At 63.9% G+C, this 94,986-nt stretch carries 89 protein-coding genes, 7 tRNA genes and 1 pseudogene (1 of these 97 cut by a window edge); 78 read left to right on the top strand and 19 right to left on the bottom strand.

The window, feature by feature from the left end; all coding sequences use genetic code 11:
• The 10 genes and pseudogenes from BPSG_RS08695 to dapC form a co-directional block, all read left to right on the top strand.
• Window positions 1-679: pseudogene (locus tag BPSG_RS08695) on the top strand (hypothetical protein); the annotation flags it as partial.
• 221 nt (window positions 680-900) lie between these two features.
• Entirely contained in the window at window positions 901-1,194 is a 294-nt protein-coding gene (gene groES / locus BPSG_RS05195) for a co-chaperone GroES (protein ID WP_022858911.1), read from the top strand.
• Window positions 1,195-1,381: 187 nt separating this feature from the next.
• A tRNA-Tyr gene (locus BPSG_RS05190) sits at window positions 1,382-1,463 on the top strand.
• Window position 1,464: 1 nt separating this feature from the next.
• Window positions 1,465-1,536 (top strand) — tRNA-Thr (locus BPSG_RS05185).
• A gap of 4 nt (window positions 1,537-1,540) precedes the next feature.
• Window positions 1,541-1,614: transfer RNA gene (locus tag BPSG_RS05180), tRNA-Met, on the top strand.
• A gap of 47 nt (window positions 1,615-1,661) precedes the next feature.
• Window positions 1,662-1,832, top strand: a complete 171-nt coding sequence (rpmG, locus tag BPSG_RS05175; protein WP_022858912.1) for a 50S ribosomal protein L33 — start codon at window positions 1,662-1,664, stop codon at window positions 1,830-1,832.
• A 61-nt stretch (window positions 1,833-1,893) separates the two neighbouring features.
• On the top strand, window positions 1,894-3,144 hold the full coding sequence (locus BPSG_RS05170) for an FAD-binding protein (protein WP_026643527.1): 1,251 nt from the start codon (window positions 1,894-1,896) through the stop codon (window positions 3,142-3,144).
• A gap of 181 nt (window positions 3,145-3,325) precedes the next feature.
• A complete protein-coding gene (locus BPSG_RS05165) occupies window positions 3,326-4,879 on the top strand; it encodes an amino acid permease (RefSeq protein ID WP_026643528.1) in 1,554 nt (517 codons plus the stop codon).
• 68 nt (window positions 4,880-4,947) lie between these two features.
• Window positions 4,948-5,271: a ferredoxin gene (gene fdxA, locus BPSG_RS05160; protein WP_022858915.1), complete on the top strand. Its 324-nt coding sequence runs from the start codon at window positions 4,948-4,950 to the stop codon at window positions 5,269-5,271.
• Window positions 5,272-5,476: 205 nt separating this feature from the next.
• Window positions 5,477-6,637 carry a succinyldiaminopimelate transaminase gene (gene dapC, locus BPSG_RS05155; RefSeq protein WP_026643529.1) on the top strand — a complete coding sequence of 387 codons (1,161 nt, stop codon included), beginning with the start codon at window positions 5,477-5,479 and terminating at the stop codon, window positions 6,635-6,637.
• On the opposite strand, the gene dinB is transcribed toward dapC, so the two are convergent.
• Window positions 6,632-7,903, bottom strand: a complete 1,272-nt coding sequence (dinB, locus tag BPSG_RS05150) for a DNA polymerase IV (RefSeq protein WP_026643530.1) — start codon at window positions 7,901-7,903, stop codon at window positions 6,632-6,634. The genes dapC and dinB overlap by 6 nt on opposite strands.
• Window positions 7,904-8,149: 246 nt before the next feature.
• Here dinB and BPSG_RS05145 point away from each other — a divergent pair.
• The 5 genes from BPSG_RS05145 to malQ all read left to right on the top strand — a co-directional run bounded on the left by BPSG_RS05145 (window position 8,150) and on the right by malQ (window position 13,479).
• Window positions 8,150-8,236, top strand: a tRNA-Ser gene (locus tag BPSG_RS05145).
• 635 nt (window positions 8,237-8,871) lie between these two features.
• Window positions 8,872-9,894 carry a D-2-hydroxyacid dehydrogenase family protein gene (locus BPSG_RS05140; RefSeq protein WP_026643531.1) on the top strand — a complete coding sequence of 341 codons (1,023 nt, stop codon included), beginning with the start codon at window positions 8,872-8,874 and terminating at the stop codon, window positions 9,892-9,894.
• A 3-nt stretch (window positions 9,895-9,897) separates the two neighbouring features.
• The gene (locus tag BPSG_RS05135; protein WP_026643532.1) at window positions 9,898-10,536 is read left to right on the top strand and encodes an IMPACT family protein; all 639 of its coding nucleotides are present in this window, start codon (window positions 9,898-9,900) and stop codon (window positions 10,534-10,536) included.
• Between the two features lie 60 nt (window positions 10,537-10,596).
• The gene (locus BPSG_RS05130) at window positions 10,597-11,220 is read left to right on the top strand and encodes an AbrB family transcriptional regulator (RefSeq protein ID WP_236822942.1); all 624 of its coding nucleotides are present in this window, start codon (window positions 10,597-10,599) and stop codon (window positions 11,218-11,220) included.
• A 90-nt stretch (window positions 11,221-11,310) separates the two neighbouring features.
• On the top strand, window positions 11,311-13,479 hold the full coding sequence (gene malQ / locus BPSG_RS05125) for a 4-alpha-glucanotransferase (RefSeq protein ID WP_026643533.1): 2,169 nt from the start codon (window positions 11,311-11,313) through the stop codon (window positions 13,477-13,479).
• A gap of 251 nt (window positions 13,480-13,730) precedes the next feature.
• Here the strand turns inward: malQ and BPSG_RS05120 are convergent, their stop codons facing one another.
• Both BPSG_RS05120 and BPSG_RS05115 read right to left on the bottom strand, forming a co-directional pair.
• On the bottom strand, window positions 13,731-14,150 hold the full coding sequence (locus tag BPSG_RS05120; protein ID WP_026643534.1) for a hypothetical protein: 420 nt from the start codon (window positions 14,148-14,150) through the stop codon (window positions 13,731-13,733).
• A 154-nt stretch (window positions 14,151-14,304) separates the two neighbouring features.
• A complete protein-coding gene (locus BPSG_RS05115) occupies window positions 14,305-16,242 on the bottom strand; it encodes a DUF262 domain-containing protein (RefSeq protein WP_033502137.1) in 1,938 nt (645 codons plus the stop codon).
• Window positions 16,243-16,555: 313 nt separating this feature from the next.
• Between BPSG_RS05115 and rplM the strand changes: the two genes are divergently transcribed.
• Together rplM and rpsI are read left to right on the top strand one after the other, a co-directional pair.
• On the top strand, window positions 16,556-17,005 hold the full coding sequence (gene rplM / locus BPSG_RS05110) for a 50S ribosomal protein L13 (RefSeq protein WP_022858206.1): 450 nt from the start codon (window positions 16,556-16,558) through the stop codon (window positions 17,003-17,005).
• A 20-nt stretch (window positions 17,006-17,025) separates the two neighbouring features.
• Window positions 17,026-17,520, top strand: a complete 495-nt coding sequence (rpsI, locus tag BPSG_RS05105) for a 30S ribosomal protein S9 (RefSeq protein WP_026643535.1) — start codon at window positions 17,026-17,028, stop codon at window positions 17,518-17,520.
• 93 nt (window positions 17,521-17,613) lie between these two features.
• Here the strand turns inward: rpsI and glgX are convergent, their stop codons facing one another.
• Complete coding sequence (gene glgX / locus BPSG_RS05100) at window positions 17,614-20,280, bottom strand: glycogen debranching protein GlgX (protein WP_026643536.1); 2,667 nt, start codon at window positions 20,278-20,280, stop codon at window positions 17,614-17,616.
• 73 nt (window positions 20,281-20,353) lie between these two features.
• Window positions 20,354-21,496, bottom strand: coding sequence for an ROK family transcriptional regulator (locus BPSG_RS05095; RefSeq protein WP_160268216.1), 1,143 nt, complete (start codon window positions 21,494-21,496; stop codon window positions 20,354-20,356).
• Between the two features lie 391 nt (window positions 21,497-21,887).
• Between BPSG_RS05095 and adhE the strand changes: the two genes are divergently transcribed.
• The gene (gene adhE, locus BPSG_RS05090) at window positions 21,888-24,650 is read left to right on the top strand and encodes a bifunctional acetaldehyde-CoA/alcohol dehydrogenase (RefSeq protein ID WP_026643538.1); all 2,763 of its coding nucleotides are present in this window, start codon (window positions 21,888-21,890) and stop codon (window positions 24,648-24,650) included.
• Between the two features lie 78 nt (window positions 24,651-24,728).
• Here adhE and BPSG_RS05085 read toward each other — a convergent pair whose 3' ends face one another.
• Window positions 24,729-25,619, bottom strand: coding sequence for a YwiC-like family protein (locus BPSG_RS05085; protein WP_236822941.1), 891 nt, complete (start codon window positions 25,617-25,619; stop codon window positions 24,729-24,731).
• A 710-nt stretch (window positions 25,620-26,329) separates the two neighbouring features.
• On the opposite strand from BPSG_RS05085, the gene BPSG_RS08640 reads away from it, so the two are divergent.
• From BPSG_RS08640 to BPSG_RS04935, 31 genes are all read left to right on the top strand, one after another.
• A complete protein-coding gene (locus tag BPSG_RS08640; protein ID WP_129860746.1) occupies window positions 26,330-26,671 on the top strand; it encodes a hypothetical protein in 342 nt (113 codons plus the stop codon).
• A gap of 201 nt (window positions 26,672-26,872) precedes the next feature.
• Window positions 26,873-27,181, top strand: a complete 309-nt coding sequence (rpsJ, locus tag BPSG_RS05075) for a 30S ribosomal protein S10 (RefSeq protein WP_004268570.1) — start codon at window positions 26,873-26,875, stop codon at window positions 27,179-27,181.
• 17 nt (window positions 27,182-27,198) lie between these two features.
• Window positions 27,199-27,849, top strand: a complete 651-nt coding sequence (rplC, locus tag BPSG_RS05070) for a 50S ribosomal protein L3 (RefSeq protein WP_022858213.1) — start codon at window positions 27,199-27,201, stop codon at window positions 27,847-27,849.
• 6 nt (window positions 27,850-27,855) lie between these two features.
• The gene (gene rplD / locus BPSG_RS05065; RefSeq protein WP_026643540.1) at window positions 27,856-28,515 is read left to right on the top strand and encodes a 50S ribosomal protein L4; all 660 of its coding nucleotides are present in this window, start codon (window positions 27,856-27,858) and stop codon (window positions 28,513-28,515) included.
• 5 nt (window positions 28,516-28,520) lie between these two features.
• Window positions 28,521-28,817, top strand: a complete 297-nt coding sequence (gene rplW / locus BPSG_RS05060; protein WP_022858215.1) for a 50S ribosomal protein L23 — start codon at window positions 28,521-28,523, stop codon at window positions 28,815-28,817.
• 36 nt (window positions 28,818-28,853) lie between these two features.
• On the top strand, window positions 28,854-29,684 hold the full coding sequence (gene rplB / locus BPSG_RS05055) for a 50S ribosomal protein L2 (RefSeq protein ID WP_022858216.1): 831 nt from the start codon (window positions 28,854-28,856) through the stop codon (window positions 29,682-29,684).
• Between the two features lie 15 nt (window positions 29,685-29,699).
• A complete protein-coding gene (rpsS, locus tag BPSG_RS05050; RefSeq protein ID WP_022858217.1) occupies window positions 29,700-29,978 on the top strand; it encodes a 30S ribosomal protein S19 in 279 nt (92 codons plus the stop codon).
• A 20-nt stretch (window positions 29,979-29,998) separates the two neighbouring features.
• Window positions 29,999-30,358 carry a 50S ribosomal protein L22 gene (gene rplV, locus BPSG_RS05045; protein WP_022858218.1) on the top strand — a complete coding sequence of 120 codons (360 nt, stop codon included), beginning with the start codon at window positions 29,999-30,001 and terminating at the stop codon, window positions 30,356-30,358.
• Window positions 30,359-30,360: 2 nt separating this feature from the next.
• Window positions 30,361-31,197: a 30S ribosomal protein S3 gene (rpsC, locus tag BPSG_RS05040; RefSeq protein ID WP_022858219.1), complete on the top strand. Its 837-nt coding sequence runs from the start codon at window positions 30,361-30,363 to the stop codon at window positions 31,195-31,197.
• A 7-nt stretch (window positions 31,198-31,204) separates the two neighbouring features.
• The gene (gene rplP, locus BPSG_RS05035; protein ID WP_022858220.1) at window positions 31,205-31,624 is read left to right on the top strand and encodes a 50S ribosomal protein L16; all 420 of its coding nucleotides are present in this window, start codon (window positions 31,205-31,207) and stop codon (window positions 31,622-31,624) included.
• Complete coding sequence (gene rpmC, locus BPSG_RS05030) at window positions 31,624-31,881, top strand: 50S ribosomal protein L29 (RefSeq protein WP_022858221.1); 258 nt, start codon at window positions 31,624-31,626, stop codon at window positions 31,879-31,881. The genes rplP and rpmC overlap by 1 nt, the downstream gene beginning before the upstream one ends.
• Window positions 31,881-32,141 (top strand): 30S ribosomal protein S17, encoded by a 261-nt coding sequence (gene rpsQ / locus BPSG_RS05025; RefSeq protein ID WP_022858222.1) that lies wholly within the window; start codon window positions 31,881-31,883, stop codon window positions 32,139-32,141. Before rpmC ends, rpsQ begins: the two co-directional genes overlap by 1 nt.
• A 94-nt stretch (window positions 32,142-32,235) precedes the next feature.
• The gene (gene rplN, locus BPSG_RS05020; protein WP_022858223.1) at window positions 32,236-32,604 is read left to right on the top strand and encodes a 50S ribosomal protein L14; all 369 of its coding nucleotides are present in this window, start codon (window positions 32,236-32,238) and stop codon (window positions 32,602-32,604) included.
• Between the two features lies 1 nt (window position 32,605).
• Entirely contained in the window at window positions 32,606-32,941 is a 336-nt protein-coding gene (gene rplX, locus BPSG_RS05015; RefSeq protein WP_022858224.1) for a 50S ribosomal protein L24, read from the top strand.
• Complete coding sequence (rplE, locus tag BPSG_RS05010; protein WP_022858225.1) at window positions 32,938-33,528, top strand: 50S ribosomal protein L5; 591 nt, start codon at window positions 32,938-32,940, stop codon at window positions 33,526-33,528. Before rplX ends, rplE begins: the two co-directional genes overlap by 4 nt.
• Window position 33,529: 1 nt before the next feature.
• Window positions 33,530-33,715: a type Z 30S ribosomal protein S14 gene (locus tag BPSG_RS05005; protein WP_004268593.1), complete on the top strand. Its 186-nt coding sequence runs from the start codon at window positions 33,530-33,532 to the stop codon at window positions 33,713-33,715.
• 85 nt (window positions 33,716-33,800) lie between these two features.
• Window positions 33,801-34,199: a 30S ribosomal protein S8 gene (gene rpsH / locus BPSG_RS05000; protein WP_022858226.1), complete on the top strand. Its 399-nt coding sequence runs from the start codon at window positions 33,801-33,803 to the stop codon at window positions 34,197-34,199.
• 16 nt (window positions 34,200-34,215) lie between these two features.
• Window positions 34,216-34,755: a 50S ribosomal protein L6 gene (rplF, locus tag BPSG_RS04995; protein ID WP_022858227.1), complete on the top strand. Its 540-nt coding sequence runs from the start codon at window positions 34,216-34,218 to the stop codon at window positions 34,753-34,755.
• A gap of 1 nt (window position 34,756) precedes the next feature.
• Entirely contained in the window at window positions 34,757-35,128 is a 372-nt protein-coding gene (rplR, locus tag BPSG_RS04990; RefSeq protein WP_022858228.1) for a 50S ribosomal protein L18, read from the top strand.
• Complete coding sequence (rpsE, locus tag BPSG_RS04985; RefSeq protein WP_026643541.1) at window positions 35,125-35,853, top strand: 30S ribosomal protein S5; 729 nt, start codon at window positions 35,125-35,127, stop codon at window positions 35,851-35,853. Before rplR ends, rpsE begins: the two co-directional genes overlap by 4 nt.
• A complete protein-coding gene (gene rpmD / locus BPSG_RS04980; protein WP_022858230.1) occupies window positions 35,853-36,035 on the top strand; it encodes a 50S ribosomal protein L30 in 183 nt (60 codons plus the stop codon). The genes rpsE and rpmD overlap by 1 nt, the downstream gene beginning before the upstream one ends.
• 2 nt (window positions 36,036-36,037) lie before the next feature.
• The gene (gene rplO, locus BPSG_RS04975) at window positions 36,038-36,496 is read left to right on the top strand and encodes a 50S ribosomal protein L15 (RefSeq protein WP_026643542.1); all 459 of its coding nucleotides are present in this window, start codon (window positions 36,038-36,040) and stop codon (window positions 36,494-36,496) included.
• Window positions 36,497-36,772: 276 nt separating this feature from the next.
• On the top strand, window positions 36,773-38,110 hold the full coding sequence (secY, locus tag BPSG_RS04970) for a preprotein translocase subunit SecY (protein ID WP_022858232.1): 1,338 nt from the start codon (window positions 36,773-36,775) through the stop codon (window positions 38,108-38,110).
• A 100-nt stretch (window positions 38,111-38,210) separates the two neighbouring features.
• Entirely contained in the window at window positions 38,211-38,789 is a 579-nt protein-coding gene (locus tag BPSG_RS04965) for an adenylate kinase (protein ID WP_026643543.1), read from the top strand.
• Between the two features lie 220 nt (window positions 38,790-39,009).
• Window positions 39,010-39,228 (top strand): translation initiation factor IF-1, encoded by a 219-nt coding sequence (gene infA / locus BPSG_RS04960; protein WP_004268611.1) that lies wholly within the window; start codon window positions 39,010-39,012, stop codon window positions 39,226-39,228.
• A 25-nt stretch (window positions 39,229-39,253) separates the two neighbouring features.
• Window positions 39,254-39,367, top strand: a complete 114-nt coding sequence (gene rpmJ, locus BPSG_RS08435) for a 50S ribosomal protein L36 (RefSeq protein WP_003814578.1) — start codon at window positions 39,254-39,256, stop codon at window positions 39,365-39,367.
• Window positions 39,368-39,499: 132 nt separating this feature from the next.
• Entirely contained in the window at window positions 39,500-39,877 is a 378-nt protein-coding gene (gene rpsM, locus BPSG_RS04955; RefSeq protein ID WP_022858234.1) for a 30S ribosomal protein S13, read from the top strand.
• A gap of 82 nt (window positions 39,878-39,959) precedes the next feature.
• Complete coding sequence (rpsK, locus tag BPSG_RS04950) at window positions 39,960-40,358, top strand: 30S ribosomal protein S11 (RefSeq protein ID WP_004268616.1); 399 nt, start codon at window positions 39,960-39,962, stop codon at window positions 40,356-40,358.
• A gap of 79 nt (window positions 40,359-40,437) precedes the next feature.
• Entirely contained in the window at window positions 40,438-41,433 is a 996-nt protein-coding gene (locus tag BPSG_RS04945) for a DNA-directed RNA polymerase subunit alpha (protein ID WP_022858236.1), read from the top strand.
• 85 nt (window positions 41,434-41,518) lie between these two features.
• Entirely contained in the window at window positions 41,519-41,983 is a 465-nt protein-coding gene (gene rplQ / locus BPSG_RS04940) for a 50S ribosomal protein L17 (protein ID WP_026643544.1), read from the top strand.
• A gap of 110 nt (window positions 41,984-42,093) precedes the next feature.
• Entirely contained in the window at window positions 42,094-43,038 is a 945-nt protein-coding gene (locus BPSG_RS04935; RefSeq protein ID WP_026643545.1) for a tRNA pseudouridine synthase A, read from the top strand.
• A 441-nt stretch (window positions 43,039-43,479) separates the two neighbouring features.
• On the opposite strand, the gene BPSG_RS04930 is transcribed toward BPSG_RS04935, so the two are convergent.
• Together BPSG_RS04930 and BPSG_RS04925 are read right to left on the bottom strand one after the other, a co-directional pair.
• Window positions 43,480-43,565, bottom strand: a tRNA-Ser gene (locus BPSG_RS04930).
• A 101-nt stretch (window positions 43,566-43,666) separates the two neighbouring features.
• A complete protein-coding gene (locus BPSG_RS04925; RefSeq protein WP_129865774.1) occupies window positions 43,667-44,593 on the bottom strand; it encodes a hypothetical protein in 927 nt (308 codons plus the stop codon).
• Between the two features lie 79 nt (window positions 44,594-44,672).
• Between BPSG_RS04925 and nusA the strand changes: the two genes are divergently transcribed.
• From nusA to ribF, 5 genes are all read left to right on the top strand, one after another.
• Window positions 44,673-45,740: a transcription termination factor NusA gene (gene nusA, locus BPSG_RS04920; RefSeq protein WP_022858240.1), complete on the top strand. Its 1,068-nt coding sequence runs from the start codon at window positions 44,673-44,675 to the stop codon at window positions 45,738-45,740.
• Window positions 45,741-45,951: 211 nt separating this feature from the next.
• On the top strand, window positions 45,952-48,765 hold the full coding sequence (infB, locus tag BPSG_RS04915; protein ID WP_026643546.1) for a translation initiation factor IF-2: 2,814 nt from the start codon (window positions 45,952-45,954) through the stop codon (window positions 48,763-48,765).
• A gap of 171 nt (window positions 48,766-48,936) precedes the next feature.
• The gene (gene rbfA, locus BPSG_RS04910) at window positions 48,937-49,569 is read left to right on the top strand and encodes a 30S ribosome-binding factor RbfA (protein WP_026643547.1); all 633 of its coding nucleotides are present in this window, start codon (window positions 48,937-48,939) and stop codon (window positions 49,567-49,569) included.
• A gap of 5 nt (window positions 49,570-49,574) precedes the next feature.
• Window positions 49,575-50,588, top strand: coding sequence for a tRNA pseudouridine(55) synthase TruB (truB, locus tag BPSG_RS04905; RefSeq protein WP_026643548.1), 1,014 nt, complete (start codon window positions 49,575-49,577; stop codon window positions 50,586-50,588).
• Between the two features lie 42 nt (window positions 50,589-50,630).
• The gene (gene ribF / locus BPSG_RS04900; RefSeq protein WP_026643549.1) at window positions 50,631-51,884 is read left to right on the top strand and encodes a bifunctional riboflavin kinase/FMN adenylyltransferase; all 1,254 of its coding nucleotides are present in this window, start codon (window positions 50,631-50,633) and stop codon (window positions 51,882-51,884) included.
• Here the strand turns inward: ribF and radA are convergent.
• Entirely contained in the window at window positions 51,865-53,289 is a 1,425-nt protein-coding gene (radA, locus tag BPSG_RS04895) for a DNA repair protein RadA (RefSeq protein WP_026643550.1), read from the bottom strand. The genes ribF and radA overlap by 20 nt on opposite strands.
• A 193-nt stretch (window positions 53,290-53,482) precedes the next feature.
• On the opposite strand from radA, the gene BPSG_RS04890 reads away from it, so the two are divergent.
• Window positions 53,483-54,037, top strand: coding sequence for a hypothetical protein (locus tag BPSG_RS04890; protein ID WP_026643551.1), 555 nt, complete (start codon window positions 53,483-53,485; stop codon window positions 54,035-54,037).
• Between the two features lie 88 nt (window positions 54,038-54,125).
• Window positions 54,126-54,215, top strand: a complete 90-nt coding sequence (locus BPSG_RS08430) for a 30S ribosomal protein bS22 (protein ID WP_004268639.1) — start codon at window positions 54,126-54,128, stop codon at window positions 54,213-54,215.
• Between the two features lie 97 nt (window positions 54,216-54,312).
• Here the strand turns inward: BPSG_RS08430 and rpiA are convergent, their stop codons facing one another.
• The 3 genes from rpiA to pgm form a co-directional block, all read right to left on the bottom strand.
• Complete coding sequence (gene rpiA, locus BPSG_RS04885) at window positions 54,313-55,011, bottom strand: ribose-5-phosphate isomerase RpiA (protein WP_026643552.1); 699 nt, start codon at window positions 55,009-55,011, stop codon at window positions 54,313-54,315.
• 135 nt (window positions 55,012-55,146) lie between these two features.
• Window positions 55,147-56,139, bottom strand: a complete 993-nt coding sequence (locus BPSG_RS04880; RefSeq protein ID WP_026643553.1) for a ribonuclease H family protein — start codon at window positions 56,137-56,139, stop codon at window positions 55,147-55,149.
• Between the two features lie 119 nt (window positions 56,140-56,258).
• Window positions 56,259-57,935, bottom strand: coding sequence for a phosphoglucomutase (alpha-D-glucose-1,6-bisphosphate-dependent) (gene pgm, locus BPSG_RS04875; RefSeq protein ID WP_022858249.1), 1,677 nt, complete (start codon window positions 57,933-57,935; stop codon window positions 56,259-56,261).
• Between the two features lie 362 nt (window positions 57,936-58,297).
• Between pgm and BPSG_RS04870 the strand changes: the two genes are divergently transcribed.
• On the top strand, window positions 58,298-60,439 hold the full coding sequence (locus BPSG_RS04870) for a glucose PTS transporter subunit IIA (RefSeq protein WP_026643554.1): 2,142 nt from the start codon (window positions 58,298-58,300) through the stop codon (window positions 60,437-60,439).
• 93 nt (window positions 60,440-60,532) lie between these two features.
• Here BPSG_RS04870 and BPSG_RS04865 read toward each other — a convergent pair whose 3' ends face one another.
• Window positions 60,533-61,633: a diacylglycerol/lipid kinase family protein gene (locus BPSG_RS04865; protein ID WP_371836402.1), complete on the bottom strand. Its 1,101-nt coding sequence runs from the start codon at window positions 61,631-61,633 to the stop codon at window positions 60,533-60,535.
• A 211-nt stretch (window positions 61,634-61,844) separates the two neighbouring features.
• Between BPSG_RS04865 and serS the strand changes: the two genes are divergently transcribed.
• The 3 genes from serS (at window position 61,845) to BPSG_RS04850 (ending at window position 64,785) form a co-directional block, all read left to right on the top strand.
• A complete protein-coding gene (gene serS / locus BPSG_RS04860; protein WP_026643556.1) occupies window positions 61,845-63,128 on the top strand; it encodes a serine--tRNA ligase in 1,284 nt (427 codons plus the stop codon).
• 87 nt (window positions 63,129-63,215) lie between these two features.
• Window positions 63,216-63,300 (top strand) — tRNA-Ser (locus BPSG_RS04855).
• A 768-nt stretch (window positions 63,301-64,068) separates the two neighbouring features.
• Window positions 64,069-64,785, top strand: coding sequence for an HAD family hydrolase (locus tag BPSG_RS04850; RefSeq protein ID WP_236822940.1), 717 nt, complete (start codon window positions 64,069-64,071; stop codon window positions 64,783-64,785).
• 3 nt (window positions 64,786-64,788) lie between these two features.
• Here BPSG_RS04850 and BPSG_RS04845 read toward each other — a convergent pair whose 3' ends face one another.
• From BPSG_RS04845 to BPSG_RS04825, 5 genes are all read right to left on the bottom strand, one after another.
• Window positions 64,789-66,384, bottom strand: a complete 1,596-nt coding sequence (locus BPSG_RS04845; protein WP_033502133.1) for an alpha/beta hydrolase family protein — start codon at window positions 66,382-66,384, stop codon at window positions 64,789-64,791.
• Window positions 66,385-66,481: 97 nt separating this feature from the next.
• Complete coding sequence (locus BPSG_RS04840; RefSeq protein WP_051591992.1) at window positions 66,482-67,132, bottom strand: DUF4125 family protein; 651 nt, start codon at window positions 67,130-67,132, stop codon at window positions 66,482-66,484.
• A gap of 14 nt (window positions 67,133-67,146) precedes the next feature.
• Window positions 67,147-69,150 carry a DUF4037 domain-containing protein gene (locus BPSG_RS04835; protein ID WP_051591993.1) on the bottom strand — a complete coding sequence of 668 codons (2,004 nt, stop codon included), beginning with the start codon at window positions 69,148-69,150 and terminating at the stop codon, window positions 67,147-67,149.
• Window positions 69,151-69,182: 32 nt separating this feature from the next.
• Window positions 69,183-69,866 (bottom strand): LuxR C-terminal-related transcriptional regulator, encoded by a 684-nt coding sequence (locus BPSG_RS04830; RefSeq protein WP_026643560.1) that lies wholly within the window; start codon window positions 69,864-69,866, stop codon window positions 69,183-69,185.
• Window positions 69,867-69,927: 61 nt separating this feature from the next.
• Window positions 69,928-71,382 (bottom strand): ATP-binding protein, encoded by a 1,455-nt coding sequence (locus BPSG_RS04825; protein ID WP_080699216.1) that lies wholly within the window; start codon window positions 71,380-71,382, stop codon window positions 69,928-69,930.
• 114 nt (window positions 71,383-71,496) lie between these two features.
• On the opposite strand from BPSG_RS04825, the gene BPSG_RS04820 reads away from it, so the two are divergent.
• From BPSG_RS04820 to BPSG_RS04790, 7 genes are all read left to right on the top strand, one after another.
• The gene (locus BPSG_RS04820) at window positions 71,497-73,491 is read left to right on the top strand and encodes a PspC domain-containing protein (protein ID WP_026643561.1); all 1,995 of its coding nucleotides are present in this window, start codon (window positions 71,497-71,499) and stop codon (window positions 73,489-73,491) included.
• A gap of 28 nt (window positions 73,492-73,519) precedes the next feature.
• Window positions 73,520-74,092: a DUF4064 domain-containing protein gene (locus BPSG_RS08320; protein ID WP_026643562.1), complete on the top strand. Its 573-nt coding sequence runs from the start codon at window positions 73,520-73,522 to the stop codon at window positions 74,090-74,092.
• A gap of 135 nt (window positions 74,093-74,227) precedes the next feature.
• Window positions 74,228-74,974, top strand: coding sequence for an ABC transporter ATP-binding protein (locus BPSG_RS04810; protein WP_026643563.1), 747 nt, complete (start codon window positions 74,228-74,230; stop codon window positions 74,972-74,974).
• Window positions 74,971-75,864, top strand: a complete 894-nt coding sequence (locus tag BPSG_RS04805) for an ABC transporter permease (RefSeq protein ID WP_051591994.1) — start codon at window positions 74,971-74,973, stop codon at window positions 75,862-75,864. Before BPSG_RS04810 ends, BPSG_RS04805 begins: the two co-directional genes overlap by 4 nt.
• A 138-nt stretch (window positions 75,865-76,002) precedes the next feature.
• Complete coding sequence (locus BPSG_RS04800) at window positions 76,003-77,205, top strand: trans-sulfuration enzyme family protein (RefSeq protein ID WP_026643564.1); 1,203 nt, start codon at window positions 76,003-76,005, stop codon at window positions 77,203-77,205.
• A 26-nt stretch (window positions 77,206-77,231) separates the two neighbouring features.
• Window positions 77,232-78,548, top strand: coding sequence for an O-acetylhomoserine aminocarboxypropyltransferase/cysteine synthase family protein (locus tag BPSG_RS04795; protein ID WP_026643565.1), 1,317 nt, complete (start codon window positions 77,232-77,234; stop codon window positions 78,546-78,548).
• A gap of 106 nt (window positions 78,549-78,654) precedes the next feature.
• Window positions 78,655-79,707 (top strand): zinc-dependent alcohol dehydrogenase family protein, encoded by a 1,053-nt coding sequence (locus BPSG_RS04790; RefSeq protein ID WP_202961606.1) that lies wholly within the window; start codon window positions 78,655-78,657, stop codon window positions 79,705-79,707.
• A gap of 62 nt (window positions 79,708-79,769) precedes the next feature.
• On the opposite strand, the gene BPSG_RS04785 is transcribed toward BPSG_RS04790, so the two are convergent.
• Window positions 79,770-79,843: transfer RNA gene (locus BPSG_RS04785), tRNA-Pro, on the bottom strand.
• A 170-nt stretch (window positions 79,844-80,013) separates the two neighbouring features.
• Here BPSG_RS04785 and lysS point away from each other — a divergent pair.
• The 11 genes from lysS to BPSG_RS04730 all read left to right on the top strand — a co-directional run.
• The gene (lysS, locus tag BPSG_RS04780) at window positions 80,014-81,699 is read left to right on the top strand and encodes a lysine--tRNA ligase (protein WP_026643567.1); all 1,686 of its coding nucleotides are present in this window, start codon (window positions 80,014-80,016) and stop codon (window positions 81,697-81,699) included.
• Between the two features lie 192 nt (window positions 81,700-81,891).
• A complete protein-coding gene (locus tag BPSG_RS04775; RefSeq protein ID WP_034879020.1) occupies window positions 81,892-82,686 on the top strand; it encodes a hypothetical protein in 795 nt (264 codons plus the stop codon).
• A gap of 584 nt (window positions 82,687-83,270) precedes the next feature.
• Window positions 83,271-84,314: a uroporphyrinogen decarboxylase family protein gene (locus BPSG_RS04770; protein WP_026643568.1), complete on the top strand. Its 1,044-nt coding sequence runs from the start codon at window positions 83,271-83,273 to the stop codon at window positions 84,312-84,314.
• 65 nt (window positions 84,315-84,379) lie between these two features.
• Window positions 84,380-85,564, top strand: coding sequence for an ABC transporter substrate-binding protein (locus BPSG_RS04765; protein WP_033502132.1), 1,185 nt, complete (start codon window positions 84,380-84,382; stop codon window positions 85,562-85,564).
• Window positions 85,565-85,595: 31 nt separating this feature from the next.
• Entirely contained in the window at window positions 85,596-87,419 is a 1,824-nt protein-coding gene (locus BPSG_RS04760; RefSeq protein ID WP_026643570.1) for an ABC transporter permease, read from the top strand.
• 6 nt (window positions 87,420-87,425) lie between these two features.
• Complete coding sequence (locus BPSG_RS04755; protein WP_080699217.1) at window positions 87,426-89,249, top strand: ATP-binding cassette domain-containing protein; 1,824 nt, start codon at window positions 87,426-87,428, stop codon at window positions 89,247-89,249.
• 24 nt (window positions 89,250-89,273) lie between these two features.
• Window positions 89,274-90,047 carry an SDR family oxidoreductase gene (locus BPSG_RS04750; protein ID WP_026643572.1) on the top strand — a complete coding sequence of 258 codons (774 nt, stop codon included), beginning with the start codon at window positions 89,274-89,276 and terminating at the stop codon, window positions 90,045-90,047.
• Between the two features lie 50 nt (window positions 90,048-90,097).
• Complete coding sequence (gene menA, locus BPSG_RS04745) at window positions 90,098-91,165, top strand: 1,4-dihydroxy-2-naphthoate octaprenyltransferase (protein ID WP_026643573.1); 1,068 nt, start codon at window positions 90,098-90,100, stop codon at window positions 91,163-91,165.
• 57 nt (window positions 91,166-91,222) lie between these two features.
• Window positions 91,223-91,963, top strand: coding sequence for a phosphoglyceromutase (locus BPSG_RS04740; RefSeq protein WP_026643574.1), 741 nt, complete (start codon window positions 91,223-91,225; stop codon window positions 91,961-91,963).
• A 244-nt stretch (window positions 91,964-92,207) separates the two neighbouring features.
• A complete protein-coding gene (locus BPSG_RS04735) occupies window positions 92,208-94,337 on the top strand; it encodes an oleate hydratase (RefSeq protein ID WP_080699218.1) in 2,130 nt (709 codons plus the stop codon).
• Window positions 94,334-94,986, top strand: the 5' portion of a protein-coding gene (locus BPSG_RS04730; protein WP_026643575.1) for an alcohol dehydrogenase catalytic domain-containing protein. Its footprint extends 343 nt past the window's final position; the window shows 653 of its 996 coding nt (coding positions 1-653); the start codon lies at window positions 94,334-94,336; its stop codon lies off the right edge, out of view. The genes BPSG_RS04735 and BPSG_RS04730 overlap by 4 nt, the downstream gene beginning before the upstream one ends.

Raw genomic sequence — 94,986 nt, 5'->3', positions numbered from 1 at the left:
CGCCGCCGCGCCGCACGAGGAAGACGCGCGCACCGACGTGCTGGAACAGCGCGAGATTCGCCGCGCGCTGCATCAGGGCCGCATCGAGCAGCAGGAGGCGCTCGCGCGCCGTCAGGCCGAGCAGGCCGCGCTGGCGGCACAGTCCAAGGCGCAGTCCGCGCAGCCGGCTGCAGCGAAGTCCGCTGAACAGCCCGCGGTGGTGTCTGAGAATCACCGGATGCACGCGCAGCTCGTGGTGCGCGACCATGACACGGCGTATCCGCTTGACGAAACGAACGAACTGTCGCGCGTCTCGCCGGCTTCCGCCGTCGACGCGTTCGACATGGCGGTCAATCAGGATCTCATCTCGTTCTCGCTCGGCTCGCCGCGCAATGGCGTGGAGATTGAGCAAGACGACGCGCTGAGCCTCGAGATCAAGTCCACGCGGCAGGTGGCGAAGGCCACGCCGCGTGACGTTGAACCCGATGCCGAGTCCGCGCCCGCCGCGAGTGATGCGGCGGAGCCGGCCGAGGAGAGCGGGCAGACGGACGCCAAGGCCGCCCAGCCGAACCGCGCCGCCGTGAACGATTCGGTCGCGTTCCACGAGACCGAGGCCTCGGCCACGGTGGAGGCGCCGGACGAGACGTCCGATTCGCTCGGGTCGAGTCTGGAGACGATCCTGGCGCGACGCAACGGGTGACTTGCCGCAACACGTCGAAACCAGCCGGAGACGGCTGGTTTTTTTGTTGCCATTACTGGGTTTTCTCTCAAAGCGTTAGCACTCAAGTTGGCAGAGTGCTAAAAACCGCGCTAGGATAGGCAACTAGCGCAAGGGAACAGCGAGGCAAGTGTTTCGTCAGCCGCCTGCAGCACCGTTCCCGAGCGGGCATGATTCGATTACCGAATGGAAAGAGGTTCGCTGTGTCGTTCCCACTGAAGCCACTGGAAGACAAGATTATCGTCAAGCAGGCGGAGGCCGAGACCCAGACCGCATCCGGTCTGTACATCCCGGACAACGCCAAGGAGAAGCCGCAGCAGGGCGAAGTCCTGGCCGTCGGCCCGGGCCGCCGCGACGAGAAGGGTGAGCGCATCCCGATGGACGTGCAGGTCGGCGACAAGATCCTGTACTCCAAGTACGGCGGCACCGAGGTGCACTACCAGGGTGAGGACTACCTGATCGTCGCTGCGCGCGACGTGCTGGCGGTGCTTGCCTGATCAGGCCGCATACCGACATTGTTGGTCAGGCGGGGCGCGCCGGGGAGACCTGGCGCGTCCCGCTTTTTCGTTGCAATGACTGGGTTTCAAGGTGCTTGTCATGGTGCGACACGCCGACACTTGCCAAAAGTTAGCGGTTCGTGGCATACTAGCCAAGTTGCCGGTTGAGGCCTCAACCGAAAACGATGGCGGATTTCCCAAGCGGTCAAAGGGAACTGACTGTAAATCAGTCGCTTCGTGCTTCAGTGGTTCGAATCCACTATCCGCCACGCCTCGATAGCTCAGTGGTAGAGCACTTCCTTGGTAAGGAAGAGGTCGTGAGTCCGATTCTCACTCGAGGCTCTCTGGCGGGATAGCTCAGCTGGCTAGAGCGTACGACTCATAATCGTAAGGTCAAGAGTTCGAGTCTCTTTCTCGCTACTAAGGTCGGGGAACCGGCCAACGAACTAACACAAGAGGTGAATCCAATGGCAAGCAAGAGCGCCGACATTCGTCCGGGCATCACGCTGGCATGCACCGAGTGCAAAGAGCGTAACTACATTACGACCAAGAACCGTCGTAACACTCCGGATCGTCTCGAGCTGAAGAAGTTCTGCCCGCGCTGCGGCAAGCAGACCCTTCACCGCGAGACCCGCTGAGCTCACTAAGCTTATTTCAAAACCCGACCACACGGTCGGGTTTTTTGTTACTGTGGGCAGTATGACAACATTCGCTGAACTCACCACTATTGCAGTTGGTGGCAATATCGATCATTTCGTAGAACCCACAACCCGTGTCAGCATCATCGAAGAGGTGGAACACGCCGACTCCCATGGCATTCCCGTGTGCGTGATCGGTGGCGGATCCAATCTGCTCGCCTCTGACGCCGACTTCCATGGCCTCGTGCTGCGCGACGCGCGCCGCCTGATCACCGTGCCCGACGAGGCGGCGCCGGTGGAAAGCGACGACCGCACCGTGCACGTGACCGCCGAAGCGGGCTGCAACTGGGACGATCTGGTGGACTTCTGCGTCGATCGCGGGCTCGAAGGCATCGAGGGGCTTTCCGGCATTCCGGGCACCGTGGGCGCGAGCGTTGTGCAGAACATCGGCGCGTACGGCCAGGAGGTCGCCACTTCGGTGGAATCCGTGGAAGTGTGGGACCGCGAAGACAAGCAGACCAAGACACTGACCAATGTGGAGATGCAGTTCGGCTACCGCTCGAGCCTGCTCAAGACCAGCATGTACAAGGCTCCCGGCGTGCCGAACGACGAATTCTACCCCTCGCCGCGCTACATCGTGCTCTCAGTCACGTTCGCGCTCACCCACACCGAGGAAGGCACCGTCAACTACGCGCAGCTCGCGTCCGCGCTCCAGGTGAATCTCGGCGACCACATGCCAATCGGCAGGATCCGCGCCGCCGTGCTCGGCGTGCGCGCCGGCAAGGGCATGCTCGAGGACGCCACACGCTACCGTCTGCCCGTCATGCAGGCCTGCAAGCGCGAAGACCAGATTGAGCGCGCGATCGAAGCGCAGCAGCGGTTCATCAACACGCATGACACGCCGGCGGACGTGGTGGACGAGCAGATGATGGCGGTGACCGGCCAGAACGAAGACGTGAACCGCCACAGCTGCGGCAGCTTCTTCATGAACCCGATCGTCAGCCAGTCGATCGCCGACCGTCTGCCGGACGATGCGCCGAAGTACCCGGCCACACTGCCCGACGGATCCACCGGCGTCAAGCTCTCCGCCGCTTGGCTCATCGACCACGCCGGCTTCCACAAGGGCTACCGCGTCAGTGACGACGCCCCGGCCGCGCTGTCCGACCTGCACACGCTCAGCATCACGAACCGTGGGGGAGCCACGTGCGCCGACATCGTCAAGCTCGCCGACACCATCCGCGAAGGTGTGCAGAAACAGTACGATGTGACGCTCATCCCCGAACCCGTGCTGGTGGGCGCGGTGATTGACTGACCTGCCTCTACTAGCACGCACATGCAGCTGGGTGGTTTCCAGCTGAAAGTGAACAGGAATCCGGCGGCGCCGTATGATATGCAACATATCCGGCGCCGCCTTTTCTAGGTATGCCAAAAGCTTGAACAACGCCGGTGGAAGATAGCGAACATGCATTGTCAAGCAGGGAAAAGGCACGAACGTGCAGATATTCAGAACAAAGTCCGTCGAACAGACCATCGCGGAAACCAATGAGACGGGTCATGCACTCAAACGCAATCTAGGCTGGTGGGATCTGGCCGTCATGGGCGTGGCCGTGGCGGTGGGCGCCGGCATCTTCTCGGTCGGCGCCGAAGCGGCCGCCTTCCACGCGGGCCCCGCCGTCATCGTCAGTTTCATCATCGCCGGCGTGGTGTGCGGCGCGGCCGTCATGTGCTACGCGGAATTCGCGTCGATCATGCCGGTCACCGGATCCGCCTACACCTTCACCTACGCCACCATCGGCGAGATCATGGCGTGGATCATCGGATGGGACCTCATCCTCGAAATGCTCATGGCTGGCTCGGTCATCTCGAAATACTGGGGCGTGTACCTCAACGACTTCATGCGGCTCATGGGCCTCAACTGGAACACGAACCTCAGCTTCGGCGCCTTCCACATCGACATCGCGCCGATCATCATCGTCGGTTTCTTCACCGCGCTGCTCGTGTTCGGCACCAAGATCGGCGCGCGCGTGGACGGCGCCATGACGATCCTCAAGATCGGCATCGTGCTCTTCGTCGTGGTCGTCGGGTTCTTCTACGTCAAGTCGGCGAACTACACGCCGTTCGTGCCGCCGAGCGAACCGGTGAACCACGTGCAGCACGGCGAGCTCGGCGGCAGCATGGCGCAGCCGCTGTGGCAGTGGATGACGCACATGAAGCCCACCATCTACGGGTGGAGCGGCGTCATCTCGGGCGCGGCGCTCGTCTTCTTCGCGTTCATCGGATTCGACGTGGTGGCCACCGCTTCGGAAGAGACCAAGAACCCCAAGCGCAACGTGCCGCTCGGCATTGGCGTGGGCATGCTCCTTGTGATCGTCATGTACGTGCTCGTGGCCGTCGTGACCACCGGCATGGTCTCCTACAAGCAGCTCGCGAGCGTGGATAGCCCCTCGCTCGCCACCGCGTTCGAACTCGTGGGCGCCGACTGGGCAGCCAAGATCATCAGCTTCGCGATTGTGCTCGGCCTGGCCACCGTGGTCATGGTGCTGCTGCTCGGCCTCACGCGCGTCGTGTTCGCCATGAGCCGTGACGGCCTGCTGCCGCGCGCCATGTCGAAGACGGGTGTCCACGGCACGCCGGCCACATTGCAGATTGTGGTGGGTGTGGTAGTGGCGCTCGTGGCTGCGTGTTTCGATATCAGCGTGCTCTCCGATATGGTCAATATCGGCACGCTTTCGGCGTTCACGCTTGTGGCGCTCGCGATCCCGATCATGCGCAAGAAGCGCCCCGACCTGCCGCGCACGTTCAAGATCCCCGGCAACCCGTGGGTGCCGCTCATCGTGGCCGCGGCGAACCTGTGGCTCATGCTCAACCTGACCGTGCTCACGTGGATCCGGTTCCTTGTATGGTTCGTGCTGGGATTCATCATGTACTTCGCGTACAGCTACAACCATGCGCGCCTGGGGACCGGCGAACTCGACGCCGAGCTCGAGCGGTTCGACAAAGAGGAGCGCCTCAGGCAGCTGGGTGAAACGAAGACGCGCCACGACTGAGCCGCGGCGCACTGGCGCCGAACGCCAATCGGCGGTAGTCTGGTAGACGATTTTGCAAGGAGGACACCATGGCCTATGTGATTGCGCAACCCTGCGTGGATGTCAAAGACAAGGCGTGCGTAGACGAATGCCCCGTCGACTGCATCTACGAAGGGCTCCGTTCGCTCTACATCAACCCCAACGAGTGCGTGGACTGCGGCGCATGCGAGCCGGTCTGCCCCACCGAGGCGATCTTCTACGAGGATGATCTGCCGCCGGAGTGGGAGTGGTACAAAGACGCCGCCGTGAACTTCTTCGCCGAAGTCGGTGATCTGGGCGGCGCCCAGGCGGCCGGCCCAATCGGCAAGGACCCCGAACGCGTGGCCGAACTGCCCCCGCAGAACGTCGCGTGAGCGCATCCTTCGCACATGGCAAAGTTCGCCCCTTGCCTCTCACACCGGGAGGCAAGGGGCGAACCTGTATCGTTCGGCCCCGGTCAGGTCGGCGGGTGGCTCGCACCCCTGCCGATCGGTCAATGAGGGGAACCATAATCGTCAGCAGCACAACCGCACCTGCGCACCCGCACGTGCGCCCGAACCTTTGAACAAAGGAGCGTGAATGGGATTCCACAGCTACTCCTCGCCGTATGACTGGTCGCGTGTGGCGCAATACAAGAACACGGCGCGGGCCCACGCCGGCGGTATGGTCGACCTGTCGATCGGGTCTCCGGCCGACCCAGTGCCACAATCCGTGCGCAATGCGCTCGCCGATGCGGCCAACAGCGCCAACGCCTACGGGTACCCGGCCACCGCAGGCACCCCCGAGCTGCGCGCCGCCCTGCACGAATGGTTCCGTACGTGCCGCGACGTGGAGCTCGAGGCCATCGGCGCCGACGTGGTGCCGACCGTCGGCTCCAAGGAAGCTGTGGCCCTCATGGCGTCGTTGCTGCATCTGGGCGAAGGCGACGTGGTGGTGCAGCCCGCGGCATCGTACCCCACCTACGAGATCGGCACGCAGATCGCCGGCGCCCGCGTGCAGAAGGTGGCCGATGTGGCCGACGTCGATTCATGGGCGCACCTCGATGGCGTGAAGGCAGTCTGGGTCAATTCCCCATGCAACCCCACCGGGCAGGTCATCGACGCTGCCGGCATGCGCCGCATCGTTGACGCCGCCCGCAGGATTGGCGCCGTCGTGCTCTCCGACGAATGCTACGCGCTCATGGCGTGGAACGACGCCAATGATGCACCCGAAAACCGCGAAGCCTCGATCGAATCGTCACCGTGCGCCCTGCGTGCGGACGTCTGCGGTGGCGACGCCTACGGCGTGCTCGTGCTGTATTCGCTGAGCAAACAGTCGAACATGGCCGGCTACCGCACCGCGTGCATCGCCGGCGACCACACTCTGGTGCGCGCCATGACCGAACTGCGCAAACAGATCGGCCTGATCGTGCCCGGTCCCGTGCAGGCGGCGATGGCGGCCGGCCTGCGCGACATGGCCGCCGTGCGCGAACAGCACAACCGCTACTACAACCGCCTCAGCATGCTCGTCGAGGCGTTGCGCGCCTACGGATACGACGCGCGCATGCCCCAGGGCGCGCTCTATATCTGGGTGCGCACGCTCGGCGACGACTGCTGGCAAGACATGGGCCGCCTCGCTGACTTGGGCATTGTGCCCAGCCCGGGCGAATTCTACGGCGCGCCCCAATACCTGCGCTTCTCCGCCACCGCGAGCGACGCGCAGATCATGCGTGCGGCCGAACGCCTGCACGCTGCGCTATAGACCCAGCCGCGCGCTGTTCGTGCCGAACTTGCCGCGCACGGCGTCGAGCGCCCGCTCTGCGCCACGCATGCGCTGCGCTGCGGTGGTGCGCTCGGGTGATGCCTCCTCTTCGAGCAGGTCGTCGAGTGTTGGCTGGATCACCGTGCGCTCGCGCTCGCTCAGCCCACTCACCGACATACCCGCCAGACGGATCGGCGACGCCAAACGCGTGAACGCGGCACCCGGCGCCACGCCCATCATGCCGCGCAACAGCTGCTCGCACACGGGGTAGAGGGCGCTCGCCGTGTCGGTGGGCTGTTCGATCGTCAGCGAACGCGTCATGTACCGCAGGTCGGGGAAGCGCAGTTTCACCGTCACGGTGCGCGCCATCAGTCCGCGTTTGCGCAGGCTGCTCGCCACGGTGTCGCAGCAGTGGTGCAGCAGGCTGAGTGTTTCGCGTGTGCTTGTCACATCGTGCATAAAGGTGTGCTCCGACCCGATGGATTTTTCCGGTGTGACCGGCACGACCGGCCGCTCGTCCACGCCGCGCGCCGTGTTGTACAGGTGCACGGCCTGGGCGCGCGAGCTGGTGATGCGTTCAAGGTCAGCGGGCGTGAGCGCGGCGAGCTGCCGCACAGATTCGACGCCCCACGTGTGCAGGCGGCGTTCGAGCGCGGGGCCGATGCCCGGGATGGCGCGCAGTGGCATCATCTGCACAAAAGCGGCGTGTTGGCTTGCTGGGATGAGCAGCATGCCGTTCGGTTTGGCGTTCGTGGAGGCCATTTTCGCCACGAGTTTGTTGCATGCCACGCCCACCGAGCAGGTGATGTGGAATCGCGCGGCCACTTGTTCGCGCAACCATGCTCCGATGCGCGTGGGGGAGCCCCAGCGCAGCAGTGCGCCGGAGACGTCCATGTAGCATTCGTCCACCGAGACCTGCTCGATCGCGTCGGTGACCTGGCTGAAGATGTCGGTGAAGATCTGCCGCGAGACCCGGCGGTAGTAGGCGCCGTCCACCGGCAGGAACACGCCGTCTGGGCACAGCTGGTGCGCGCGGGCGGCCGCCATGGCCGAATTGATGCCGTATTTGCGCGCCTCGTAGTTCGCGGCGGAGACGACCGCACGCGGACCGGTGCCGATGATGACCGGTTTGTCGGCGATTTCGGGGTGACGGGCGATTTCGAGCGAGGCGAAGAACGCGTCCATGTCGATGTGCAGCATCGTGCAGCCGCGTTCGTCGTGCCCCCAGTCACGATTCGCGGCAGCGTTCCGTGGTGCGTTGCTCATAGGTGTCATGGTACCTGAACATTTGTTCGAATGAAAGCTGGGGTGTGGTGGTGTGTGGCGGTGGTGGCGAGACAGGATAGCGGGGTGGTGAGGTAGTGAAGTGGTGGGTAGTGTGTAGTGCGATGGTTGGCGCGGCGTGGGGGTATGTGACACGTGGCGCGTACTGCTATATGGGTATGTGACACGCGTGTTGTATTGGTCGGTGAAGGCTGCTATACTCAATTGCTGTTGCTCTTTGAGCAGCGTGGAGTCATGCCTGAGCGGCCGAAAGGGGCACCCTGCTAAGGTGTTAGTCGCGTTAGCGGCTCGAGGGTTCGAATCCCTCTGACTCCGCGACTAGGGTTTTGCGCGTGTTCGCAAAACCCTTTTTTCATGCCGAGGCGCCTACTGCCGCAAGGCCAACCAAGCAGTGTGGCCAATTTCCACAAATAAGCGCCCGCTGCCCATATGCACTCTTCATAGAGGTGAGATGAGTGCACAAATGAGTGCACGCTTTTCAGCAGGACTAACGGTCCTATCTGTCGCAAAAATCGTTGCTACACCGTGTTTTCGGACAATTACAGAGGGTTGTCATGCTCAGCGGCCCAGAATATGACTTTCGTCAGGGATGCACAGGTGGGAAGGCCATATGGCTTGGGTGGATGCCGCATTGGCCCTGGTGGGCGCATAGCTGGGTACGCGCCGTACCGCGGGGGATCGGGGCAAACAGGGCAAACCAACCAAACCACAAACATACGAACGCCCCGAAATCGAAGGATAGGCACGAGGCGTAAGTATGTAAGGCCGTGGTACGCCTTTGTCCGCTGCCTCGGCACCAAGTCTACCCATCTGCCCGCATGCCGGCAACCGCGCGGGGCACATCCCGACAATATCCACACAACACACCCGCATACCAGGCTCGCATCACCGCCCCGCGCGCCACGCCTGCACACAATCTCTCCGTATCAGGAGCTCGCTACAGTGGAACCATGACCCTCATCGAAACCCAGCAAGACCGCACCGATCTGCCGCTCGTGGTGATCCCCAGCGTCTTCGACGACATGGTCGAGCCGCTGCGTGAATCGCTCCCCCTGCTCGACGGCATCGCGCGTGTGCGCATGCACACCGACCACACCTTCGACGCGCACGAATTCGTGAGGCGCTGCGCCGACGCACAGGCGGTCAACGTCATCAATGTGCACATCAGCGACGCCATGCTCACCGAACTCGCCAGCCATGTGCGCGTGCTCGCGTTCGGCGGCACGGGCGTGGCGAGCTATGTGAACCTGGACCTCGCCACCAAACTCGGCGTGCGCATATGCAATGTGCGCCACTATGGCGACGCCGCCGTGGCCGAATTCGCGTTCGCGCTTATGCTTGAGATCACACGCCGCGTGGGCGCGCTCGACAGCCAGCTGCGCGCCGGCGGCTGGGACGGCGCGCCCGGGCTCGACCTCAACGAGCGCACGCTCGCGATCGTCGGCCTTGGCGGCATCGGCGGCACGGTGGCGCGCATCGCGAACGGCTTCGGCATGCACGTGACGGCGTGGGACTCCGGCCGCGGCGATCCGGCGCGCTTCGCCACGCACAACGTGACGCCGGTGCCCACGCTGACCGAACTGTTCGCCGGCGCCGACGTGGTGAGCGTGCACATGCCGCTCACCGACGAGACGCGCGGCATGATCACCGCCGAACACCTCGACGCGATGCGCCCCGGCACGATCTTCATCAACACCGCGCGCGCCGAAGTGATCGCGTCTGGCGCGCTCGAGAAGCGGCTCGCACGCGGTGACATCCCCGCGGGCCTCGACGTCTTCGACACCGAGCCGTTGCCTGCGGACAGTCCGCTACGCTCCATGCCCAATCTGGTGCTCACACCGCACGTGGCATGGCGTTCGGACGGCGCGAATCGCAATCTCACACGGCAGTGCGTCGAATCGATCGCGTCGTACTTCACCGGCGGCGACTACAACGCCGTCACGCCGGGCGTGGCATGGAACGCGGGGAAGTAGGCCATGCGCACAATCCTCAACACCGCAGATGCCCCCGCGCATGACTCGTTCGTGGAGAAGAAATCCGAGTTCATCGGCGACGCGTGCCATGTTGCCACGCTCGCCGAGGCGCTCGCGTTCGTCGAATCGATCCGCGAGGCGCACCCGAAGGCGCGCCATGTGGCGTATGCGGCGATTGTGACCGACGATTCCGGACGCGTGATGGAGCGCATGAGCGACGACGGCGAGCCGTCGGGCACCGCAGGCAAACCAATCCTGGACGTGCTGCGCGCGAATGACCTGACCGACTGCGTGGTGGCGGTCACGCGGTATTTCGGCGGCATTCTGCTCGGTTCGGGCGGATTGACGCGCGCGTATTCCACCGGCGCGTCGATCGCCGTCAAAGCCGCGCAACTGGCGCGCATTGTGCCGTGCCGGCAGTTGCGAGTACGGCTCGACTACGCGCAGCTGGGGCAGTTCCAGCAGCTGCTCGCGCAGTGCGAAGGCGAGCAGACCGACGCGCAGTTCACCGACCGCGTGGAGATTGTCGCGACGATTCCACAGACCAACTGCGAGACATTCGAAAACCGCGTGCGCGAAGCGTTCAATGCGGGCGTGGTGCCCGAGCCACTCGGGCAGGTCGCCCGCCCGATGCCCGAGTAAGATAGCAACGCACGGCGCCATCCGCGCGCATCAATCCCGCGAACCAGCGAAAGGTCAGGCATGAGCAGCGAGCAGAACACGCAGGCCGAACACGCCACGCTTACCGAGACGTACGAGCGTCTGCGGCATTCCACAGACGAAGCGGAGCTGCACGAGTTCGCGCGCCGGCCGCTGCCGGACCGCGCGGACCAGGCGGCGTTCTCGCGCGCCACCGCACTGCTCGAGGCCGTGGCGGGCAATCAGCACACGCCGCTCGAGGACCGCGTGTTCCTGGCGCAGACGATGCCGTTCCCGAACGTGCTCGTCAAACTGTCGACGGACGAAGCGGTGGACGTGCGGCGCGCCGTGGCGGCGAACGCCGACGCGAAGAACTGGCTCGTGGGGCGCCTGACCAAGGACGGCGACGCCGACGTGCGCGACGAGGCGCTGCGCAACAAGCAGACCTCGTGGAAGATGCGCATGGAAGGCGCGCAGAACCCGCAAGTGGGCGCGGAAACGCTCGACTATCTGTCGCGCCTCGGCACCGAGCTCGAACCGGACGCGCCGGCTGTGCTGTCGTCGATGGTGCGGCGGTCGGTGGCGCTCAATCCCAACGCGTCGGAAGAGACCGTGCGCAGGCTGAGCAAAGACGCGAGCGCCGAGGTCGTGCACGCGGCACAGCGGCGCCTTGCCGCGGGGGAATGACACGCGATTGGCGGATTTCGTGACAAAAGTGTGTTAAAAACGCGGGGTATGGGTGTTTTGTCGGGGAGAAGTGCCCTACACTAAGGTCTTATGGCAGAGCACATGGAAGAAAGCCCCGAACGCCTCGCACGCCCGCTCGTGCGTCTGGCGTCCATGATGGGCGTTGCAACTAGTTACACTGGATTGTCGCGAGACTTCCACGAGATTTCCGATGAAACGCTCATTGCGATCCTCGGGGCCCTTGGAATCGACGCAACCACCCCGGAGGCGATCGAGCAGGCGATCACCACCATCGCCCACGAGCAGAACCTGCGTCTTGTGGACCCGACCGTGCTGCACACGGTGGGCAAGGAGACGCATGTGACGCTGCGCACGGGTATCACCGAACCCGCGCAGATCACGCTGATTCTGGAGAACGGCGAGCCCTTCGAGGGTGAGCTGCAGCTCAACCCGATGCCCGAAGCCAAGGTGCGTGAGATCGACGGCAAGTTCGTGGCTGAATCCGATCTGGTGCTGCCGGCCGAACTGCCGGTGGGCTACCACACGCTGCACGTGGAGAGCGGCGACCATACCGAAGACGCCACGCTGATCAGCGCGCCGGAGCGCATTGAGATGCTCGACCCGATGAAGGACGGCTCGCTGTGGGGCTGGATGGCCCAGCTGTATTCGATTCGTTCGGCCGATTCGTGGGGTGTGGGCGACTACTCCGACCTGCGCACGCTGCTCACCGACGGCAAGCGCTACACCGACGCCGATTTCCTGCTCGTGAACCCGCTGCACGCGGCCGAGCCTGTGGTGCCGCTGACGCCTTCGCCGTACCTGCCGGTGTCGCGTCGTTTCGTGAACTTCACGTACATCCGTCCGGAGGACATTCCGGAATACAACATGCTCGACGGCGAGGCCAAGGCCAAGATCAAGGCCGAGCACGCCAATGTGGAGACGTTCAACAACGACCCGCAGCTCATCGACCGTGACGCGATGTGGCTCGAGAAGAAGCCGGCCCTGCGCACGATCTTCGACGCCGGCCTTGGCCAGGAACGCCAGCGCGAGTTCGACGAGTACAAGGCGCGCTGCGGCGAAGACCTCGAGGCCTACGCCACATGGTGCCTGTGCTATGAGCTGTGGGGCGCGCCGGAAGACAAGCCGGACAACTGGATTCGCACGATGACGAAGGAATCCCCGGAGGTCATCGACCTGCGCGAGAAGCACGCCGATGAGCTCGAGTTCTACCGTTGGCTCGAATGGACCGCCACCCAGCAGCTGCACTTGGCGCAGGAAGCGGCCCGCACCGTCGGCATGAAGATTGGCATCATGTCCGACATGGCCGTGGGTGTGCACCCGCTCGGTTCCGAAGTGTGGTGGAACCCGGAGCGCTTCGCCAAGGGCGCCACCGTGGGCGCACCGCCGGACATGTTCAACCAGCAGGGCCAGAACTGGAGCCAGCCCCCGCTCAGCCCGCTCGCGCTCAAGAACACCGGCTACCTGTCGTATCGCGAGATGGTGCGCGGCATGTTCGACTGCGCCGGCGCCGTGCGCATCGACCACATCCTAGGCCTGTTCCGCCTGTGGTGGATCCCGGAAGGCCATACGGCGGTCGACGGCACCTACGTGTACTACGACCACAACGTGATGCTCGGCATCCTCGCGATCGAAGCGAGCCGTGTCGGTGGCATCGTCGTCGGCGAGGATCTGGGCGTTGTGCCGGATTACGTGCAGCACGCGCTTTCCGAACACGGCATCCTCGGCTGCGCCGTGGAATGGTTCGAGCAGATGGACGGTGTGTTCACCCCGCCGAAGCATTGGCGCCCGTATGCGCTCGCGTCCGTCAACACGCACGATCTGCCGCCGGCGGCCGGCTACCTCGAGTACGAGCATGTGAAGATCCGTGAACGCCTTGGCCTGCTCGAAGAAGGCGCGGAGGCGTTCGAGGCGAGCGCCCGCGCCGAGCACAACGCGATGCTGCAGATGCTTGTGGATCAGGGATATCTGGATGCTTCGCTGCTCGAAGACGAAGTCGCGCACGAGACCGAGATCATCGAAGCGCTGTACCGTGGCCTCAAGGGCTCGCCGTGCAAGCTGCTCGCCGCGTCCGTCGTGGACGCCGTCGGCGAGAAGCGCGCGCAGAACCAGCCGGGCACCGACAACGAGTACCCGAACTGGCGCATCCCGCTCGCCGACGCGAACGGCGCCGCCGTGATGCTCGAAGACCTGTTCCAAGGTGACCTGCTGCAGCGCATCACGAAGATCATGAACAGCTGATTTCCGCGGTATTCCTCGATTATGCAAGGCCCGGCGCACACGCGTCGGGCCTTTCGTTGCGTTGGGCGGCTAGGGGACCATGAATGACCATTTCTGCAGGGGTTCTGATGGTTGTTGGTGGCTAGTGGGTAGTCATGCGCGGTCGCGTGAGGGGAGCCTGATGGCAGTTGGTTGCTAGTGGGTAGCCAGAGATGGTCGTCACAGTGCCAAGATATGGCTGTACGTAGTCGATGGGTAGTCACGACCAGCCATCAAGGACGCTTGCGGATGCAGATGAGCGTCAGTGGGAAGGGCAGCGTCAGGAAAAATGGCGCATGCCGGTGCTTTTGCGACCACCAAGGTGCGTAAGGTGGCTCTTCGTTGTCTGACACCTCCCGAGGTTCTTCATCGAAAAGGTACAGAAAATCGCCGTAGAAGGCGGCCGCATAATCATTGGCATCCCGCCAATCGGGCGCCGGCACCTCGATGACCGACTCGATGTGCAATGCAGGGTGCTGGGAGGCCATCCATGCCATGTCACCGAGAAAGCGATGCCAATCGTTGGCGGTGAACTCGCCCGATGTGAAGTCTTCTTTTTCAAGGAACCACGTGTGGTTTTCGCTGTTGCGCGCAATATCCAGCATGGAGCGAATGATCGCCCCGAACATGCGCTCATCAAGTCTGCCGTCCATGTTTCTCCATTGGTTGTTGATGCCCCAACAAGTCTAGGCAAGCACTCCGCGATCGGATCGGGATCGTGCTGGGAGAGTGCTGGGATCCATGAATACAAACACATGTGCCCTTGCATCGCATGCAAGGGCACATGAAATTGGGGCGCTACATGGTTCAGTCGATGTCAGGGAACCGGTACCGTTTCAGCATTTCATCGCGGAACCATTCAGAACGTCGCGTGATGTCGTCGATCGTCCACGACGTTTTGTCTTCAATGCGCTCGCCAACCTGCGGAATGCTGGTGTTGATCTGCAGCCGGCTGCGCATGCCCACGTACTCGCCGTTGTCTTTGTAGTCGCGTTTCGACAGATTGTAATGCGTGTCCTCCGCGGCCACCGGGTGTTCGGGGTCGGCGAAGGGCTTCTGCTGCATGTTCTCGTTGTAAGCGGTGAGCGTCAGGTTGCCGATGCGGTGCGTGTATTCCTCCTTGAGCTCTTCGGCGTCTTCCGGATGATCCGGAGCGATCATCTGCTGCCAATGATCGGGGAGTTTGCCTTCCGGCAGGATGTGCTCGATCGTCCACCGTGGTTTGCCGTTCGCAAGCACATCGTTGAGATTGAGCGGATGGGCTTTCGTGGAAAGGCTGACATGGTTCTCCCGCTGCAATGCCTGTTCCAGATCGATGAGCACGAAGCGCGTCGTCTTCGAGTTCTGCTCATAAATCGGTCGTTGAAGTATTGCGCTCCCGAAGTCTTCATCCCTGCTTTCGCTTTTGAGCGTTTGCACAACGAGGCGCACGATATCATCGCCGTGTAGGGAATCGGCGCTAATCGCGCGGATGATGCCGATGATTTTCGCGCGAATGTTCGATGACTTCGGTACCTCGGTGATATTGCGACGTACATAGAAGGTCACGAGCGCGCGCAGGATAATCGACATCCGCGTGGCATCCATTTGCAGTTCCTCGGCTTTCACGAAGAGCAGCAGGAGCAGTGGGTAGGCCTGTGTAGACTCCAACTGTTTGAGGTCCGCAAGTTGCTCACGAATATCTGCATCCTCGAACAGTGTGCCCTCCTGCGCGCGGTAGGAGAGCTGGATGATATTCACATAGGCTCGGGCACGGCGGATCAGTTCCTTGAGATACACGTTCGGCCGGCCTACACGTGTCAGGTCCCGCTTCTTCTTGATGACCTCCTGATACAGCGTGAGCGCTTTGCTCTTCGTGACCGAGCCTTTCTTCGTGCTTTCAAACGCATCATAGTTGTTTAGGAAGAACTGCGTGAGTGCCGTCGTATCCACATCACTCGCGTCCCCTGCATTGCCATCCTTCGCGAAGATGCCGATAAGCGTCTCCCACTGCTGCTCAAGCACAGATTCACCCTCTGCGTTCTGTCCGCCGTCCATGCCGAGGAATTCGCTTTTGAGCAGGTCCACAAGCGTCAGAGGCAGTCCCTTCGAATTGAGGGATGAAAAGATACTGAATGCGTCACCGATGCTCGCCGCCTCTATCTGCAACACGAGCACATTGATGAGCTTGTCATAGAACTCGTATAGCGCGGCCATATCCGCAATAACCGATGTGTCCGCCAGCGTCTCCACGATGTATCGGTACCGCTTATAGAATTTACGGTTCTTCTTAACCTGCGGCTGTTCCTTTTCACGGACTGCGCGGATGAGCTCCTGGTAAATGCCGGCGTCGTCGGCGAGCAGTTGCAGACGCGGTGCCGACGGATTGCGGTTCACCATGAGACGGCGGCCGATGTCGCTGTTCATCTGGTCCGACAGCTCCTTGTCATCCTCATTGAGTGGAAGAGTGCGCTCGCGGACGATCTGCCAGATCGCCAATAGGAACAATGACAGCGTTGTGAGGCGTTGCTGGCCGTCAATGACCTCGTAGACCGTGGACGATGCGTCGTCGTCTACGTCGTGTTTCGTGACGAGGATGTTGCCGATGTAATATCCCGATGGTTCATCCTCGATGTCACGGAACAGCTGGTCGATCTGCTCCTCTTTCCATGAATACGGGCGCTGATAGGGTGGAATGTGATAGTACTCCCGGCTTTCCATCGTCAGGATTTTCGACAGCGCTTGGCTGTTTGCATCAATCTTCATGGTGACCTCTCAATGCGCCCTGTATGCCCTTTGCCTTCTATGATCACTCAGGATCTCGATTTTTCCGCCACAGCGCGCCGGTGAAGTCCCTGATTCCGTCTCCGTGACGCACGGCGTGTTACGCACGCGCCCGTTGTCAAGCCAGTCGATATACTAGTAGATTGTTGTGTTTCCCTACGGGGTCCTTCAAAGCGCTTTCCCACTCGCCATAAGGACTTTCAGGGAGCCCACGGTAATGAGATCGGAACGCGGATGTGCGCTGACCACGCCATCTGGGTGAAGATCCGGAACACAATAGTGGAAAAGGTATATCGTGAAAACTTTCACACCGAAACCAGCTGACCTGACTCATGACTGGTACATCATCGACGCCACCGACGTTGTGCTCGGCCGCCTCTCCGTCGCCGCAGCCAACCTGCTGCGCGGCAAGAACAAGCCGACCTTCGCTCCTCACGCCGACTCCGGCAACTACGTGATCATCATCAATGCCGATAAGATTGCACTGACTGGTGACAAGATGGACAAGGAGCTCTACTCCCATTCCGGCCGTCCCGGCGGTCTGCGTCGCGACAGCTATGCCGAGCTGCTCAAGAACAAGCCGGAGCGCATCATCATGCACGCCGTCAAGGGCATGCTGCCGAAGAACAAGCTCGCCAAGGTCCAGCTGACCCGTCTGCGCGTCTTCGCAGGTGCGGAGCACCCGCACACCGCCCAGCAGCCGCAGGTCTTCGAGATCGAACAGGTCTCGCAGCAGGCAAAGTGAACCGTTAGGAGATAGATACCATGGCTGAGAACACCAACAACTCCCCGGTTCAGGAAACCGAGGCTGAGAACACCGCCGCTTTCACCACCGAGACCAACTCCGGTGCAGGCACCGGCACCTCCACGATCGCTCCGGGCTACGGCACCGGCCGTCGTAAGGAAGCCGTCGCCCGTGTGCGCCTGATCCCGGGCACCGGCAAGTGGACGATCAACGGCCGTACGCTCGAGGAGTACTTCCCGTCGAAGCTCCAGCAGCGTGAAGTCAACTCGCCGATCGTGCTGCTCAAGCTCGAAGGCAAGTTCGACGTCGTCGTGCTCGTCGACGGTGGCGGCACCACCGGCCAGGCCGGCGCAATCCGCCTGGGCGTTGCCCGCGCACTGAACGCGATCGACCGCGATGCCAACCGCGCGACCCTGAAGAAGGCTGGCTTCCTGACCCGCGACGCCCGCGTCGTGGAGCGCAAGAAGGCCGGTCTGCACAAGGCTCGCCGTGCGCCGCAGTTCTCGAAGCGTTGATTTCGACTCAACAGCGTTACGAAAGGCTCCCCATCATCACGATGGGGAGCCTTTCCCGTTCTAAGCGCGCTTATCGCGCACGCGGCTGGATGTCTACTGCAGCGGGCCGTCTTTCGTGTCCTGCATGAGGATGCTGATGCTCAACGTGGGGAAGGTCCAGATGTGCGCTTCAGTCGCATCGCCGGTCGCGTGCGGCGCCGGTTCCTCAAGCAGCAGCATCTCGTCGTGCGCGCGCACCGGCGTGAACGGCGTGGCGGACTTCGCTACATGCGCCACAATCGCGTTGTGCACGCGCGGCAACGGCGGCATGATCCACGAATCCACAAAACCGGCGTCGGCATTGATCTGTTGTGCCGTGATCGATTCAACGGCGGACGGCGCCGGCGCTATGGCCGGTGCCGCGTGTCGCGGTGTGTGTGCAGGCTTGTCCGCGCGGGACTGAGCGTAGATGTTGCTGTGCAGGTGGTCGTACTCCTTCGGCAACAGCGACGCCCAAAACGAAAGCTCGGGTTCGGGCGTGAAATGTTCGGTCGCCGCCCCCTGCTGCGGCCGCTCGCACGTCGTCTCCGCCGAACTCCACAGCAGATGCCAACGCGCGTCGGACGGCATGTGGAACTGGCGCGGCTCGCCGTCGCCGTTGACCACGATCGCCACGTCGAGCTCGTCACTGGACAGCAGGCGCATCGTGAACGAGCGGATCGACGTGTCGAACCAGTCGCGCTCCATCGGAGTGGTGCCGTCGGGCAGCAACCACTGCACGCGGCTCGACGGCTTGAGCAGCCCCAGCTGGCTCAGCCGCGTGAAGAAGTCCTCGTGATGGTAGATGTCGAGCGACTTACGGATCGCGATGAGTTTCGAGATCGCCTCCATACGGTGGAACTCCGGCGTCTTCTCGTCCGAGACGAGCCACTCCCAGTCGAGCCAGGTGATGTCGTTGTCTTGGCAGTAGGCGTTGTTGTTGCCGTACTGCGAATTGTTGAACTCGTCGCCCGCAAGCATCATCGGCGTGCCGAGCGAAAGCAGCAGTGTGCCGAGCATGGTCATGCGCGTCCGTTCGCGAATCATCTGTACCCTGCGGTCGTCGGTGGGCCCTTCCACCCCGAAATTCGCGCAATAGTTGATGTTCGCGCCGTCGTTGTTGTGCTCGCCGTTCGCTCCGTTGTGCTTGTGCGCGTATTGGGTCAGATCGGCGAGCGTGAAGCCGTCGTGCGCAGTGATGAAGTTGATCGACGACGTGGCGCCGCGCCCCGGGTCGGTGGCGAACAGATCCGCCGAACCGCACAGGCGCGTGGCTATCTCCTGCATGCCCACGCCCTCGTTGTCTCCATGATCCACTTCGGTCACCCAGAAGCGGCGGGCGGTGTCGCGGAAGCGATCGTTCCACTCTGCGAACGGCGAAAGGAACTGGCCGGTACGCCATCCTTGGTTGCCCAAGTCCCACGGTTCCATGATGAGCTTCAAATTGCCGAGCATCGGGTCGGAACGCAACGCGTACAGGAACGGGTGGTAGGGCGTGAAGGCGCCGTTGAGCCGCGCCAAGCTCACCGCCAGATCGAAGCGGAAGCCGTCGATGCCGATGCGCTTGGCCCAGTAACTCAACGCGTCCACCGCGAACGTGATGTTGTGCGTGTATGTGAAGTCGAGCGTATTGCCGCAGCCGGTCGTGTCTTCCAATTCGCCGGCGTTCTGCTGCTGGCGGCGGTAGAACGACAGGTTGTCAAGCCCACGCCAACACACGCTCGGCCCGGCGTTGCCGCCTTCGCACGTGTGGTTGAACACCACGTCCATGATCACTTCGAAGCCGGCCTCGTGCAACGCGCGCACCATCATGATCACCTCGTCGCGCACGGCGTCCGCACCCTGCTTTTGCGCGGTTTGCGTGGCATATGATGGCTCGGGCGCGAAGAAGCTGAGCGTCGAATACCCCCAGTAGTTCGGGCGGTCATGCTCCTGCAAAAACACCTCGGGCTGCTTGGCCATGATCGGCAGCAGTTCGATCGAGGTGACGCCCAGACCCTGCAAATACGACAGCGTGGCCGGGTGCGCAAGGCCCGCGTACGTGCCGCGCAGTTCCTCGGGCAGCCAAGGCGCGTTCGCGGTGAACCCCTTCACATGCAGTTCGTAGATCACCGTCTTGCTCCACGGCACATGCGGGTGCGAGGGGTCGGCGTCGTGCTTCGTCTCATCTCGGTCGTCGATCGCAATCGACATCGGCACTTTGCCCAACGAATCCAGCCGGTTCATCGCACCCCACGCCGAGCCTTTCACATGGCCTTCGTCGTCGATCTCGCACTCGTACGCAAACGCGGCAGGATCGAGGCACATCCTGCCCTCCACACCCTTCGCATAGGGGTCGATGAGGAACTTGTACGGGTTGAACCGCAGCCCATGCTTCGGATCCCACGCGCCTTGCGCGCGGTAGCCGTAATGCATGCCGTTCCACGCCTTCGGCAGGTGCAGATACCACAGGCCGTAATTCGGCCCGTCCATACGGAACAGGGTCTCGCGCATACGCAATCCCCGCACCATGCGCGTGCAGATCCTGTGCTGCTGCATCGCCTGGATGAACGCCACACTGTCGACGTCATCGTGGATTCGCACGGCGTCGTTGTAAAACGCGCTCGGTGCGTCGAGCGACTCCAATACAGAGAACCAAAGCTGTTCTGCGGTCTCTGAGCGCGCCACCACGTCGGCGCCGCCGTCTTCGGTGAAAAACAGGCCCGGGCGCGTGGCGTAACGATGTAACTGAGGTAACTGCATGCCCACCATTGTAAAAGGGCGGGTCCGGGCAGACAATGCCTGTATTATTCGGCAATACGGTACGTTCTGCTGCTCAGACACAGCCGAGCACCGCCAGGTGCGCCTGCACCACGGCGAGCGCCGCGCCGGTCGCGTCCTGGTATTTGTCGCACAGACCGCGAATGATGCGCGGCGAGCCGCTGTAGTTCGGTATGCGCCGGGCGGCAGTGGGCCGCGCGGCGCATATCTGCTGCAGCTGCGCGATCTCCGCGTCGTCGAGATAGCCTGCGATCGGCCCACACAAGACCACGTCCGCGTCGAACACCGTGTGCACGTTCGCAATGGCGTGGCCGAGCGATTCCAGCCATGCGCGCATGCGCTCGCGGTGGTGGATCTCGCCCTGCTCGAGCACGCCGAAGAAGCCGGGCAGGCTTTCGCCCTCTTCGGCGAGTCGGTTCGACGCGCAGTAGACGTTCAGGCAGCCGGTGGAACCGCATTCGCACTGCGGGCCGCCCGGCACGAGCTGCATGTGCTCGATCGCGCCGGTGTGCGGCGTGCCGTTCACGATCACCGCGCTGCCGATGTGGTTGCCGAGGAACAGGCAGACGGCGTCGTGCAGGTGCGGGCGCGCCCAATGTTCGGCGAGCGCGTAGGCGCAGTACCGCTCGGTGAACGTGACGGGCGGGGCGATGTTTGCGCCGATGCGTTCGTAGTCGAGGCTGTTGGCGGCGTTGACGTGCGCCGGCACGGTCAGGCCGGTGCCGAGGGGTGTCAGGCCGTTGGCGGAAAGGGCGTGCGCGAAGTCTTCGATGATATGCGCGGCGCGCTGGTAGAAGATGGCTTCGGCGCGTGCGGCGATTGTGGTGTGCCACTGGTCCACGATCGCGCCGGAGAGATCGACGGCTATGCAGACGATTTCCGTGGAGCGGATGGTGACGCCGAGCGCCACATGCCGGCGCATGTTGAAGCTGTAGGTGGCGGGGCGTCGGCCGCCGGTCGAGGCGCGCGGGGTGGCGCGCACCACGGTGCAGTTGTGTTCGAGTGCGCGCAGGGCGCTTGTCACTGTGGGCAGGCTCAGGCCGAGCTGGATGGCGATGTCTTGTTTGGTCAGCGGCGAGTGCGTGTAGAGCTGGCGTAGCACGCGCAGTTGGGTGGGGTTCGGCGGTGGGCTTGTGCGGCTGTTCGGCAGTGAAGTCATGGTGGGGTTCGGCGGTGGGCTCGACTGTGGGCTCGTCATGGTATCGAGCGTATCGGATACGCGCGCTTTTACAAAATCGGTTTTCAAAACTTTGGTAGGATTTGAAACTTTTGTAATGATGTTTTCTAAAAGTTGTCGCAGTAGCTCCGCTCTAATGGTGTGCGTGTTGGTATGAAAATGCACAAAATGTTTCAAATGGACGATTGGCAACAGTAAAACTGTCATAAAGGCTAACAAACTACTCGAAAAACGCACAGAAATGCACATTATGCGGCGACACCAGCAGGGGCTGACAGGCGCGGATTTTTACTGTAGATTGTGATGTGCCTCACGCGATATGTGGCCCTGTGGAACGCGGGGCGCGCGTGATGAAGTGCAGAAGTACAACTGCGTACCCGTACGCGACGAACATGGATTCGAGGAGGATCGCATGGCAGAAGCACGCAAGGACGATGCTCAGGCGAAGAAGGCCCCTGCCCAGAACGCACCCGAAGCAGCCCCTGTTGTGGACAAAGAGGCCGCGGCCGCAGCCGAGGTGGATGCCCTTGTGGTCAAGGCCCGCAAGGCATTGGAGGAATTCGAGAAGCTCGATCAGGAGACCGTGGACCGCATCGTGGCCAAGGCTTCGGTCGCCGCGTTGAACAAGCATCTGGTGCTCGCCAAGATGGCCGTGGATGAGACCGGCCGTGGCCTTGTGGAAGACAAGGCCACCAAGAACATCTTCGCGTGCGAGCATGTGACCAATTACATGGCCGGTCAGAAGACCGTCGGCATCATCCGCGAAGACGACGTGCTCGGCATCGACGAAGTCGCCGAGCCGGTCGGTGTGGTCGCCGGCGTCACGCCCGTCACCAACCCCACTTCTACGGCGATCTTCAAGTCGCTCATCTCGCTGAAGACCCGTTGCCCCATCATCTTCGGCTTCCACCCGTTCGCGCAGAAGTGCTCCGCGGAAGCGGCGCGCATCGTGCGTGACGCCGCCGTTGAGGCAGGCGCCCCGGCGGACTGCATCCAGTGGATTGAGCACCCGTCGATCGAGGCGACCGGCGCGCTGATGAAGCACCCGGGCGTCGCCACGATCCTCGCGACCGGTGGCCCGGGCATGGTCAAGGCGGCCTACTCGTCCGGCAAGCCGGCCCTCGGTGTGGGTGCGGGCAACGCGCCGGCCTACGTGGACGCCAATGTGGACGTGCAGCGCGTGGCCAACGACCTCATCCTTTCCAAGCACTTCGATTACGGCATGATCTGCGCCACCGAGCAGGCGATCATCGCGCATAAGGACATCTACGCGCCGCTCGTCAAGGAGCTCAAGCGCCGCAAGGCCTACTTCGTCAACGACGAAGAGAAGGCCAAGCTCGAGCAGTACATGTTCGGCTGCACCGCGTACTCGGGCCAGACCCCGAAGCTCAACGCCGTCGTGCCGGGCAAGTCCCCGCAGTACATCGCGCACGAAGCCGGCTTCGAGATTCCCGAAGACGCCACGATCCTGGCCGCGGAATGCGCCGAGGTGGGTGAGAACGAGCCGCTGACCATGGAGAAGCTCGCGCCGGTGCACGCCGTGCTCAAGTTCAACGACCAGGAGCAGGGCTTCGAGATGTGCGAAGAGATGCTCAAGCATGGCGCGGGCCACACCGCCGCCATCCACACCAACAACGACGACCTGGTGCGTGAATACGGCCTGCGCATGCACGCCTGCCGCATCATCTGGAACCAGCCGAGCTCGCTGGGCGGCATTGGTGACATCTACAACTCGATCGCCCCGTCGCTCACCTTGGGCTGCGGCTCGTACGGCGGCAACTCGGTGTCTGGCAACGTCCAGGCGATCAACCTGCTCAACATCAAGCGCATCGCTCGGAGGAACAACAACATGCAGTGGTTCAAGATCCCGGCAAAGACCTACTTCGAGCCGAACGCCATCAAGTACCTGCGTGACATGTACGGCATCGAACGCGCCGTGATCGTGTGTGACAAGGTCATGGAACAGCTCGGCATCGTCGACAAGGTCATCGACCAGCTGCGTGCGCGTTCCAACCGCGTCACCTTCCGCATCGTCGACTACGTCGAGCCCGAGCCGAGCGTCGAGACCGTTGAGCGCGGCGCCGCCATGATGCGCGACGAGTTTGAGCCCGACACGATCATCGCCGTCGGCGGCGGTTCGCCGATGGACGCCGCGAAGATCATGTGGCTGCTCTACGAGCACCCGGAAATCTCGTTCTCCGACGTGCGCGAGAAGTTCTTCGACATCCGCAAGCGCGCGTTCAAGATCCCGCCGCTCGGCAAGAAGGCCAAGCTCGTGTGCATCCCGACCTCGTCGGGCACCGGCTCCGAGGTCACGCCGTTCGCCGTGATCACCGACCACAAGACCGGCTACAAGTACCCGATCACCGATTACGCGCTCACGCCTTCGGTCGCGATCGTCGACCCAGTGCTCGCCCGCACGCAGCCGCGCCGCTTGGCGTCCGACGCCGGCTTCGACGCCCTGACCCACTCGATGGAAGCCTATGTCTCGGTGTACGCGAACGACTTCACCGACGGCATGGCGCTGCATGCGGCCAAGCTGATCTGGGACAACCTCGCGGAGTCCGTGAACAGCGAGCCCGGCACCGCCAAGACCAAGGCGCAGGAGAAGATGCACAACGCCGCCACCATGGCCGGCATGGCGTTCGGCTCCGCGTTCCTGGGCATGTGCCACGCGATGGCGCACACCATCGGCGCCCTGTGCCACATCGCGCACGGCCGCACCAACTCGATCCTGCTGCCGTACGTGATCCGCTACAACGGCCAGGTGCCTCAGGAGCCCACCTCGTGGCCGAAGTACAGCAAGTACATCGCGCCGGAACGCTATCAGGAGCTGGCCAAGAACCTCGGCCTCGACCCGGGCAAGACCCCGGCTGAAGGCGTGGAGAACCTGGCCGCCGCCGTTGAGGACTATCGCGACAACAAGCTCGGCATGAACAAGAGCTTCCAGGATTGCGGTGTGGACGAGGATTACTTCTGGTCCATCCTCGAGCAGATCGGCATGCGCGCCTACGAAGACCAGTGCGCGCCGGCGAATCCGCGCATCCCGCAGATCCAGGACATGATGGACATCGCCATCGCCGCCTACTACGGCGTCTCGATGGAGGAAGGCCACAAGATGCGCGTGGAGCGCGAAGGCCTCGCCGCCACCGAAGAGGCGTCGCAGCGCGTCTGAGGTAGTGCCATCTGAGCGTTAACAAGTGAGGGCCCCGGATTCATCTCCGGGGCCCTCACTCAATATATAGGTCATATATCAGATGGCGGCACAGGTGATCAGCACAAAGCACAGCGTGCTCGCCACGCATTCGGTGATGCCGGTGTATTTCGCGGGCACACGGCGCACGCGGGCGATCAACGGCAGGCCGATGGCGCGCAGCAGCAACAGCGCGCCGGCCGCACCGAGCCATGGGCTTACGGCAAATCCAACTGCGCAGATCGCGATGTGCCAGATCCACGACGCCGCCAAGTACGCGCGGTTGCCTCGTTCGCGGATCATCGTTTTGACGAACAGCACAGATCCGCCGAGCATGGCGGCATATGCGAGACTCAAGGTGAGCGCCGGCTGTGCGAATGTGCCCGCAGGGAACCAGTTGTGCACCGACGGTAGCGTATCGCCGGCGAGCTGCATGGCATAGGTGGCGTGTGCGCCGTACGGCTGCATGACGAGCGGCATCGCGCTCGACGCCAGCACCGCGCAGGCATTGGCCCACAGCGAATGCTCACGACGCATCCATGCGCCGAGCATCGAGCCGGCGGTGAGCACAATATACAGCGGCGCCCAACGTAGTACGCCGGGATGCAGCACCACGAACGGCACGCCGATGGCCGCGAGCGCGCCCAAGTAGGTGAGTGTCGGGGCTGCGTAGCGTGTGCGGAAGCGCGATTTGAACCAGCGTGCGGCGCTGAACTGCACGCAATAACAACAAGCCCACGCCACGGCCACCCAGCACAACGCCAGCGTGGGGCCACATGCGAACAAGGCGGATAGCGTGGGCATCAGCACAATCGCCCATGCGCCGGGTTCGTTGGAAAGCCAGTCGCGGCGTGACTTGAACTGTGGTGTGGTGCGTGTGGCCGCCCTCTGCGGGGAAGTGGGGTGTGGCGTAGGCTGCGTGCGTGGTCTCATGCTGTCTGCTGTGGTCATGCTGCCCAAGGGTAGGGAATTTTAGCGTGAACCGCCAGACCTTTATGAATATGTGCAATCCCTGCCTATCCGGTCTCAGGCACCCACAATCCCGCATACTACCCCTGCCCGCCCCAACCTCCCAGCCACCACCGTCATGTAGCGTCCGAAATATCTGTGTGCCTCCGTGTTTTCGGACAGTTAGAGGTTGTAACTATCCGATTTATCGGCGGAACAACGATTTTTCGGTCGCGAGGGGTGAGTAACTGTCTGAAATCACAGTGGGGATACGATTTTTCGGACGTAAGGCCATGGGATACGTAGTATGCGTATCTGGCAGACGGTCGGGGAAAATGTGGATACGGGGGCGTCCGACCACAGGGGCCCGGATAGGTTGCCCGGGGAGGGCGGGGATATTTTACGGTCTGCGTATGAGAACGAACCACGAGTTGCTCCGAATGCACAGTCAGGCCCAACAAGGGCGCAGATGCATCGCAGCAGAAAGCCCACGGCAGGCACGGATGCTTTCGCGGCGGTACAGGGCCGGTGATCTCATACGCGTATATCCGGGCATGTATATGAGACCCGAGTACTGGAATGGGCTGACGCCCACGGAACGCGTGTGCCACCTCGTACGCTCACTGGCGCACAAGCATCCGGAATGGGTGTTTGCCGGCGAGTGCGCGGCATGCGTGCATGGATTGGAGGTGCCTTGGGTCGCTATGCGGCACATGGTGTACGTCATCGGGCCGTGTGCGGCGAGCACATCCGACTGCGATCAGCTGCAGCGGATTCGCGCCTATGGCATACAGCCCCACTGCGTTGATGGCATCAAGGTGACCGGGCTGGCCCGCACCGTCATAGACTGTGCATGTGTGGTGGATCCATGCGGCGCAGTGGCGGTATTGGACTCCGCGATCCGCAAGGGTCTGACAAAACAGGAGCTGTATGCGGAGTGCAACCGGCAGCACACCGATTGCGCCGCCGTGTTCCACCTGTTGCCGCATGCTGATCAGCGCAGCGAGAACGGCGGCGACACGCCCGAAGTTCAGCTGTACCGGGGGAGTGCTTAAATATAACAGTTGCCTGAAAAGGGCTCGCATATTGGAATCAAAAAAGCGAGCGCGGCACGGCAGGTCACGCAAGTGGCACGCCGCATGGCCGCGCACTGATGTGGAAAGCCGGGAGGCCTGTGCCTTTCGCGGCGTTCTGTGCCGGTGCCCATTAGCAGGTTAAGTTACAAGTCAACGAATCGCTAGAAAGGGCGGAAGGCAATGGCGGGACAGAAAATCCGCATCAGGCTTAAGTCCTATGACCATGAGGTCATCGACCAATCGGCGAAGAAGATCGTCGAAACGGTGACGAACGCGGGCGCAACTGTGGTTGGCCCGGTTCCGCTCCCGACTGAGAAGAACGTATACTGCGTTATCCGCTCTCCTCACAAGTACAAGGATTCTCGCGAGCATTTCGAGATGCGCACTCACAAGCGCCTCATCGACATTGTGGACCCCACCCCCAAGGCTGTGGACTCCCTGATGCATATTGATCTGCCCGCAGATGTCAACATCGAGATCAAGCTGTAAGGGAGGAGGAGACCGCTATGTCACAGAACACGAATCGCACCGCTTTGCTCGGCAAGAAGCTCGGCATGTCGCAGGTGTGGGATGAAAACGGTTTCTTCGTCCCCGTCACCCTCGTCGACGTGTCCACCAACGTGGTCACCGCTGTGAAGAACGAGGAAACCGACGGCTACAAGGCCGTGCAGCTCGGCTACGGCCAGGTGGACCCGCGCAAGGTCACCAAGCCGATGCAGGGCCACTTCGCCAAGGCCGGCGTGACCCCGCGCCGTCACCTCGCTGAAGTGCGCACCGAGAACGTTGAGGATTTCCAGCCGGGTCAGGAACTGACCGCTGAGCTGTTCCCCGAAGGCGCTCAGGTCGACGTGACCGGCACCACCAAGGGCAAGGGCTTCGCTGGTACCATCAAGCGCTGGGGCTTCAAGTCCTACCGCCGCACCCACGGTTCTCACAAGAACGAACGCCGTCCCGGTTCGGTCGGCGCATGCGCGACTCCGAGCCGTATCCTCAAGGGCAAGCGCATGGCTGGCCGCATGGGCCACGCCACCAACACCGTGCTGAACCTCACCGTCGTTTCCTCCGACGTTGAGAACGGCGTCATCGCCATCAAGGGCGCCATCCCCGGCCCCAAGGGCGGTATTGTGCTCGTCCGTTCTGCAGTGAAGGGAGCCTGATAAATCATGGCAAACGTTACTCTGAACGTCACCGACAACAAGGGCCAGGCCGCTGGCTCCATCGAAGCGCCGGCTGATTTCTTTGGCTTCTCCGCCGAAGAGGTGCAGGCCCACGTGCCGATGATCCATCAGGTGGTTGTGGCTCAGCTCGCTGCAGCTCGTCAGGGCACCCACGCGGTCAAGAACCGCGCCAAGGTCTCCGGCGGCGGCCGCAAGCCGTGGAAGCAGAAGGGCACCGGTCGCGCTCGTCAGGGCTCGATCCGCGCTCCGCAGTGGTACCACGGCGGCGTTGTGCACGGCCCGGTCCCGCGTGACTACAGCCAGCGCACCCCCAAGAAGATGAAGGCTGCGGCACTCAAGTATGTGCTCTCCGATCGCGTGAACAACGGTCGCGTGGCAGTGGTCGACTTCGGCATCACCGAACCTTCGACCAAGGCCGCCCTCGCCGCTCTGAACCCGATCGTGGCCGACAACTTCACCACCGTTGTGCTGTCCCGCGACAACATCAACGAATGGCTCTCGGTCCGCAACATTCCGACTGTTCACCCGATCTTCGCCGATCAGCTCAACACCTACGACGTGGTTACCGCGCAGTACGTGGTGTTCTCGAAGGAAGGCTACGAAGCGTTCCTCGAGGCGAAGAAGCCGGCAGAAAAGGAGGCCTGATTTTCATGGTCGCAGTTCACAAGCCAGCTCATGACATCATCCTCAAGCCCGTTGTCTCTGAGAAGAGCTACGCCCTGTCCGATATGGGCCAGTACACCTTCGTGGTGGCCCCGAACGCGAACAAGGTGCAGATCAAGCAGGCAATCGAGGAGATCTTCAAGGTCAAGGTGACGAACGTCAACACCCTCAACCGTGCAGGCAAGCGCACGCGCACCCGCACCGGTTACGGCCGCCGCGCCAACGAGAAGCGCGCAATCGTGACCGTGGCCGAGGGCCAGTCGATCGACATCTTCGGTAACTGAAGGTTAGCCGAGAAAAGTTAAAGGAAGAACTAGATTATGGCTATCCGCGTTTATAAGCCGACGACTCCGGGCCGCCGTAACGCGTCCGTGTCGGATTTCTCCGACCTCACGCGCTCCACGCCTGAGAAGTCGCTCGTACGCAAGAAAAGCAAGACTGGCGGCCGCAACTCTTACGGCCGTATGACCTCCCGCCATCGCGGCGGTGGCCATAAGCGCCAGTACCGTCTCATCGACTTCCGTCGTTGGGACAAGGACGGCGTGCCGGCGCGCGTCGCCGAGATCGAATACGATCCGAACCGTTCCGCACGCATCGCCCTGCTCAACTACGCAGACGGTGAGAAGCGCTACATCATCGCCCCGGAAGGCATCAAGCAGGGCGACCTGATTGAGACCGGCCCGAAGGCCGACATCAAGCCGGGCAACAACCTGCCGCTGCGCAACATCCCGACCGGTACCGTGGTGCACGCGATCGAACTCCGCCCGCTCGGCGGCGCGAAGATCGCCCGCTCCGCTGGTGCGGCCGTGCAGCTCGTCGCGAAGGACGGCGCCTACGCCCAGCTGCGCATGCCGTCCGGCGAAATCCGCAACGTGGACGCCCGCTGCCGCGCGACGATCGGTGAGGTCGGCAACTCCGACCACGCCAACATCTCGCTTGGCAAGGCCGGTCGTGCACGCTGGCTCGGCAAGCGCCCGATCACCCGTGGTGAGTCCATGAACCCGGTCGACCACCCGCACGGCGGTCGTACCCGCGGTGGCAAGCCGCCGGTCTCCCCGTGGGGCAAGGGCGAAGTTCGTACTCGTCGTCCGAAGAAGGCTTCGAACAAGATGATTGTTCGCCGCCGTCCTAATGGCAAGAACCGCAAGTAAGGGAGTGTCGAGTAGATGACTCGTAGCATCAAGAAGGGCCCCTTCGTCGACGCCCACCTGCAGAAGAAAGTCGACGAGCAGAACGAGAAGGGTACGCACAACGTCATCAAGACGTGGTCGCGCCGTTCGATGATCACCCCTGACTTCATCGGACACACCTTCGCAGTCCACGATGGCCGCAAGCATGTGCCGGTGTTCGTCACCGAAGCCATGGTCGGTCACAAGCTCGGTGAGTTCGCCCCCACGCGCACCTTCAAGGGTCACGTGAAGGACGACAAGAAGTCGCGCCGTTAATAGTAGGAGAGTAAAGACACATGGAAGCTAAAGCAATCGCACGTCACGTCCGCGTGACGCCGCGCAAGGCTCGCCGCATGGTCGACCTCATCCGAGGCAAGAAGGCGACCGATGCAATCACCATCCTCAAGTTCGCCCCTCAGGCCGCTGCACTGCCTGTGCTCAAGGTCCTGGAGAGCGCCATCGCCAACGAGCGCGTCAAGGCCGACAAGGCCGGCGAGCCGTTCCGCGAGAACGACCTGTACATCAAGGAGACCTATGTGGATGAGGGCGTGACGCTCAAGCGTTTCCGCGCTCGTGCACAGGGCCGTGCCGCTCGTATCAACAAGCGTACGAGCCACATCACGGTCGTTGTCGCCACCAAGGAAGGAGCCCGCTAAAGATGGGTCAGAAGATTAATCCCTTTGGCTATCGCCTGGGCATTACTGAGGACCATCGTTCGAAGTGGTTCTCCGATTCCAACAAGGCCGGCGAACGCTACCGCGATTTCGTGCTTGAAGACGACGCCATCCGTAAGGAGATGACGAAGGACCTCGAGCGCGCAGGCGTGTCCCGCATCATCATTGAGCGTACCCGTGACCGCGTGCGTGTGGACATCCACACCGCCCGCCCGGGCATCGTGATCGGCCGCCGTGGCGCCGAAGCCGAGCGCGTTCGCGCAAAGCTCGAGAAGCTCACCGGCAAGCAGGTCCAGCTCAACATCTTCGAAGTCAAGAACCCGGCGATCGACGCCCAGCTCGTCGCTCAGGGCATCGCCGAGCAGCTTACGAACCGCGTGACCTTCCGCCGCGCGATGCGTAAGGCTCAGCAGGATGCCATGCGCGCTGGCGCCAAGGGTATCCGCATCAAGCTCTCCGGCCGTCTTGGCGGCGCCGAGATGAGCCGTTCCGAGTTCTACCGCGAAGGCCGCGTGCCGCTGCAGACCCTCCGTGCACTCATCGATTACGGCTTCTTCGAGGCCAAGACCACCTACGGTCGCATCGGTGTCAAGGTGTGGATCTACAAGGGCGACATGACCGAGCGCGAGTTCGAAGAGCTTCAGGCGCAGCAGGGCAACAACCGTGGCGGCCGCCGCGGCGATCGCCGTCCGCGCCGTGGCCAGCGCGGTGCTCAGCGCGGCAACCAGCAGAACCAGGTGAAGACCGGTGCCGACCAGCCGATCGAGGCCGAGGTCGCTTCCGACGCCACCGCTGCACCGTCTTCGGAAACTAAGGAGTGAGCTGAAGATGCTTATCCCAAAGAGGACAAAATATCGTAAGCAGCACCGTCCGGACCGCCACGGCATGTCCAAGGGCGGCAACGAGATCAACTTCGGTGATTTCGCCATCCAGGCCATGGCCCCGGCGTATGTGACCAACCGTCAGATCGAGGCCGCCCGTATCGCCATGACGCGTTACATCAAGCGTGGTGGCAAGGTGTGGATCACGATCTTCCCGGATCGCCCGCTGACCAAGCACCCCCTCGGCGCCCGAATGGGTTCCGGTAAGGGCACCCCGGAATTCTGGATCGCCAATGTGCATCCGGGCCGCGTGATGTTCGAAATCGGTGGCGTGTCTGAGGATGTCGCTCGTGAGGCCCTGCGCCGCGCAATCGACAAACTCCCTATGAAGTGCCGTGTTATTGCACGTGAAGGCGGTGACATCTGATGGCAGTCGGATCTACTGAATACACCATCCAGAACCTCAACGAGAAGACCAACGAAGAGATCGAGGGTTTCCTCAAGAAGTCCAAGGAAGAGCTGTTCAACCTGCGCTTCCAGCATGCGACCGGTCAGCTTGACAACACGGCCCGCCTCAAGGCAGTCAAGCGTGACATCGCCAGGATGTACACTGTTCTGCGTGAACGCGAGCTCGGCATCAGCCAGGCTCCGGCGGCAACCGAAACGAAAGCTGAGGAGAAGTAATGGCGCAAGAGCGTAACTCCCGCAAGGTTCGTCGCGGTTATGTGGTGTCCGATAAGATGGACAAGACCATTTCCGTGGAACTCGAACTTCGTACGACCCACCCGCTGTATGGCAAGGTCGTTCGTTCAACCCGCACGGTCAAGGCTCATGACGAACACAATGACGCTCACGTTGGCGACCTCGTGAGTATCATGGAGACTCGTCCACTGAGCAAGACCAAGCGTTGGCGTCTCGATACCATCATCGAGCGCGCTAAGTAATTAAGTTCGGCAAGGCTCGCTGGCTCACCCGGTACGTCCCGTTCGCGGGACGTACCGGGTGAGCAGGGAGAACCGGCTCGGCTAAGGAGAATCAATGATTCAGCAGGAAACGCGGCTTCATGTCGCCGACAACACGGGTGCCAAGGAACTCCTCTGCATCCGAGTGCTCGGCGGATCGAAGCGACGCTATGCCGGCATTGGCGACGTGATCGTCGCCTCCGTTAAGGACGCAATCCCTAACGGGTCGGTCAAGAAAGGCGACGTCGTCAAGGCCGTCGTCGTCCGTACAGTCAAGGAACGCCGTCGTGCAGACGGTTCCTACATCAAGTTCGACGAGAACGCTGCGGTTATTCTCGGCTCCGGCCGCGAACCGAAGGGCACTCGTATCTTCGGACCGGTTGGTCGTGAACTGCGCGACAAGCGCTTCATGCGTATCGTGTCCCTCGCCCCGGAGGTGATCTGAGATGGTAGCCAAGATCAAAAGCGGCGACCTGGTCAAGGTCATTCGCGGCAAGGATCGCGGTAAGGAAGGCACCGTCAAGCGCGTGCTCAAGGACGATCGCCTGATCGTCGAGGGCGTGCAGATGGTCAAGAAGCATGTGCGTGCGACGCAGCAGGGCCAGCAGTCCGGCATCGTCTCCGTCGAGGCACCGATCCATCGCTCCAACGTGATGCTGATCGACCCGGAGACCAAGCAGCCGACTCGCGTTGGCGTTGTGATCAAGGAAGAGGCCCGCGACGGCAAGGTGAAGACCGTGCGCGTGCGCGTGGCCAAGAAGTCTGGAAAGGAGCTGGCATGAGCGAAGAAATCGTGAGCGAAGAGCTCGTCGTCGAAGCACCTCAGACTCCGCGCCTGAAGCAAGAGTACAAGGATGTCATCATCCCTGAGCTCGAGAAGGAATTCAAGCACGACAACCCGATGCAGATTCCCCGCATCGAGAAGGTCGTCGTCTCCATGGGCGTCGGCGCCGCGGCCCGCGACTCGAAGCTCATCGAAGGCGCAGTGCGCGATCTGACCGCCATCACCGGCCAGAAGCCGAAGATCACCAAGGCGAAGAAGTCCGTCGCGCAGTTCCACCTGCGTGAAGGCCAGGCCATCGGCGCGTACGTCACCCTGCGTGGCGACCGCATGTGGGAGTTCCTCGATCGTCTTCTGACGCTGGCGCTGCCGCGTATCCGCGATTTCCGCGGCATCAACGGCCACCAGTTCGACGGTCAGGGCAACTACAACTTCGGTTTGACCGAACAGTCCATGTTCCACGAGATCGATCCGGATTCGATCGATCACCAGCGCGGTATGGACATCACCGTTGTGACCAGCACCAAGGATGACGATGAGGCCTACGCACTGCTCAAGGCCCTCGGATTCCCATTCAAGGAGAACTGAAATGGCAAAAACGTGTCTTAAGGTCAAGGCGCTGCGCAAGCCGAAGTTCAAGGTGCGCGCATACACCCGTTGCATGGTCTGCGGCCGTCCTCATTCCGTGTACCGCAAGTTCGGTCTGTGCCGCATCTGCCTTCGTGAGAAGGCGCACCGCGGCGAGCTGCCAGGCGTTACGAAGTCCAGTTGGTAAATATCGACGCTGAAGGTCCGCGGCTCGTGTGGAACCAGGTTCTACAGGGCGGCGGAAACCACGGCGAGAAAGGGCGTTAGCCCAAATGACAATGACAGATCCAATCGCAGATATGCTTACGCGTCTGCGTAATGCGAGCGCGGCAAAGCACGAGACCGTGGATATGCCGTACTCCAAATTCAAGAAGAACATCGCTGAGATCCTGAAGCGCGAAGGCTACATCGCCGACTACACCGCCAAGGAAGCCCGCGTCGGCCAGACCCTTGAGGTCACCCTCAAGTACGGCCCGAACGGCGAGCGTTCCATTCAGGGCATCAAGCGCATCTCGAAGCCCGGCCTGCGCCGTTACGCGAAGTCCGACGCGCTTCCGATGCCGCTTGGCGGCCTCGGCATCGCCATCATCTCGACCAGCTCGGGACTGATGACCCAGAAGGAATGCCTCGACCGGGGCATCGGTGGCGAAATCGTCGCCTACGTTTGGTGAGAAAGGAGAGCTGAACATGGCATCGCATATTGGTAAGCTCCCGATCACCATTCCGGCGGGCGTCGAAGTCACAATCAATGGTCAGGAGTTCTCGGTCAAGGGACCGAAGGGCACTGATTCCTACACCATCCCCGAGGGCATCACCGCCAAGGTCGAAGGCAACGAGCTCATCGTGAGCGCCAACGACGACCTGCGTCCGACGCGCGCGAAGCACGGCTTGGCCCGCTCGATCATGGCTTCCATGGTCAAGGGCGTGCACGAGGGCTATGCCAAGAGCCTCGACATCGTGGGCACCGGTTACCGCGCCCAGATGAAGGGCAAGGGCATCGAGTTCTCGCTCGGTTACTCCCACACGATCACTGTGGAACCGCCGGAAGGCATCGAGTTCGAACTGCCGAACCCGAATCAGGTAATCGTCAAGGGCACCGACAAGCAGGCCGTTGGCCAGGCTGCCGCGAACATCCGCAAGCTCCGCGCTCCGGAACCCTACAAGGGCAAGGGCATCAAGTACACGGATGAGCAGATCCGCCGCAAGGCTGGAAAGGCTGGTAAGTGATATGAGCGTTAAGATTTTCGGTAAAGGCAAGAAGGTTGCGCTGAAGCGTCGCCACGCTCGTATCCGTAAGCGCATCAACGGCACCGCAGAGCTCCCGCGTCTGGTGGTCACCCGTTCCAACCGTCATATGGTTGCCCAGATTGTCGACGACACCGTCGGCAAGACCCTGGTGAGCGAATCCACGCTGATGAGCGACTTCGCCGACTTCCAGGGCACCAAGACCGAAGCGGCCAAGCAGGTCGGCCTCCTGATCGCCAAGAAGGCGCAGGAAGCGGGCATCACCGCCGTTGTCTTCGATCGTGGTGGCAACCAGTACCATGGTCGCGTCGCAGCTGTTGCTGATGGCGCCCGCGAGGGAGGTCTTGCACTGTGAGCGACAACGAAAAGGAAACCCAAGTGGCTGAAGAGACTCAGAACACTCAGGCTACCGCCGAGTCCAACAACGAGGACCGCAAGAACAACCGTCGTGGCCAGCGTGGCGAAGGCCGCCGTGGCGAGCGTCGCAACCGTCGTGAGGAAAACCGCGGCGATGAGATGCTCGACCGCGTGGTGACCATCAACCGCGTGTCCAAGACCCACAAGGGCGGCCGTACGTTCAGCTTCGCAGCTCTCGTTGTGGTCGGTGACGGCAACGGCACCGTCGGCGTGGGCTATGGCAAGTCCCGTGAGGTCCCGGCGGCAATCGCCAAGGGCCAGCTGGACGCCAAGAAGCACCTGTTCAACGTTCCGCGCATCCGCGGCACCGTGACCCACCCGGTCATCGGCCACGACCACGCAGGCACCGTCCTGCTGCGTCCGGCCGCTCCCGGCACCGGCGTTATCGCCGGCGGTGCGGTCCGCGCCGTCATGGAGTGCGCTGGCATTACCGACGTCCTGACCAAGTCGATGGGCTCCGCGACCGCCGTCAACGTGGTTCGCGCCACCGTCGATGCGCTCAAGCAGCTCGAGGAACCTGAGGAGATCGCGGCTCGCCGTGGCCTCTCCGTCCAGGAAGTCACCCCGGACGCCCTGCTGCGCGCCCGCGCCGCAGGAATCGCCGAGGCCCGCAAGGCTCGCGAAGAGGCTCAGGCCAAGGCCGCCGCAAAGGATGGTGAGTGATGGCTAATCTGAAGATTACGCTCGTGCACGGCATGTGCCGTACCAATCAGAAGCAGCGCGCTACCGCACAGTCGCTTGGCCTTCGCAAGATCGGCCAGACGGTTGAGCGTGAAGACAATTCGACGACCCGCGGCATGATCAATGTCGTGCGTCACCTGGTCAAGGTTGAGGAGGCTGAGTGATCATGGCAGAAGAAGAGACCACAATCCTGCAGATGCATGATCTCCGCCCGGCACCTGGCGCCAAGAAGGACCGCATCCGCGTTGGCCGCGGTGAAGGCTCCAAGGGCAAGACCTCGGGCCGTGGCGACAAGGGCACCAAGAAGCGCTACCAGGTTCGCCCGGGCTTCGAAGGCGGTCAGCTCCCGCTGTACATGCGCCTTCCGAAGCTCCGTGGCTTCCGCAGCCCCTTCAAGAAGGAATACCAGGTCGTCAACATCGCGACCCTCGCTGAGCTGTTCCCGCAGGGCGGCGAGATCTCGGTCGCTGATCTGGTGGCCAAGGGTGCTGTGCGCGCCAACCGCCCGGTCAAGGTCCTCGGCGAAGGCGAGACCACCGTTGCGTTCACCCTCAAGGGTGTGAAGGCTTCGGCGTCCGCCAAGACGAAGATCGAAGCGGCCGGCGGCTCCATCAGCGAAGACTGATATGCAGTGAAGGCCGGAACACCGGCGGCTTGACGCCAAGCCGCCGCCGGCCCAATCAGACCCCCTCCGCCATGCAGCGTGGAGGGGGTCTTTTTTCATAGTTCCGCACCCATCGCCTCACGCCCCGTGATGACTCGCGGAAAATGTGCGGAAATTCTATAGATTTGCCATGCAACGGTGCGCATGGTAGACACGATGGGCTAAACTCAACGGTTAGAGTGTGTTTGTTACCCGTGTAATGCATGCGAATCAGTTAATTATGGGAGGGAACCCAAGGTGAGGACACTTATCCAGGCCTTTCGGACCAAGGAGCTGAGGAACAAAATCCTCTTTGTCCTTGGCATGATCATCATTTACCGAATCGGCTCGTATATTCCGGCGCCAGGCGTCGACGAAACCGTCGTCAACAACTGCGTGACGCAGATGAGCGGCAACTCCGAGAACTTCATCGGTCTGGTGAACCTGTTCTCCGGTGGCGCCATGCTGCAGCTGTCGATCTTCGCACTCGGTGTGATGCCGTACATCACCGCATCCATCGTGATCCAGCTGCTGCGCGTGGTGATCCCGCGTTTCGAGGCCCTGCACAAGGAAGGCCAGTCCGGTGAAGCGAAGCTCACCCAGTACACGCGTTACCTCACCATCGGCCTGGCGCTGCTGCAGTCGTCCACGATCGTGGTGACCGCCAAGTCGGGCGCGCTGTTCAACTACCAGTGCTCGGGCATCATCCCGAACGACGACGTGTGGACCCTGATCGTCATGGTGCTCGTCATGACCGGCGGCACCGGCCTGATCATGTGGATGGCCGAGCTCATCACCGAAAAGGGCATCGGCCAGGGCATGTCGATCCTCATCTTCCTCTCCATCTGCTCGGGCTTCCTGCCGCAGCTGTGGAACATCGGTTGGGGCACCAACGGCACCGACGGCGACTGGACCAAGTTCGGCATCGTCACCGGTGTGCTGCTCGCCATCATGATCTTCGTCAACTACGTGGAACTCTCCCAGCGCCGTATTCCAGTGCAGTACACCCGCCGCATGATCGGGCGCAAGATGTACGGCGGATCGTCCACCTACCTGCCGCTCAAGATCAACATGAGCGGTGTCATCCCGCCGATCTTCGCTTCGTCGATCCTGGCGATCCCCACGCTGATCTCGCAGTTCGGCAACGCCGAAGCCGGCTGGGTGCAGTGGATCAACACGAATCTGGCCAACACCACGTCCGTGTGGTACATCTGCCTGTACGCCCTCATGATCGTGTTCTTCACGTTCTTCTACACCGAGATCACGTTCAACACCGATGAGACGGCGGACAACATGAAGCAGTATGGCGGCTTCATCCCGGGCATCCGCGCCGGCAATGCCACCGCACGCTACCTGAAGTACGTCATCAACCGTTTGAACACCGTTGGCGCCGTCTACCTGCTCTTCGTGGCGCTGCTGCCGACCGTGCTCATCATGGCGCTCAACCTGAACGCGAACCTGCCGTTCGGTGGCACCACGATCCTGATCATCGCCGGCGTCGGCCTCGACACGCTGCGTCAGGCGAAGGCTCAGACCGAACAGTACCAGTACGCTGGCTTCCTGTTCGACAACACGAGCCACATCGAAGGCAAGTGAGTATACCGTGGCCGGTGGTGCACACCACCGGCCACGGTTGCATATTCACCCAGCACCGGGCATCCGCGCCGGTATTGAACCAAGTATGAAAGGACGATCCATGCGATTGCTGATCATGGGCCCCCAGGGTGTGGGCAAGGGCACGCAGGCTGCTCTGCTGAGCACGCACTACGACATTCCGGCCATCTCGACCGGCGACATCTTCCGCTTCAACATCAAGAACAAGACCCCGCTCGGCCTTGAGGCGCTCTCGTACACCGACAAGGGCGAACTCGTGCCCGACGAGCTGACGAACTCGATCGTCAAGGACCGCCTTGCGCAGGATGACGCTGCCAATGGCTGGATCCTGGACGGCTACCCGCGCAACGCCGCGCAGGTCGAGGCTCTCGACGCGATGCTCAACGAGCTCGGTCAGAAGCTCGACGCCGTGGTGGCGCTCGAGGCGAGCCGCGACGTGCTGCTGGAGCGCATGGCCAAGCGCGCCAAGGAGCAGGGCCGTTCCGACGACACGCCGGAAGTGATCGCCAAGCGTCTGGAGACCTACGAGAAGGAGACCGCTCCGCTGCTCGACATCTACAAGCAGCGCGGACTGCTCATCAGCGTGAACGGCGTGGGCGAGATCGACGAGATCAGCAATGCGATCATCGCCGAGCTCGACGCCAACGTGCAGGCTCGCTGATCTGCGCATAGGCATCGTCTGCCAGTTCGGGCCGGCGCGTCCCCACGGGGTGCGCCGGCCCGACGCATGGGGGGAATAGGGACGCGCGCGGCGCGGTTATGCATGGCAGGCGCGTACTGCGACACGCCGAGTTTTGTTTGGGAACGATTTCGTGTATTCTTGCAATTTGGTGTGTCTTCGGACACAGCAGTAATACAACCGAGGAACGGAATCAGAACCTATGGCAAAAGACGGTGTGATTGAAGTCGAAGGACGAGTAGTCGAGGCATTGCCAAACGCAATGTTCCGAGTCGAACTTGAGAACAAGCATATCGTGCTTGCCACCATTTCCGGCAAAATGCGCAAGAACTACATCCGTATCTTGCCGCAGGACCGCGTGGTGCTCGAGATGAGCCCGTACGATCTCAACCGTGGTCGTATTACGTACCGATACAAGTAAGGTACAACCAAAGTAAGGAACAACCATGAAGGTTAGCCCAAGTGTGAAGAGGATCTGCGAAAACTGCCGCGTGATCCGTCGTCACGGCCGCGTCATGGTGATCTGCACCAACCCGCGTCACAAGCAGCGTCAGGGCTGAGCAGATACCAGCGGCACAACAATCCAGGCACTAAGTCACAACCCCGCATGGGGCTGAACCCCGGGAACACAGGCCCGGGCCGGGAAACCGGGAGACTCGGTGCAAGACCTGTGTGAAACAGAAGGAATCGCAATGGCACGTCTTGCCGGAGTCGACATCCCCAATGACAAGCGCATCGAGATCGCGCTCACCTACATCTTCGGTGTAGGCCGCACTCGTGCGAAGGAAACCCTTGAAGCCACCGGCATCAACCCGGACACCCGCGTCAAGGATCTGACGGATGAGCAGCTCATCACGCTGCGTGATTACCTCGAGTCCAACTACAAGATCGAGGGCGACCTGCGTCGTGAAATCGACGCTGACATTCGTCGTAAGATTCAGATCAACTGCTACCAGGGCATGCGTCACCGTAAGGGACTCCCAGTGCGCGGACAGCGCACCAAGACCAACGCGCGTACCCGCAAGGGACCGAAGCGTACGGTCGCTGGAAAGAAGAAGGCCACCAAGTAATAGGTGAGTCCTCAGCTGCGGCCACGGCGACCACCATCGCCGCAGCAACAAACAAGAGTTCGTTACAAGGAAACGAGGGTCAATGGCAGCTCAAAAGCAGGCCGCGCGCAAGACTCGTCGCCGCGATCGCAAGTCGATCCCGGTCGGTCAGGCGCACATCAAGTCAACGTTTAACAACACCATCATCTCGATCACCGATCCCTCGGGCGCAGTCGTGTCCTGGGCTTCCGGTGGCGACGTCGGTTTCAAGGGCTCCCGCAAGTCCACGCCGTACGCTGCTGGCATGGCGGCTGAATCCGCGGCCCGCAAGGCCATGGAACACGGCGTCAAGAAGGTCGACGTCTTCGTCAAGGGCCCGGGTTCCGGTCGTGAAACCGCCATCCGTTCCCTGCAGTCCGCGGGCCTCGAAGTCGGTTCCATCACCGATGTGACCCCGCAAGCGTTCAACGGCGTTCGTCCTCCGAAGCGTCGTCGCGTCTGAGCACTAGACAACCCCATCCATCCAAAGCCGCTTGAGACCGGTGAGTGCACCACCGGCCGAAGCTGAAAGGATAACCACAGTGCTTATCGCACAGCGTCCGACACTTACCGAGGAATCCCTGAACCCTCAGCGTTCCCGTTTCATCATCGAGCCTCTCGAACCTGGGTTCGGCTATACGCTTGGCAACTCGCTGCGCCGCACCCTCCTGAGCTCGATTCCGGGAGCGGCTGTGACTTCGGTGCGTATCTCCGGCGCCCTGCATGAGTTCACCACTCTGCCGGGTGTGGAAGAAGACGTCACCGAGATTCTGCTGAACATCAAGGGCATCGTGCTCACCAGCGAATACGATGAGCCGGTTGTCATGTATCTGCGCAAGAGCGGCAAGGGTGAGGCCACCGCGGGGGACATCACCCCGCCGGCCGGCGTGACCATCGCCAACCCGCAGATGCATATCGCAACGCTCGCCGATGACGGCGAACTCGAAATCGAGTTCACCGTTGAGCGCGGCCGCGGTTATGTGCCTGCCCAGATGAACAAGCAGGATGGCGATGAGATCGGCCGCATCCCGGTCGATTCCATCTATTCCCCAGTGCTCAAGGTGAGCTACAAGGTCGAAGCCACGCGCGTGGAACAGCGCACCGACTTCGATCGGCTCATTCTGGACGTGGAGACCAAGCCCGCTATCTCCCCGCGTGACGCCGTGGCGTCCGCAGGATCGACGCTTGTCGAGCTCTTCGGCCTGTGCCGCGAGCTCAACACCCAGGCAGAAGGCGTCGAAGTCGGCCCGGCACCAGTTGTCGAAGAGGCCGATCCGGAGATGTCTGTACCGATTGAGGACCTCAACCTTACGCAGCGCAGCTACAACTGCCTCAAGCGCGAGGGCATCCACACAGTCGGCGAGCTGGTCAACCACACGGAGCAGGATCTGCTCGACATCCGTAATTTCGGCATGAAGTCCATCGATGAGGTCAAAGAGAAGCTGCAGTCCCTCGGACTGTCCCTCAAGGCCTCGCCGCTCGGCTTCGACGCCACCAATCTCGAAGGCGGCACGTTCTTCTCGCCGGAAGACGAGTAAACCACCTTCGACACAACCGCTTCGACGGTCTCGGATGTTCGGGCTCATGCCCACCTGAGCCGGCGGGGCAATCAAGGAGAAACCAATGCCAACACCTAAGAAAGGCCCACGTCTGGCTTCCAGCCCGGCACATGAGCGCCTGATGCTCGCGAATATGGCCACGAGCCTGTTCATGCACGGCCGCATCACCACCACGCTGCCGAAGGCCAAGCGCCTTCGCCCGCTGGCCGAGCGCCTGATCACCTTCGCCAAGCGCGGTGATTTGCACTCCCGCCGCCGCGTGATGCGCGTGATCCGCAACAAGTCCGTGGTGCACAAGCTGTTCACGCAGATCGCAGAGCAGATGGAGCAGCGCGAAGGCGGCTACACCCGCATTGTCAAGATCGCTCCGCGCAAGGGCGATTCGGCGCCTGCGGCAATCATCGAGCTCGTCACCGAGCCGGTGAGCCCCAAGAAGGCCGTCGTCAAGGAAGCAGAGGCAGCCACCAAGGTTGCCGCAGACCAGGCTCCGGTCGAGGCTGAAGCCAACGAAGCCGAAAAGGCTGAGTGAGTCTGACTACAGACTGCGCAGGGCTGGAATCCGCGAGGGTTCCAGCCCTGTTCGTTTCTCCGCAGAACGCCAGGCGCCGCAGTAGCGCGCCGTTGCTAGACTCGTGCCCCATGGTTCGTCTGCGTATTGATCTGGGGTATGACGGGTTTTCGTTCAACGGCTGGGCCGCGCAGCCCGGCATGCGCACCGTGCAGGGTGAGGTCGAGGCCGCGTTGGAGCGTGTGCTGTGCGGCGTGCGGTCGGCCGATGCCGCGCATGCGGACGGCCGCACGCCGCTGCCGCATCTCGTGGTGGCCGGGCGCACCGATGCGGGTGTGCATGCCGCGCATCAGGTGTGCCATCTCGACGTGACTGAGGCGCAGCTCGCGCGCTGCGTCGGCCACATGGACGCCACACCGGTGCAGGCGCTCGAACTGCGCTTGCAGCGCATGATGCCCGGCGACATCGCGATCCACCGTGTCTCCATCGCGCCCGAAGGCTTCGACGCGCGCTTCTCCGCACTCGAACGCACGTATGTCTACCGCATCTGTGATGACCCGGCCGCTTGGGATCCGCGCCAACAGAGTTACGTGTGGCTCACGGACCAGCGGCTCGACGAGTCGGTGATGAATGAAGCCGCCGCCTGTGCGATCGGACTGCACGATTTCGGCTCGTTCGCCATCGCGAATCCCGGCGGCACCACGATCCGCGACGTCAAGACCGCGTACTGGAGCCGCGTGCCCGCGCGTCCGCTCATCGCGGACCCGCGAGGGGAGCGCTACCGTACGCCGGCGATGGAATCCGGGCTGCTCTGCTTTACGATCGTGGCAGACGCGTTCGCGCGCAACATGGTGCGTTCGCTCGTCAACGGCTGCGTGCAAGTGGGGTTGGGCAAGCGCACAGTGGATTGGTTCGCGGAGAAGATCGCCACGCCGCTGCGCGAAGGGTCGACCGGGCCGATCGCGCCGGAGGGCCTGACGCTCGAGCACATCGAATATCCCGAGGATGGCGAGCTTGCAGAACGCGCCGAGAAGATCCGTGCGCGCCGCACGCTGCCCGAGCAGCCTGCCGCATAAGCCGGTGGATGGCCTGCGCCGCCCATGCACAATCCCGGTGGATATGTGGACGGCCGCGCAATCCATTCCACATATCCACATCCCTAGGTGTGGATGGATCCTTCCGCGACGACTCTCTGCAATCCTCTGGCCCCATTTTCTGACGAAAGTTATGCTGGATACGCCTGAGCATGACAAACCTCGGTCCGAGTTTGAGGGAAGTCATGCAATACATGTTGTTGGATGAAGACTCTCGGGAATCCTCTGACGAACGTCATATGTGGGGCCGTAGAGCATGACAAATCTCTGGAATGCTACAGCAGAAGTCATGCAATACGCACTGCTGGATGACGACTCTCTACAACGTTCTGACGAACGTCATGTCTGAGGGCGCCGAGCATGACAAACCTCTGGGATGGGCATGAAAAAAGGGTTTTTGGCGCGAACCAAAAACCCTAGGGGCGGATGAGGCGAGATTCGAACTCGCGGAGGGGGTTGCCCTCACACGCTTTCGAGGCGTGCTCCTTAGACCGCTCGGACACTCATCCTTTGCTGCAATCAAGCAACTTGTTCATTATGCCACAAGCTGCACCCACGTCAAATCCATGGGCATGTCGCGTGTTGTAACCACACCCAAGCCAGCCGCTCATCACTCATCATCATCCGCGGCGAACACCGCATAGTCACTGCTCGGATACCCCAGATCGAACGCGGTATAGGCGTGCGTGGCGGCGAGCAGCGAAAGCTGCAACAGCCCCTGCTGTGCCTGCTGCACGGCGTTCGCGTCATCCGGCAGCTCCATCGTGCGCGTGGACTGCGCGATCGCCTGCATCTCCTCACGCGCGCATGACATCTCCACAACGGCCACGGTGTTGGCGCGCAATCCGTTCACCGGGTCGGTCACGTTGGCGCTGTGCGCGAGCAGCTCGTCGGTGCCGTACAGCTTCTGCCGCAGGTCGCGCGCGCCGTTGGACAACTGCATCATCTGCGAGGCCGCTTGCTTGTGGTTCTCGCTCATCGCGAGCAGTGTGCCGTCTTCGGCGAGCGGCGTGGTCCGCGCGTCGCGCGCCACACCGCTCACGAACCGCCCCGCAAGCACTTCGGTGGCGAATCCCGCGCGGTCGTCGGCGAGCGCGGCCTGTGCCAGTGCATCGCCGCCGACCGGCACGCTGGCCACACTATCGAGCCGCGTGACGGTCAGTGGTTTGCTGTTCGCTCCCAGCACACGCGCGAGCTGTTGCGTGCGGTACTGCATCTGCGCGCTGCGCATCGTGCCTTCGGCAAAGCGCAGCGGGCACTGCACCGCCACGTCGAGCCAGTCGTGCTGGGCCTGCTTCGCCGCCACATACCGCATCGTGATCGGCGAGTCCGCGCTCGTGGCGCGCTCGGTGCCAGCCGAAGCCGCCTCGACCGCGGATTCGCACGGGCTGAGCCGCTGCTCCGACTCCGCGCGCCCCGCAAGCCGCGGCGCGGCGCAGCCGGCGAGCATGCACACCGCAAGCAGACAGCTCAGAGCGGCCGCGAGTCGCGAATGGTGGGCGCGGTGTGCATACAACAGATATGGGCGTGTCGGCATGAATCACTACAGTAGTTATGGACTGTGACCACAGGGGCAGAGCGCTCGTGTATATAACTCAAAATAGGAGGTCTACATCATGGAACTGGACCTGAACGGCATTTACCAGCTCGCTCGCGAGCAGGAAATCGATACCGAAACCGTGGACGAGGCGCTGTCTGAAGCATTGCGTCTCGCGTATCTGAAAACACCTCATGCAGCGAAGCACGCGCGCGTCGAACTGGACCCGCGTGCCGGCACATTCACCATCTGGGCGCAGGACGAGATCCCGCAGGAGCCCACTGAAGACGATCCGCACCCCGCGCCAAAGCTCGGCGAGGAGTATGACGACACCCCGAACGACTTCGGGCGTCTGGCCGCGGCGACCGCGCGCCAGGTGATCCAGCAGCTGTTCCGCAAGGCCGAGGACGACAAAATCTTCGGCGCGTTCTCGGGCCAGCGCGGCAAGCTGATCACTGGCGTGGTGCAGCAGGACGCGAAGGACACCGCGAACGTGCACGTGGCCGTGGGCGACGTGGAGGCGATCCTGCCGCGGCGCGAACAGGTGCCGGGGGAGCGTTACCGCCATGGTGAGCGCATCCGCGTGTACGTGGTGAACGTCTCGCGCGGCCTCAAGGGCCCGGAGATCATCGTGTCGCGCTCGCACCCGGAACTGGTGCGCCGCCTGTTCGAACGCGAGGTGCCGGAACTCGTTTCGGGCGCCGTTTCGATTATGGCGATCGCGCGCGAGGCCGGTGCCCGCACCAAGATCGCCGTGCGCGCCAACACGCCGGGCGTCAATCCGAAGGGCGCGCTGATCGGACCTGGTGGTTCGCGTGTGCGCGCGGTGATGGAGAACCTGGGCCCGGAGAAGATCGACATCGTCGATTGGTCGAACGACCCAGCCACGTTCGTCGCGGCCGCGCTCTCGCCGGCCGTCGTCTCGGGCGTGCAGGTGATCAGCGAGAAGAACCAGACCGCGATCGCGTTCATCCACGATGACCAGCTCTCGCTCGCCATCGGCAAGGAAGGGCAGAACGCGCGTCTGGCGGCCAAGCTGACCGGTTGGAAGATCGGCATCGAATCCGAAGAGACGTTCGCAAAGAAACAGGCCGCGCTCAAGGCGCAGCAGGAAGCTGCGCAGAGCGGCGAAAACAGCGGGAACTAGGCATATTTCTCGCGCCGCAATACTCCCGCCGTGTATCCACCGGCGGGAGTATGCTGAACACGAAATCTGTACGTCGGGCGCTCTCGGAATGCCCGAAAAACAGAGCGAGGTAGAACAACCATGGTCACACGATGAGATACAGCATGCTCGCCGTGAAAAGATAAGCAGCTGCGCTGGTGTGTATGCGCGGCTGGGAAATAGGAGAAATTGAGTGCCGAAAGCACGCGTATATGAACTCGCCAAGGAACTTGGCGTAGACAGCAAGACCGTCCTTGAAAAGCTCAAGGACATGGGCGAATTCGTCAAATCGGCGTCTTCGACAGTGGAGACCCCGGTCGCCCGCCGACTCAAGGAAGCGTTCCCCAAAGCGAACACCGATTCCGCGGCAGCACCCGCCGCCAAGAACAACGCCCCCGCAGCCAAGCCGCAGCCCAAGAAGCCTGCGGCCCCCGCAACCCATGCATCAGAGACTTCGGCCAAGCCGGCGGCCCCCAAGCCGTCCGGGGCACGCCCCACGGCGGCCAAGCCCGGCCAACGTCCCGGCCCACGCCGCAACGCCCAGTCCGAAGCGCCACGTGGCGGTCAGCGCTCCGCTTCGCCCCGCGCGAACGGCGGCCCTCGCCCCGGTCCGCAGAACACCAACCGCAACGAGCGTTCGAACGCACGTCCCAACGCGCCGACGCCGGGCCCCCGCACACCCCGCGGCCCCCAAGGCAACGGCCAGCAGGGCGGCGGCGCCAAGCCGGGCGCACCGCAGCAGCATGCGCCACGCCCGGGCAACAACCCGTTCAGCCGCAAGCAGGGCATGCATACGCCCACGCCGGGTGACATTCCGCGCCCGCATCCGATGGCGCGCCCGACCGTGAACGACAGCCGCCGCGGCGGCCGCCCCGGTGCACGTGGCGGCGCCCGCAACGGCCGCCCGGGGCCGGGCACCGGAGCACGTCCGGGCCAGTGGGGCCAGCACCGCCAGAACCAAGGCGGCGGCGCCAACAGCGGGCGTCCGGGCGGCAACCGTTTCGGCGGCGGCAATTCCGGCGGCTTCCAGAACAACAACAATGGCCCGTCGCGTGGCGGCGGCCGTGGTCGCGGTGGCGCAGCCGGCGCGTTCGGCCGCCAAGGCGGCAAATCCTCGAAGGCACGTAAGAACCGCCTGGCGAAGCGCCATGAATACGAGGAGATGAAAGCACCCGTCATCGGCGGCGTGCGCATCCCCAAGGGCAATGGCCAGACGATCAAGCTGCGCCAGGGCTCGTCGCTCGCGGACCTCGCCGAGAAGATCAACGTCAATCCGGCGGCCCTCGTGACCGTGCTGTTCCACTTGGGCGAGATGGCCACGGCCACGCAGTCGCTCGATGAGGCGACGTTCCAGATCCTGGGCGACGAGATCGGCTGGAACATCAAGGTCGTGTCCGCGGAAGAGGAAGACAAGGAGCTGCTCCAGCAGTTCGACATCGACCTCGAGTCCGAGGAACTGCAGGAGGACGAGGACCTCAAGCCGCGTCCGCCGGTCGTGACCGTGATGGGCCACGTGGACCACGGCAAGACCCGACTGCTCGACACGATCCGCCAGACGAACGTCATCGCACGCGAGGCCGGCGGCATCACGCAGCGCATCGGCGCCTACCAGGTGACTGTGGACATGGATGGCGAAGAGCGCAAGATCACGTTCCTCGACACCCCGGGCCACGAGGCGTTCACCGCCATGCGTGCCCGCGGCGCCGAGCTGACCGACATCGCGATCCTGATCGTGGCGGCCGACGACGGCGTGATGCCACAGACCGTCGAGGCGATCAACCACGCGCAGTCCGCGCATGTGCCGATCGTGGTGGCCGTGAACAAGATCGACGTCGAGGGTGCGAACCCCGACAAGGTGCGCGGCCAGCTCACCGAATTCGGCCTTGTGCCCGAGGAGTACGGCGGCAACACGATGTTCGTCGACATCTCGGCGAAGTACGGCACGAACGTCGACAAGCTGCTCGAAGCGGTGCTGCTCACGGCCGACGCGGAGCTCGACCTGCGCGCGAACCCCGACATGGACGCCCGTGGCGCCACAATCGAGGCGCGCCTCGACAAGGGCCGCGGCGCCGTGGCGAGCGTGCTCGTCCAGTCCGGCACCCTGCACATCGGCGATTCGATCGTGGCGGGCACGTCGTACGGCCGTGTGCGCGCGATGCTCGACGAGAACGGCAAGAACATGGAAGCGGCGCTGCCGTCGACCCCGGTGCAGGTGCTTGGCCTGACCTCGGTGCCGACCGCAGGCGACCTGTTCCTGGTGGCGCCGGACGACCGCACCGCACGCCAGATCGCCGAGAAGCGGCAGGCCACCGAGCGCGCCGCCCAGCTGGCGAAGCGCCGCAAGGTCGTTTCGCTCGAGAGCCTCAAGGAACAGTTCGCGAAGTCCGAGATCGACATGCTCAACATCGTGATCAAGGGCGATTCGTCCGGTTCTGTGGAAGCGCTCGAGGATTCGCTCATGAAGATCGAGGTCTCCGACGAGGTCGGCATCCAGGTCATCCACCGCGGCGTCGGCGCGATCACGCAGAACGACGTGAACCTCGCCTCCGTGGACAAGGCCGTGATCATCGGCTTCAACGTGCGTCCGAACCGTCAGGTCGCCGATCTGGCGGAGCACGAAGGCGTGGAGATCAAGTACTACTCGGTCATCTACAAGGCGATCGAAGACATCGAGGCCTCGCTCAAGGGCATGCTCAAGCCGGAATTCGAAGAGGTCACCACCTCGCACTCCGAAATCCGCGAGATCTTCCGCTCGTCCAAGTTCGGCAACATCGCCGGCGTCATGGTGCTCGACGGCGAAGTCAAGCGCGGCACCAAGGCGCGCATCCTGCGCGACGGCGTGGCCACGGTCAACGACCTGGAGATCAGCTCGCTGCGCCGTTTCAAGGACGACGTCAAGTCGGTCTCGGAAGGCTACGAGGCGGGCATCAACCTGGGCACGTTCAACGACATCGAGATCGGCGACATCATCGAGACCTTCGAGATGCGCGAGATCGAACGCAAGTAACCGCCGCGCGCGGTGAACGCGCAAACGGGGCGGGGCGGATCATTCCTGATCCGCCCCGCCTTTTTGCGCGCGCCCGGTTTTGCAACAGGCTGACACACGCGCCGCCGGTTTTCGACTACGCTTAGTGAGCAGTACCAGACTGGAACACACGACCATACGAAAAGGAACATCATGCAGGGAACGAATCCTCGCGCCGCGCGCATCGCGGCGCTGATCCAACGCGTCATCGCTTCGAACATGGAATCCACGCTGCACGACAAGCGGCTCAAGAACGTCACGATCACCGACGTGAAGGTGACGAACGACCTGCAGCTCGCCAAAGTGTATTGGACCACGATCTCGCACACCGGCAACGACGAGGGCGAACGCAAGCGCGCGCAGACCGCGCTCAGCCAGGCGCGCGGGCGCCTGCGCACGATGGTCGGCGCGAAGGCCGGCCTGCGCCTGACCCCGCAGCTGCAGTTCATCTTCGACGAGGTGCCGGGCGAGGCGCACGAGATCGACGACATCATCGTGGCCGCACGCCGCCGCGACGAGGAACTCGCACGCATGCGCGCGAACGCGCAGTACGCGGGCGAAGCCGACCCATACAAGCACGACGACGAGGATGAGACCGAGGACGAGATCGAGAGCCTGGAGCACGAAGACAAGGACGAGTGCAACGAGTACGACGGCGACGTGGTGACCGTGGAGGAGCTCGAGGACTTCGACGACGACGAGGACGCGGTGGACGGCAGCGACGACGACCCGGTGGACCCGGCCGAACTCGACCCGCAGTCCACGATCGACGGCGCGCAGGACTGACCCGCGTGGCGGCAACGACAGCCGGACAATCCGGCCTGCTGATCATCGACAAGCCGCAGGGCGTGACGAGCCACGACCTGGTGGCGGCCGTGCGCAGTGCGTTGCACATGCGCAAGGTGGGCCACGCCGGCACGCTCGACCCGATGGCCACCGGCGTGCTCGTGGTCGGCTTCGGCAATGCGACGCGCCTGCTCAACATCATTGTGGAGCACAGCAAAACCTACAGCGCCACCGTGCGCTTTGGCCAGCGCACCACGACCGACGACGCCGACGGTGAGATCATGCCCGGTGAGCCCGGCGCGCCGCTGCCGGACCTCGGCGCCGTGCGAGAGGCCGTGGCACAGTCGTTCACCGGGCGCATCGAACAGGTGCCGAACGCGTATTCGGCGATCAAGGTCAACGGCCGGCGCGCCTACGATCTGGCGCGTGCAGGAGCCGAGGTGGAGCTCAAGGCGCGTGAGGTGACCATCAGGCGTTTCGACGTGCTCGACGCGCACACCGCCACGGCGGCCGATGGCACACCGGTGCTCGACGTGAACGTGGAGGTGGAGTGCTCCGCCGGCACATACATCCGCGCCTTGGCGCGCGATCTGGGCGACCTGTTCGGCTGCGGCGCGCATCTGACACGGCTGCGGCGCGAAGCGGTCGGCGCATTCCGCGCCGACGATCCGCGCGCGGTGCATGCGCATGTGGAATCACGCACGTTCACGAACCGCGAAGGCGTGATGGTGACGCGCAACCGCGCGGTGCTCGACGAAACCGGCCATGCGCTGCTCAGCCGCGCGCTGCCGATGATCGACGCGGTGCGCGGCGCGCTGCCCATCGTGGAGGTGGGCGAAGGCGAGGCTCGCGACCTGCGCTTCGGCCGGCGCATCGCATGCCCGGCGCAGCTGCCGGGCGGCGTGCCGTGCGCGGCCGTCGTGCCGGCAACGCGCGACGTCGTGGCGATCGCGGAACGCGCCAATGCGCGCGAGCTGAAGCCCCTGACCGTGTTCCCCGCGCCGGCCGGCAGGGACTGACAACCTTGAGCAATTGGCACACATTACCAGAGGTGAGATGAATTGAACATCATTCGTTTGCAGCCGGACATCACCGGCACCGTGGCTTGGCCCACACTGAGCGCGTCGAAGAAATCGGTCGTCACGGTGGGAGTGTTCGACGGCGTGCACCGTGGGCATCAGTCGGTGATCAAGGAGACCGTGCGCATCGCGAAACGCGAGAAGTGCTTTTCGGTGGTGATCATGTTCGATCCGCGCCCGGCGTTCGTGCACGTGTACGCCGCGAAGAACGGCGGCATGGAGCCGACGTCCGACGTGCAGGACACGCAGAAGATCACCGGCGTGGACGAACGCCTGCGCATGATGAACGCGCTGCACGTGGATTACGTGTTGATCGTGCGCTACGACCTGGAGTTCGCGGCGAAGTCGTTCCGCTTCTTCCTGGGCCAGCTCGTGGGCAAGCTCGGCATGCGCACGCTCGTGCTGGGTGAGGACGCGCGCATGGGCGCCAATCTGGAAGGCACGGTGGAGTCGATCGGCCGGCTTGCCGAAGGCACCGGCGTGTTCGAACTCGTGGTGGTGCCCGACCACGGCGGCCACGTGTTCGTGCCGCAGCAGGCCGCGCCGCGCATGCCCGAAGGCCGCGGCGAGCCCGCTGACCCGTTTGAGGGCCTGAACAAAGCCGAACAGCGCGCATTGACGAAGCGGCTGAACTCGAAGAAGGTGCGCGTGCTGAGCTCCACGAACGTGCGGTGGCTGCTGGGGCAGGGACGCATCATGGCGGCCAATGACGTGCTCGGGCACACGCACGGCGTGGAAGGCACCGTGGTGCACGGCGAGGAACGCGGGCGCACAATCGGATTCCCCACGGCGAACGTGGAGACGCCAATCGATGGCTATCTGCCCGTCGACGGCGTATACGCCGGCTGGCTCATCGACCTGGGCCCCGCCGATGAGTACGACGAGTCGCAGCGTGCATACAGCGAGGCGCCCGAAGCCGGCGCCGAGCCGATCTCGCAGCAGTACACGTCGGGCGGCGTGGAGAACCGGCTCGCCGAACATTCGCCGTACCGCTGGCCGGCGGCGATCTCGATCGGCCGCAAACCCACGTTCAACGAGCAGAGCGGGCATGACGAGCGCGTGCTCGAAGCCTATGCGCTCACCGACGACTGGCTCGAACTGTATGGGCACCGTGTGCGCTGCGAATTCGTGGGATTCCTGCGCCCGCAAATCAAATTCGATTCGGCGGACGATTTGGTGGCCGAACTCAAGCGCAATGCGGACGAGACGAGGGAACTCACTTCGCGCGCTTCGTGAGCCGCATGGCCTCCAGTGCGTCCTTGAGTGACTGCACCGGCACAATCGTCAGGCCGTCGACGTGCACCGGCGTGCGCAACGGCGGCACGATGGCCATGGTGAACCCCAAACGGGCCGCCTCACGCAGGCGGTATTCCAGTCGCGGCACCGGGCGCACCTGACCGGTGAGCGAAATCTCGCCGATCGCGCACGTGGTCTTGGCGATTGGCGCATTCGTCGCGGCGCTCGCCAACGCCGCGCAGACCGCCAGGTCGCACGCCGGCTCCTTGGCCACGCCGCCGGCGATCGTGGAGATGTACAGGTCGTTCGTCAACAGCGCAAGGCCACCATGCCGGTACAGCACCGCCACGAGCATTGCGATGCGGTTCGTGTCCACGCCGTTGACGGCGCGGCGCGGTGTGGGCAGCACTGATTTCGTCACGAGCGCCTGCACCTCCACCGGCAGCGAACGGTGGCCGTCGAGCGTGAACGTGACGCACGTGCCTTCGACGGGCGCGTCGGTGGACGAGAGGAACAGGCCAGCCGGATCGGTCACCTCCTCGATGCCGACGCCGCTCATGTCAAAGCAGCCCACTTCGTCAGTGGGGCCGAACCGGTTCTTCACCGCGCGCAACATGCGCAACGCGGTCTGCGAGTCACCCTCGAATTGGCACACCACATCCACCAGATGCTCAAGCGTGCGCGGGCCGGCGATCGAACCGTCCTTGGTCACATGGCCCACCAGCAGCACCGGCACGTCGAGCGATTTGGCCGTGTCGATCAGCGCGCTCGCCACCTCGCGCACCTGCGTGGAGCCGCCCGAAATGCCATCCACGTCCTGCGAGACGATCGTCTGCGCCGAATCGACGATCGCCAGGGCCGGCTTGTGCTGCTCAATCAGGCCGAGCGCGGTCGCCAAGTCGGTCGTGGAGGCGAGCAGCAGGTTCTCCTCGACCGCGCCGATGCGCGAGGCGCGCAACCGCACCTGCGCCTGCGACTCCTCGCCGGAAATATAGAGCACGGTGTTGCGCTGCGCGGCGCCACTGCTCGCTTTGGCGACGTTGCCCGCGGTCTCGAGCAGCAATGTCGACTTGCCGATGCCCGGCTCGCCGGCGATCAGTACAACAGACCCGGGCACAATGCCGCCACCGAGCACACGGTCGAATTCGCCGAAGCCGGTGGGGATGCGCGTCACCGACGCCGTGTTGATCTGCGTGATCGGCTGCGCGGCGCTCGAGACGACCGCGCTCGCCGTGGTGCGCGCGGTGCGGCCCGGAGCAGCCGTGCGCGTGGTGGACGGATTCGGCTTCGCCTCACGGAACTCCTCGATCGTGCCCCACTGGCCGCATTCGGGGCAGCGGCCGTACCATTTCGACCCGGTCCAGCCGCACTCGGTGCACACGTAGCTCACATTGCTCTTTGCCATATTCGAAACGTAGCGCCTGCCTGCGTCATGCGCAAGAGGCGTCAGGCGGCTGTGCCAAGATGATGGCTATGGCAAAGACTTCGGGAACCCCTGCGCGGCGCACGGGCGCACGGGCCACGGCGAAGACCACGGCACGGACCGCGCAACAGCCGGCGCCGCAGACGTCGGGGACCGCACGCAGGCGCGTGCGGTCGTGTGCGCCGCCGCGATCATTGTGGTGCTTGCGCTCGTCAGCGCATTCGGCTGGCCCGGCTGGGCGGTGCGCACGCCGCCCGCACCGGTCGAAGTGCCCTCGGCGGTCGCCTCGGCCACGCCGACGATCGCGGCGCAGCCGCTGCCGTCCGACGCGTCCGAACTCGTCAAGATCCTGCCCGAGCATGTGTCGAACTATGTGCGCGGGGCGGTCGAGTCAAGCGACGAATGGCAGTCGGCCGCGCCGGTCGAGGCATATGCGGTCACATACGGCAACGGCGACCAAGCCAAGGACGTGCGCGTGCTGATGGGCCAGTGGGCCGACGCCGAAGAGGCCGAAACACAGTACGAGAAACTCGCCAAGGCACTCGATGGCGAACAGCTGGCCGCGGGCAACATCAAGGTCTCTGGGCAGAACACCGGCAGCTATGTTGTGGTGGGCGGCAAGGGTGGCGACGGCACAGCCACTGCGTTGTGGCGCAACGACACCGTGGTGTTCCGCGTCACCGGACCGCAGGCGAGCGTGGAGGCGGTCTACAAGCTGTTCCCGGTCTAGCCGGGCGTGGCTGAAGCGCAAAGTCGGCTCAGCCGTGTAGAGTGTGTCAAGTTGCAAACTTTTCGAGTATATGGAACGGAGGCTTGAGATGGGCTCGGTCATCAAGAAGCGCCGCAAGCGGATGAGCAAGAAGAAGCACCGCAAACTGCTGCGTAAGACTCGCCACCAGCGCAAGTAGTCTTTACCAGCTGATGTAAGCGTATATGGCAGGAGGCCCCCAATGATTTGGGGGCCTCCTGCGTTCTGTGTCGCTGTCGGTCAGTGCCTGGACCGGCTCACTTGTTCGGGTTGGTCAGCACGCGCGGGCCGTCCGGGCTGCCCACGATCACTTCGTTGACCATGTTGAGGAACAGGCCGTGCTCCACAACGCCCACGATGTTGATGAGGTCCTGGGCCAGCGCCTGCGGGTCGTCGATGCGCTCGAGGTGCAGGTCGATCACGTAGTTGTTCTCGTCGGTGCGCACCGGCTCGCCTTCGGCGTCGAGGCGGAGCACCGGCTTGTAGCCGCGCTCGTCGAGGCGCTTGAACACGTGCGACCAGCCGAACGGGATTACCTCGACCGGCAGCGGGAACTTGCCGATGACGTCCACGACCTTGGATTCGTCCACGATCCACACGATCTTGTTGGAATTGACGGCCACGATCTTCTCCCACAGGAGGGCCGCGCCGCCGCCCTTGATGCCGTTGAAGTTGGCGTCCACTTCGTCGGCGCCGTCGATCGTGAGGTCGATGTGGTCCACGTCGTCGATGTTCACGATCTTGATGCCGTAACCTTCGGCCTGCTCCTGCGTGCGGCGGGAAGTGGTCACGCCGGTGAAGTCGAGGCCCTCCTCCTGCACGCGGCGGCCGAGCTCGTCCACGAGGAACCGCACGGTCGAACCGGTGCCCAGACCTGCGATCATGCCGTCGGTGATGAGCTTGGCGGCTTCGATGCCGGCTTCCTTCTTCATCGCATCCTGTTGTGCCTTGTCCATAACGCTCCTTTATGCGAATCATGGCGCGGAATCGCCCCGCGCACTGCCTCCCATACTAACCGAGCCAACAGAACGCGCAGGCTCCCGTGTTTCACGCTTGGTTTCATATGTGGGTGGCGGATTGCCGCGTGCACGTCACGACTGGTAGACGAGGAACGGCGCGCCTTCGAGTGTCAACGTGCCGTCGCCGTTCACCAGTCCGTCGACCTCGATATAGCCGCGCACACGGCGCGGACGGCCGTCGAAATGCGGGCTCGACTGAGGCGGAGGAGTGAAGCGCACCTCGCCGCTCACATGCAGCCCGCTGTGCCGCAGCAGTGGTTCGGCGGGCTGCACGGATTGCGCAGATTCGGCCGGCTGTGCAGATTGTGCGGGTTTGGCAGGCTGTGCGGGGTCGGTGTCGCGCACAGGGTCGACGGGCGCGGAGTCAGCGCTCTGCGGCTGCGCGGATTGCGCGGGCGCGGCCGGCTGCTCGTTCGCATCATGTGGTTCGCTCGGCGCCTCCGTCTCGCTTGCCGCGCCGCCGATGCATCGGCCAGCCACATACTTGGCGCGGTCGAGATCGCCGTCGAGCAGCAGTTGCGCGTCCATCGGCACGTCGGTGCCACGCGCGTACTGCGAATCGAGCAGCGACTGCCAGCCTTCGCGCGGCAGGTAGCCGTCGCGCACGCCCGACCTACAGTCCTCGGCGTAGGTGCGCGCGAGCTCGTCGACCCTCTCATTGCCGGCGTTGCCCGCATGCCCCTTGACCCACTGGAAGCGCACCGAGCCTTCGCGTGCGCGCAGTTCCGCGTCGATCGCCTTGATCACCGCCGCGTTCTTCACCGGCTCTTTCTTCGAGTTCTTCCAGCCGTTCTTCTTCCACCCGTGCACCCATTTGGTGGCGCAGTTGATCGCGTACTGCGAGTCGGTTTCGATGACGAGCGGCTCGCTGCCCGGGTGCGCGCGCAACGCCATCAACACCGCGCACAGTTCACCGATCTGGTTCGTGCCGTTCGTCGCGCCGCCGGCGTCGCAATCGCCGGTGTGCGCGTGCTCGCCCTGGCTCGAGTGGTCGGCCCATGCCCAGCCCATCGGCCCGTTGGGATTGCCGAGGGCGGATCCATCAGTGGAAACAGTGATCGTCATGCCCTCCACTGTACGGCCAGGCACTGCCCGCACCAACGGCAACGCCCAGACACGCGGCGCGGATGGCCGGGTCTGGGCGTTGCTTCAGTACGTTGCACGGCGGTGCCGTGCGGGGTGGATCACTCGCCGAGGGCGTTGTCCACGACCTGCGTGGCTTCGTCGAGCACGGAGTCGAGCGTCTCGGGGGAGACGAACGACTCGGCGTAGACCTTGTAGATGTTCTCGGTGCCGGACGGGCGGGCCGCGAACCAGTTGTCCTCGGTCACGACCTTGATGCCGCCGATCGGCGCATCGTTGCCCGGGGCCTTGGTCAGGATCGCGGTGATGTCCTCGCCGCCGAGCGTGGTGGCGGTCACATCGTCCGCATTGAGGTTCGCGAACTTCTGCTTCTGCTCAAGGGTGGTGGGCGTGTCGATGCGGCTGTACCAGCTTTCGCCGAAGCGCTCCACCTGCTCCTGGTGCAGCTGCGCCGGGTTCTTGCCGGTCTTGCCGGTGATCTCCGCGGCGAGCAGGTCGGGAATCAGGCCGTCCTTGTCGGTCGTCCACACACGGCCGTTGAAGCGCAGGAAGCTCATGCCGGAGCTCTCTTCGCCGCCGAACGCGACCTCACCGGTGAACAGCGGGTCGACGAACCACTTGAAGCCGACCGGCACCTCGACGACATGCGCGTCGATCGCCGCGGCCACGCGGTCGATGAGCGAGGAGGAGACGAGCGTCTTGCCCACGCCGGCGCCTGCCGGCCAGTCGGGGCGGTTGCCGCCGAACAGGTATTCGACGCACACGGCCAGGTAGTGGTTCGGGTTCATCACGCCCCAGTTCGGGCAGACGATGCCGTGGCGGTCGGCGTCCGGGTCGGTGCCGCCCACCAAGTCGTACTTGTCCCATGCGCCGGCGTTGAGCTCGTCCACGAGGCCCTTCATCGCGTACTGCGACGAGGGGTCCATGCGAATCTTGCCGTCGTGGTCGATCGTCATGAAACGCCACGTCGGGTCGACCTCGGGGCGGATGACGCCGATGTTCAGGCCGTACTTCTCGTTGATGAGCGGCCAGTAGTTCACCGAGGCGCCGCCGAGCGGGTCGATGCCCAGACGCACGCCGGAGTTGCGGATCACGTCGAAGTCGATGACGTTCTTGAGATCGTCCACGTAGTGCTCGCGGAAGTCGAAGCGCTCCACGAGGTCGGACTTGATGGCCTGCTCGAACGGCACGCGCTTGACGCTCTTGAAGTCGCCGAGCAGCTCGTTCGCGCGGTTCGCGATAGCGTTCGTCACCTCGGACGGCGCCGGGCCGCCGGTGACCGGATCGTACTTGAAACCGCCGTCGGTGGGCGGGTTGTGCGAAGGCGTCACGACGATGCCGTCGGCCAGATCGGCGCCTTCGAAGCGCTGGGTGCCGTCCGCCGCGCGGTTGTGCGTCAGGATCGCCTGGGAGACGACAGGGGTGGGGGTGTAGTCGTCGCGGGAGTCGACGCGCACGCGCACGCCGTTCGCCACGAGCACCTCGATCGCGGTCTTCCACGCCGGCAGGCTCAGCGCGTGGGTGTCGCGGCCGATGTAGAGCGGGCCGGTCACACCGGCGGCCTTGCGGTATTCCGCGATGGCCTGCGTGATCGCCACGATGTGCGCCTCGTTGAACGAGGTCTTCAGCGACGAGCCGCGGTGGCCCGAGGTGCCGAAGATGACGCGCTGCTCGGGTACGGATGGGTCCGGCACCACGTCGTAGTACTTGCCGATGACTTCATCGACGTCGATAAGATCTGCTGGAGTGGCGGGCATACCCGCGTTCTGTGCAACCATACAACCTTCAATCAATCTGTAACGATGGACTGCTCCAGCCTACCGTGCGGAGGCACGACAGGCGGCAGTATCAAAGTTTAGCCGATGGCGAAGAGATGAAATCGATTGCATTAGCCTCAGGGCTCACGAAAAACAACAAAATAATCAAAATGAGCACGTGATGCCGCATACCGTTTGACTTTTGGCGGAGGGCGTGAAAGCCGAAACGAGTAGACTGGAAACGATTCCACGAGGCTGGTTGCTGGGACGTCCGGTCCGATTTTTCATTACGGCACTGAGGCGTACTGTGCCATCTCGGATCGTCCGCCACGCGGCAATGGGGCTTCGTTGGCGACCATAATCACAAGAGGAAAGGATGAACGATGGCTGACTCGTTACCTTCGCAGATCATTGCTGCGATCGGTGGCCCGGACAACGTCAAGAGCCTGACGCACTGCGCCACTCGCCTTCGTTTCGAACTGGTTGACGCGGGAAAGGTCAACCAGAACGAGCTCCAGCACATGAAAGGTGTGCTGGGCGCGGTCCCGCAGAGCGGCGACCGCTATCAGGTGGTCATCGGCGGCGGCGTCGCCAATGTCTACAACCAGATCATGAACCTGCCCGAGATGCAGCGTGTGGCATCCGGCGCCCCGGCCAAGGCCGCCGGTGGCTCCACCGCGGGCATGTCGAACGCCGACGTCAAGGCGGCCGCCCGCTCCAAGGCCCGCGGCAAGGTGGCGTGGCTCGACTCGTTCTTCGAATACCTGTCCGATTCGTTCCGCCCGATCCTGGGCGTGCTGCTCGGCGCGTCGCTCATCATCGCGATCATCAACGTGTGCATCGCATGCGGTTGGATCCAGAGCGAGACACAGTCGCCGACATGGGTCTTCGTGCAGGCGCTGTACAAGGGCGTGTTCTACTTCCTGCCCATCATGATCGCCTACAACGCGTCCAAGAAGCTCAACGTCGACCCGTGGCTCGGCGGCGCGATCATGGCCGCCCTCATGACGCCGTCGTTCATGAGCCTCATGAGCACCGACTGGGCCGAAACCCACTGCTCGCAGAGCGTCGTCGGCACCCAGCAGTGCACCACCACCGTCTTCGGCATGCCGATGCAGCTGAGCGACTACAGCGGCAACGTGTTCGTACCGCTGCTCATGGCCGCCGTGCTCGCGCTCGTCTACCACGGGCTCAAGAAGATCATCCCGGATTCGGTGCAGCTCGTGTTCGTGCCGTTCCTGTGCATGGTCATCGTCGGCGCGCTCACCGCGTTCCTCGTCGGCCCGCTCGGCGTGTGGATCGGCAACTGGCTCGGCGTGGGCCTGGCATGGCTCAACTCGCATGCGCCATTCATCTTCGCGCTGCTGATCCCGATGATCTATCCGTTCCTCGTGCCGCTCGGCCTGCACTGGCCGCTCAACGCCCTCATGCTCATCAACATCGACACGATGGGCTACGACTTCATCCAGGGCCCGATGGGCACGTGGAACTTCGCCTGCTTCGGTGCCACCGCCGGCGTGCTGATCCTGGCGTTGCGTGACCATGACACCGAAATGCGCCAGACCTCGATCGGCGCGCTCGCCGCTGGTCTGTTCGGCGGCGTCTCCGAGCCTTCGCTCTACGGCATCCATCTGCGTTTCAAGAAGATGTACAGCCGCATGCTTGTGGGCTGCGCCGCCGGCGGCATCTCCATCGCCGTGCTCGGCTGGCTCTTCCCGTCCACCTTGGAGAATGGCGAAGTTGTGCACGGTGTGACCACGACCGCGTTCGCGTTCACGTCGCTGCTCACGGTGCCGGTCTTCAACCAGATGTGGGTCTACGGCCTCGCGATCGCGATCGCGTTCTTCGTCTCGATGTTCATGGTCGTCACGTTCGACTACCGCACGCCTGAGGAAAAGGCCGAGGTGCTCGCCCGCGTGCAGGCCGTGCAGGCCGACGAAACCACCGAGACGCCGGCGAACCGCGCCGCGGTGGAAAACACCGAAACGCATGAGGATGACAATCTGCTGCCCGCCGACGAGACGTCAGCCGCCGGTGCCGCCGCGGCCCGTGAAGACGCCCCGGTACAGCCGACCGGCCACGTCTATTCGCCGCTCGCCGGCCACGTGATCTCGCTCGACGAGTGCGGAGACCCGGTGTTCGCGTCTCGCGCGCTTGGCGAGGGCGTGGGCATCCAGCCCAACGGCGGCACCGTGTACGCGCCGCTCGCCGGTGTGCTCAGCACGGTGGCCGAGACCGGCCACGCGTTCGGCATCAAGACCGATGACGGTGTTGAGGTGCTCGTGCATGTGGGCATCGACACGGTCAAGATGAACGGCGACGGCTTTACCGTCGCCGTCAAGCAGGGCCAGCGTGTGAACGTGGGCGACAAGCTCGTGGACGTGGACTTCAACAAGGTCACGGCCGCAGGCTACAGCACCACCACACTCATGACCGTGCTCAACACCGCCGCGCTCACCCGCGTAACGCCCCATGCGGACCAGGACGTGCAGCCGGGCGATGTCGTCATCGACATCGAGCACTGAGTGCGCTGAGCAAGACTGAGCTCAACCAATAGAGCGGCCGCCACAATCGTGGCGGCCGCTCTTGTCATGTATGGGGCAGCATGGCCGGCTGATTCAGGCACGCACAGCCGGCATCTGCGCGGTCGCGCTCAGCTGCTCCGGGTCGGGCAGCGGCACGCGCACAATCAACGCCTCAGGCTCCACAGAGAACCGCAGATGCTGCGTGCTCGGCAGCATGTCGCCGTCGACCTGCGCGAGCACGGGCCGGTCGAGGCGCACCTCGGCGCTGTAGCCCTGCATCTGCTCGAGTTTCGAATGCATGGACAGCGGACTCTGCTTCGCCTTCTTCGTAATTGTCTGGTGCACCACATCACCGAACAGATTCGCCCAGCCGAGCAGGCCGCCGGTCGTGTCGATCACCTCGAAGTCGAGCAGGCCGTCGTTGAACGACGCGTCGGGCATGAGCGAAAACACGGGAATCTCGCCGCAATTGCCCGCCATGAACGTGCGCAATTCGAGCCCGCGGTCGGTGTGCACGGTGTGGTCGGCCGCCTCGATGCGCACCTCGGCACGGTATTTGGGCGCGAACAGGTGCTTCGCGCCGGAGAAGAAATAGGCAAGCCAACTGAAATTGCGCTTGAGGTTCGGATCCGTGTCATCGATCATCACCGCGTCGAACCCGATGCCCGCGATGATCAGGAACGCATGCCCATGGTCCTCAGTCGGGTCGTCGAGCAGATTCACCCGGCCCAGGTCCACGCGCCGCGACCCGTGCGAGACGGCGATCGTCAGCGCGGCCTCGATGTCGTCGAGCGGAATGCCCATGTTGCGCGCGAAGAGATTGCCGGTGCCGATCGGCACAATGCCCATCGCGTGCTCGGTGCCGGCGAGCGCGCTCGCCACCGTGCGCACGGTGCCGTCGCCGCCCACGGCAATCACCACGTCGGCGCCACCGTCGAGCGCCTCGAGCGCGCAGACACGGCCGTCTTTGTCGAGCATCGTCTCGATGAACACGACTTCGGTCAGCCCCTTCGCCTTGCAGTATGCCTCGATCCGCTGGCGTGTCTGTGCGGCGGCGGGTTTGGACGGGTTGATGATGAACGCGTAGTGCACCTGGTCGTCGCGGCGCTGCTGCAGCAACGCCACGCGCCGGCGGTGCATGCGCATGCGCAGGAACGCGATGAGGGCGATGATTGCGGCGATGAGCACGAGCATGACGGTGAGCAGTATGATCGTCTGTGGGTTCATGACTTCGTGTCCTCGCTCTCTCGCTGCGCCGGAGCGCCTGCGCAATCGGTCAAAGCATAATCTTAGCAACCCGTGGTTCGCGCGGGGTCAGATGCGCATGGCGGTGCGGTGTGCGCGCTTGGAAAAGCCGCGGAAAACGGGCGGTGATCTGTCTGCTAAGCGCATTACTCTGGTGCTCATGCTTGATATTCAATTCATTCGCGAACATCCCGAGGTCGTCAAGGAATCGCAGCGCAAGCGTGGCGAGTCCGTGGAACTGGTGGATGAGGTACTGCGTTCCGACGAAGTGCGCCGCTCCTCGCTCAAGAAGTTCGAGGAGGCGCGCGCCCAGCAGAAAGAGATCGGCAAGCAAGTCGCCAAGGCTCCAGCCGATGAGAAGGCCGCGCTGATCGCCAAGACGAAGGAGCTTTCCGAGCAGGTTTCGGCGTATAAGGCGGACGCGGACAGCGCGAACGAGGAATACACCACCGCCATGTGGAAGCTGTCGAACATCGTGGAGCCCGAGGCCCCCGAAGGCGGCGAAGACGACTATGTGGTGGTCAAGAAGGTCGGCACGATCCGCGATTTCGCGGCCGAGGGCTTCGAACCGAAGGACCACTTGACGCTCGGCGAAGAGGTCGCGGGCATCGACATGAAGCGCGGTGTGAAGGTGAGCGGTTCGCGCTTCTACTTCCTGCGCGGCGACATCGCGCGCCTGCAGATCGCCATGCTCACGATGGCCGTGGACCAGGCGCAGGAGCATGACTTCGTGCTCGCGATCACGCCGACGCTCGTGCGCCCGGAAGTGATGCGTGGCACCGGCTTCCTCAATTCGCACGCCGACGAGATCTACCGTCTGCGCGAACCGGATGAGGATTACCTCGTGGGCACGTCGGAAGTGGCGCTCGCCGGCATGCATGAGGATGAGATCCTCGATCTGAGCAACGGCCCGCTGCGCTATTGCGGTTGGAGCTCGTGCTACCGCCGCGAGGCCGGCGCCGCAGGCAAGGACACGAGCGGCATCATCCGCGTGCACCAGTTCGACAAGGTGGAGATGTTCGTCTACTGCAAGCCCGAGGATTCCTACGAGCAGCACAAGCACCTGCTGGCGATGGAAGAGGAGATGCTCGGCAAGGTCGAGGTGCCGTACCGTGTGATCGACACGGCCGCCGGCGACCTTGGCTCGTCCGCCGCACGCAAGTTCGACTGCGAGGCATGGGTCCCCACGCAGGGCCGCTACCGTGAGCTCACGTCCACCTCGAACTGCACGCAGTACCAGGCGCGACGCCTCAACATCCGCGAGCGTGTGGAGAACGGCACCGAGCCTGTCGCCACGCTCAACGGCACGTTGGCCACCACGCGCTGGCTCGTGGCGATCATGGAGAACCACCAGCAGAAGGATGGCTCGATCGTGATTCCGCAGGCCATGCGCCCGTACATGGGTGGCAAAGAGGTGATCGAACCCACCAAGTGGGAGGCCTGATTCATTGGATTTTGTGTGGCGCCCGGTGTTTGGTGGGGCATGGACCGCATGCCGTGCTACACTGATACACCGTGCGTCACGCATATTGGATAGGTGTCCGAGCGGTCTAAGGAGACGGTCTTGAAAACCGTTGATGGGCAACCATCCGCGAGTTCGAATCTCGCCCTATCCGCCTACAGGGTTTTGGACTTCGGTTCAAAACCTTTTTTCATGCCAGCTGTCTCTGCATCATGGCCGCTCTGCGTGATTTCGGACACTTACAGACAGGTGCCCCGCCGACAGGCCCAAAGGCTTAGGGCTGTCATCGCTCGCAGCGGAACCAAGTTCGTGAGTGCCGTTACGATATGTGGATGTTTTGTGAAGACGAGATGAAGAAAGGAGGGGTACGCGATGCGCGACCAATGGGAGTCGACGTTTGTCGCCCTGGATAGGCTGATGGCCGAGATGGACGCCGAGGCGCAGGGCATGGTGCCCGAACAGCGGTAGACGGCTGGTAGGTAAAACTGAATATCTATATATCTATATATCTCTATATATCTCTATATATCTATGTATTTGGCGGTGCGATGCCGAGGAGGAATCACCGCATGGCCGCATGGCCGCCACAGATAGGAAACTCGCTGAAACAGCGGGTTGTTCTTTTGCTCGCGTAGCGGCGCCATCTGCAGGTGCCGCGCAATGGCAGATGGGCTCGGCGAGCGGTCCTGACCAGTGCAATCATTCTGCTACGGGTAGTGTGTATTTATCGAACAACGACATGTTGTGACCCGTTGTGCACTACCCGTAGCAAAAAAGTATTGTGTCCGTAGCGGCGGAAGCGTGTCGTTGTCCGTCGCAGCGTGGCCAAACCTCAGAGGGTTGTCATGATGCGGGCGGCAAAACATGACTTTCGTCTGGGAGGCGCGGTCGTTTGGCCATTCAGCGCCGTACGATGAAAGCCATGGAGCATCCCGCACGCATTCCGCTCGCCGCGCCCGCCGCACCTGATCTGGGCCGTTCGCTTGAACCGGCCGCCGTGCCTGACTTGGGGCGTTCGGCTGAACCGCTCGCCACACCGCGCTACACCGACGTCATGTTCGGCTACTGCGGGGTGCTTATCGACTGGCGCCCCCGCCGCACGATCGAAGGGCTGTACCCGGCGGGCGTCGTCGACATGTTCTTCGACCCGGCCGATCCGCACGGCGTGGCGTACTACGACGACCTCGCCGACTTGGGCTGGAGCGAGGAGCGCATCATCGCCGACTACGAGCGTGAACACGGGCCGGCCGTGGCGTGGATCATGCGCCTGTATTTCGAGTTCCAACGGCTCGGGTTCTACGACATGATCGACGGCATGCCCACGCTCATGCGCGACTTGCACGCGCGCGGCGTGCGCCTGTGGGGACTGACCAATTTCACCGTGCGCGGCGTGCGCGAGATGCACGGCAAATACCCTTGGCTCAACCTGCTCGGCGGCAAGGTCATTTCAGCGCAGGAGGGCGTCGCCAAGCCGGATCCGCGCATCTACGACATCGCGATCGGCCGTTTCCATCTCGATCCCGCGCAGACGCTGTTCGTGGATGACAATGCGTGCAATGTGCTCGCCGCGCGCGCCGCGGGCCTGCAGGCCGTGCGTTTCGAGAGCGCGGCGCAGATCCGCGCACTTACGCTCGACTAGCGTTCAGCTGATGAGATTGAAGAACACGCCGAGCGCGAGCGCCACAAGCACGCACAACGAAAGGCATGCGACGATCGCGCAATGACCGCGTGCCATGCGCGCCTCGGGCTCGGGATCATCGGCATCGAAGCGCCCCGGCCCGTAGAAGAAGAACATGCGCACCCACAGCCAGCACAGCAGCACGATGGAGACCGCCGCGCCGATGCGCAGGCAGATCCAGCCCACGGCGAGCGCGGTGGCGCAATCGCGCAGGTTGAGCGCGGCGACCCCGGTGAACGCGAAGTAGCCCAGAAACCCGAGCGTGATGATGGGCGCGAGCACGATGTTGGTGATGATGAGTGTCTGTGTCTGCTTGGTGAAGCGGTGGATGAGCGTGCGCCCGTTGGCGTCTGTGGACACGTGTGCGCGCTTCTTGCGCCCTAGGTGCGACGCGATGCACAGCACGACCGTGACGGCCCACATCAGCACAATGAACACGAACATCGCCACGAGCACGTTGAACGATGTGATGAGGCCCGGACGGATGTCGGTGGGCACCGCGAACTGTTGGAATGGCTGCGACCCCGCGATTTTGGGCGTGGTCCAGTCGCCGGCTGTGGCGCCGGCGGCCACCGCGTTGACCCATGATTCGATGTCGTGCGTGTACTGGTCGGGCAGGGGTAGGCCGGGCTTGGACAGCGACGAACCCAAGCGAATCTGGTGGTTGGTGGGGTAGTAGCGCACCATCGTGTTGGTGTTGCCCACGCTGTTCGCGTCCTGCAGCAATTGTTGCGCGCTCTGTTCGACCGGCATCGACCGGTCGAGCGTGCCATACACCACGAGCAGTGGCATGGTGAGCGTGTTTCGGTAATCGGCCGCATTGAACGACGCGTATTCCAGTCCAAGCATGCCCGGGTTCAGGCTGAGCATCTTCGGCACAATGCCTTCCACGCCTTCCGGCGCGCCGATGATGTGCAGGTATTCGGTGGCGCCGACGGCCATCTGCTGGCGTGCGGAGAACACAGGCGCCGAGACGAGCACGGTGAACGCGATCGAGGGGTCGCGCTTGGTGATCAACGTGGTGATCCACGTGCCTTCCGATTCCGCGTAGATGCCCACTTTGTTCGCGTCCACGTTCGGCAGGGACCGCAGCGTATCGATGCCGGTCAGGTAATCGGTTGCGGAGGCCTCGTAATCACGGTGCAGCGCCGAATAGTTGTCGAGCCGCTTGCTTTGCACAAGCGTTACAATGCCGGCCGAGGCGAACGCATGCGCGATGTCGCTGTTTGTAGAGGAGTCGCCGGTTCCCGATCCGTGGATGAATTCGACGGCTGGCCGTTTGCCCGACGCGTCGATGGGCTCGCGCACAATCGCGTCGACCTGTTTGCCGCCGCTCACCGTGAGCGTGCGGTGCGTCTCCTTGACCTGGTACGTGCCTTCGGTCTCGGCGCGTATGCTCTTGGCTTCAATGGCCGTGTTCGACGAGGACAGCGAGATGTGCTCGTCGAGCGGTTCCACTTTCCATGGCGGTGTCATCCATACGCCCAGGCCCATGAGCAGGGCGCACAATACCACCGACGCACCCAATGTCCACGCGAGTTGCTTCCAGAAATGCTGCACATTTCCCCACTGTAATGCGCGCAATGCCAACCATGTTCCTGTGCCGGCGCTTTTCCGCCGCGGGCGTGGACGCGGTGCGGATACGGCCGCGGCGCCGTTACGCTTGCGCGCGTTCGGCCTTTTCGAGGCCGTCGAATCCAGCCAGACGCACCGTCACGCCGACGGTCTCCTCGGTGAGGTTGCGCCCCGCGCTCGCCAGTGCGTCCACAAAACGCCCGTACAGCGCGAGCGTGCGGGTGCTGTACGTGCCCAGTTCGCCGCGCAGATAGGTCTCGAACGACGTCTGTTCCGGCGTGTCCTGCGCAGTGGTGAGCACGCGCATCGCCGCACCGAGCTTGGGCCAGCGTTGCATGAACGCGCGCGCCCATGCCACCTGCTGCGTGATGATGCGCTCCTGATGCACCGTGCGCTCGGCGGTGAGCTCGGGCAGATACGGCGCGAGCTCACGCGCGTAGGTCTCGGGGTCGGTCGACTCCATCATGCGTGCGTATTTTTCGGTCACGAGATTGCGGCCTTCGCGGTTCGCGTCTTCGAGGTCCGCACGGTAGCTGGCGAGCAGTTCGCAGGGCCATGGCGTGAACTGGCTGAACCGCATCTGTTCGAACATCGGACGGTTGCCCTGACATGCCGCGCGGCCGCCTTGGTTCGTGGTGCGCTGGAACTGGCCCCATTCCAGGTCGATGATTGTGGCGATAAGCCGCTGGCGTTCCTGCGCGCCCGTGGCGCCCTCACTCGTGGTCGCACTCATGGTTTCCCTTTCCCTCACAGACTGTGCAGACACGCGGCGTCGCTTGTGATGTGCGCTTCGATGTATGGGCGCTGCCATTCGAGGAAGTCCTCGTCGCTCGTCGTCAGGCCGAGGGCCTGCAAGGTCTGCACGATCTGCGCGCAGATATCGCCCACAATCCGCTGCACTTCGCGCACATTCGGCGCCGCCCCCGCGCCGCCCTCGCCGAATCCTGCGCCACCGAAACACGCCGCCGAGGCAAGGCGCAGCACCTGTTCGAGCTGCGCGCACACGCCCGTCAGCCGCATGCCGGCGCGTGCGCTCAACGCGCGCAGCGCCGCGAACCGCCATTTGTAGTACGGCGCATAGCCCACCGTCACGGGATTGTTGATCAGGAAGACGAGCGACGAGACGGCGTCGGCGAATTCGCTCACGCACAGCCATGCGGCGGCGCCGTCGCCCCGCTGCAGCATGCGTGGCAGATTGTATTGGCCCGCCTGCGCGATTATGCCGAGGCGTTTGGAGACCAACGCCAGGCGCACGTCGTCGGGCATGAGCTTGAACGATTGGCGTGTCTTGGAGAACGCGCCGAGTGCGTCGGCGAACACGCGGCCGTTCGTGGCGGCAGCGAGCGTGGCCTCGTCGAGCATCATCCACAGATGCGGCTCGTCCTCGCCTGGCGCGGTGGGGTAACCGGTGACCGATGTGAAGAACTCACCGATCTCGAACACGCCGCTACGCCGCCCCGCGCCCTGCGCGCGGGGCGTGGCACCGGTGCGCGCGAAGCCGTTGAACTGCGCGGGTAGGGATTCGTAGTCGGACTGCAGCTGTTCGCCGATGCGCGCATAGTCGCTTGCGGTGAGCCACATGCAGAAGCGCGGGCCGAAGTCGTGGTCGTGCGAAAGGGCGTCGTCGAAGCCGTAGCATTCCGACCCGTGCCCCACGAGGCCGACGGCGATGCGCGGGGCGAATTCGGCGTAGCGTTCGGCGAGCATTGGCTTGCCATAGGCGAGCCAATAATCGCGCGCGAGCTGCAGTCCGCTCGTCTGCGCGGGGTGCGCGGCCGGTTCCACGTGCCGGTGCGGCGCGGACGGCTGTGCGGGCGAGGGCTGCGGCCCCTCGGGTGTTCTGGTGGAATCCGGCGTGCTCTGCGCAGCGAGCGCCGCACGCGCCTCGGCCAGGTTCTGCGCGGTCACCGCGTAATATTCGGTATGCTCGCCGTAGCATTCGGCGATGATCGCGAGCGCCCGCTCATAGTCCCTGACCGCGGCCACGGCGTCGCCGGCGGCGAAGCTCACCTGCGCGGCGCCGGCGAGCGCGGACGCGAAATGCGCGCTGTGTTCGGCGTGCGCGTCGCGGTAGATCGCGAGCGCACGGTCCGCGAGTGTGCGCGCCTCGCTGAGCGCCTGCTCGCCGCCACTGCCGTTCTGCAGCGTGAGTAGCGCGAGGTTGGTGCATGTGGAGGCGATGTCGACGTCGTGCGTGGGGTCGGGGCTTGACGATTCGAGGATGTGCAGCGCCTCCTCGAGTTCGGCGCGCGCCTTGGCGGGGCGGTCGGTTTCACTCAGGAGCATCGAATAGTTGTTATGCAGGGCGGCGAGGCGGCGGTCGGTGGGCGCGAGGGTGGTGCGCGCGGAGGCGAGCGCCTGCTCGTAGAGGTCTTCGGCCTGTTCCATGTTGCCGGCGGCGCGCTGTGATGTGGCGGCGTTGATGAGTGTGGTGGTCCACGCTTCGGTGCCTTCGAGGCCCAGTCGCAGGGCGAGTTCGATCGCGCGCTGGATGATCCACTGGTTGTCTTGGTGGCGGCCTTGCGACCGGTAGAATCCCATCGTCTCGTTGAGCACGGTGAGCAGGCCGGCATAGTCGCCGGCGTTTTCGGCGTCGGTCATGGCGTCGAGCAGCAATGGCTCGGCTTTGGTGGCGGCGCTGTGGCTGGCGAACACGGCGTCGAGACGGTTCAGGAACTCGTTGACGTCAAACGTGGAGGCGTCGGAAGCGTCCGGGGTTGTGGGATCTTCGGTGGTGGTTGTGGCGGTCATGCGTCCACGATACCGCACCGCTTGGCGCACGTTCAGACGATATGCCGGTCGGAGGCCCACAGCGTCAGTTCGTTGCGGTTCGACAGCTGCAGTTTGCGCAAGACCGAACTGACGTGCGTCTCCACGGTCTTGATGGAGATGAACAGCTCGGACGCCACTTCTTTGTAAGTGTAGCCGCGCGCGATGAGGCGCATCACCTCCTGCTCGCGCGCCGAAAGCCGGTCGAGCTCCTCGTCGTGCACCGGCTCGTCGGCGGCTGGCGCGTCCGGCGGCGCGCCCTGGAACGCGGAGAGCACGAAGCCGGCGAGTTTGGGCGAGAACACGGCATACCCCTCGCTCACCTGCTCGATTGAGTGAATCAGGTCGTGCCCGGTGATCGTCTTCGTCACATAGCCGCGCGCGCCGGCGCGGATGACCGACCCCACGTCCTGCGCGGAATCGGAGACCGAAAGCGCCAGGAACGCGGTGCGCGGGGCGTGCGGATGCGATTTGGCCAGGATCTCCGCACCGCCACCGCCCGCGCCGCCCGGCACATGCACGTCGAGCAGCACCACGTCGGGCTGCGTGGCCACGATCATGTCAATGGACGATTCGACATCCGCCGCCTGCCCCACAATGTCGAAATACGGTTGCAATGTGGCGATCACGCCCGCGCGGAACATCTCGTGGTCATCGACAACCGCGATGCGTGCCTGGGTGTGGGTGGTGTCTTCCATGCGTCCTCCATTGGTCCGTTGGGCTGCGCCTGGTCCATGCCATGCGCGCCCCCGTGCAGCATCATAGTGCGCCGCCGCCGGCCGCGCCATGGTCCTCCGCTCCAGCGGACGGTTTGGCCGGCGCGGCCGTCTGTGGCGCGGATGTGCCGGCCACGATCGGCATGTGCATGCGCACCTCGGTGCCCCAGTGCGGGCGCGACACGATCTCCACCGTGCCGCCACGCCTACGAACACGCCCCATGATCGATTCACGGATCCCCAGGCGGCCCTCGGGAATCGCGTCGACGTCGAAGCCCTCGCCGTGGTCGCGCACAAACACCTCCACCTGGCGTTCGCCGGCCTCGCAATACACCGAGACCGGCTCGCCGCCGTGTGTCACGGCGTTGACCATCGCCTGCGCCGCCGCGTCGAGCAGCGCGTCGGTCTGCGCGCTCGGCCGCGCGTCGCCCACCGTCACCACGTCGATCGGCTTGCCATGCGTGTCTTCGACCTGTGCGGCGATCTCCTCAAGTCCCGCCTTGACCGAACGGTCGCTCGTGGTGCGCTCCTGATACAGCCAGCTGCGCAATTCGCGCTCCTGCGAACGGGCGAGCGCGAACACCTGCTGCGGCTCGGCCGCATGCAGCTGGATCAGCGCGAGCGTCTGCAATACGCCGTCATGCAGATGCGCCGCCATGTCGGCGCGCTCCTCTTCACGTTCCTTGAGCGCGCGCTCGCGGCCCGAGGTGCGCATCAGGGAGACGAGCTGCGGCACGAGCGCGCACAATACGCCTGCGAGCAACGCGAACCCGGCGCACAGGCTGTAGAGGAACGGCACGGAGCCGTCTTCGATCGCGGTCTGCGTGACGAGCAGCGCGTAGGCGGCAAAGACGAGCAGCACGCCGACCACTGTGGTCCATGTCTGCCCCGTGCGCGCGTTGAAGCGCAGCCAAGGGAGGCCCACGCCGGTCGCGGCGAGCAACACCGGCAGCATCAGGCCGTTGGCCGTCTGCAGTTGGTTGATGAGCAGGGCGATCGCGATCAGTACAACGCCTGCGCACGCGAACAGCGCGGGTTTGGAGGCTTCGTCGATCACCTGGCGCATGCTCTCCATGCTGACGGGACGGCCGCCTGCCTCTTCGTTCAGACCTGTGTAATCATAAGGATTGTCTGGCACCGGTTCGGGGCTTCGGGGTGCTCCGTAGGGCGTATTACCGCGCGACAGCGGCGCATTCGCGGCGCCAGCGGATTGCGCGAACCGCACACGGAGGGCGGCCTCGGCCACCGGGTCGCCCGGTGGTACCAACACCCACAGCGCCACGTAGGCGATTGCGCCTGCGCCGTATGCGAAGCACGAGAGCGCGAACGCCAGTCGCACCCAGGCTACATGGACACCCAAATGCATGCCGATGCCACGGGCCACGCCGGCGATCCAACGCCCGTGTTTGGGGCGCAGCAATGGCAGTTTGGCGGGGAACAGCGCTGGCGGCTGGGCTGCGGCCATGCCGTTCGCAGGGGGTGCAGGTGCGGAAGTCATGGTTCCATTGTGCCGTGGTTCAGGGAGAATGTCAGGGCCTCACGCCCAGATTCAGGGTGTGATTCAGGGTGTTCCCCGAGGCGTTTCACGCTGGCGGCCTGCTGTAATGGAGCCATGAGCAATCCACAGCACAATCCGGAGCCACAGGGGCAAGGTGGTCCGGCATACACACAGGTCCCCGCTTCTTCCTCGCCACACCAGCCCACGCAGCCCACGGCCAAGCCCGAAGCCTCGTTCTTCCGCTGGATTCGCGAAAGCCGCGTGGAACGCACCAACGACCGCGTGATTGCCGGCGTGTGCGGTGCCATCGCCCGCGAACTGGGGTGGAACGTCACCCTCGTGCGCGTCCTCATGGTCGTCTCCGTGTTCTTCGGCGGCTTTGGCGGTCTGCTGTACGGCATCGCCTGGCTGCTGCTGCCCGACGAGCTCGACCACCGCATCCTGCTTGAGGAGATTATCGCGGGGCAATGGGATTGGGCGTTCGTGGGCGTGATCCTGGCGATCGTGATCGCCGGCGGCTTCGGCTTCGGGGTAGGCTTCGACTGGGACTACGGCTTCGGTCTGCACTGGGGCATCAACGTGATGCCGCTGCTGTTGGCGATGCTCGTGTTCTACCTGCTTGTCGACAATGGCCGCCGCAGGTTCCGCGCGCCGGTCGCACCACCTGCGCCATCCGGCACGCCATACCCGCCGCAGCCGAACGCCTACACGAGCGGTGGCGCACCGGTGCGCCCCATGCCACAGCCGAGCGCACCCGCACAGCCGGTTACACAGCAGCCGGTCATGCCGCAGCGGCCGGTGCCGCCGCAGTCGATGGCGGCAGCCCCCAATCCGCAGCAGCAGGCGTGGTCGCAGGCATACCCGCAGACCGCCTCGTCGGCCGCCGTGCCGCCCGCGGCCCAGCCGTATGCGCAGTCCGCCATGCCGATGGGCGCGGCTCCGGCCGCCCAACAGGCCCCTGCATACACCGCGCAGCCGGCCGCTGCCGCGGTGCCGATGCCCGCCACGCCGCGTGAACCGAGGCGTGCACGCCGCAAGGGAGCAGGCCCCATGGTCGTGCTGCTGTTCTTCGGCCTCATCCTCGCCTCCGCCGGCATTCTGGCGATTGTGCTCGACGACCGCACCACGTTCATCGGCGAGGTGCAGCCGCTGATCATCTACGTCGGTGCCATCGTGGCGGTGCTGGGCGCGATCATCGTGGTCCTCGGCTGTTGTGGGCGGCGCACCGGCGGCCTGCACCCCTTTGTGTGGACCCTCATGTTCTTGGCCGCGTGCTTCATGGCGGTCGGCGGCGCATGGTCGGTCATGGACCAATACAAGAACGCGGTGAGCCGTGACTACACCCGGATCGGCATCGGACCCGACAGCGTAGACACCTCGTTGACCGCGAAAGACATGGACGAGATCACCAAGGGCATCGCCGTGAGCGGCCAGGGCATGATGCGCAGCACGCTCGACATCAACCTGAGCGACTACGCGAAGGCGAACGGCAAGCACACCATCGAACTGCGCGACGGTAAGACCAAGGAGACAACGTGCCCGGTCGGCACGATTCCGATGACCGTCGAGGACGCCCGCGTAGTCATCACGATCCCGGATGGCTGTTCGTGGGGATTCGATTCGTCGCTGCATGACGGCACGGTCGACTCGTTCGGCAACCGGTATTCGGCGATGACGAGCGGCGACCCCTTCGATGTGCTCGGTGGCAACGGGGACTGGTCCAACATCCGCGTGACCGTGGACGAGAACTCGACGCGGGTGCACATCCCCGGCATCGACGTGCGGGTCATGGACGATGACGACCTCGACGAATCCATCGATGACCTGACGGACGGTGACGGCGACCGTGAGCCAGCGCACGTCTTCGTGACGAGCGAGAATTTCCGATCGCAGCGCATGGCACGACTGTGCGATGGCGTGAGTGTCGTCGACGGCAAGGTCGAATTCGAGTCCGGAGCCAACAGCCAGATGCGCCAGCTTGTCAAGGATGGATACTACTGGCCATGCGCCGTGCTGGCGGACGCCGCGCCGGCCACGCCCGAACTGGTGATCCAACCCAACGTGGTGATCGGTGGCAACATCACCGTGCGCTACGCCTCGCAACGCTGACCTCTACCAGATGAAACGGAACACGATCATGAACACCACCAACCCACAGCGGCCGGAACGCGATGACGACACCCAGGTCATCGAGACGGCCGAGATCACCGAACTGAACATGCCGATGAGCGAACGTTTCGCCGAATTCGACGAGGCGACGACCGAACTGCCCGCAGACGCACCCACGGACGAACCAGAATCCCCGGAGGCGGACGCTGCCGCCGAGGAGGCCGATGCGCCCAAAGCGCCTCAGGCCCCAGCCGGCACAGTGCCTCCCGCCAACGCGGTCCCGCTGTACAGCTCGCCCCAATCCGCGCCGCAACCCCAGCAGCCCATGCGCCCGAAAGGACCGAGCGCAGGCACGATTGTGCTCGGCGTGATCGTGCTGCTGTGCGGCGTGCTGACGATCGCCGTCGGCGCCTCCATGTCCTCGGCCACCTTCGTGTTCTTCCCGAACATGCAGCATTTCACCGCGTACCTCTTCGCCGGTGTCGGCGGACTGCTGTGTGTGCTCGCCGTGGTCTGGGCCATCGCCTCGGCCATCGGCAGGCGCCGCCGTGAACAGACTTCCCCCATCCACGAGTCGAAAGGAGCGCGTATCGACCGATAACTCCTTCTGACTCTTACTCGCGCGCCGCGTATGCACTGCTTTTCCTGCTACCAAATGCATACGCGGCGTTTTTCCATGCCTCGCCGCGGGCGAAGTACCGCACGGCACGCGCCGCCCGTTTGTACAGTGGCTGGTATGAGCCCGAATCCCACACCCCCAGCACCACACTTGTTCGAAGCCAGCCATGTCACCGCCGTCATGCCGCAGCAGGGCGGCGACCACACCGTCTTCCACGATCTGAGTTTCCATGTGGACACCGGCGAGGTCGTCGACATCACCGGCCCCTCGGGCGCCGGCAAATCCACACTGCTCACCGCCTTCGCACGCCTCAACGCGCACACGACCGGCACATTCGCGCTCGACGGCAAGGATTCAGACTCGTTCACGCCGCAACAGTGGCGTGTGCGTGTGTCGTACCTCCCGCAGACCTCCACACTCATCGGCGACACCGTGGCCGACGTGATCCGCCTGCCGTGGACGCTCGCCGTGCGGCAGGGCGAGCGCAAACAGGAGCCCGCGGATATGCTCGCGGACGAGCATATCCGCCAGTTGCTCGACGCGATGGGCTGCGCCGACATCCAGCTCGACCGCAATCCGCGCGACCTGTCTGGCGGGCAGGCGGCGCGCGTGAGTCTGGCGCGCACGATCCTGACGAAGCCGCGCGTGCTGCTCGCGGATGAAGTGGACGCCGGGCTCGACGAGGAGAACGCGGACAAAGTGGCCGATCTGCTCAAGCGCGCGGCCGAGCAGGGCGCCGGTGTGGTACGCATCCGCCACCGTGCGCCCGACGGCCGCGCGAACCGGATCATGGTGCTCAGCGGCGGCGAATTGAGCGAGCAGCAGGCGGCGTCCGCTGCACAAGGGGAGGGGCGGCGCGCATGACCGATCACAGCTATTTCACGATCGACAATCTCGGCCTGCTCATCGCGGCCGGCATGGTCGTCATCGCCGCGGGCATCTCCGTGCTCATGAAGCTGGGCGTGGCGAAATCACTGGTCTGGTCGATGGTGCGCTCGTTCGTGCAGCTGCTGATCATGGGCATCGTGCTCGAATATGTGATCCGCCAGCAGAACGTGTGGCTCGTCGTCGGGCTCATCGCCATCATGCTCATCGCGGCCGTGCAGATCACGATGTCGCGCGCGAAAGGCGTGCCGAAAGGGCTCGTGCCGATCGTGCTGCTCAGCCTTGTGGTCACCATGCTCATCATGATCTCGATCGTGGCCGAACTGATTGTGCGCCCGCACCCGTGGTACGCGCCGCAGGTCGTGATTCCGCTGACCGGCATGATGCTCGGCAACACGGTCTCCGCGCTCGCCCTGGCCATGTCGCGGTTCTTCGAATCGATGCGCGAACGCTATGAGGAGGTGGGCACCTTGCTCGCACTCGGCGCCACGCCGTGGGAGGCGGCCCGCCCGTCGGTCATGTCGTCAATCCGCCTCGGCATGCTGCCCACGATCGCGAACCTCGCCTCGGCCGGCATCGTGACGATTCCGGGCATGATGTCGGGCCAGATCATCGCCGGTGGCAATCCACTCGACGCTGCGCGATACCAGTTCGTGATCCTCACATCGTTCTCCGCGCTCACCCTGCTCGCCGGCGCGATCATCCTCGCCCTCGTCTACAAGCGCTGCTTCATCTCGTACGACCGGTACCTCATGCCCCAACCCGCGCAACCGCTCTCAGTGCGCGACATGCTCAACCTGCGCAAGGCGGTGCATTCGGGCGCGGGCAACGGCCCGGCACACGGCACAGGCACCGGCGCGCGTCCCTGACCTGCGCCGGCCGTTTTGAGCACCCCATAACCAACGGGTATACCCCGGGGCGTGTGTCGCGCACAGCACGCCGGTAGGTTCGCATATGGAGCCGCAAGCACACCGCCTGCGGCGCGAACAACCACCAAGGGGGTGCATATGACGCAATTGAACACCAAACTCGTGCACGGCCTGCCGCTTGGCACCGACACGACCGGCGCGGTGAACCCGCCCATCTACAATTCATCCACATACGCTTTCGAAACGGTCGAGTCGATGCCCCGCTGGGATTACGCGCGCAGCGGCAACCCGACCCGCGAGTTCCTGGAGCGCCAGATCGCCCAGCTCGAACACGGCACGCGCGGCTTTGCATTCGCCTCCGGGCTCGCCGCGATCCACGCCGTGCTCTCGATCTTCGCGCCCAACGACCGCATCGTCGTCGGCGCGAACATCTACGGCGGCACGTATTCGCTGTTCAACGAGCACTTCCGGCGCTGGGGGTTGCTCAGCACACCCGTGGACACGCAAGACGAATCCGCGCTCGAACGGGCCGTGCGCGGCGACGACCTGACGCCGCCCGCGCGCGCCGTGTACGTGGAGACGCTGACCAATCCGCTGCTGCAGGTCAACGACATCGCCGCAATCGCGCGCATCGCGCACCGGTACGGCGCGATCGTGATCGTCGACAACACCTTCGTCACGCCGTATCTGCAGCAGCCGCTCGACCTGGGCGCCGACATCGTGCTCCACTCCGCCACCAAATACCTGGCCGGGCATTCCGACGTGATCGCCGGGCTGGCCGTGGTACGCGACGATGCGCTCGGAGAACGCGTGTACTATGCGCAGAACCGCCTCGGCGGCGTGCTTGCGCCTGCCGAATGCGACACCGTGCGCCGTGGCATCCAGACGCTCGCGCTGCGGCTCGAACGCCAGCAGGAGAATGCGCTCGCCGTGGCGCAGCACCTGCTCGCGCATCCGTATGTGCGCGACGTGCACTACCCGGGCATCCATGGCGAGCCTGTGGCAGCGAAGGGATTGCGCGGCTGTGGCGGCGTGCTGAGCTTCGAGGTGGCGCCCGGCATCGACCCGGCGGACGTGCTCGACCACCTGCGCGTCTTCCGGCTGGCCGTCAGCCTGGGGGCGGTGGAAAGCCTCGCCGAGCTGCCTGCGCGCATGACGCATTTCGAGCTGCCGCGCAGCGAACGGCTCAAGGTGGGCATCACTGACGAGCTCATCCGCCTGTCGATCGGCATTGAGGACGTGCGCGATCTGATCGACGACCTGGACCAGGCCTTCGACGTGGCGCAGGAACACGCGCGCCGGCGCTCGACCGACGACCTGTACGCGGTCCTCGCCATCTGAGCCACCCGCATACCAAGGAGAAACCGATGTGTCATGTTGAGACGAGCGCAATCCACAGCGGCTACACAGCCGCCGACCATGTGCACGCGGCCGTGCCGCCGATCTATCTGAGCGCGGCGTTCCACATGGAAAGTGCCGACCGCGGCGACGCGCTGTCTGCCGGCACGCAGGACGGCTTTTCGTATTCGCGCGTGGCCAATCCCACCGTCGACGTGCTCGAACGGCGGATCGCCGCGCTCGAAGGTGGCCGTTCCGCCGTGGCCGTGGCCTCGGGCATGGCCGCCGTCTCGTTTGCGCTGCTGTGCGCGGCGGAAGGCGGCGGGCGCATCATCGCACCGAAGACGCTGTACGGCGCGTCGGTGGACGCGATGGCGAGCTTCTTCCCACAGTTCGGCGTGCACACCGATTTTGTGGACGACATCAACGATCTGGCCGAGGTGGAAGCGCTCATCGGACCGGATACGCGCGCGATCTTCGCGGAATCGGTGGCCAACCCGTCCACCGAGGTCACCGACGTGGCGGCGCTCGCCGAACTCGCGCACCGCCACGGCGTGCCGCTGATCGTGGACAACACCGTGCCCACGCCATACCTGTTCCAGCCGATCCGCTGGGGCGCCGACGTAGTGGTGCATTCCACCACCAAAGGCATCAGCGGCCACGGCAACACACTCGGCGGTGTAATCGTCGACGCAGGGAACTTCGACTGGGGGAGCCCTCGTTTCCCGCAATTCACGCAGCCCGAACTGGTGGTGAGCGACGAGCGCGCCGGCGCATGGCACAGTTTTGCGAGCCGGTTCGGAGCCGACGCCTACATCCGACGCGTGCGCATCAAATATGTACGCACGTTCGGCGCGGTTGAAAGCCCGGTCAACGCATATCTGCAGCTGCTCGGGCTCGAGACTCTGGCGGTGCGCGTGCGCGAACAGACACGCTCCGCGCAGGCGATCGCGCGGCATCTGCGCGGCGTGCCGCATGTGCGCCGCGTGCAGTACTCCGGGCTCGCGCTCGAGGATGAGGCGGACGCCGGCGCGCAGGCGCAACGCGTGCGGCGTCTGTTCGCACACGGTGTGGGTCCGGTGCTCTCCTTCGAGCTCGACGGTGGGCGTGAGCAGGTCAGCCGCGTGCTCGACGGCGTACGCGTGTTCAGCTATGTGCCCAACATCGGCGACGCGCGCTCGCTCATCGTCGATCCGGCGCGCATCACGCACCGCGAGGTGCCGGCGGAGTTCCGCGAGGCGGCCGGTGTGAGCGACAATCTGATCCGCCTGTCGGTGGGCCTGGAGCATGTGGACGACCTGATCGCCGACCTGGACGGCGCGATTGCGCACGCGTACGGCGTGTGAACAGAACCGGCGCGGGTTGGCTCTGCGCGCATCCGTCCGTCCGGCCCTACGATGGGGACAGTGGCATATGCGCAGTGTGCATATGCACGGACAGATGGGAGCATATATGACAGAGACCATGAAGAGCGCCATGTTCGAATCCGCGGGCCACATGGCCATTGAGGACGTGGCGAAGCCGACTATCGAACAGCCCGACGACGCGATTGTGCGCGTGGTGCGCACATGCGTGTGCGGGTCTGATTTGTGGCCGTTCCGCGGTATCAACCAAAGCGAGGACCACTCCACGAACCCGGGCCACGAGGCCATCGGCATCGTGGAGGAAGTGGGCGAGGCCATCACCTCGGTCAAGCCCGGCGACTTCGTGATCGCGCCGTTCACGCACGGCTGCGGCGAATGCCGCGCATGCCGCGCCGGCTATGACGGATCGTGCATGGCGCACAACGACAACTTCACGATGGGCGCGCAAGGCCAGTTCATCCGATTCCAGCACGCCCAGTGGGCGTTGGTGAAGATCCCGGGCAAGCCCGAGGACTACAGCGAAGGCATGCTCAAGAGCCTGCTCACGTTGTCTGACGTGATGGCCACCGGCTACCATGCGGCGCGCACCGCACGCGTGCAGCCGGGCGACACGGTGATCGTGCTCGGCGACGGCGCGGTGGGGCAGTGCGGCATCATCGCCGCGAAGATGATGGGCGCCAAGCGCATCATCTCCACAAGCCGCCACGAGGACCGCCGTGTGCTCGCCCAGGAGTTCGGCGCGACCGACAACGTGGCCGAACGCGGCGACGAAGGCGTGGCGAAGCTGCTTGAGCTGAGCGATGGCGGCGCGGACGCCGTGCTCGAATGCGTCGGTACCGACGCCTCGTTCCAGGAAGCGGCCGCCGTGGCACGCCCGGGCGCGCTGATCGGACGCGTCGGTCTGCCGCACGGCCAGCAGATCAGCGGCGAAGGCACGTTCTACCGCAACGTCGGACTGGCCGGCGGCCCGGCCTCCGTGACGACGTATGACAAGGAGGTGCTGCTGCGCGCTGTGCTCGACGCACAGATCAACCCCGGCAAGGTGTTCACGCAGACCTTCAGCCTCGACCAGATCCAACAGGCGTATGAGGCCATGGACCAGCGCAAGACGATCAAGTCGTACCTGATTGTGGAAGGCTGATCCGCCGCGGACAGCCCGTGAGAAACGAAAAACCCCACCGTGCGGTGGGGTTTTTCTTTGGGTCGGGCTGGCGAGATTTGAACTCGCGGCCTCTTCGTCCCGAACGAAGCGCGCTACCAAGCTGCGCCACAGCCCGTTTTTGACAACAGATGACAGTTTACGCATAAATCACAAATACGCAAATTCGGCGTGTTGCGCTTCAATCCGCCGATGCGCGCATGCGCTTCAAGCTGTGCGAGACAGCGCCATATACACGCCATATACATAGGAATCGGCTGTAGTGGCTGGTGGTTACACTGGGTCGCTATGACTGAACCGATTGCAACCGAAGAAATCACCGTGGAGGAAGACGCCAACGGCGTGCCTGCCATGACGACCGTGGAACGCGCCCAACTGCTGCTCGACCAGGACGCCGCGATCACGGCGCGCATCCAGGAAGGCGCCACGCTTGACGAGGCCGTGGACCCGTCGAACAAGGAATTCGGCCCGCAGGCGCACCCCGAACAAGTGCAGATGCGTGTGGCGAAGCGCGCGATGATGCTCAAGGAGGGGCTCAACCCGTACCCGGTCACGCTCGATGTGACCAGCACGATCGAAGCGGTGCGCGCCAAGTACGACGGCACGCTCGAAGCGGGGCAGGAGACCGACGACGTGGTGGGTGTGGCCGGCCGCGTGCTGTTCATCCGCAATGCCGGCGGCCTGTGCTTCGTGCAGCTCGCGGCGGGCGACGGCACGACGATCCAGGCGATGCTCTCGAAGAAGCAGATTGGTGCCGATTCCCTCAAGCTCTTCAAGCAGCTCGTCGACCTCGGCGACCACCTGTTCGTCAAAGGCCGTGTGATCGCCTCGAAGACCGGCGAGCTGTCGATCTTCGCCGACGAATGGGCCATCGCCGCCAAGGCGCTGCAGCCTTTGCCCACCCTGCACAAGGAACTCAACGAAGACACGCGCACGCGCAAGCCGTACATCGGCATGATCGCCGATGAGCGCATCCGCAACATGGTGCGCAACCGCTCCAAGGCGGTCTCGTCGCTGCGCCGCACCTTCGACGACCACGACTTCCTCGAGGTGGAGACGCCGATGCTGCAGACCGTGCACGGTGGTGCGGCCGCACGCCCCTTCACCACGCACATGAACGCGTTCGACCTCGACCTCTACCTGCGTATCGCGCCCGAACTCTTCCTCAAGCGCTGCCTCGTGGGTGGCATCGACCGCGTGTTCGAAATCAACCGCGATTTCCGCAACGAGGGCGTCGACGGCACGCACGCGCCCGAATTCACGATGGTCGAGGCGTATGAGGCCTACGGCAACTACGACACGATCGCCGCGCTCGTCAAGGAGCTCGTGCAGAAGACCGCGAAAGACGTGTTCGGCAGCTCGACCGTCACACTGCTCGACGGCACGGAATACGACCTGGGTGGCGAGTGGAAGACGATGAGCATGTACGACTCGCTGTCCGAAGCGCTCGGCCAGGAGATCGTGCCGAACGGTGGTCCCGACCACCCGGGCACGTCCGTCGAGGAGCTCGGCCGCATCGCCGACAAACTCGGTGTGGAACGCGACGACGTGGAGAACCATGGCAAGCTCGTGGAGCACCTGTGGGAGCACTTCTACGAAGACAAGCTGTATGAGCCGACCTTCGTGCGCGACTTCCCGGTGGAGACCTCGCCGCTCGTCAAGGCGCACCGCAGCAAGCCGGGCGTCGTGGAGAAGTGGGACCTCTACGTGCGCGGATTCGAGCTGGCCACCGGCTACTCCGAGCTCAACGACCCGATCGTGCAGCGTGAACGCTTCGTGGCGCAGGCCAAGGACGCGCTCGCCGGCGACGAAGAGGCGTGCGACATCGACGAGGACTTCCTCGAGGCGCTCGGTGTCGGCATGCCGCCGGCCGGCGGCATGGGCATGGGCATCGACCGCCTGCTCATCGCGTTGACCGGGGCCACGATCCGCGAAACGATCACCTTCCCGCTCGTCAAGCCGCTCAACGGCTGAGACTTCAAGCGCCGCCGTCGGCAACCGCGCACGGCGGCGCCTGTGCATCTACGTACAACCAACCCAGAAAGGATTGGAACCATGAATCCAAACGAAACCCAGGGGCCGGGCTAGCCCCAGCACAACGAAACCCCGTACGCGGCGCCGGCGTACACCCAGCCGCAGCAGCAGGCCGCGCCGCAGGCACCGTATGTGCCGCCGCAGCAGACGGCCGCCGCTGCGCGCAAGGGCGCGAATCTGGCCGAATCGCTCGGCTCGCAGCATATCCAGATCGGCAACAAAAAGATCGATTACGCGGCGATCGTGACGCTCGTCGGCGCGGTGATCTCCATCATCGCCCTGTTCCTGCCGTTCACGAGCGTGTCGATGTTCGGCCAGAAGGTCTCCAGCAGCCTGTTCCAGCAGGGCGCCGTCGGCTGGTACATGCTCGTCATGCTCCTGGCGATTGGCGCATGCGCGGTCCTGGAGAAGCGGTTCACCGCACTCGTGCTGACCGGCCTTGACACCTTGCTCCTGATCTTCGTGATCGCCGCGGGCGCCCAGCAGATGCAGCAGGGCTCCGCGCTCTCGAGTGTGCTCGAAGGCTACATGGGACAGCAGGCCATGCGCGTGCAGTATGGGGCTGGCATGTGGCTCGCGATCATTGGCGTGATCGTCATGCTCGTCGGCACCATCGTGGCGTACTACAACCAGATGCAGGCGCACAAGCGCACCACTCCGGCCGCTCCCGCTGCGCCAGCCGGCACCGACCCGTTCCAGAACAACGGATGGCAATTCGGCGTGCCCGCACCGCAGCAGCCATCGTCGACCGATACGAGCAACTGGCAGTTCGGCGCACCCAACCCGCCGGCGCTTGCGGCTCCGGCGGCGCCTTCCGCGCAGCCGTTTGTGCAGCCCGTGCAGGCGCCCACCATGCCGCCCGCACCGTCGGCTGCGGCCGCTCCTACGGCGACGCCTGCGCCGAATCCGAATCAGCCCAATGTGTGAAACACGCTAGTGCAATAGCGCTATGATGGCGCGCAAATGGCCCCGGCCGTCCTTATGGGAGGCCGGGGCCATTTGTATGGCTGTGGGTACTGAGTACAGCCACAGGTGTCCCCCATAGTCGTTACGGGTAGTGCCTTCTCCGCTACGGGTAGTGCCTCCTCGGGCAAGTCTCATGTGTGATTGCTGGAAAATGGCGGTTTCTAGGAGGAGGGGAACAGGTGTGGCACTACCCGTAGCGGAGAAGGCACTACCCGTAACAGGCAAAGCGGCCTGTGGCGGGTTGGTATGTGGGAGTCTGGCTGTCTGCTGGGCTATTGGTTAAATTTATAGCACGTTTAATATTCGCAATGTGGCGGAGATTGATAGCGTGCCATAACGAGAGCCAGTAAAGAACCCCGTGTTTTCCATGCGAACACGCGTTATGCTCTGTGGTACACGGCTGGGTTTTGCAAATGAATCCCGATTGTTTGCCCAGTTGTCCATCATCCGTCAGCGTGACGCTGAATGGTGGTGCAGATGAAAACATCTACAAAACATCTGCATAAAACCGCAACACGTAACACATATCAACACAAGGGGTCATCATGGCAAACCGCAAGCAGCAGTTCCACTCCATCGCACAGGGCCAGCCGGGCGCCGGCCATCTCACCGCCGCATGGGAGCATCTCGTCGGCCACGAATACGGCGCGCAGGAATTCGCCAGCGCCTACATCGACTTCATCAAGCAGTGGGATTGGGACTGGGTCAAGATCAATCCGCGTGCCGTCTACTATGCCGAGGCGTGGGGCGGCGTCTACGACCAGAACGACTACGGCGACTTCGTGATCCCCAAGACCGTGCGCGCCGTGATCAACACGCCGCAGGACGTGAGCACGATCGAACAGCTCGACCCGGCGCACAACCCCGCGTTTGAGGAGGCCACCGAAGCCGCGCGCCTGATCCGCGAGGCACTGCCGGACCGCGGTGTGATCCAGACGATCTTCTCGCCGCTCTCCGTGCTCCTGCAGCTCGCCGACCTGCCGCTCTACCCGAACGACACGCACACGCACTCCAAGACCACCGTGCAGGCGGCGATCTTCGACCAGCCCGAGGTGGCCAAGCGCGCGCTCGGCAACATCGCGCGCACGCTCGCCGACTACGCGCGCACACTCGTCACGCCCATCGAGCAGGGCGGCGCGGGGCTCGACGGCATCTTCTACGCCGTGACCGGCACCGTGAGCGAAGGCTACTTCGACCGCGACCAATACCGCGCATTCTCCGAACCATACGACCGCATCGTCATCGACGCCGTGCGCGAGGCGAACCCGGAGGCAGTGGTGCTGCTGCACACGTGCCGCGCCGAATCGAACCCGGAATGGTTCGACGACCTGGGCGTGGACGTGATCCAGTGGGACCAGTACGCCGCCGGCAATCCCAAGGCCGACCTCGAACTGCGCGCCGTGCCCGTGGCCGGCGCGAACTCGGTGGAGTTCGAGCCCGACGGCTCGGTCAGTGCCGTGCGCGCGCAGATCGACGAGACGCTCGCCTTGCGCGGTGACGCACCGTTCCTGCTCGCACCGAGCTGCACCGTGATCACGCCGGCGAACGACGACGCGCTCGCCGTGCTCGCCGAATACCGCGCGGCCTGACGCGCACACAGCCGCAACGCAACCACAAGAAGACAGATTCAGATCATATATAAAAGGGGATCATCATGACCGCACAGTGGAAGAACTGGAAGACCGCCATCCGATCCGTGCTCGCCGCGACGGCTGCGAGTGCCCTGCTCACCGGCACCGCCGCATGCGGGCTCGGCGGTGACACGGCGGGCGCCGCGAGCGCGCAAGGCGACACGGTGAACATCGGCGTGCTCTACCCGAAGACCGGCCAATACGCCGAATACGGCCGCCTGTTCAAGCAGGGCCTGGACCTGGCCGTCGAAGAGGTGAACGAAAGCGGCGGCGTGGGCGGCAAGACCCTCGGATTGAAGTATTTCGATACGCAGTCCGACCCGAAGCAGGACGCGTCGGTCGCGCCGAAACTCGCGTCCGACCCGTCGGTCATCGCCGTGGTGGGGGATTACGCGTCGCCGGCATCGGCCGCCGCCTCTCCGACATTCCAGCAGGCGGGGCTCGTGCATTACGGGTTCAACAATTCCTCGCCCACATTCACGCAGACCGGCGACCACGTGTGGAGCCCGGCGATCGGCACGGATTCGTACGAGCGCGTGTATGCGGACGCCGCGGCGAAGAAGGCGAAGAAGATCTCGGTTGTCTACATCGAGAACGACTGGGGCAAGCAGGCGTTCGAATACTTCAAGGAGCAGGCCGCACGCAACGGCACACAGATCGTCTACGAATCGTCGTACCTGCCTGATTCGACCGACCTGTCGCCGATTCTGATTCCGGCGCGTGACGCCGACCCGGACCTCATCGTCAACATCGGGTACGGCCCCGACGGCGCGCTCGTCATCAACACGTTGCGTGACAAGCTCGGCTACACCGGCCCGTTCTTCGGCGGCCAGGAGACCGCGGAGTTCCTCGACGTGGCCGGCAAGAACGCGGAAGGCGCGGTCATCACCGGCTCGTTCAGTGCCGAAGGCACCAAGAACAAGGGCGCCCAGGAGTTCGTCAAGGCGTTCAACGAGAAATACGGCAACAACCCGGGCAACTTCGAGGTGACCGCCTACCAGGCCGTCAAGGACCTGGCGTACGCCGCGAACGCCACGGAACCCACGCGTGAAGGCATCCAAAAGGCGTTGCAGACCGTCAAGGATTTCCCGCTCTACCAAGGCAACGAGACCACCTTCTCCTTCGACCAGAAAACCCGCCGCGCGCCCGACATTGAACCGATCCTGCTCGTGGTCAAGGACGGCAAGTTCGTGCCGTACGAGGACTGACCGCCACACGCTGGCACTGTGAGGGACACCTGTGATAGATACGCTTTTCTCCGGCCTGATCCACGGTGGGGCCTACGCGCTCGTGGCCGTGGGCGTCTCGCTCATCTTCGGCGTCACGAACGTCGTCAACTTCGCGCAAGGCTCGCTTGTGGCAGTGGGCATGATGCTCGCCTGGTACTGCGGTTCGGTGCTCGGCTGGCCGCTCATCCCCGTCGTGCTCGCGGTCGTGGTGGTCACGGCGGCGCTCGGCTGGCTCATCAACGCCGGCGTCATCGCGCCGCTTGAAGGGCGCAAACCGATCGCCGCGCTGCTCGCCACAATCGGCGTGGGACAGATCCTCGACAACGGACTGCAGCTCATCTTCGGCGCGCGCACCCGCCCGTTCCCCAAACTGCTCGCCACAAGCAACCTGCAGGCGTTCGGCGTGCGGTTCGGCACGTCCGACGTGGTGATGATCGTGTTCGCCGTGCTCGCGATGGCCGGCCTGTGGGCGTTCCTGACCTACGGCAAGGCCGGCCGCGCGATCCGCGCCACCGCACAGGACCCGCAGGCCGCGCTGCAGATGGGCATCCCCGTCAAGCGCATCCGCAACCTCGCCTTTGTGATCGGCGCCGTGCTGTCGGGCATCGCCGGCATCTTCATCGGCCTGTTCAATGCCAACATCAACCCCATGAACGGCGGCTCGATCGGGCTTACGGCGTTCGTCGCCGCGGCGATCGGTGGTCTCGGCTCCATTCCCGGCGCCGTGGTCGGTGGCCTCGTGCTGGGCGTCGTCGAGGCACTGGGTGTGTTCTGGTTCGGTGACGGCGCGCACGACCTCATCACCTTCGGTGCGCTGCTCATCATCCTCATCACCCGGCCGCAAGGCCTGCTTGGCGCCTCCACGAACGTCACATCCGAGCCGATGACCGGCACGTTCCTCGCCGGCGCACGCCCGATCCGCCTGCCATGGTGGGGCAATCTCGTGCTCGCGCTCGCCGCGCTCGCCACACCGTTCATCTTCAGCGATTACCTCGCCGGCATCGGCACGCAGATCGCGGTGTATGCGATCGCCGCCGTGGGTCTCACGCTCATCTCCGGTTCCGCCGGCCAGACGATCCTGGGCCTCGCCGGGCCGGTCGCGCTCGGCGCCTACGCCTCGGCGCTGTTGACGACGCAATTGCACTGGCCGTTCCTCGTGGCGTTGCTCTGCGCCGGCATCATCGCCGCCATCTGCGCGTGCGTATTGACCTTCCCCGCGTGGAAGCTCTCGGGGCATTACGTGGCCATCGCCACGATCGGCCTCGGCGCCGTCATGGTCGCGCTGATCCGCGTGGCCGAGCCGCTCACGCACGGGTCCCTGGGCATCACCGGCATTCCGTTCCCCACCATTTTCGGCAGTCCACTCAACACGCCGCAGAAGATCTATCTGCTCGACGTGGCGGTGCTCATCGCCGCGCTCGTGATCGTCATGCGCATCCAGCGCGCCCATCTGGGCCATGTGTTCGACGCGATCGGCTCCGACCAGGAGGCGAGTGAGGCGATCGGCGTGCGCACCGGCGCATACAAGGCGCTCGCCTATGCCATCGCCGCGTTCCTCGCGGGGCTTGCGGGCTCCCTGCTCGCGCACCAGTACACGTACATCGATCCGACGATCTTCAACTCGAACATGTCGTTGCTCATTCTCACGATCATCGTGCTCGGCGGCATGAACTCGCCGCTCGGCGCCGTGCTCGGCTCGATCATCTTGATCGGCGCCCCCGAGCTGCTGCGCGTCGTGCCCGAAGCGCGCATCCTCGCGTACGGCGCGCTGCTCATCATCGTCATCATGTTCCGGCCCCAAGGCCTGTTCGCACGCAACGCAACGAAAGGGTGAACCACCATGACCGAAGACACCACAGCAGTCGCCATCCACGGGTTCCCCGCGGGCGGTGTGCGCGGGCCCGTCGAATCCGTGGACCCGTATTCGCAGGCGCTCGAGGCCTACGGCGGCGACCCGGTCGCTTACGCACGCCACCACCGTGAGGCTGTGCTCGAAGAACCCGTTGTGCTCAGTGTGCGCAACCTGGCCAAATCGTTCAAGGGGCTCAAGGCCGTCGACGCCGTGTCGTTCGACCTGCACCAAGGCGAGGTCATCTCAATCATCGGCCCCAACGGGTCGGGCAAATCCACCACAATCAACCTGATCTCCGGGTTCCTCACGCCAGACAGCGGCATCATCGACGTGCGCGACCAGTCGATCGCCGGGCTCGCCGCCGCCGACGTGGCCGAACGCGGCGTGGCTCGCACGTTCCAGAACGGCCGCGTGTTCGGTTCGCTCACCGTCGACGAGAACATCGCCTTGGGCTACCACGGCAAACTCGTGGAACAGCGGCCGTTCAAGCAGCTGCAGCGCTACCCGCTGCTGCGCTGGGTCAACCTGCTCTCCGAAAGCGCGCTCGCCCTGGTGCACGGGACGAAAACGCGGCGTGAGCGCGAATCGGTGGCCGACCGCGTGACGATCGAAGTGGACCGCTTCAAGGAACGCCTCGGCACGCGCCGCAACGACTTCACCTACACGCTGTCGTACGCAAACCGCCGGCGCACCGAAATCGCCCGCGCGCACATCAGCGAGCCGTTGCTGCTGTTGCTCGACGAGCCGACCGCCGGCATGAACCAGTCGGAGACGGCGGAAGTGCTCGAGCAGCTGCAGTACCTCAAGGCGCAAGGCCACACGATTCTGCTCGTCGAACACAAGATCGAGCTCGTCACCGCGCTCTCCGACCGCGTGATCGCCATGGACGGCGGGCATATCATCGCCCAAGGCGACCCCGACGAAGTGCGCCGCGCGCCGCAGGTCGTGGAGGCGTACTTGGGCAAACGGCGCGAACTGCACGTCACACGCACGCGCGGGCAGGCCGGCGTACTGACCAAACAGAACGCGATCGAACGTGAAGACAGCGCCGCGCAGGCCGAGCCGGCGCTGGCGTCCGAACAGCTGGCGCGCGAATCACTGCTGCGCCTTGACCATGTCAACGTGCACTACGGGCAGGTGCACGCACTGCAGGATGTCTCACTCGACGTGCCGCAGGGCGCGATCGTCTCGCTGCTCGGCGGCAACGCCTCCGGCAAATCGACGACGATGAAGACGATCCTGGGCCTGACGCGCACCACGAGCGGCGTCATCGATTACGCCGGCCGCGACATCACCACCGAGCCCACGCGCGAACGCGTGATTGGCGGCATCGCGGCGGTGCCCGAGGCCCGGCGCGTGTTCCCGCAGATGACCGTGCAGGAGAACCTGCTCTCCGGCGCCTACACGCGCCACGACCGCGCGGCGGTGGAGCAGGACCTGGAGCGCATGTATGCGCGCTTCCCGCGCCTCGCCGAACGGCGCGGGCAGCAGGCAGGCACCATGTCGGGCGGCGAACAGCAGATGCTCGCGTTCGCGCGTGCGCTCATGAGCCGGCCCAAGCTCATCTGCATGGACGAGCCGACGATGGGCCTGTCGCCGCGCCTTGTGGAAGACGTGCTGGAGCAGATCGCCGCATTGCGCGACGAGCTGGGCATATCGGTGCTCATGGTCGAACAGCAGGCGGAGCTCGCGCTCTCGATCGCCGACTACGGGTATGTGCTGCAGAACGGCCGCATCCGCCTGCAGGGCCCGGCGAGCGAACTGCTGCACAACCCCCAGGTGCAGGAAGCGTATCTGGGCGGTGCCCACTGACACACGAAGACGGAAGGAAGAACCATGACCACACCGCATACCGAACCAACAACCGGCACGGATGATGCGCGTGCGGTGCGCACCGCCATCGTGACGGGGGCCGCGGGCGGCGTCGGCAGCCGCACCGTGCAGCGGCTCGCCGAACACGGCTGGCACGTCATCGCAATCACCCGCACGAACGAGGACGCGCAGCGCATGGCAAGCCTTGCAGGCGTCGATGCCCTGTACGCCAATCTGGCCGACGTGGGGGCGCTCGCCGGGTGGGTGCAAGACGAACTGCTCGCACGCTTCCCGCTCGAACGGCTCGACCTGCTCGTGCATGCCGCCGCAACGGCGCACGTGGGACCAGCGGCCGATGCCGACGCGGGCACATGGCAACGCGTACTGCAGACGAATGTCATCGCGCCGGCCGTGCTGACGGGCGCATTGCTGCCGCAGGTGCGCGCGGCGAAAGGAACCATCGTGTTCATCAATTCGGGGGCGGGGGAGCGGGCGGTGCGCAACCATGCCGTCTACGCCTCGTCGAAACACGCGCTCCGCGGATATGCGAACACGCTGCGGCTTGAGGAATCGGGCGCGGGCGTGCGCGTCACCACCATCTACCCCGGGCAGATCGCCACGAAGATGCTCGCCGGCATCGACCGCGCCCTCGACGTGCCGTTTGAGCCCGAGCGCTACATCCAGCCGCAGAGCGTGGCCGATGCAATCGTCTGGGTGGCCGAATCCGGTCCTGACATGCAGGTCACGAACCTCGATCTGCGGCCTCGCCAAGAGGTCTCCGCACAGTTCAACGTCTGACCTGCCCCATATGCGGGCAGTTGGGTGGCGCCGGTGAGACAATGCTCAGTATGCAACTGTCTCAACTCATCTCCGGCACACGTCCGCGCACACTCGCGCTCGGCGTGGCGCCCGTATGGATCGGCGCGGCCGGCGCATGGGCCCTCATGCGCGGCCGCGCGCACACACTGCCGCAATGCGCATGGGCCGCCGGCGGCGCGCACTGCGCCTCCTCGCCCGCGCGCATGACCACGCTCATGCTGCTGTGCCTGGGCGTGGCGGTCTTTCTGCAGATCGCCACGAACTTCGCGAACGACTATTCCGACGGCATCCGCGGCACCGACGCGCACCGTGCAGCCGTAGCGGTGGCCAACCGCGTGGAATACGTGACGCGCGCCACCGGCCCGGGCGTAGTCGAGCGCGAGGAGACGCTCGACTACGAGGAGCTGCACGCGCCCACGCGGCTCGTCGCCTCGGGCGTGCCCCCGCGCGCCGTGCTCACGGCGGCCGTGGTGAACGCGGCGCTCGCGTGCGCGTGTGGCCTCGCGGCCGTGGTGATCACAGGCTACTGGTGGCTCCTTGCGGTGGGTGCACTGTGTGTGCTCGCCGGCTGGTTCTACGTCGGCGGCGCGCACCCGTACGGCTACCGCGGATGGGGCGAGGTCGCCGCGTTCGTGTTCTTCGGGCCGGTGGCCACGCTCGGCACGACGGTCACGATGGCGGGCACGGTGGACTGGCCCACCGCGTGCGCGTCGGTGGTCATCGGACTGGTGGCGCTCGCCGTGCTCTCAGTGAACAACCTGCGCGACATCCGCTCTGACGCGCAGGCGGGCAAACGCACATGGGCGGTGCGGCTCGGCGCGCGCGCCACGACCGTGTGCATCATCGTGGTGATCGCGCTCGTCATGCTGGCCGTGCTTGCCGCGGGCGTGTATGTGGGCGTGCACGGATCCGCACTGGCCCATCTGACGGCGGGCTGGGGATTCTGCGCGGTGCTCGGCATGGTGTGTGTGCTGCTCACAGGGTATTTCACGTGTTTCGAGGTGGCGCACGGCGAATACATGCGCGCCATGTGGTCGCTTGCGCTGATCGCGCTGTGGTTCGCGCTCGCGTTCACCGGATTCGCGATGGTGCTGTGAGCTGTGCGCGTGCCGTGCGCGGCGAAAATGACAGGGCGCAACGGTACACTGGCAACCATGACTTATAAATTGGTACTGCTCCGACATGGTCAGAGCGCATGGAACAAGACAAATCAGTTCACTGGCTGGGTTGACGTCCCGCTGACCGAGCAGGGTGAGGAAGAGGCCAAGAACGGTGGCCGTCTGCTCAAGGAGAAGGGTGTCCTTCCGGACATCGTCTTCACCTCGCTGCTGCGCCGCGCGATCAACACCGCCAACATCGCCCTCGACGAGGCCGACCGCCTGTGGATCCCCGTCAAGCGCGACTGGCGCCTCAACGAGCGCCACTACGGCGCGCTGCAGGGCAAGAACAAGACCCAGATCCGCGAAGAGTACGGCGATGAGAAGTTCATGCTGTGGCGCCGCTCCTACGGCACCCCGCCGCCCGAGATCGACCCGAACGACGAGTACGCGCAGAACAACGACCCGCGCTACGCCGGCGATCCGGTCCCGGAAGCCGAGTGCCTGGCCGACGTGGTGGCCCGCGTCGAGCCGTACTGGGAGTCGGACATCATCCCCGAGCTCAAGACCGGCAAGACCGTGCTGATCGCCGCCCACGGCAACTCGCTGCGCGCGATCGTCAAGATGCTCGACGGCCTGACCGAAGAAGAGATCGCCAAGGTCAACATCCCGACGGCCATGCCGCTCGTGTATGAGCTTGACGACGACTTCAAGCCGATCAAGAAGGGTGGCGAGTACCTCGATCCCGAGGCCGCTGCCGCCGGCGCCGCCGCTGTCGCGGCCCAAGGCCAGAAGTGATGAGCCTGTAGGCATACGCTGAACCAATGTGGCTGCCGCCATCCCAGTGATGGTGGCAGCCACATTGTTATATGTGCCGCAAGTACATCCCTATACCGCATCAAGCCGCAAGATGCCTGCGTTCGCAAGCTCTTAGTGAAGTCCCGCGCGCCCACGCGCGGACGGGCACACAATGGGCCCTAGAGCGTCGAAGGTCGGCGTGAGCACATCTTCGCGGGAACGAGCCCGCGCAAGAGGAGGAAGCATGTACTATTCGGCAGGCAATTTCGAAGCGTTCGCGCATCCCAGGAAGCCGGAGGGCATCGAGAACAAGAGCGTGTACATCATCGGCACGGGTCTGGCGGCGCTCACGTCCGCGTTCTACTTGGTGCGCGACGCGCAGATGCCGGGCAGGAACATCCATGTGTTCGAGAAAGACGTGCTGCCGGGTGGCGCGCTCGACGGCGCGTTCATCAAGGGCGAAGGCTATGTGATGCGCGGCGGCCGCGAGATGGATAACCATTTCGAGGTCATGTGGGACGTCTACCGCGATGTGCCGAGCATCGAGGACGAGAACGTGTCCATGCTCGACTACTACTACTGGCTCAACAAGGAAGACCCGAACTATTCGAAGTGCCGCGCCACGAAGGGCCGTGGCCAGGACGCGCACACGGACAGGAAGTTCGGCCTCTCCGACAAGGCCGTCATGGAGATCCTCAAGCTTTATCTGGCGACGGAAGAGGAACTTGCGAACAAGAAGATCACCGACTACTTCGACGATGAGGTGCTCGATTCGAACTTCTGGCTGTACTGGCGCACCATGTTCGCGTTCGAAAACTGGCAGTCGGCGCTCGAGATGCACCGCTACATCCACCGCTTCATCCACCACATCGGCGGCCTGCCGGACTTCTCCGCACTGCGCTTCACGCGCTACAACCAGTACGAGTCGATGATCCTGCCGTTGGTGAACTACCTCAAGGCGCACGGCGTGCAGTTCCATATGCAGACCTCGGTGGACGACGTGACGTTCGAGGTGAGCGAGCACGAGATGGGGCCGAAGCGCGAGTACACGCACGTCGCGATGGACGAGATCATGCGCGCGCAGGCCGAAAACGGCGCCTTCCCGCGCAACCCGTACTCGACGCCGAACAAGAAGGTCGCCAAGACGCTCGTCATCACCGACCTCAAGAACAACGAGACGAAGACCATCGAACTGAGCGAGAACGACTTCGTCTTCATCACCAACGGCGGCCTCGTCGAATCGACGACCGAAGGCAACCAGAACACGCCGGCCGGCTTCAACCCCGCACTCAAGAAGGGCAGCGGCTGGGACACCTGGAACCGCATCGCCGCCGTCGACCCGAGCTTCGGCCACCCGCAGAAGTTCATCTATGACCCGAACCTGACGAAGTGGATGAGCGCGACCGCCACCACGCTCGACGACAAGATCATCCCGTACATCGAGAAGATCACCGGGCGCTCGCCGTTCGGCGGCCACACCGTGACCGGTGGCATCGTGAGCGTCAAGGACTCGAACTGGCTCATGAGCTGGACGATCAACCGCCAGCAGCAGTTCCGCGACCAGCCGGCCAACCAGATCAGCGTCTGGATCGACGCGCTGCTGCCCGACAACCCGGGCAACTACATCCGCAAGAAGATGCAGGACTGCACGGGCGAGGAAATCTGCGAGGAGTGGCTCTACCACATGGGTGTGCCGACCGACAAGATTCATGAGCTCGCGTCCAACCACTGCAACACGATTCCGGTCATGATGCCGTACGTGGATGCGTTCTTCATGCCGCGCGAACTCGGAGACCGGCCGGACGTGGTGCCGGATGGCGCCGTCAACTTCGCGTTCATCGGCCAGTTCGCCGAAGAGCCGCGCGACACGATCTTCACCACCGAGTACTCGATGCGCACCGGCATGGAGGCAGTGTACACGCTCTTCGACGTGGACCGCGGTGTGCCGGAGGTGTGGAACAGCGAATACGATGTGCGCGACATGCTCAACGCGGCGGTCAAGCTGCGCGACGGCGAACCGCTCACCACGTTCGGCCGCAATGGGCTTGAGCACAAGGCGATCGAGATCGCGCTCAACCGCACGAAGGGCACCTACATCTACGAGATGCTCAAGACCTTCGGCGCGATCGCCGATTCGGACCACCCGGTTGACATGAAGCCGGGCATGCGGTTCGATGCGTCGTTCAGCGAGGCCGACGAGGCACGGCTCATGCAGGAAGCGAAAGACGCCGAAGCGGCCGCGTTCCCGAACAGGCAGGCCGATGCCGCGGCCGCGGTCATTACTCCGGCCGAGGCAAGCGTGGACGCGCAGCCCGCAGGTTCCGACAAGCCCGAACCCGAAGAACATCTCGACAAGCCGGAGGTCACCAAGTGAAAGCCTATGTGATTCCCAATGAGCATGCCCGCGGACTCGATGCGATTGAGCTCGCGGACATGCCCACCCCGGCTCCCACGTCCGGTCATGTGCTGATCAAGGTGCATGCGGTCGGCCTCAATCCGGTCGACTACAAGCTCGCCGAGGGAGGCAATGAGAACTGGACGTATCCACACATCCTCGGTCTGGACGTCGCCGGCGAGATTGTGGAGATCGGCGAAGGTGTCGAAGACACATGGAAAGTCGGCATGCGTGTCGCCGGCCATGGCGACCTGCGCTTCGACGGCTGCTTCGCCGAGTATATGAATGCGCCGGCGTACGAGCTCGCGCTCATTCCCGACGACGTGGAGTACACCACGGCAGCGGGCCTGCTGTGCAGCGCGCTCACCGCGTACCAGACGATCAACAGGAAACCGAACCTCAACCTCGTGCGCACCGCGCTTGTGCACGGCGGGTCCGGTGCAGTCGGCGGTGTCGCCGTACAGCTTGCGAAGATGCACGGCATCACCGTGTTCACCACATGCTCCACGCGCAATGTCGACTATGTGCGCGAACACGTGCAACCGGACGTCATCATCGACTACCGCACGCAAGACGTCGATGAACGTGTGCGCGAGCTGACCGATGGACGCGGCGCCGACCTCATCGT

Origin of the sequence: Bifidobacterium pseudolongum subsp. globosum (genome assembly GCF_000741295.1) — a bacterium.
Taxonomy (GTDB): domain Bacteria; phylum Actinomycetota; class Actinomycetes; order Actinomycetales; family Bifidobacteriaceae; genus Bifidobacterium; species Bifidobacterium globosum.
This window is presented reverse-complemented; position numbering and strand designations above follow the sequence as displayed.

What these genes read in the sequence shown, in the direction of transcription:
- rpmG (WP_022858912.1), top strand. Translation starts at nt 1,662, where the DNA reads ATGGCAAGCAAGAGCGCCGACATTCGTCCGGGCATCACGCTGGCATGC.
- BPSG_RS05170 (WP_026643527.1), top strand. Translation starts at nt 1,894, where the DNA reads ATGACAACATTCGCTGAACTCACCACTATTGCAGTTGGTGGCAATATC.
- fdxA (WP_022858915.1), top strand. Translation starts at nt 4,948, where the DNA reads ATGGCCTATGTGATTGCGCAACCCTGCGTGGATGTCAAAGACAAGGCG.
- dapC (WP_026643529.1), top strand. Translation starts at nt 5,477, where the DNA reads ATGGGATTCCACAGCTACTCCTCGCCGTATGACTGGTCGCGTGTGGCG.
- dinB (WP_026643530.1), bottom strand. Translation starts at nt 7,903, where the DNA reads ATGAGCAACGCACCACGGAACGCTGCCGCGAATCGTGACTGGGGGCAC.
- BPSG_RS05140 (WP_026643531.1), top strand. Translation starts at nt 8,872, where the DNA reads ATGACCCTCATCGAAACCCAGCAAGACCGCACCGATCTGCCGCTCGTG.
- BPSG_RS05135 (WP_026643532.1), top strand. Translation starts at nt 9,898, where the DNA reads ATGCGCACAATCCTCAACACCGCAGATGCCCCCGCGCATGACTCGTTC.
- BPSG_RS05130 (WP_236822942.1), top strand. Translation starts at nt 10,597, where the DNA reads ATGAGCAGCGAGCAGAACACGCAGGCCGAACACGCCACGCTTACCGAG.
- malQ (WP_026643533.1), top strand. Translation starts at nt 11,311, where the DNA reads ATGGCAGAGCACATGGAAGAAAGCCCCGAACGCCTCGCACGCCCGCTC.
- BPSG_RS05120 (WP_026643534.1), bottom strand. Translation starts at nt 14,150, where the DNA reads ATGGACGGCAGACTTGATGAGCGCATGTTCGGGGCGATCATTCGCTCC.
- BPSG_RS05115 (WP_033502137.1), bottom strand. Translation starts at nt 16,242, where the DNA reads ATGAAGATTGATGCAAACAGCCAAGCGCTGTCGAAAATCCTGACGATG.
- rpsI (WP_026643535.1), top strand. Translation starts at nt 17,026, where the DNA reads ATGGCTGAGAACACCAACAACTCCCCGGTTCAGGAAACCGAGGCTGAG.
- glgX (WP_026643536.1), bottom strand. Translation starts at nt 20,280, where the DNA reads ATGCAGTTACCTCAGTTACATCGTTACGCCACGCGCCCGGGCCTGTTT.
- BPSG_RS05095 (WP_160268216.1), bottom strand. Translation starts at nt 21,496, where the DNA reads ATGACGAGCCCACAGTCGAGCCCACCGCCGAACCCCACCATGACTTCA.
- adhE (WP_026643538.1), top strand. Translation starts at nt 21,888, where the DNA reads ATGGCAGAAGCACGCAAGGACGATGCTCAGGCGAAGAAGGCCCCTGCC.
- BPSG_RS05085 (WP_236822941.1), bottom strand. Translation starts at nt 25,619, where the DNA reads ATGACCACAGCAGACAGCATGAGACCACGCACGCAGCCTACGCCACAC.
- BPSG_RS08640 (WP_129860746.1), top strand. Translation starts at nt 26,330, where the DNA reads ATGGTGTACGTCATCGGGCCGTGTGCGGCGAGCACATCCGACTGCGAT.
- rpsJ (WP_004268570.1), top strand. Translation starts at nt 26,873, where the DNA reads ATGGCGGGACAGAAAATCCGCATCAGGCTTAAGTCCTATGACCATGAG.
- rplC (WP_022858213.1), top strand. Translation starts at nt 27,199, where the DNA reads ATGTCACAGAACACGAATCGCACCGCTTTGCTCGGCAAGAAGCTCGGC.
- rplD (WP_026643540.1), top strand. Translation starts at nt 27,856, where the DNA reads ATGGCAAACGTTACTCTGAACGTCACCGACAACAAGGGCCAGGCCGCT.
- rplW (WP_022858215.1), top strand. Translation starts at nt 28,521, where the DNA reads ATGGTCGCAGTTCACAAGCCAGCTCATGACATCATCCTCAAGCCCGTT.
- rplB (WP_022858216.1), top strand. Translation starts at nt 28,854, where the DNA reads ATGGCTATCCGCGTTTATAAGCCGACGACTCCGGGCCGCCGTAACGCG.
- rpsS (WP_022858217.1), top strand. Translation starts at nt 29,700, where the DNA reads ATGACTCGTAGCATCAAGAAGGGCCCCTTCGTCGACGCCCACCTGCAG.
- rplV (WP_022858218.1), top strand. Translation starts at nt 29,999, where the DNA reads ATGGAAGCTAAAGCAATCGCACGTCACGTCCGCGTGACGCCGCGCAAG.
- rpsC (WP_022858219.1), top strand. Translation starts at nt 30,361, where the DNA reads ATGGGTCAGAAGATTAATCCCTTTGGCTATCGCCTGGGCATTACTGAG.
- rplP (WP_022858220.1), top strand. Translation starts at nt 31,205, where the DNA reads ATGCTTATCCCAAAGAGGACAAAATATCGTAAGCAGCACCGTCCGGAC.
- rpmC (WP_022858221.1), top strand. Translation starts at nt 31,624, where the DNA reads ATGGCAGTCGGATCTACTGAATACACCATCCAGAACCTCAACGAGAAG.
- rpsQ (WP_022858222.1), top strand. Translation starts at nt 31,881, where the DNA reads ATGGCGCAAGAGCGTAACTCCCGCAAGGTTCGTCGCGGTTATGTGGTG.
- rplN (WP_022858223.1), top strand. Translation starts at nt 32,236, where the DNA reads ATGATTCAGCAGGAAACGCGGCTTCATGTCGCCGACAACACGGGTGCC.
- rplX (WP_022858224.1), top strand. Translation starts at nt 32,606, where the DNA reads ATGGTAGCCAAGATCAAAAGCGGCGACCTGGTCAAGGTCATTCGCGGC.
- rplE (WP_022858225.1), top strand. Translation starts at nt 32,938, where the DNA reads ATGAGCGAAGAAATCGTGAGCGAAGAGCTCGTCGTCGAAGCACCTCAG.
- BPSG_RS05005 (WP_004268593.1), top strand. Translation starts at nt 33,530, where the DNA reads ATGGCAAAAACGTGTCTTAAGGTCAAGGCGCTGCGCAAGCCGAAGTTC.
- rpsH (WP_022858226.1), top strand. Translation starts at nt 33,801, where the DNA reads ATGACAATGACAGATCCAATCGCAGATATGCTTACGCGTCTGCGTAAT.
- rplF (WP_022858227.1), top strand. Translation starts at nt 34,216, where the DNA reads ATGGCATCGCATATTGGTAAGCTCCCGATCACCATTCCGGCGGGCGTC.
- rplR (WP_022858228.1), top strand. Translation starts at nt 34,757, where the DNA reads ATGAGCGTTAAGATTTTCGGTAAAGGCAAGAAGGTTGCGCTGAAGCGT.
- rpmD (WP_022858230.1), top strand. Translation starts at nt 35,853, where the DNA reads ATGGCTAATCTGAAGATTACGCTCGTGCACGGCATGTGCCGTACCAAT.
- rplO (WP_026643542.1), top strand. Translation starts at nt 36,038, where the DNA reads ATGGCAGAAGAAGAGACCACAATCCTGCAGATGCATGATCTCCGCCCG.
- BPSG_RS04965 (WP_026643543.1), top strand. Translation starts at nt 38,211, where the DNA reads ATGCGATTGCTGATCATGGGCCCCCAGGGTGTGGGCAAGGGCACGCAG.
- infA (WP_004268611.1), top strand. Translation starts at nt 39,010, where the DNA reads ATGGCAAAAGACGGTGTGATTGAAGTCGAAGGACGAGTAGTCGAGGCA.
- rpmJ (WP_003814578.1), top strand. Translation starts at nt 39,254, where the DNA reads ATGAAGGTTAGCCCAAGTGTGAAGAGGATCTGCGAAAACTGCCGCGTG.
- rpsM (WP_022858234.1), top strand. Translation starts at nt 39,500, where the DNA reads ATGGCACGTCTTGCCGGAGTCGACATCCCCAATGACAAGCGCATCGAG.
- rpsK (WP_004268616.1), top strand. Translation starts at nt 39,960, where the DNA reads ATGGCAGCTCAAAAGCAGGCCGCGCGCAAGACTCGTCGCCGCGATCGC.
- rplQ (WP_026643544.1), top strand. Translation starts at nt 41,519, where the DNA reads ATGCCAACACCTAAGAAAGGCCCACGTCTGGCTTCCAGCCCGGCACAT.
- BPSG_RS04935 (WP_026643545.1), top strand. Translation starts at nt 42,094, where the DNA reads ATGGTTCGTCTGCGTATTGATCTGGGGTATGACGGGTTTTCGTTCAAC.
- BPSG_RS04925 (WP_129865774.1), bottom strand. Translation starts at nt 44,593, where the DNA reads ATGCCGACACGCCCATATCTGTTGTATGCACACCGCGCCCACCATTCG.
- nusA (WP_022858240.1), top strand. Translation starts at nt 44,673, where the DNA reads ATGGAACTGGACCTGAACGGCATTTACCAGCTCGCTCGCGAGCAGGAA.
- rbfA (WP_026643547.1), top strand. Translation starts at nt 48,937, where the DNA reads ATGCAGGGAACGAATCCTCGCGCCGCGCGCATCGCGGCGCTGATCCAA.
- radA (WP_026643550.1), bottom strand. Translation starts at nt 53,289, where the DNA reads ATGGCAAAGAGCAATGTGAGCTACGTGTGCACCGAGTGCGGCTGGACC.
- BPSG_RS08430 (WP_004268639.1), top strand. Translation starts at nt 54,126, where the DNA reads ATGGGCTCGGTCATCAAGAAGCGCCGCAAGCGGATGAGCAAGAAGAAG.
- rpiA (WP_026643552.1), bottom strand. Translation starts at nt 55,011, where the DNA reads ATGGACAAGGCACAACAGGATGCGATGAAGAAGGAAGCCGGCATCGAA.
- BPSG_RS04880 (WP_026643553.1), bottom strand. Translation starts at nt 56,139, where the DNA reads ATGACGATCACTGTTTCCACTGATGGATCCGCCCTCGGCAATCCCAAC.
- pgm (WP_022858249.1), bottom strand. Translation starts at nt 57,935, where the DNA reads ATGGTTGCACAGAACGCGGGTATGCCCGCCACTCCAGCAGATCTTATC.
- BPSG_RS04870 (WP_026643554.1), top strand. Translation starts at nt 58,298, where the DNA reads ATGGCTGACTCGTTACCTTCGCAGATCATTGCTGCGATCGGTGGCCCG.
- BPSG_RS04865 (WP_371836402.1), bottom strand. Translation starts at nt 61,633, where the DNA reads ATGCTCGTGCTCATCGCCGCAATCATCGCCCTCATCGCGTTCCTGCGC.
- serS (WP_026643556.1), top strand. Translation starts at nt 61,845, where the DNA reads ATGCTTGATATTCAATTCATTCGCGAACATCCCGAGGTCGTCAAGGAA.
- BPSG_RS04850 (WP_236822940.1), top strand. Translation starts at nt 64,069, where the DNA reads ATGGAGCATCCCGCACGCATTCCGCTCGCCGCGCCCGCCGCACCTGAT.
- BPSG_RS04840 (WP_051591992.1), bottom strand. Translation starts at nt 67,132, where the DNA reads ATGAGTGCGACCACGAGTGAGGGCGCCACGGGCGCGCAGGAACGCCAG.
- BPSG_RS04835 (WP_051591993.1), bottom strand. Translation starts at nt 69,150, where the DNA reads ATGACCGCCACAACCACCACCGAAGATCCCACAACCCCGGACGCTTCC.
- BPSG_RS04830 (WP_026643560.1), bottom strand. Translation starts at nt 69,866, where the DNA reads ATGGAAGACACCACCCACACCCAGGCACGCATCGCGGTTGTCGATGAC.
- BPSG_RS04825 (WP_080699216.1), bottom strand. Translation starts at nt 71,382, where the DNA reads ATGACTTCCGCACCTGCACCCCCTGCGAACGGCATGGCCGCAGCCCAG.
- BPSG_RS04820 (WP_026643561.1), top strand. Translation starts at nt 71,497, where the DNA reads ATGAGCAATCCACAGCACAATCCGGAGCCACAGGGGCAAGGTGGTCCG.
- BPSG_RS08320 (WP_026643562.1), top strand. Translation starts at nt 73,520, where the DNA reads ATGAACACCACCAACCCACAGCGGCCGGAACGCGATGACGACACCCAG.
- BPSG_RS04810 (WP_026643563.1), top strand. Translation starts at nt 74,228, where the DNA reads ATGAGCCCGAATCCCACACCCCCAGCACCACACTTGTTCGAAGCCAGC.
- BPSG_RS04805 (WP_051591994.1), top strand. Translation starts at nt 74,971, where the DNA reads ATGACCGATCACAGCTATTTCACGATCGACAATCTCGGCCTGCTCATC.
- BPSG_RS04800 (WP_026643564.1), top strand. Translation starts at nt 76,003, where the DNA reads ATGACGCAATTGAACACCAAACTCGTGCACGGCCTGCCGCTTGGCACC.
- BPSG_RS04795 (WP_026643565.1), top strand. Translation starts at nt 77,232, where the DNA reads ATGTGTCATGTTGAGACGAGCGCAATCCACAGCGGCTACACAGCCGCC.
- BPSG_RS04790 (WP_202961606.1), top strand. Translation starts at nt 78,655, where the DNA reads ATGACAGAGACCATGAAGAGCGCCATGTTCGAATCCGCGGGCCACATG.
- lysS (WP_026643567.1), top strand. Translation starts at nt 80,014, where the DNA reads ATGACTGAACCGATTGCAACCGAAGAAATCACCGTGGAGGAAGACGCC.
- BPSG_RS04770 (WP_026643568.1), top strand. Translation starts at nt 83,271, where the DNA reads ATGGCAAACCGCAAGCAGCAGTTCCACTCCATCGCACAGGGCCAGCCG.
- BPSG_RS04765 (WP_033502132.1), top strand. Translation starts at nt 84,380, where the DNA reads ATGACCGCACAGTGGAAGAACTGGAAGACCGCCATCCGATCCGTGCTC.
- BPSG_RS04755 (WP_080699217.1), top strand. Translation starts at nt 87,426, where the DNA reads ATGACCGAAGACACCACAGCAGTCGCCATCCACGGGTTCCCCGCGGGC.
- BPSG_RS04750 (WP_026643572.1), top strand. Translation starts at nt 89,274, where the DNA reads ATGACCACACCGCATACCGAACCAACAACCGGCACGGATGATGCGCGT.
- menA (WP_026643573.1), top strand. Translation starts at nt 90,098, where the DNA reads ATGCAACTGTCTCAACTCATCTCCGGCACACGTCCGCGCACACTCGCG.
- BPSG_RS04740 (WP_026643574.1), top strand. Translation starts at nt 91,223, where the DNA reads ATGACTTATAAATTGGTACTGCTCCGACATGGTCAGAGCGCATGGAAC.
- BPSG_RS04735 (WP_080699218.1), top strand. Translation starts at nt 92,208, where the DNA reads ATGTACTATTCGGCAGGCAATTTCGAAGCGTTCGCGCATCCCAGGAAG.